The sequence below is a fragment of the Pseudomonas sp. NMI542_15 genome (assembly GCF_021283425.1).
In the GTDB taxonomy this organism is placed as follows: domain Bacteria; phylum Pseudomonadota; class Gammaproteobacteria; order Pseudomonadales; family Pseudomonadaceae; genus Aquipseudomonas; species Aquipseudomonas fortuita.
Genome location: NZ_JAJSRO010000017.1, coordinates 57,163 through 141,542 on the forward strand (window position 1 = coordinate 57,163; position 84,380 = coordinate 141,542).

Consider the following 84,380-nt stretch of genomic DNA (forward strand, 5'->3'; position numbering starts at 1 on the left):
TGGCCTTGAGCAGCTCGCTGGCGGCGGCCAAGTCTTCACGCTTGGCGCTGCGTGGCTCGCGCCCCAGGTAGTTGAGGACCACAGCCAACACTTCGTCGGGCGAGTCGATGACCGAGATACCGCAGTCGGCGAACTTGGCCGCCAGCTCCGGCTTGAACAGCAGGTCGAGGTTGTCCAGCGGCGCATCGGGCATGCGCTGGCGGACTTTCTCGGCATTCACCGTCAGGCCGATGGTGCCCCAGGTGTAGGGGACGGTCGCCTGGCTGGCCCTGGGGTACCGGGCATGCAGCTGGCGCAGGCCAGGCTCGATGTCGTCCAGTGCCTCAAGGCGGCTGTGGTCCAGTGGCTGCAGGCTGCCGGCGCGCATCAGCCGTTCGGCAACGGTGTCACCGGGGAACACCAGGTCGTAGCCACTGCGCCCGGACATCAGCTTGGCTTCGAGTACTTCACTGCCGTCCATGACGTCGTAGATGACCTGGATGCCGGTTTCGGCCGTGAACTGCTTCAGGGTGTCCTCGGCAAAATAGTCGGCCCAGTTGTACAGGCGCAAAACGGCCTGTTCGGCCTGGGCCTGGCTGGCGCAAATGGCCAGCGCCAATGCGGCTAGAACGTGGTGTTTCATGCTCAGGCCCTCAGGGTATGTGGATGCTTGCCGTCCAGAGTCAGCAGTGGGGCGTACATTTCCGGGCGACGGTCGCGGTAGATGCCCCAGCTCAGGCGGTCATCGCGCATGCGTGCCAGGTCCAGGTCGTGCAGCCAGATGCCGCCGTTGTCACGGTCGGCCTCGGCGAGCATGGCGCCCTTGTGGTCGCAGATGAACGACGAACCATAGAAGCGCATGCTCAACGAAGCGTCGCTGGCGGCGACTTCATCGCCTACGCGATTGGCCGCCACCACCGGCAACAGGTTGGCGGCGGCGTGGCCGCGCATGGCCACCTGCCAATGGTCGCGTGAGTCCAGTTCGGCGCAGCCGGGCTCGGAGCCGATGGCGGTGGGGAACAACAGCACTTCGGCGCCCATCAGTGCCAGGCAGCGAGCGGTTTCGGGGAACCACTGATCCCAGCAGATACCAATGCCCAGGCGGCCAAAGGCGGTATCCCAGACCTTGAAGCCGGTGTCGCCAGGGCTGAAGTACTCCTTCTCCTGGTAGCCGATAGCGTTGGGGATGTGGGTTTTGCGGTACACCCCGAGCAGGCGGCCGTCGGCATCGGCCACGGTCAGCGAGTTGAAGAAGGCATTGCCGGCGCGCTCGTACCAGCTCAGCGGCAGCACCACGCCCAGCTCGCCGGCCAGCGCAGCGAAGCGCTGCAGCATCGGGCTGCCGGGGTAGGGCTGGGCGAGGGCCTGGTGCTGGTGGTCCTGTTCGATGCAGAAGTACGGGGTAGCGAACAGCTCCTGCAGCAGGATCACCTGGGCGCCTTTGGCAGCGGCTTGGCGCACAAGCTGTTCGGCGCGGTCGAGGTTATCGGGCAGGTTCCAGCTGCACGGCATCTGAGTGGTGGCCACCCGTAGCAGGCTCATGGCTGTACCTCCGGCTGCTGCTGGGTAATGCAGTGGATGCCGCCACCGCCGTGGGCTATGTGGTCGATACGCACGGGTACGATCTGCCGGCCCGGGAAAGCGTGGGCCAGCTGTGCAGCGGCCTCCTTGTCGGCGGCGATGCCGTAGGCCGGCATGATGATTGCGCCGTTGGCGATGTAGAAGTTGGTGTAGGACGCACAGAACACTTCGGCGTTATGGTCGACCGCGGCGGTGGCTTCGTACAGGTCCAGCAGTTCGAAGTGTCGGCCCCGGGCGTCCGTGGCCAGTTCCAGGGCACGGCGGTTTTCCCGCACAACTTCGGCGTACAACGAGCCTTGATCATGCGTGGCGTCGACCAGCAATACGCCTGGCCGGGCGAAGGCACACACGCCGTCGATGTGGCCGTCGGTCATGTCGCCGGTGACGTATTGCGGGTCACCCGGCAGCCAGACGGTCTTGCTGATGCCCAGATGGCGGGCAAAGCAGGCTTCGAACTCGGCCTTGCTCACACCAGGGTTGCGGTTGGGGTTAAGCAGCACCGATTCTGTGGTGATCAGCGTGCCTTCACCATCGACATGCACCGCGCCACCTTCGTTGCATAGCGAGGTGCTGAAACCGTCGAGGCCTAGCTGGTCGAGGATGCGCCGGCCCAGGCTGCGGTCCAGACCATGCTGCGACTTGTCGCCCCAGGCATTGAAGCGCCAGCTCAGGCCGGCCAGGCCATGCTGCGGGTGGCAGACGAAACTCGGGCCGCTGTCACGGCACCAGCTGTCGTCCACTGCCAGTTCGATCAGCTCGATGTTGGCACCGCAGAGCGCGCGGGCGCTGGCCACGGCAGACGGGTCGACCACCATCTTCACCGGCTCGAAACGAGCGATGGCCGCTGCGACCCGAGCGTAGTCCTGCTGTACATCGGCCAGGCGCACGTTCCAGGCGCTTTCCCACAAGTCCTGATTGTGTGGCCAGATCATCCAGGTTGCCGCGTGACGTGCCCATTCGGCGGGCATGCGCCAGCCACTGTCGAGGAACAGGTGCATAGTGAACTCCGATCTATGAAGGATTTTTATCAACGAAGCCCGCCGTCGCGGGTGTTGGTATTCATGCTATGGCTAGGCCTGGCGGGCGACAAACGATAGATTTAGCGCACATCTGATTAGCAGGGCTTATCAATCATGCTTAAACACTGGCCACCTCTTAATGCCCTGCGCGGTTTCGAGGCTGCGGCGCGGCTGGGCAGTTTCCATAAGGCTGCCGAGGCGCTGAACCTCACGCAGTCGGCCATCAGCCAGCAGATCCGCAGCCTGGAAACCTACCTGGAGCAGCCGCTGTTCCACCGCAGCGGGCGTAGCGTGAGCCTGACCGATGCCGGGCATGACCTGCTCAGCACCACCCAATCGCTGTTGCAGCACCTGGCCGTGGGCATTCGTCGGCTTGACCAGTACCGCAAGCCTGACCAGTTGGTGGTCAACACCAGCCCGGCATTTGCCAGGCATTGGCTGTTGCCGCGGCTGGCTGACTTTCACCGGCGTTGCCCGCAGGTCGACTTGTGGTTGTTCACCAGCTTCGAGGTGCCGGACATGGCCACCGAGACCATCGACCTGGCCATCCGCGATGACCTCAGTGCCCAGGCCGAGTGCAGCTTCAGCGTGCTGCATCAGGATCAACTGTACCCGGCCTGCCATCCTTCAATGGCCGCTTCGGTTGTGCGCACTACCTTGCATGGCGAGCGGGAGATGGACTGGAGCCATTGGCAGCTGGAGGGTGGCGAGGATGTGGGGCAGCAGGGCAAGGGGCTGAATTTTTCCGATCCCGGGCTGTTGCTGGATGCGGCGAGCGAGGGGCTGGGGGTGGCCCTGGTCAGCCAGTTGCTGGCACAGCGGGCGATGGAGGAGGGGCGTCTGCAGGCGTTGTCGGCGCAGCGGGTACGGGGGCCGGCGTGGGCTTGCCTGGTGCATCGGGACAGTCAGGAAGATCCGCTGGCCCGGCAGTTTCTGGAGTGGTTGAAAGGTGCTTTGGCCTCAGAGTGATGTTGGCATTACTGGCCCTATCGCCGCCAAGCCAGCCCCCACAGGTACCCCACAGGGCGGAAGGTTTGCGCAGTCCTTGTGGGAGCTGGCTTGCCGACGATAGGGCCGGTACAGGTAAACCCAGGTTTTGCATCCTTTTGCTCACCCCGTAATATGTGTCGGATAACCTGCGGGGGTAGTCTCACCCTCTGATCAATCGGAATCGCCCCACGCGGCGCTTCCCCGGCATAAACCTGACGAGGTACAGACATTGGCCATCATTCATCCTAAGGTTCGCGGTTTTATCTGCACCACGACTCACCCGAAGGGCTGCGAGCTCAACGTCCGTGACCAGATCGAAGCCACCCGCAAGCTGGGCGTGCGCGAGGATGGCCCGAAAAAGGTCCTGGTCATCGGTGCTTCCAGTGGCTACGGCCTGGCCGCACGTATCACCGCAGCGTTCGGTTTCAAGGCCGACACCTTGGGCGTGTTCTTCGAAAAACCAGGCACCGAAACCAAGGCCGGCACTGCTGGCTGGTACAACTCCGCTGCCTTCGACAAGTTTGCCAAGGCCGAGGGCCTGTACAGCAAGTCGATCAACGGTGACGCCTTCTCCGACGAGGCCCGTGCCAAAGTCATCGAGCTGATCAAGAACGAGATGGGTGGCAAGGTCGACCTGGTCATCTACTCGCTGGCCTCGCCTGTGCGCAAACTGCCGCAGACCGGTGAAGTCATTCGCTCGGCACTCAAGCCGATCGGCCAGCCCTACAAGTCGACTGCCATCGACACCAACAAGGACACCATCATCGAGGCCAGCATCGAGCCGGCCACCGAGCAGGAAATTGCCGACACCGTCACCGTCATGGGCGGCCAGGACTGGCAGCTGTGGATCGATGCCCTTGCCGGCGCCAACGTGCTGGCCGAAGGTGCTCGCACCGTGGCCTTCAGCTACATCGGCAGCGACATTACCTGGCCAATCTACTGGCACGGTGCGCTGGGCCAGGCCAAGCAGGACCTGGACGATACCGCTCTGCGCCTGAACAAGAAATTGGCCGACGAAGTGAAAGGCGGCGCCAATGTGGCCGTTTTGAAATCGGTGGTCACCCAGGCCAGCTCTGCCATTCCGGTGATGCCGCTGTACCTGTCGATGGTCTTCAAGATCATGCAGGAGAAAGGCGTTCACGAAGGCACCCAGGACCAACTGGACCGTATGTACCGCGACCGTCTGTATCGCGCCGATGGTGCGCCGGCCGAAGTCGACGAGAAGGGCCGTCTGCGCCTGGACGACTGGGAGCTGCGCGACGACGTACAGGACGAGTGCAAGGCCCTGTGGCCAAAGGTCACCACCGAGAACCTGTTCGACCTGACCGACTATGCCGGTTACAAGAAGCAGTTCCTCAACCTGTTCGGCTTCGAGCGTGCTGACGTCAACTATGACGACGACGTGGCCACCGATGTGAAGTTCGACTGCATCGAGCTGTAAGCCGAACCGGGCTGGCCCTATCGCCGGCAAGCCAGCTCCCGCAGCTAGACCACAAGCCTCATGGCCTGTGGAATTCTGTGGGAGCCGGCTTGCCGGCGATAAGGCCAGCACAGGTTCAAGATTTTTTGCTAGTTTTGGCGCACAACAACAGGGAATGCGCCATGAGTAGCCTCACCCAACCCGCCACCCCTTTTCGCCAGGCCACAGCCGATGGCTACAGCCTCGGCGGCTTCTGCTGGCGTCACGCCCAGCCTGACCCCCAGCGCCCGCTGGTGATCATCAACGCGGCCACTTCGGTACGCTGCCGCTATTACTCCCGCTTTGCCGACTACCTGTTTGCCCAGGGCTGCGATGTGCTGACCTACGACTACCGTGGCATCGGTGAATCTCGTCCGGCTTCGTTGCGTGGCTTCCAGGCATCGTGGAGCGACTGGGGCCGTCTGGACTTCGAAGCGATGTTGGCGCATGCGACCGAGCGTTTCCCCGGCCAGCCAATAGACGTGGTGGGGCACAGTTTTGGCGGTTGTGCAGTCGGCCTGGCACCGTCGGCCGGCCAGATACGCAGGGTAGTGATGGTAGGCGCACAGTTTGCCTACTGGCGCGATTACGCGGCTGATCAACGCTGGCGGCTGTTCGGCAAATGGCATGTGGTGATGCCTTTGCTAACCCGCGCTTTGGGCTACTTCCCTGGCAAGCGCCTGGGCTGGATGGAAGACACCCCGGCGGGGGTGGTGGATGACTGGACCACCCGTACGCCACGCTATGAGCACCGGCCAAGTGGGCGCCGGCTTGAGAGGGTACCGTTTGCCCACGTCCAGGCAGCGACGCTGGCCATCAGCTTGACCGATGACCCGTTTGGCACTGTGGCGGCGACCGAGCGCTTGCTGAGTTATCTACAGGGGGCCCGGCACCTGCGTATCGCGCCTGTGGATATTTCGGTCGAGGAAATTGGCCATTTCGCGTTTTTCCATGACCGGTTTCGCGAGAGCCTGTGGCCGGTGGCCTTGCAGTGGTTGATGCAGGGAGCGCTGGATGAAGGTGGGCCTGGCACCCTCATGGATTGAGGGTGCATTCTGTAGCAGCGGGCTTGTCCCGCGAATGGAGCCACGCGGTGCCTGGCACCGGCTTTGCCGGGGTTCGCGGGACAAGCCCGCTCCCACAGAGCCCCGCTTGTCTCACGGCTTGCGCGACAGCGGCTGCCCGGCAAATTTCACACCGGCCAAACCATGCTCGATCAGCGCACGGATATTGCCATGGTCGCTGCCCTCAGGCGTGGCCAGCACATCACGGTAGTGCTCGCCAAAGGCCAGCAGCGCTTCCTGATCGCTCAGCCCTTCCAGCAACGCCAGGCCCAGTGTCTTGCACGAGCCTTCGTTTTGCCCGGCTGCGTTCTCCACGCCGCCGTTGTTGAAGGCCTGCGGCTGATAGCTGTAATTGTCGGCAATGAACGCCAAGGTATCGGCAAATACATGGTGGCCGCTGGCCAGGCTGGCGCGCAGGGTGTTCAGATCAGTCACGAGGTTTTCCTTTTTCGAACGCCGCTTGTTGTTCGGCGCTGGCTTCTTTCTGGTATTGGGCTTTCCACTCGGCGTAGGGCATGCCGTACACCGCTTCACGGGCGTCATCCAGGCTCAGGTCGAGCTGGCGCTCGTCAGCTGCGGCCTTGTACCACTTGGACAGGCAGTTGCGGCAGAAACCGGACAGGTTCATCAGGTCGATGTTCTGTACATCGGTGCGCTTTTGCAGGTGTTCGACCAGGCGCCGGAACGCGGCGGCTTCGAGTTCGAGCTGTTGCTGTGGGGTCATGGGCTTCTCTCAGATCATGCGGTTCTTCAAGTGGCGGCCACCGTTGATGACCACCTGGCTGCCAGTGCTGTACTGGCTGGCGAGCAGGTACTTGACTGTCTCGATCAGTGGGCCGGCGCCGGGTTCGAACTCCAGCAGGGCCTTTTTCAGGGTTTGCTGGCGGTAGGCTTCGTCGCCCCCTTCCTTGAGGATCAGCAGCCCGGGCAGGATACCGTTCACATGCACCTTGGGCGCATATTTTTCAGCGAACGACAGCACCATGTTCTGCAGCGCAGCCTTGGTGGCAGCGTAGCCGATGTGGCTTTTGCTGCCGCGCGAAGAGGTTTCGTCGCAGATATGGATGATGTCGGCTTTGTCCACCTTGGCCAGCAGGTCGCCCAGGGCCAGATTGAGGTGGTAGGGCGCTTCGACGTGCAGGCGGAACATGGTCTCGAGGTTGTCGAGCCCGTCATCGAGCCACAGCGAGGCGTTGTGGATGATGGCGCGCAGGCCGTCGTAATGGGTATGCAGGTGATCGATCAGGGCCTGGCGATCGGCTGCCAGGCACAGGTCGGCCTGAAAGTGCACGATGTTCGGGTGGGCCGTCTGTGGATGGACGCTGCGGCTGGCACTGACCACCGTATGGCCGGCCTGTGCCAGTTCAAGGGCCAGGGCCAGCCCGACGCGCTGGCTGGCTCCGGTAACGAGAATGGGGCTGTTCATGTTCGGGGCGGTCAACTTGTCTGTCCTTTGGTTGCCGCCCAGCATACCCGAACTGTTTCCTTGTTGTATGGCCTGGGTTCAGCGGCTGCGCAAGGCGCCAGTGGTGGCCGGGGAGGCATGCAGCCAACTGGCCAGCAGGCGGGTGGACAGGGGGATGAACAGGTACACCATCAGCGGCGTCAGGGCCAAGGTACTGAGCATTACCCGGGGCAGCATGCCCAGCGTCGCCAGCCAGGGGCCGAACAGCAGATTGAACGCCAGCGAGACCGGGAAAAATGCCAACCAGATGGCCACGGCCTGCTTCCAGCGCGGTGGTTTTTGCACCGTATTGGTGCCAAACCAGTCGTCGATACCACTGACGCGCGCCTCTTTGGGGCGCTCGAACAGCCCGTTGCCGCGCTGCAACCAGGCCCGGCGCGAGGCGGAATGCTCCCAGGCATGCAGGGTGGGTTCGTCGCTGAAGCGGAAAATGATCTGGAATTCGTCGCCATCGGCGGGCGGGGCGAGGATGCCGGAACCGAGGTAGCCGGGGAAGTCGGTGGCCAGCTGCTCGCCTTCATGCAGCCAGGCCAGCAGGTCCTGGTAGCGGCCATGGGCGGCGCGGCGCGACACCATCAAGGTGACGGGTGGGGTAGACATCGTGTATCTCCTGGCAACGGGGCTGGCGGGTAGCTGGCCCCTTTGGCTACGTGGCCCGGGGTGGTGGGCAACGCAGGTGTGCATGCAAGAATCGGGCGCGGATTATCGCGCCTGTGTGATCTTCGGCAAATGTCAGCCGGCAAACGGTTGCACCCTGCGATCGGTGTCGGCGTAGTAGAATGAGCGCCCAAATTCCGCACTCAGGGTACGCCGTGCAGATGAACGAACATGGACGTGATCCGCTGATCGAAGTGGCTCTTGAGCAGCAGGAGCTGTTTCCGATCCGCGAAGTTTCCCGACTGACGGGTGTCAACGCCGTGACCCTGCGTGCCTGGGAGCGCCGCTACGGGCTGATTCAGCCAACCCGCACCGACAGTGGCCACCGTCTTTATTCCCAAGCGGACATCGATGATATCCGCCGTATCCTCGGCTGGCTTGAGCGCGGCGTAGCGGTGAGCAAAGTGGGCAGCATCCTCGCTCGCGGCCATGCCCTTGCCGAGCAGGTCAGCGGGGCGACGGACGCCTGGTTGCGCTGGCAGCACCAGGCGCGTCAGGCCGTGCAGCGGTTTGACATGGCCGGCCTGGACCGGCTGTTCGACGAGGTGTTTGCTGCCAACACCCTGGACCAAGTGTTCGCCGAGGTGTTCATGCCGGTTTGGCACGACCTGGCGGCCGGGCAGGGCGTCTATGGGCAGGCCAGCGAGTGGCTGTTCCTTGACCAGTTCTTGCGTGGCCGGGTATTTGCCCGTTTGCAGCTCGCCCATGTGCCGCGTGGCCGCACAGTGCTGCTGGCAGCGTTGCCAGGGCAATGCCACGAACTGGAATTACTGGTGACCGGCCTGAGCCTGGGCAGCGACGAGATTGGCGTGACGCCCTTGGCAAGCGGGCAGCCGCTGCAGGAGCTGGCGCTGGTCTGCGAACGCCTGGAACCCGATGCTCTGGTGCTGTTTTCCCACCACCCACCCACGGCTGAACTCACCCGCCGACTGGTGCGCATGGCTGCGGTACTGGAATGCCCGTTGTTGCTGGCCGGCGAAGCTGCAGAAGTGGCACAGGACCACCTGGCAGGCAGCCAGATCGCCTGTCTGGGGGCGCAAGGTAGTGTGATGCGCCAGCGCTTGCGGCAGTTTCTGGCCGGTCAGCTCGATACTTGAGTGTGCAGTTCGGGGTGCGCCCGGCGATGGGCCTGGAGGATGTAGTCGCGCAGGCGGTCGATCTCTTCTGCCGGGCTCTGGCCCAGGTCGTAGGCTGCCAGGTCCGGGCCGATGCGCCGGCCCAGCACACCATGCAGTTCGATCGGGCTGATGTCGCCCGGTGCGAAGTTCAACTCGAAACGGGTGGGCGCTGTTGGCAAGCCGCGGATCTCAACCAGCACACCTTTGAACGAAATGTCGCGGACCCACAGGCCGCTTTGCTGCTCATGGCTGTCGAGCAACGGGCTGGGCGTATCCATCGGCAGCCGCCACGCGCGCAGCATGGGGCCGTCTTCGTAGATTTCCGGTGAACCCACTTGCAGATGCAAGGCGTGGAACTCGTCTTCCACCAACTGCAGCGGGAAGCTGATCTGCTGGTTGTTGAACTGGGCCTGCAAAGTCACTTGTTCGTTGGCCACCAGGCGGGTCAGCAAGCTCTGGATGCGACGGTCGCCATTGACCAGCAGGCTCGACATCGAGTCGGCCAGGTTCAACTGTGGCGAATGCTGCATGCTCTGGATGAAATCCAGCTCGTCCTGGGTCAGGAGCGCGTCTGCTTGCATGATCGAACTCGGTGGTGGCGATTTCTTCAACGGTATTGACCGTGCGTGGCGTACTTGGTTCAGGTGCGTTCGTCGGGTAGCAGGCTAGCGCGCAGCTCGGCCAGTTCGCGCTCCAGTGCGACCTGGCGGCTGACATCCTTTTGAATCCCGATGAAATAGGATCGCCGTTCACTTTCGAGCCTTACCGGTGTAATGGACAGCTCGTTCCAGAACGCGCTGCCATCCTTGCGGTAGTTGCGCAGCACTTCGCGACAGGGGCGGCCTTCGGCCAAGGCCCTGCGGATGCGGGCACGGCCAAGCTGGTCACGGTCGTCGGCCTGCAGGAAGCGGCAATCCTGGTAGAGGATTTCGTCGCGGCTATAGCCGGTCAGGCGTTCGAAGGCGGCGTTCACGTAGATCAGGATGGTGTCGTCGCCTTCCTGTTCGGCAACCACGATCCCGTCATTGGACGCATCGACCATCGATTGCAGCAATTGCGCGTTGATCATGTCTGGGCCATTGAGCAAAGAAAGGCTGAAGGCGGCGACTTTGGTAGAGGCGGCCTTTTGCCAGCGCTGAATGCTAGTATCCTACGTTTTCACTCAGTTTCGGAATCCTCTACCCGATGAAAGTCGCCATTATTTCCGGATCGGTCTATGGCACCGCCGAAGAAGTCGCCCGTCACGCCGAATCGCTGCTGAAGGCAGCAGGCCTGGAGGCCTGGCATGCGGCGCGTGCCACCTTGCAGGACCTTGAAGGTTTTGCCCCAGACGCCTTGCTGGCCGTGACCTCGACCACCGGCATGGGCGAGCTGCCGGACAACCTCATGCCGTTGTACAGCGCCATTCGTGACACCCTGCCTGCGGCCTGGCGTGGCCTGCCGGGTGCAGTGATTGCGCTGGGCGACGCCAGCTATGGCGATACCTACTGTGGTGGTGGCGAACAAATGCGCGAGCTGTTTGCCGAGCTGGGCGTGCGCGAAGTGCAGCCGATGCTGCGCCTGGATGCCAGCGAGACGGTGACCCCGGAAGCCGATGCCGAACCGTGGTTGGCGGAGCTGCTTCAAGCGTTGAAAGCCTGACGGGGCATGCTCGCGTGTCCTGGCCTCTTCGCGGGTAAACCCCACATGTAGGGCGCAGTTTTCCCAAACTGTGGTGTCCCTGTGGGAGCGGGTTCACCCGCGAAAGGGCCGGCACTGGCTCAATCATTAGCTACTGCCCGGCACCGGCCACTCGCGCAGCAACGCCAACCACGCCTGCGCCGCCCGTGACAGGTACGCCCCGCGCCGCCAGATAAAGGCAATATCCCACCGCAAATCCTGCGGCGAACGCAGCGGCAAACGCACCACCCCAGGGCGCTCAAGCGCTTTTGCCACCACCCGGGGCAGCAACACCACGCCTTGGCCCGCTGCCACCAGCGCTGCCAAAAAATCCGCCTGGCCACTGCGGCCGCCTTCCTTCGGGATAAACCCTTGCTGCTGGCACGCCTTCAGCAGCCGGTCATTGAGCACGAAGCTGCGCTGAAACAGCAGGAACGGCGTATCGGCCAGTTGCCCCAGGTCGACCCCGTCCAGGCCCGCCAAGGCATGGCCAGCCGGCAGCAGGGCATCCAGCGGTTCATTGCAAAACGGCTGGTAGTCGAACGTTTCGTCGCTAGGCGTCAGGCTGCCGCCCAGTTCCAGTTCGCCACTCTTCACCGCCTGCTCCACGTTACGGCTGCCACCTTCGAGCAACTGGATCGCGATGTTAGGGTGGCGCCGCCGATACTCGGCGAACAAACTGGCGAACAAGGCGTCACTGCCCAGCATCGGCAACCCCAGGCGCAGCTCGCCACGCTCCATCTGGCTTAGGTCGTCGAGTTCATTTAGCAGTGCCTGGCGTTGGCGTAGCAGGGCCTCGCCACGCTCCAGCACAATGCGCCCGGCAGCCGTCAGGTGCAGCTGCGAGGCCTGGCGCTCCAGGAGCGGCTGGCCCACATCTTGCTCCAGCTGTGCTACCTGCTTGCTCACCGCCGACTGGCTGATGTGCAGGGTTTGCGCCGCCTGGGTAAAACCGCCGCGTTGGACCACTTCGATAAAGCTGCGCAGTTGTTTGAATTCCATGCTCGGATTCCATTATGGAATGGCGACCAGTCTAACAATTCGCTTCTGGCCTAGGCAGCCGAATCTTAAAATGAGGGCTTGTCGAGGAATCCGCACCATGAAACCCGCGTTAATGAAAAAAGCCCTGCGCCTGCTTGTCGAGCTGGCGATCCTTTGTTCTTTGTTCCTGCTCGGCGGCCAGCTCGCCAGTTGGCTGGGCTGGCCGATCCCCGGTGGCGTGATGGGCCTGGCACTGTTGCTGATACTGTTCGCTTCGGGTGTGCTCAAGCCGGCCATGCTGCAATTGGGCGCTGGCTGGCTGATGGCCGAGATGCTGCTGTTTTTCATCCCGGCGCTGATGAGCCTGCTTGATTACGGTTCGCTCATCCGTGAAGAGGGCTGGCGCATTTTGCTGGTGATCGCCGTGAGCACGCTGATGGTGATGGTGGTGACTGCTTTGACCGTGGAGCTGGTGTGCCGCTGGAGTTTGCGCCATGAGCCTTGAACCCATGCCGCTGTTCTGGTTGGCCCTGACCCTGCTGGCGTATCTGGGCAGCCGCTGGCTGTACCGGCGCAGCAAGCGCTACCTGCTGTCGCCGTTGATCCTGGTGCCAGTGTTACTGCTGGCGGTGGCAGTGCCGCTGCATACAGCCTATGCCGAATATGCCCGCAACACCCACTGGTTGATGAGCGTGCTCGGCCCGGTGACCGTGGCCTTCGCGGTGCCGATCTGGCAGCAGCGGGCCATGCTGGCGCGCCATTGGCCGGCGCTGATGGTGGGCATGGTGGCGGGCAGCAGTGCCTCGATCGCCAGCTCATGGGGCCTTGCGCACCTGCTGGCGCTGGACAACGCAACCAGCCTGTCGCTGGTGCCGCGTTCGATCACCACGCCGTTTGCCATGCCCTTGGCCCATGACCTGGGTGGGGTGCCAGAGCTGACGGCGGTGTTCGTGATGTTCACCGGCGTGCTCGGCGCCATGTTCGGTGGCGTGCTGCTGCGCTGGTTGCCGCTGCGCACGCCGTTGGCACGGGGTGCGCTGTTCGGCGTTGGCGCGCATGGTGCCGGGGTCAGCCGGGCCCAGGAGGTAGGCCGCGAGGAAGGCTCGGTGGCCGGGCTGGTCATGGTCCTGACGGGGCTGTTGAACCTGTTCGCGGCACCGCTGCTGGCCATGCTGCTCTGACCGTTCGTGCCACTGACTCGCTCAGTCATCAAGCTGGCTGGCAACGCAAGTTTCAGCCCATGGCCTGCTGGCTAGACTCTGCCTCGACATAGAGAGCACATGTATGTGCCGAGGTGACATGCAATGACCGCAGCCTTGCCCTATTCCGCCAACACCAAATCACCGGGACCGTTCTGATGCCTATGGCCGAAATTCCATTGTGCGTCTGGCGTACCCGGGGACAGAGTTTCACTTTCCGGGGCCAGAGCATCCGCTACTGGACCGCAGGGCAAGGAGAGCCCCTGCTTCTGTTACACGGTTTCCCCACCGCCAGCTGGGATTGGCACTATTTGTGGGGGCCTTTGAGCCAACGCTTCAGGGTGATCGCTTGCGACATGCTGGGCTTTGGCGATTCGGCCAAGCCGGTCGATCACGCCTACAGCCTGATGGAGCAGGCGGACTTGCAGGAGGCTTTGCTTGGCCACCTGCAGGTCGACCAGCCGGTGCACCTGCTGGCCCACGACTACGGCGGCAGCGTCGCCCAGGAATTGCTGGCACGGCACCATGAACAGCGTGCCGAGGTTGCCAGCTGCGTTTTCCTCAACAGCGGGCTGTTCCCCGAAAGCTGCCGCATGCTGCTTATCCAGAAACTGCTACTCAGCCGGTTCGGCTGGCTGGTCGGGCGTTCGTTCGGGCGTGATGACCTGGTGCGCAACGTGACGCAGGTCTACGGCCCTTGCACCCACCCCAGCGAAAGTGCTCTGGATGATTTCTGGAGCCTGATTGCCGCCAACCGGGGGACGCGCATCCTGCACAAGCTGGTGGGCTATATGCCCGAGCGCAGATTGCACCGCGAGCGCTGGGTCGGGGCGATGCAGCGCTCAGGCGTGCCACTGCGCCTGATCAATGGCGTGGTCGACCCGCTTTCCGGCACGCACATGCTTGAGCGCTACCGGCAACTGGTGCCGGAACCGGACACCGTGCAGCTACCGGGCATTGGCCATTACCCGCACACTGAAGCGCCAGCCCAGGTGCTGCGCCACTACCTGGCCTTTCGTGAGCAGCCTGTGAGCTTCTATCCGCAGAAAGTGGCGTGGTCCTGACCGGGCCGCATCGCCCTGCGTTATTGCCAGGCATTCAGCCTGCGTGAGCTTTGTTGTCCGCCCGTTGCTTGCGGCGGACACTCGGCTTACCTGAACCTGCCTGGAGCCATGAGCATGAGCGAGCCTGTCCGTCTGCAAGATCGCGTGGTGATTGTCACCGGAGCCGGCGGTGGCCTCGGCCGTGCCCATGCGCTGCTGTTCGCCGCACGTGGCGCCAAGGTGGTGGTGAACGACCTCGGCGGCTCTACCCACGGTGAAGGTGCCAGCGCCTCGGCCGCCGACCGGGTGGTGGAAGAGATCCGCGCCGCCGGTGGCATCGCCATCGCCAACCACGATTCGGTCAGCCAGGGTGCACGTATCGTCGAGCAGGCCCTGGACAGCTTCGGCCGGGTCGACGTGCTGGTAAACAATGCAGGTATCCTGCGTGACAAGACCTTCCACAAGATGGACGACAGCGACTGGGAGCAGGTCTACCAGGTGCACGTTGAAGGGGCCTACAAAGTCACCCGCGCGGCCTGGCCCCACCTGCGTGAGCAGAACTGGGGGCGAGTGATCTTCACCGCTTCTACCTCTGGCATTTACGGCAATTTCGGCCAAGCCAACTACGGCATGGCCAAGCTGGGCTTGTACGGGCTGACCCGCACCCTGGCGATCGAAGGGCGCAAGCACGGTATCCTGGTCAACGCCATCGCCCCCACCGGTGGCACGCGCATGACCGAAGGTCTGATCCCGCCCCAGGTATTCGAGCGGCTCAAGCCCGAGTTGGTCAGCCCGCTGGTGGTGTACCTGGGCAGCGAGCAGTGCCAGGGCACCGGTGAGCTGTTCGAAGTAGGCGGCGGCTGGGTGGGCAAGGTGCGTTGGGAGCGCAGCCTGGGGGTGGGCTTCGATCCGCGCGAAGGCTTTACCCCGGAGCAGGTGGCCGAGAACTGGGCACGGATCGGTGACTTTGAGCGGGCAGTGCATCCGCAGGACAGTTTGCAGGCGCTGCAGCAGATGATGGCGAACCTGCAGAAGTACCCGCTGTAGAGAGCTTGCAGGGTACTTTGTGGGAGCGGCCTTGCGTCGCGATTGGGCCGCAGAGCGGCCCCAGGATATCAGCCGCACTGCATAAATTGCCGGGGCTGCTTTGCAGCCCGATCGCGACACAAGGCCGCTCCCACAGGGGCCGCGTCAGCCAGTCGAGAGCGCATGTTGTTCAGGGCAAAAAAAAGGCCGCTGCAAGCCGCAGCGGCCAATCGAGACGTCAGATCAAGGAGCTTCAAAATCTACGTCGGTGAACCTCGCCGGCATGAAAGGCGGGGGGAGAGCCCTTCATGCCGGCCAGTGAGTAAAGAATAAGCGCTTGATCCGGTAGGAAAAATAGCGGCTTATGACATTCACCTTTACGTATCGGGCAATAGTGCCGCCGGCGTTCAGGCAGCAGGCGAATAGCCCATCCGCCAGCTGGTTTCCCGCGCTGCCGCCAGCAGCCGTTGCGCCGCCGGACCGTGCTCGTCGGCATGGAAGATCGATGTCGGCCCGACCACGGTCATTACGGCAGCAATCTGCCCCAAGGCGTTGAACACCGGCGCCGACAGCGCATCCACGCCCGGCATCAGCAGCCCGTGCACATGGTGCAGGCCGCGTTCGCGGATGCCCGCCAGTACTGCCTGGTAATCGTCTGCACGCTGCTGCAGGGCAGCCAGTTCCCGATCACGCAACTCCAGGGTCTCGCGCTCAGGCAGGTAGGCAGCGAACACCAGGCCTGTGGACGAAGTGAGCAGCGGCAGCACCGAGCCCATCTGCGTGACCACAGTCACTGCCCGCACCGCGGGTTCAATGCTGACCACGGTGGCGCCCTGGTTGCCCCACACCGCGATGAAGCAGCTCTCGTTCAGTTCGTCGCGCAGTTGCGACAGCGGCAGTGCGGCAATTTTCAATACATCAATGCTGCCCAGCGCCGCCAGCCCCACCCGCAGTGCCTCGCGGCCCAGGCCGTAATGGTTGGTGGCTGCATCCTGCTCGGCAAAGCCGCTGGCAATCAGTGCCTGCAGGTAGCGGTGCACCTTGCTCGCCGGCATCTGCACATGTTCTGACAGGCGTGACAGCGAGGTGGAAGGGGAGAGCTCGGCAAGGGCTTTGAGGATGTCTGTACCAACCTCCGCCGAGCGAACTTTCTGCTTGCCGTTGTCGGCGGAGGAGCTGGCTTTGGTCATGGACATCTGCTTCCGGATTCGTCGAGTCGCGCCTTTATAGCTTGACGCCATGCGCGTAGCAAATTACGTTATTCGTAATCTGATTACGATAAAAACAATGCAGACGCGCTGTCACCCGCATCGGGCCAGCAGCCAGCTGCCCGCAATGGCTCGACCAGAGCCCGGAGGCATCGATGAATCGCGACACATCACCCGACCTTCACTACCTCAGCGGCTTCGGCAATGAGTTTGCCAGCGAAGCGCTGCCAGGTGCCCTGCCGGTCGGGCAGAACTCGCCGCAGAAGGCACCCTACGGGCTGTATGCCGAGCTGCTCTCGGGCACCGCGTTTACCATGGCCCGCAGCGAGCTGCGCCGTACCTGGTTGTATCGTATTCGCCCGTCTGCATTGCACCCGCGTTTCGAGCGCCTGGCACGCCAGCCGCTGAGCGGGCCGCTGGGGGCCATCAACCCCAACCGCCTGCGCTGGAGCCCCCAGCCGATGCCTGCCGAGCCGACCGACTTCATCGAAGGCTGGCTGCCCATGGTGGCCAACGCCAGCGCGGAGAAACCGGCCGGCGTGAGCATCTACATCTACCGCGCCAACCGTTCCATGGAGCGGGTGTTCTTCAACGCCGATGGTGAACTGCTGCTGGTGCCCGAACAGGGCCGCCTGCGCATTGCCACCGAACTGGGTGTGCTGGAGGTCGAGCCGCTGGAAATTGCAGTGATCCCTCGTGGCATGAAGTTCCGCGTCGAACTGCTCGACGGCCAGGCCCGTGGCTATATCGCCGAAAACCACGGTGCACCGCTGCGTCTTCCGGAGCTGGGCCCGATCGGCAGCAACGGCCTGGCCAACCCGCGCGACTTCCTTGCCCCGGTGGCGCACTACGAAGAGGCCGAAGGGCCGGTGCAACTGGTGCAGAAGTTTCTCGGCGAACACTGGGGCTGCGAACTGCAGCACTCGCCGCTGGATGTGGTTGCCTGGCACGGCAGCAACGTGCCGTACAAATACGACCTGCGCCGCTTCAACACCATTGGTACGGTCAGCTTCGACCACCCGGACCCGTCGATCTTCACCGTGCTGACTTCGCCGACCAGCGTGCACGGCCTGGCCAACATGGACTTCGTGATCTTCCCGCCACGCTGGATGGTGGCCGAGAACACCTTCCGTCCACCATGGTTCCACCGCAACCTGATGAACGAGTTCATGGGCTTGATCAGCGGTGCCTACGATGCCAAGGCCGAGGGCTTCCTGCCCGGTGGCGCGTCGTTGCACGGCGTGATGAGCGCCCATGGCCCCGACGCCGAAACCTGCGAAAAAGCCATTGCCGCCGACCTGGCGCCGCACAAGATCGACAACACCATGGCCTTCATGTTCGAGACCAGCCAAGTGCTGCGCCCGAGCCAGCAAGCCCTTGAATGCCCGCAATTGCAGGCCGACTACGACAGTTGCTGGGCCACCTTGCCGAGCACCTTCAACCCGAACCGGAGATAACCCATGAACCACACTGCCAATGCCCGTAGCTGGGTCGAGCATGCCAACGGGCACAGCGATTTCCCGCTGCAGAACCTGCCATTGGGTATCTTCAGCCGGCCGGGTGAAGCCAGGCGCTGTGGCGTGGCCATCGGCGACGCGATCCTTGACCTGGAGGCGGTGCTGGCCGCCGGCCTGTTCGACGGCGCCGCCAAGGCCGCCGTCGAAGCCACCCGTGGTGGGGCGTTGAACGCATTCTTTGCGCTGGGCCGCAGCGCCCGTGTCGCCCTGCGTGAGCGCTTGCAGGTGCTGCTTGGCGAACACAGCGAACACCAGGCTGCGCTGCAGGCCGCGCTGTACCCGGCCAGCGCCTGCCAGTTGCATGTACCCGCGCAGATCGGTGACTACACCGACTTCTACGTGGGCATCGAGCACGCCAAGAACGTGGGCAAGCTGTTCCGCCCCGACAACCCGTTGCTGCCCAACTACAAGTACGTACCGATCGGTTATCACGGTCGCGCCTCGACCATCCGCCCGTCCGGCACCGACGTGCGCCGGCCCAAGGGCCAGACCTTGCCGGCCGGGCACACCGAGCCGAGCTTTGGCCCTTGCGCGCGGCTGGACTACGAACTGGAGCTGGGCATCTGGATTGGCCAGGGCAATGACATGGGCCAGGCGATCCCGGTCGGCGACGCCGCCGAGCACGTGGCCGGCCTGTGCCTGCTCAACGACTGGTCGGCGCGTGATATCCAGGCCTGGGAATATCAGCCATTGGGGCCGTTCCTGTCCAAAAGCTTCATTACCACGATCTCGCCCTGGGTGGTCACTGCCGAAGCGCTGGAGCCCTTCCGCTGCGCCCAGCCTGCACGCCCGGAAAGCGACCCGCAGCCGCTGTCATACCTTTTGGACAAGCGCGACCAGGCCGCCGGTGCATACGATATCGAACTTGAAGTGCTGCTGCTGACCGAGCGCATGCGCGAGCAGGGCGTTGCCCCGCACCGCCTGACCCTGAGCAACACCCGCAGCATGTACTGGACCGTTGCCCAGCTGGTGGCGCACCACAGCGTCAATGGCTGCCAGTTGCAGTCGGGCGACCTGTTCGGTTCGGGCACCTTGTCGGGCGCTACGCCGGGTTCGTACGGCAGCCTGCTGGAAATCACCGAAGGCGGCAAGCTGCCGATTGAACTGGCCAGCGGCGAGGTACGCAAGTTCCTCGAAGACGGCGACGAAATCATCCTGCGTGCCCGCTGCACGCGTGACGGCGTGGCCAGCATCGGGTTTGGCGAATGCCGTGGCACGGTTATCGCAGCCAACTGAGGAGGCAGGGGCATGGAGCTGTACACCTATTACCGTTCCACCTCGTCCTACCGGGTGCGCATTGCCCTGGCCCTGAAGGGGCTGGCTTACCAGTCCCTGCCGGTCAACCTGCTGCAGGGCGAGCAGCGCGGTGCGGGCTATGTCGCCGTCAACCCGCAGGGCCGCGTGCCGGCCTTGCGCACCGATGGCGGCGATTTGCTGGTGCAGTCGCCAGCGATCATCGAGTACCTGGAAGAGGTTTATCCACAGCCTGCGCTGCTGCCAGCCACGGCCGAAGCGCGTGCCAAGGTACGTGGCGTGGCGGCAATCATCGGCTGCGACATTCATCCGCTGCATAACGTCAGCGTACTCAACCGGCTGCGCCAGGCGGGCCAGGACGAGGGCCAGGTCAACCAGTGGATCAGCCACTGGATCAGCCAGGGGTTGGCGGCAGTAGAGCAACTGGTTGGTGACCACGGTTACTGTTTCGGTGACCAACCCGGGCTGGCGGATGTTTACCTGATCCCCCAGCTGTATGCCGCCGAACGCTTCAACGTCGACCTCGACAGCTTCCCGCGCATCCTTCGGGTTGCCGCACTGGCAGCTGGGCACCCGGCGTTCGCCAAAGCCCACCCTGCCCAGCAGCCCGACAGCCCGGCTCAGTGAAGCGAACGGTTCGCCGTCGGAAGCTTGCCGATACGTTCGGACAGCTTCAGGCGCTGGACCGGGTCTTCCGTCAGCAGTAACGCATGCTCCAGGTCGAAGCGCTCGGCCTGTGGGCAGTCCAGGTGCTGGTACAGCGAGGCGCGGGTCACGTAGTCGCTGACTTGCACCGGGCCCAGTTGCATGATCCGCTCGGCATCGATCAAGGCCGCCAGGTGGTTATCGTTGCTGATGTGCAACTGGCGCAGGTTGCGTGACAGGCGTTGCAGCATCTGCAGCGGGCTGGCACTGCGCAGGTGTTCTGCCGTCAGCGCAACCTGCGGGCCGAACTGGCGGGCCAGCAGCTCACGGCAATCATTGGGGTACAGGCGTCGGCCACCACAGGGGTCTAGCAGGTGGTCGGCACCCGGCACACGCAGCAGGAAATGGCCAGGGAAGCCCACGCCCTCCAGCGGGATGGACAAGCGCCGGGCCAGCTCCAGGGTAAGGATGGCCAGGGTCAGCGGCTGGCCACGGCGGCGTTGCAGCACCTTGTCCATCAGTGCAGCCTGCGGGCGCAGCGGGTGGTACTCATCCTGCTGAAAGCCAAGGGCATTGAGTTGGCGCAGCAGTGGTTGGGCCAGTTCGCACAGTGGCAGCATCGGCAGGTTGGCGCTGATCTCACGCTGCAGGTCATGCAGAATGGCAAGGCTGTCTGTGGGCTCGACGCTGCGGTCGTGCTCGGCGGCAATCCACAAGGCGGCTTCCAGCAGGGCGACAGGCTCGCGTTCCAGGCAGGCCAGGCAGGCTTGACGTGGCTTCATTGGGTATCTCCACACACGCTTGAGTATTAGCCGTGGCGGGCGGTTTCGTCCAGTGGTCCGGCGACCACCCCGGCTTCGGGCCGGTGCCTATACTGGAAGGAGCACCTCGTGGGGAGCCTGTCGATGTTCGCACTGATGCAAAGCACCCGTACCCAGTCACTGCACCTGTTCAATGACCCACCTACGGGCCTGAAAGCGGTTGTAGCGATCCACAGCGAGCAGTTGGGCCCAGCCATGGGCGGTTGCCGCTACCTGCCCTACGCCGATGATGAAAGCGCCATGACGGATGCCATTCGCCTGGCCCAGGGCATGAGCTACAAGGCGGCGTTGGCGGGCCTGCCGCTGGGTGGCGGCAAGGCGGTGATCATGCGCAACCCGCATGTGGAGAACCGCGCCGCGCTGTTCGAGGCGTTTGGCCGTTTCATCGATACCTTGCATGGGCGTTTCATCATCGCCGTAGACAGCGGCACCTCGACCCTGGATATGGACTGCATCGCCCAGAGTACCCCCCACGTAACCAGCACCACGGCCTCGGGTGACCCCTCGCCGCATGCGGCAATGGGGGTATTCGCTGGCATTCGCGCCACCACCTCGTTCCGGCTGGGCAGCGATGACCTCAGAGGCTTGCGGGTGGCGGTGCAGGGGTTGGGTAATGTCGGTTATGCGCTGGCGGAACAACTGCATGCGGTGGGGGCGGAGCTGCTGGTCAGCGACCTGGACCCAGGTCGGGTGCGGCTGGCGATGGAGCAGTTCGATGCCAAACCGGTGACCAACGATGCATTGATCAGCACCCCTTGCGATATCTTCGCACCCTGCGGTGTGGGGCCGGTATTGAACGGGCAGAGCGTGATGCAGCTGCGCTGTGCGGCAGTGGCGGGGGCGGCGAACAACCAGCTGACTACCTTGCAGGTGGCAGACCAGCTGGAATCACGCGGGATACTGTATGCGCCAGACTACGTGATCAATGCCGGTGGGCTGATCTATGTGGCGCTGACCCACCGTGGCGAGGACCTGGGCACCATTACCGCGCACCTGGCGCGCATTCCTTCACGGCTCACCGAAGTGTTTGGCCATGCGCAGGCGGAAAAGCGTTCGCCGGCGCGGGTGGCGCAGATGTTGGCGGAGCGGCTGTTGTATGGCTGAAGGTTGATACTGGCTTTGCTGGCCTCTTCGCGGGCTTGCCCGCTCCCACAGGTATTGCACAAGCCTCGAAGGCAGTGGGGCCCTGTGGGAGCATGCGCCGCCGATGTCACTCGGCTGCGCCACCTTCCAGCAACTCGGCCAACGCATCCGGCTGGCTCTTGAACGCCCGGGCGAACACATCGCGGTTCTTGGCCATGTAGATACCGGCTTCTTCAACCTGCTGCTCGGTCAGCGACGGCACCGCCTTGTGCAGCACTTCGGCCAGGCGCTCGGCCAGTTCGAGCATCTTGTCGTGACGGTCTGCTTCGGCCTTATCCATAAACAAGCGCTCCGGGTCGCGGCTGCTGCGGTACACCACTTCGACGGCCATTCATCACCTCTATGCCTTTTTGCTGGTTGCGTTGCGATTTACTGTATTTATATACAGTAATGGCAATGTTGGTTGGTTCGCAAGCAGAAATTGTAGCGTTCCCATGGGGCAGCACAGGTTGCAAGGCAGATGCAGAACCTGTGGGAGCGGGTTCACCCGCGAAAGGGCCGGCCCAGGCGACCCGTCTTCTTGCCACGCCCCGACGTGCCTTGCGGCAATCGGTCGCCTTCCAAGACAGGGGCCTGGCCCTTTAACTGCATGGCACAAGCGTCACACCGGTGACGCATCATCCTTACAAGACGTATCGGGGAATGGAACATCGTGAACATCAAATGGGCAGAAAAACTGCGCAAGGGCCTGCACGGCTCGGCCGACTCGCTGGGCAACCTGTGTGTCGAGGCGTTCCATTACCTGGCGCTGTTCGGCATCGGCGCAATCACCGCCTATGCGGCGGTGGTCACCTTCCTGGACATGCTCGGCAAGGGCGGGATCAGTGTCGATGACATCCTGCTGCTGTTCATCTACCTGGAGCTGGGGGCGATGGTCGGCATCTACTTCAAGACCAACCACATGCCGATCCGCTTCCTGCTGTACGTGGCCATCACCGCACTCACCCGCCTGCTGATCGGCGATGTTTCGCACCACAAGGCACCGGACGAAGGCCTGCTGTACCTGTGTGGGGGCATCCTGCTGCTGGCGTTTTCGATCCTGGTGGTGCGCTACGCTTCGTACCGCTACCCCTCGACCAAGGTGCTGGACGCCAACGGCAAGACCGTGGAGGAGGGCAAGTAGCCCTCAGTTGGCAACGAAATGGCGCGGCTCGTGGCGGGCGTCACGGGTCAGCGCGGCCAGCACTTGCATGGGGTTCTGGCTGAGTTCGATGGCGAGGCCCAGGCGGATGCTGTCGATCACCCGTTGCAGGCGCACCGGGTCGTTGCGCTGGGCCTGGGTGATGAGGCGCTTGGCGACTACGCCGGCGTCGTCGGACAGGGTGAGCATGATGCTGCCGTCGAGGTTGGCAATGCTCAGGTTGACCCGGTATTCGGGGGCGAAGGCAGCACTGATTCGGTCGAAAGGGTTATTCATGCCTGAGGGCCTGCAAAGATTGTCTGCTGAAGTTGACCGGCCCCTGTCAGGTTGGTTCCTGGTGGGCAATTAGCCATTATCGTAACTACACTCCTTGAATCGCAGCCGCGACGCATGGCCAATGGCCGGCAAAGGAGTGCCCGTGGTTCCCTCATCTGCTGCCCGTCAGCGTGGTGCAATCGGCCTAATGGCGGTGGTTACCCTGGGCCTTGCCCTGCTGTTCATGCTGGTGGTGATTGACAGCGGCCGCCTGTTTCTTGAACAGCGCAAGCTGCAGCGCATTGCCGACATGTCGGCGCTGGAGGCGGCAGGCCAGTTTGCCGTGTGCACCGGCAGCGGGCCACAGGCGACCGCGATTGCCCGGGCCGCCGCCACACGCAACGGCCATGCGGCCAGCAACCCGCTGACGGCCAGTTGCGGGTACTTGCAGACTGGCGCCAACAGCTTGCGAACCTTCACCAGTGACAACACTCGCAATGAAGCCATACGGGTGGATGTAAGCAATACAGTGCCCACCAGTTTTGCTGCGGGGGTGTACACCTTGGCGCAGGGCAATGGCGTGCCGTTGACCACGACCTTGCACGCGCATGCCGTGGCATCGTCGCCTCTGCCGCCGCAGGCGATGTTGAGTATTCGTACCACGCTGGCGACCGTCGACTCGCGGCAGTCGGTTTTGCTCAACGCTCTTCTCGGCGCCCTGGGTGGTAAGGTTCAGCTTGATGTGGCCGGCTGGCAAGGCATCGCCAGTACCCAGCTCAATCTGCTTAGCTACCTTGACCAACTCGCCATCGATCTCAAGCTCAAGGCGGGCGACTACCAGCAACTGCTCACTGCCGATGCCACCGCTACCCAGTTGCTGCAAGCGGCGGTAAAAGTACTGCAGCAGAGTGGTGCGGCGGCAGATGTGGTGACCAACCTGGGCAAGGTGGCACTGGGCGCCAGCAACAGCACGTTATTGCAACTGGGGGACTTGCTCGATATTCAGAACGGCACAGCGCAGGCCGGGCTGGATGCCAGCATTCAATTGCTGCAACTGGTGCAGGGGGTAATCCCGCTGGCGGTCAGCGAAAGTGCGGCAACGGTGGATTTGCCAATCAGCGTGCTGGGGCTGGTCAATGGTCGGGTACGGTTGAAAGTGATCGAGCCGCAGCAGATTTCTGCGGTGGGAAACCCGCGTACCGATGAGCTGCGGGTGCATACCGCACAGGTGCGGGCGATGATTTCGCTGGATTTGCCTTTGCTCAACTCGGTGCTTGGGTTGCTCAATGCCGTGTTGGATCTCGTCGGGCCGATCACCAATGTGCTTAACAATCTGCTCAGCCTGAACCTCGCCAGTACATTGCAATCGGTGCTATGCCTGGTCGGCGTGCCGTGTACGGTCACCGATATAATCCTGGTCCCGGACAAGCTGTCGCTGGACATCGGCCTTGAAGTGGCAGAAGCGACGACGCGGCTCAACCCGTTATCGCCTGAAACGTTCAGTTGCTCACCCAAACGTTTGACGACTCAGACTCAGAGTTCAGCCGCCAAGATTGCGGTGGGGCGTTTTGAGTCCGTGGACGCGTTCTTTACCAGTGGTACCACCGTTGTCAAAGCGTTGCCTTTGGTCGACATCGGGACCAAACGCTGCACCCGGCTGCTCATACTGCCTGCGATCTGTGATGCACGTAGCCCCTTCGCTGGTGGCGGCCTGGGCCTGCGCGTCAACAGCAAGGTGCTGGGCAGCGGAGCGGTCGAACGCCCGCTGGTGTTCCAGGCCCCCAACAGCACACCGCCGAACATCGGCCTTCCCTCGGTGTACCAGAGCATGCAAACCGCCAACAACAACGTAGTCGGCAGCCTCACCGATACCTTGCAAGGCATACAGCTGGAAGCCTACAAACCCACTGCAAACAGCGGCCTCGGTGAAGTACTGGTAATCGTCGGCAACGTCCTTGGCGGCGTCAAAGGCATCGTCGAACCCTTGATCAAGAATCTGCTCAGCCCGTTGCTGGACCCCTTGGTCAACGTGTTGCTCAAGGTCCTCGGCATCGACCTGGTCAACGCCGAAGTCGGGGCCAACCTCAGTTGCTCCGGCGGCCGTGCTCAGCTGGCGCTGTAGACGGGCAACCAAACCTGGAAGCACGCACCTTCGTTGCGGTTGTGCGCTTCGAGCCGGCCGCCCATGGCTTCGACGATACTGTGGCTGACCGACAAGCCCAAGCCGGTGCCCGCTCCGGCGGCCTTGGTGGTGAAGAACGGTTCGAAGATGCGTTCGAGCAGGCGTGGGTCGATACCGCCGCCGTTGTCTTCCACCAACAGGCACAGCTGCCCGTCCTCGACGCGCTGGCTCACGCTGATCCGCGGCTTGGCAACCCTCCGTTCGAGCAACGCATCCCGGGCGTTGACCAGCAAGTTGATCAGCACCTGCTCGAGCTGGTCCTCATGGCCCAGTACTTCCGGGCACAGGTCTGGCTCTTCAACAAGCAAGGCCACGCCTTTGCCGCTCAACCCCTCAGCCAGCAACCCCAGCGCACCTTGCACCGCCACCCAGGCGGCGAACACCTGCTGTTCTACCTCGGACCGGCGCCCATAGGTGCGCAGATGCTCGACCAGGCGCGCAATGCGTTCGACCTGGGCATCGATCCGCTGCAGCTTGCCCGCCACATACTCGGCATCGACCACGCCACTTTCCAGGCGTTTGAGGGTATTGACCAGCGCAAGGCGCATGGTCGCCAGCGGCTGGTTGATTTCATGCACGAAGCCCGTTGCCAATTCGCCCAGCGTGGCCATCTTGGCCCCTTGCAGCAGTTGCTGCTGGCTGTGGCGTACCGCTGTGTTATCGCGCCCCACCGCCTGCACTTCCTGCAACTGACCGTGCTCATCGAACAGGCCACGCTCGGCCCACACCCACCAGGCTGTTCTGCGTCCGGGCAATTGCAGGCAGATTTCGGCACTGGCCAACGGCTGCGCCGGCGTCAACATAGACAGGCGCTGGAGAAAGGCCGCCCGTTGGCTGTCGGACAGCCACTGACCAAGGTTCATGCCCGTCAATTGTTGCGGCGCGCATTCCAGCTGTTCGGCAAGCGGGTGGTTGCCAAACAGCAGCTCGAGGTCTGGGCGATAGCGGCAGATCATGGCTGGCGAGTCCTCTACCAGCACCCGGTAACGCTCCTCGCTCTGGCGCACACGTTCGGCCGCCTCGGTCAATTCGCTGACGTCGAGCCACAGCCCGACAGCCTCCACAGGCTGGCCCAGGTCGTCACGCAGCAGGCGGGCTTCGTCCAGTATCCAGTGGTAACCGCCAAGGTGATCGCGCAGGCGATAGCGGCAGCGTACCTGGCCATCGCGCAGCAGCGTACGGGTGCGTTCGAGCCACGTCGGGTGGTCGTCGGGATGCACGGCCTGAGCAGGGTGGCGCGCCAGTTCACTGTCTTTGGGCCAGCCCAGCAGCGGCATCAGGCTGGCGCTGAAAAATTCACTGTGCAGTGCACCTTCGGCATAGCGCTGGACGTAAATCACTGCGGGCGAGCTGGCGATCAGGTTTTCGAGCCGGGCGCGCGCGGCCCCGGCCTGTAGTTCCTGGGCTTTCAGCGCGCTGATATCGAGCACAAACCCCTGAACCTGACGGCCTTGCAGCTGGCCTGCCCACTGTAGCCAGCGCGGGCTTGCCAGGCGGTTGGCTGGCAGCAGGCGCAGGTTCAGGTTCAACGCAATGCCTGCGCGCAGTTGTTCCAATGCCATGCGTGCGGCTTCGCGATCGGCCGGGTGTATCCGGCCTAGCCATTGCTCTGCGGTGGCTTCGGCCGGTAAACCCAGGCGCAAGGCCAGGGCCGGGTCGAATTGCAGCGGCCCCTGCAGGGGCCATGACCACCAGCCGGCCCCCAATTGCTGTTGCAGTTCATCCAGGTGGCGTGAACGTTGCCGCAACTGGTGCTGGCGCAGGCGACTGAGCAGGGGTTCGATCAGCGCTTGCAGCAGGGCCGCAACCGTTTCGCTAGCAGGCGGCCGCTGTGCCCCTGCGCACAGCAACCAGGCCTGCACGGTATGGCCGTGCAAATAGGGCACGGCCAGTAATGGCAAGCCGGCACACGATGACTGCAACAGCGGGTTTCCGGCAGCCACTTCTCGGCCGCGTGGCGGTAGCGTTTGTAGCCAGGGGCGCAACCGCTCGTCATCGGCCCAGGGCCAGTCGTTGTCGCTGCTGGTGTAGGTGTACCAGCCGCCATCGCCCAGTAGCATCAGACGCAGAGAGCCCGCCTGCCAGTGCTCAGCCAGGTGCTTCAGTTGATCGGTGGCTGTCACCATCAGGCGGTCTTCGTCGCAGTCACGCAGGGCGCGGCCAAGCGCGGCTGCCAGTGCCTGTTGCGTCAGGCGATGGCCTTGTTGCTCGTGCTCGCCCAGCAGGTCGCCGATATCGAACAACTGCAGCAGCCAGCCATCTGCCTGGCGCTGGAGCCAGCCGCGGGTGTGCAGGGCAGGGCCGTGCACGGTCGCGAAGTCGAGGTCCAGCGGTTGCCCCTGCCAGTCGGCAGGGGGGCCTTCAAGCACCAGCCAGCTGTGCCGTTGCAGGTAGTCATGCACACGGGGGGCGCTGTGCGAACTCGCAGGGAGCACCGTGCGCAGTGGGCCAGCAAGGCGCAGCACGTGTCCTTGGTCATCCAGCCAAAGCTGCAGCCCCACCGCTTGCGGGGCCGTCGCTGCCTGCTCGGTGGTCTGGCCGCCCAGCCAGCGCTCGAACAACCCGCTCACAGCTGCAAGCTCGCTTCGGCCCGCAGGCGGTCGGGCAGGCGCGGTACTTCACCGATCAGTGGCAGTACCAGCATCGGCAGCACGTTGGTCAGTTTCGTTTTGGGGTAATTGATGGTCACGGTCAGCAATTTGTTGGCGCCCAGGGTTACCTGCGCGTCACTGGCGGGCTGGAAGTTGAACGCGGAGGGCATCCACTGTAATTGTTGGCTGATGACCTGATGGGCCAGGGTTTGCACATCGGTGCTGTAGCTGGCGCTGTTCGGGTCCAGGGCCACGCAACGGCGCACGGCTTCGGCGCTGGCCTGGTTGAATGACTGCAGCATCAGCATCGGCAAGGTGTAACTGACCAGGCCGTAGAACACCGCGAAAAAGATCATGAATACGGCCGCGAACTCAATGGCCGCTGCGCCGTTTTGCCGTTTTGCCGGGCCTGCTTTCATGATTGCGTCTACCCTGACCATGAATCCTGAGTAACAGCATAGAACCGATCGACGAACAGGGATGGCCATTTGCCTATGCATAGCCTTGCAGTGCTTGTCTGGCTTGTGTTGTGCGCGGGGCAGGATGCCTGGGAACGGCAGATTTCCAATGTCCTGACGCTGGGTGCTGCCGCCTGTGCGCTGGCCTGGTTGCTGGCCACCGGGCACAGTTGGCTCGGTGCCCCGGGCAGCGATGCCGCGCTGGCTTTCGTCATCGTGCTGCTGCTGACGCTGCCCGGCTATATGCTGGGCCAATTCGGGGCTGGCGACGTCAAGCTGCTCGGCGCACTGGCCCTGGCCAGCAGCCTGGCCCACGTACTCGGCACTTTTATGGGTGCCGGTGTGGCACTGGTTGTGTGGCAAATGGTACGGCGCAGGGCACGCCAGCCGGGGGAGAAAAGGCCGTTTGCGCCCTGCTTGCTGGCCGGTTTTGCCGTTTCGCTTGCCTGGCTTGAGTATCGCGTCGCCTGTTAGATCGAGCGCCGCCCGCGCGGCGCATCGCGACGCAAGGCCGCTCCCACATTCGTTTCGGGCCAATCCCGCTTGTGCCATTGGCGCGCGACCCCTTGTGTGTTCCATTCGCTATCGAAGGTTGCGTCGCCGCTTCTCTGCCATCTCCAGCCGTGCACCCAGGGAGCGCGCGCCGATGGCGCAGGAATAACTGGCCCGAAACAGATGTGGGAGCGGCCTTGCGTCGCGATGCGCCGCGCGGGCGGCGCTCGATCTAACAGGCGACGCAAAAATACCCGCGAACTAATTATTGCGCTCTGCCATCTTGGTCCAGCGGTAGAAGTCGGGGATTTCATACTTGTAGGTATCCAGCCAGCGCTGCATGGACTGGTCACGCTCCCGCGCGGTTTGCACCTGCAGGCGCCTGGATGCCTGCTCGCCGCTGGACTGCACGCGCAACAGCCGTTCGGTGGCCGTTTCGTCCGCAGCGGCATGGGGCGGGTATTGCTCGGCCATCAAAGTCGCGCTGCCTACGCAGCAGGCCAGTAGCATCACGTACCTGATCATGATCACCTCCGTGTATCAATTGACCATCATGTCCGGGGCCCTGGCCGATGCGATCGGGCCTCGGCCGCCGGCCTTGATCTTGCTGGCGCGTGCCTGGGCTTCGGCAAATTGCCCCGCTTTGAGCTGCAGCCGGCCTACCAGGTCAGTGGCCTGCTGCCAGTTGTCCTGCACCAGCGCCAAGGTCACCAGGTTGACCGCAGGCAGCGGGTTGTCGTCTTTCAGTTCGATGGCCGTCAGCAACTCGAAGCGCGCCTGCTCATAGCGCCCCAGGTTCATCAGCACCACGCCAAGGTCGTTGCGCACTCGCTCATCGGTAGGCGCGAGCCTTACTGCCCGCTGGAGGTTCTGCAGGGCCTGGACGTCGTCGCCCCGGGCCGAGGCCAATTGGCCAAGGCCATGTTCGCCTTCGGCGGCCAGGCAACCGCCCAGCAGGCTGCGGTACAAAGGTTCGGCCTCGCTGAGGCCAAGCAGCCGTGACACCTTGGCCTTGCGCAGGCGAACCTGTTCGAAGGTGTCCGGCAGTTGCTGCAGGTGGGCCAGGCTGGCGTGTGGGCGCCCGTCGTTGAGCATTTCGTCTGCCAGGTTCAATGACAGTTGCTGGTCGGCGTCAGGCTTGCTGCAACTGGCGGTGGCGAACAACTGGCGCAGCCCTTCCGGCTGTTGCCCGGCGCATCCGGTCAGCAACACCAGGCTTGCGCACAACAGGATTGTCTTCATCATTCAGTCCTCATGGGCTCAACGCCCGCGCCAATGCAGAAAAGCCTGGCCCGGCAAGGACAATGAGCAAGGCCGGAAACAGGAACACCATCATCACTGCCGACATCTTTGCCGACATCATCGATACCCGTTCTTGCAGGCGGGTCAGGCGACGGTCGTCGAGCAGCGCCTTCAGTGCCTGCAGCGACTTCATCGCGCCGCTGCCTTGTGCCAGCAATTGGCGCAGGATCACGCAGGTATCGGTGAACTCATCCACAGCCAGCAGCTGGGCGACTTTTTCCAGCTCCGGGCCCAGCGCCATGCCTGAATCCACCCGTTGCAGCACCTGGCGCAACTCTGCGCTGATGTGCGGGATCAGCGTTCGGCCTTCCTGGCTCAGCACACGCAGTGCCTGCTCGACGGCCAGGCCGGTCTCGAAAAGAATCCGCAGCAAGGGGATCATCAGGCTGACTTCTTCGGCGATGCGCTGCTGGCGACGTGCCGCAGCCACGGCCAGCAGGCGCTTGGGCAGCAGGTAACCGACGCCCAGCGCGCACAATGGCCAGACCACCCAGCCGGCTGCCGCGCTGCCCTTGAACCCCTGTTGCAACAGCAGTGTCAGCATCACGGCCAACAGCGGCAGGCCTAGCTGAACAGCGGCAAACAGGGCGCGCTGGCGGCTGCGGCGCCAGCCGATACGTTCGAGCAGGGCCTGGCTTTCGCCGTCGAATCTTTGCAAGCGCTGCCCCCACGCGCTGCTGCCCAGCCAGTGCAGCCAGTCGCCCAGGCGTTCGTCGCGGGTTAGTCGCCCCTGCAGGCGTCGGGTCACCAGTACCCGCGCTCGCCATTGGCGAATGACCTGCAGGCCAAACAGGCTGGCGGCAATGAACAGGCACAGGGCGCAGATCAGCAAGGCCATGGTCACAGGCTCCTCATCATTCGCCACAGCACCAGGCAACCGAGCACCTGCAGGGCAAAGGCCAGCAACAGCATCATCTGGCCGCTGCTGTCCCGCCACATGGCCAGCAGGTAATGCGGGTTGGCCATCAGGAAGTAGCCGACCATCGCCAGCGGCAAGGAGCCGAGAATGATCGCGGTGATGCGGGTCTCGCCGGTCATCGCCTTGAGCTGACGCGCCCCTTGTTCACGCTCGCGGATCAGTTTGATCAGGTTTTCCATCAGCTCGCTGGCATTGCCGCCGTAACGCTGGTTGATGCGCAAGCCAAGGGCGAACAGCCGCAGTTCGTCCTGCTTGTGCAGTTCGGCCAGCTCGCTCACAGCATCCTCCAGCGCCACGCCCAACTGTACGTTGCGCCGCACCCGCGCCATGGCTGAGCGCAGGGGATCGCGGCTACTGTCGATACCGCCCAGCACCGCGTCATTGAGGGTGCGGCCAGCCTTGAGGCTGCGCACGCTGTAGTCCAGCAGGCCAGGCAACTGGTCGACGATTTGCCGCATCTGCCGGCGGCTTTGCCAGCTCAGGATCAGGTACGCAAGGGTTGGCAGGCCGACCAGCAGCATCAATGCGGCCACCCAGCCGGCGGCGATCAGCCCCAGCAGCACCACGCCCAGCCACGCCAGCAACCAGCGCTGTGGCTCGATGTCGACAGCCCCCAAGCCGGCGCGCTGCAGCAGGGCGTCGAGCCATTCGCGCCGGGCGGTGCCATTGCGCACAATGCTGAACGCCCGCCCCAGGCGTTGCAGGATGCGCTCTTCGTGCCGCTTGTACAGGCTACGGCGCAACAGCAGCAGGGCGACGCCCAGCAGCAGCGGGGACAGCGCCAGCAGCAAGGGGCCGGTCACAGCACGCCCTCTGCGCGCAGCTTGCTGCCCGCCGGGTTGGGTGCTTCGCGCAGAAAGGTATCGCCGCCACGACGATCGAGGCGGAACAGGGTGTTGGTCACGTACACCTCATCGCGCACGCCGACCACTTCCAGCACCTCGCTGACGCAGCGTCGGCCGTCCGGCAGGCGGGTCAGCTGGATCACCACATCCAGCGCCGCGCAGACCATCTGCCGCAAGGTCTTCTCGGCAATCTGCCGGCCGCTCAGGCCGACCAGGGTTTCCAGGCGCAGCAGCGCATCCTGTGCGGTGTTGGCGTGCACCGTGCTCATCGAGCCATCGTGGCCGGTGTTCATCGCAGTGAGCACGTCGAGCACTTCGCTGCCGCGGATCTCGCCCAGAATGATGCGGTCTGGGCGCATGCGCAGGGCGTTGCGGATCAGTTCGCTGGCCTTGATTTCGCCATGCCCTTCGGCATTCGGCGGGCGGGTTTCCAGGCGCACCACGTGGGGATGGTGCAGCTGCAGCTCGGCGACGTCTTCGATGGTTACCAGGCGTTCGCGGGGCGCGATCATCTGGCTGAGGATGTTCAGCAGGGTGGTCTTGCCGGTGCCGGTACCGCCACTGACCAGGATGTTGCAACGTTTGCCCACGGCGCGTTCGAAGAAGTCGAAGATGGACTGGTCGATGGCGCGTGTGGCCAGCAGGTCGGCGCTCTTGAGCATGTCCTGGCGGAACTTGCGGATCGACAGGCACGGGCCGTCCAGCGCCACAGGCGGAATGATCGCATTCACCCGGCTGCCGTCGGGCATGCGCGCGTCGACCATTGGCGAGGATTCATCCAGGCGCCGGCCAAGCGGCGCGAGGATGCGCTGCATCACCCGCTCCACATGGTGAGCGTCGATAAAACGCAGGTCGGTCTGTTGCAACAGGCCCGCCCGTTCCACGAACACCCGATGGGGGCCGTTGACCAGGATTTCCGTAACGGTGGGGTCTCGCAGCAACACTTCCAGCGGGCCGAAACCGGTCAGCTCATCTACCAGCTCTTCGGCCAGGCGCTCCATTTCGTAGCGCGACATGGCCAGGCGCAGGCGCGCGACGTAATCGCCCACCTGCTCCAGCACGAACTGGGTCAGTGCTGGCCGGGCGCCTTCGAGCAGGTTGCGGCCGCTGTCCTCGATGGCGTCGATGGCAAAGCGGTGCAGTGCACGCTTTAGCGCGTAGGGGTCGCCGGAGGCGTGTTGCTGTCCACCAAAGGGTTGGTCATTGCTCATTTGCTCCCCCAAAGCCGACGCAGCCAGGTGAAGGCGGGTGGTGCGAGGTTTTCCGAGCGCCGTGCCAGGCGTTCGCCGAGGCTGCGCAGGGCTTGAGTGAGGTTTTCACGCGGGGCCAGTTCGAACAGGCTCAGGCCCTGGTTCTTCACATTTAGGCGCACTTCGGGGCTGTAGGGGATGGCCTTGAGCAAGGGCAGCCCGTAGCGTTTGGCCAGGGTATCGGCATCGGGTGCAACGTTGCTCAGGTAGCGGTCCACCAGCAGGCTGGCGTGCTCCAGCTTCATGCCGTGGTCACGCCACAGGTCGAGCACTTCAAGGTTGCGCCGGCAGTCGAGGATATTCTGGTCGGTGTAGACGATCAGTTTGTCGCAATGGCTCACCAACGTGCGCAGGGCTTCGCTGTCGGCATGCCCAGTCAGGTTCACGACAATGTGCTGGAAGTGCTGGCGCAGGGCGCTGAGCAGCATGTACAGCTCGGCGGCGCTGGTTTGTTGCAGCGGGTCGTCGGCCTCGGCGTAAGTGAGCAGGCGCAAGCCTTTCTTGTCGCGCGTGAATGCGCTGTCGATCAGTGTGGTGTCGAGGCGGCGCAGGTGGCGCAGGGCGTCGCCGAAAAAGAACGAAGCCTCCAGGCCGAGCAGCGCCAGGCTGTCGCCACGCGGCAGGCCCAGGTCCAGCAGCAGGGTTTGCTGGCCGCTCTCCTGCACCACCCGGGCCAGGTGGGTGGTGAGCAATGCGCCGTCTGCATTGGCTTGCACACCGAACAGCACGGTCAGCCCGCCAAGGCTGGGGTTGCTGGTCACCGCCGGCATGCGCTTGCCCAGGCGCCTCACCAGCCCGGCCACTTCGCTGGGGCGTGAGCCATAGGCGACGAAATCGCGGGCGCCTGCGCGCATGGCATGCAGCACCAGTTGGTTGTCCATGCCATCGCCAAGGGCGACAATCGCCAACATCGGCCTGGCCTCCAGCACCCCCTCGATCAAGGCGCACTGGCTGACCAGCTGTTCGCGGTCCAGGCCGATGAACATCAGGTTGCTGAAGGTGGCGTTGACCAGCGCCAGCAGCTCGTCGAGGCTGCCGGCAGTGGCACCGATCACCTGGCCTTGCGGCGCCAGTGCGCCCTGTAGCCAGTGCAGGTCCTCTTCATTGCGGGTGATGGCGAGGAAGGTGGGGTTCAGGCTCTCGTTCATTGGGATAACCCACCCTTGCCATCAAAGTTGCCGTTTTCCAGGAAGAACAGGCGCCCCCAGCTGGGGTCGTAGTTGCGCAAGTTCTCACCCGGCAGTTCCGGCAGCCGCGCGTTGGCGGCCAGCGGCTGGACCAGGTGTGGAGTTACGATCATCAGCAGTTCGGTTTCTTCGCGTTTGAGCGTCGATTGCCGGAAGAATGCGCCCAGGATTGGGAGGTTACCGAGGCCAGGCAGTTTGTCGACATCGGACCTGGTGTTGCTGCTGACCAAGCCGCTGATGATGAAGCTTTCGCCATCGGCAAGGGCAATGCTGGTGTCGGTGCGTCTTACGGTCAACCCCGGCACTTGCGTGCCGGCGATGGTTACTACGTTGCTGTAGTCCAGCTCGCTGACCTCCGGCGCCACCTTGAGGGTGATCCTGCCGGGGCTGATGATGGTTGGTGTCAGCGCCAGACGTACGCCGAACTCCTTGTATTCGATGGACACGTTGTCGCTGCCCGAGCTGGGGACTGGAATCGGAATTTCGCCACCCGCCAGGAAGCTTGCGGTCTGGCCGCTGAGTACGGTCAGGCTCGGGCGGGCCAACGTGTAGGCGAAGCCGCTGCTTTCCAGTGCGTTGATCATGGCAAGGAAGCGGCTACTGCCGCCGCCCCAGACGATGTTGAAGACGTTCTCTGTGAGCGGGATCTCCGGGTTCGCAATGGGTACCGAACCTGGGGATACAGAGGTGTTAGGCACTGTTCCAGGCGCACCGATCAGGCTGTTGTTCGAACCCTTGAAGAACAGCCGTGCGCCAGCTTCTCTGTACTTGTTTCGGCGTACTTCCACGAAACGGATATCGGCCTGCACCTGGCTGATCAGTTGTGCATCCTGCGACGGCAAAAAACTGTCTTCGGCCATGTCGGCACTGGCCCGGCCTTTGACGAATACCATGGCCCGGTGCGGTGACGGGGCGCATGCTGTCCACAGCATCAACGTGGTATTGCCTTGGCCCACTGCGGTAATCACCACACCGCGGTCACCGCTGGCCTGCACATCGGCCACCTTGGGCTCGCCTACGGCAACCCGGCTGATCGCCAGTGGCAGGCGCAGTTCCTGCTGCAGGCCCTGGTCTATCTCGATGACCGAAGGGAGCTGACTGATCGCCTCGCAGCCTTTGCCCACTGCCTGGGCCTGGGGCAACAGCGCGGCCAGCAGCCCGGTACAACATGCTTGTCTCAAAAAGGAACTACGCATCGCTGCATCCTTGCCGGGTCAGGGGGTTTTATTCGTATCGTCAGCCTGTGCGCCACGGATGATGTGCATGGCGGGTGTGGGTTTGCTGGTCGCCAGGCTGGCAGCGTTGGCCACCGGCGACTGGGAGAGCTGGCTGAAGCGGTAGAGTTCGCGGTTGGCGGCCTCCACCTGCGGTTGGGCACCGGGCTCGTTCCAGTACCGCGCCAGGCGCTGCTCATCGGCACTGCGCACGGCCAGGCGCAAGGTGCCAGCCTGGGCAGCCAGCATCAAACGGCTGGCCAAGGCCTCCGGCACTGCCAGCGCCACGGTGCGGGTACCTGTGCCGTTGTTCATACTGGCTTGTTCGCGCCGGGCCTTTTGCTCTTCGGCGGTCTGCGCCGGGCGGCCGTCGTTGGCCAGGCCCGTCTGGTCGCCGACACTGAGCACGCGCAAGGCCGGCAGCACCACTTGGGCGGAGGATTGCGGGTTGTTGGGCTCTTCACGCAGGAACAGCAACACGTCCACGTAGTCGCCCGGGCGCAGTTGGCCGGCGGCGCCGACCACTTCGTCCACACCGACTGCCACCGCCCGCTCGTTGGCACGGATCATCCGCGCCAGCGGCCCGCCAGCCTGGAAGCTGGACTCATCCAGCCAGGTGCCCGCTGCAAGTGGCCTGGCGCTGGTGCGCCCGATCACCTGGGCGGTTTGCTGGTAGGCCCCAGTGGGGGCAACCTGCAGGCGCTCGATCAGCACATCGTCTTCACTGACCGGCGTATTGGCGGGTAAAGCCTTGCGCAGGACGACCACGGCCGTACGCGGTGGCTCCGGTGGAGTGATGGGGGGTGGGGCAACGGCTGCAATCGGTTGTTCGGCCGCAGGGGTAACCGGTGCGGGCGTGGCCGCCGGGCGGCTCAGCACAACACCCCAGTAGCCGGCCAACAGCGCTGCCAGCAGGAAGAAAGCAGCCAAGGCTAGGGTCAAGCGACTGCTCATCTCGGCCTCCCTGCACGTTGCAACTGATGGCAAAAAGTCACTATTTCGCTATAGGACGGTAGCGCAGCCATTGCCATTTGCCATGAGCGTGAGGGCTTTTTTTTGGAATTGTGATTAAGTCGAGGCAATACAGAGGGTTAGCAGTATTGCGGGTGTTAATTCTCTTGAGCTAATCCTTTGTGATTAATCCTTTGATACATTTGCAGTCCGCCTCAGCTTGGCGATTCTTTGATGGCAAATAGGTGTCACTTTGATACCGCAATCGCCGGCATGTGCCGCAAGGAGCTGAGACATGAAACTGTTCATTCTGCATTGCATGACCTTCCTGCATCGCAAGGACGGTGCGTCCGGTATCGAATACGCGGTCATCGCGACGATGGTCGCAGTGGTGCTGGCCGCCTTCGTTGGCGACATCTCCACGGCCGTCAACACCACCTTCACCACGATCAAAAATGCCCTTTGACCGGTGAGCAGGAGCCAACGCCATGCAGAACGCTTTCTCGCGCCAGCAGATCCTTTTGGTGGATGACGAGCAGGACGCTCTGCTGGAGCTGGCCGAACTTCTCGAAAATGAAGGCTTCGCCTGCCTGACCGCGACATCGGTACAGGTTGCCTTGCAACAGCTTACCCGTCATCCGGACGTTGCCCTGGTGATCACCGACCTGCGTATGCCGGAGGAAAGCGGCATTGGTCTGATCAGGCGCATGCGCAATCACACGGCCCGCCAGCACCTGCCGGTGATTGTCATGTCCGGGCAGGCCGACGTGGATGACGTCAGTGAAATGCTGCACCTGCAGGTGGTGGATTTTTTCCGCAAGCCGCTTTATCACGCGCGTTTGCTGAAGACCCTGGAGAACCTGTTCCCCGTACCAAAGCTGAGGGTAGTGAGTTGAGGAAGGCCTTCAATGGCCTTTAATAAAAACGCCCGGCACTTGGCCGGGCGTTTTTCATTGTGCGGTCAGGCGTCCGGGTCGCTCAGTTCAAGGGCGCCGCGCTTGCTGCGCAGCTTGCCGTAGAAGTGTTCCAGCGCGTGGTTGAGCTTGGTGGCGGCACCGTCGACTGCCTGGTCCACCGAAGTGGCAGTGTGGGTCACGGAAATCGGTTGGTGGCCTTTGGGGCGAGCCTCCATCTGGCAGCGTTTGTCATGCGGTCCGGGCTTGGCGCCGTTCTCGTCGCGCAGGTGAACCTCGATGCGGGTGAGGTCTTCTTCGTAACGTTCCAGGGAGCTTTGCAGTGTACTGCGGACCCACTGGTCGAGACGGGCGTTGCTTTCGAAATGGTTGCTGCTGTTGACCTGGATTTGCATGATTCAATCCTTATTCAGCTTGCTCGCATGGAGACGCGCTCAGGTCCTTGAGACCCTTGGAATTTCTGCGCCTCTTGACTCTAAGGTCAGGCAACCGCGGACCGAATTCAAGCCCTTTTTGAAAATAAATTTCTTGTTGCAAATGGGGCTGGCAGGCGTGGCCACGCCGAGCGATGTGGTGAGCAGCAGGGCGTGGACGAGGGGGCTGGGGCGCAACGGCATGGGTCGGGTCCTGAGAGAGGGGGCTGCCATGTCTGTCACGCAAGGTTGGGAAAATGGCTCAGTTGATTTGATCTTTTTTTTTGCGGGTGTTTTCGCCATGAATTTTTTGTCGCCTGTGAGATCGAGCGCCGCCCGCGCGGCGCTTCGCGGGGCAAGCCCGCTCCCACATTTGTTTCGGGCCAATCAGTCCTGTGACAAAGGAGCGCGATCGCCTTGGCGCATGGCTCGATATCGAGTCGTACAAACAAGGCGGTCGCGCGCCTCTCTTGCAGGCATAACTGGCCCGAAACAAATGTGGGAGCGGGCTTGCCCCGCGAAGCGCCGCGCGGGCGGCGCTCGATCTACGCCCCCTGCAAAACCCGCGGCGGTCACCTGGTAGCCCTCACCCCACATCCACCATCACCCACGACCGGGTGAAGCGCCGCACCCGAACCGGCAGTGCTACCTCCAGCATTTGCAGGATGCGCTCACTGTCATCCAGCGGATACGACCCGGAAATCCGCCAGGCGCATCTGCGAGGCCACCAGCATGCCGTCGACCCAGGCGCCCACATTGTGGTCGAGCGCCGAGACCGACTGCCAGCCCCCGTTGAAGCGGCCGCCGTGCCGGTGTAGCGCCCCTTCGCCGGTACGCACCAGCAATGGTCGGGGATCGTTGGCCACTTGCAGCGCCAGTTCACCTTCGAACAGCCGCACCCGGGTAAGCCAGTTGTGATGGGCGCGGTACAGGCCTTCGACCGTGGATGTGAGCGCGCTGGGCACCGTGATACTCCGGCGCTGTGTAGCGCACATAGTAGTAAGAATTGTTCGCACTGTATTGCAGGGCAAAGTGCTCGCCAATCTCCACCGGCCCTATCGCCGGCAAGCCAGCTCCCACAGAAGCCCGCTGTCTTCAAGCCCTGTGCAGTACCGGTGGGAGCTGGCTTGCCGGCGATAGGGCCAGAACAGGCAGCACATCGCTAACTCTTTGCCTATGAGAATTGAAATCATTATTATTGCACCCCCAGAAAACATCCGGACCTTGCCATGACGCGCAAAACTGCCGGCCTTCCGCACAGCTATCGGCTGGCCGTTGCCTCACGCAGCCTGGCCGCGCTATTGGGCGGCTACCTGTTGGCGTCCATGGCCAGCGTCTGCATTGCCCTGGTAGTACCGCTGCCAACGGTCGATGCCACGCTGACCGGCCTGTTGTTGTCGTTCGTCTTTTACCTGCTGGCATTCATCTGGTGCTTTGCCTGTCGCAGCGCCTGGCGTGCCTGGCTGGGCGTGTTGGCGCCCAGCCTGCTGTTGGCCATGATCAGCGGCGTTGCCTACTGGATGAAAAACCCATGAAAGAAGGCTTCCGCCAGGCGATGGCCTGGCTGCACACCTGGACCGGCCTGATCTTCGGCTGGCTGTTGTTTGCCATCTTCCTGACCGGCACGTTGTCGTATTTCAAGGAAGAAATTACCCACTGGATGCAGCCCGAAGTGCGCAGTCATGCCTTGGACCCGGCCCTCAGCCTGGATAAGGCCCAGCAGTATCTGCAAGACAACGCCGGGCATTCCGCGTCCTGGTTCATCCGCATGCCCAACGAGCGCGAGGCGGGCTTGAGCGTTGGCTATCGCGATCCCAATGGCGGGCCGCGTGGCTTTGTCAACAAAACCCTGGATACGCAGACCGGCCAACCGGTTGAGGCGCGCGACAGCCGTGGTGGCGATTTCTTCTACCGTTTCCACTTCCAGCTGCAGATGCCATACCCGTTTGGCCGCTGGCTGTCGACCTTCTGCGCCTTCATCATGCTGCTGGGGCTGGTCACCGGCATCATCACCCACAAGAAGATCTTCAAGGAGTTCTTCACCTTCCGCCCCGGCAAGGGCCAGCGGTCCTGGCTGGACGGGCACAACGCCATAGGCGTGCTGGTGCTGCCATTCCACCTGATGATCAGCTACAGCAGCCTGGTGCTGTTCATGTACATGGTGATGCCGGCGGGCATCATGGCCAGCTATGGCAATGACACCGGCAAGTACTTCAACGACCTGTTCGGGCGCGACGATGCGCCCAAGGCAGCCCAACTGGCGACGCCGCTGGTCGCCCTGCCAAGCCTGTATGCCAAGGTGCAGGCGCTGCAGCCCGGGGCGCGCATTGGCAACATCCAGGTGCAGAACCCGGGTGACAGCAATGCCCGCGTCACCTTTACCCAATCGGCTGCCGACCACGTGGCTTATCGGCGCAGTGCCAACTGGACGTTTGACGGCGCCAGTGGCGCGCTGCTGAGCCAGGGCAAGCCAGAGAGCGGGGTAATGATGACCGCCTTCAGCTTTGCCGGGTTGCACATGGGCAACTTTGCCGGGCCCTGGCTGCGCTGGTTGTACTTCTTTTTTGGCATTGCTGGCACTGCGGTGATCGGCACCGGGCTGGTGATGTGGCTGGGCAAGCGCCAACTCAAACATGCCAAGCGCCCGCACATGCCGGGTGAGTTGCGCCTGGTCGAGGTGCTCAATATCGCCAGCATGAGCGGGCTGTTGCTGGCGGTGGCGGGCTTCTTCTGGGCCAACCGCCTGATTCCGGTGGGCATCGAGGGCCGCGCCAATTGGGAGGTCAATGCCTTCTTCATCGCCTGGGGCTTGTCATTGGTGCATGCCGTGCTGCGCAGCGGGCGCCGGGCTTGGGGCGAGCAACTGGCCCTGGGTGCGCTGGCCTTTGCCCTGTTGCCGCTGCTCAACGGCCTTGGCACCGACCGGGGACTGAACCATTCGTTGCAGGCGGGTGACTGGGCCATGGCGGGCTTCGACCTGACGGCACTGGGTACCGGCCTGTTCCTGGCCTGGCTGGCCGGCAAGATGCTGCGCAGCCCCAAACCGGTAGCCAGGCGAGCACGCGCGGCACAAAAACCGGGCACTGAAACGGCGCAGGTGAACTGATGCTGGGTAACGCACTGATTGCATTCGCAGGCTTTGTCGCCCTGTGCCTGGCCATGGAAAAGCACTTCAGCGAACTGCTAGGGCGCAAGCCGCGCCCCGGGCAGTTACGGGTGTTGCGGGTTGCCGGTTGGCTGCTGCTGATGCTGTCGCTGGTCCTCAGCGTGCACCTGCGTGGTTGGGCCCATGGCTTGGTGGAGTGGACGGCGGTGATGATGGCCGGGGTGACCGTGTGGGTGTTTGGCTTGCCCTACCAGCCGCGCCTGCTGCTGGGCGCAGCTGCCGCCAGTGTGGTGCTCGGGCCTTTGCTGGCCGTGTTCGCTGTGTGAACTCGTGAGCGAGCAGAGGGATATCATCGAGCCCGAGGCCGACAGCGCGGGCGGGCGTGCACGTTTCGTCCAGGTGTTCCTGGCCCAGCGTGCGCGGATGGAGGCACTGGTCAGCCGGCGTGTAGGCTGTCGCGCCACGGCTTCAGACCTGGTCCAGGAGCTGTTCCTGCGTTTCTGGCGCCGCCCCGAGGTCAAGGTCGAGGCGCTGGACACGTACCTGTTGCGTTGTGCCGGCAACCTGGCGATCGACCACCTGCGCAGTGAAGGCAGCCGTGAACGCGTGGCAGAAGCCGCGCTGCCAATGGACGACACGGGCATGGCTCAGGCGCCCGAGCAGGCGCTGGAGGTCGACCACGACCTGCAGCGCATCGAAGCCGCCTTGCGCGCCTTGCCCGAGCGCACCCGGCAGATCTTTCTGCTCAACCGCATCCACGGCTGCAAGTACGGTGAAATCGCCAAGGCTATGCAGCTGTCCCAGAGTGCCGTGGAAAAGCATATGATGCGCGCCCTTGAAGCGTGCAAGGCGAGTGTTGCCGAGCCCGCGCCCACCCCACGCCGGCCTGGGAGTGCCCGTCGATGAGCCGTTTGCCCCCGATCACCGAGGCGCAGTCCCAGGCCGCTTTGCAATGGCTCAGCCGCATCAATGAGCAGCCCGCGCAAGCGGAAGGGGCTGCGTTCAAGCGCTGGTTGCTGGCCGACCCCGGGCACCGTGAGGCCTACCAACAGGCCCAGGCGCTGTGGCAGAAAAGCGCCGCTCCGGCCGCGCAACTGGCCGACGAAGAACAGGACGCCCTGCAGCACTACCTCAATGCAATGGCCCGGCCACCGACCCGTGGCCCGTGGCGGCGGATGGCGGCAATGGCGATGGCGGCCTGCCTGATGCTGGCCGTGGGCGTTGCCGGGGGCTGGCACCCGGGATACTGGTTGCAGGAGCTGCAGGCTGACTACAGCAGTGCCGGGCAGATTCGCCAGGTGACCTTGGCCGACCAGTCGCAGGTGACGCTTGATGCAGGTAGCGCCATTGCAGTCGATTTTGCCCAGGGTGAGCGCCGTGTGCGGTTGCTGCATGGCGCGGCATACTTTGAGGTCACTCATAACGGTGAGCCATTCGTGGTCGAAGCGGGCGGTGGCGAAGTGCGAGTGCTCGGTACCCAGTTTGAGGTGCGTGAGCAAGGCGAGGGCGCCCAGGTGACAGTGCGCAGTGGGCGGGTCAGGGTCAGCCCCGCGCAAGGCACTTTGGCGGGTGAACTGACTGCCAACCAGCAGGTGGCCTACAGCGCAGGCAGGGTAGGCGACACCTTGGTGGTGGACAGTGACAACCGCCTGGCCTGGCGGCAGGGGTGGCTGAACTATTACCAGGTGCCGCTGGCGCAGGTGGTCGAAGACCTTAGGCGCTATTACCCGGGGCGCATCCTGTTGCTGGATGGCGAACTGGGGCAGCGCAAGGTCAGCGGCAGCTTTCCGGTGACCGAGCCGCTGCTGGCGCTGGATTCGCTGGGCAAGGTCATGGGCTTTTCGCGGCAGACCGTGTTCGGGCGTTTGACCTTGATCCGGTAGTTGCCTGTGCCGGCCTCTTCGCGGGCATGCCCGCTCCCACAGGTACTGCACCGGATTTTGAACTTGTGCCATCCCTGTGGGAGCGGGCGTGCCCGCGAAGAGGCCGGTACAGGGAAAATATTTTCAGTTAGCGGGTGAGGTAACAGGACGTGGCATCCGTGTAATGAGTGAAAGTGCGATTCATTCGCAATCATCACCCTCTCACAGGTCAGCGTCCATGAAGTTCTCCCCGCGTTGCGTCCCTCTCTGGCTCGGCCTTGCTGCGCTGCCGGCATTCGCCGTCGCCCCCCTGGCAAGCGCCGCCGAGCAGCTGCAGGCCTTTGCCTTCGCCCAGCCGGCCCAACCGTTGGCCCAGGCGCTCAACGCCTTCAGCCGCACCACCGGCCAGAGCGTGGTCTACACCCTCGAACTGCCAGGTGTACAGGCCCCGGCATTGAATGGCCGGTTCAGCGCCGAGCAGGCGCTGCAACAGCTGCTGGGCAACGCCGGGCTGGCCTGGCGGCGCGTCGACGCACGCACCCTGACCCTCGAACCCGCCGACACTTCAGGCGCCCTCAACCTGCAGGCCACCAACGTAACCTCGCAGCTGGACGACTACAGCTACCAGCCCCCGGCCAGCGCTTCGATCATGCGCGGGCAGGGGCCGAATCAGGACATCCCGCAGGCCATCAACGTGGTACCGGCCCAGGTCATCCGCGACCAAGCCCCGCGCAACCTCGATGATGCCCTGTCCAACGTCAGCGGCATTACCCAGGGCAACAACTTTGGCGGCACATCCGACACGGTGATGAAGCGCGGCTTTGGCGACAACCGCGACGGCTCGATCATGCGCGATGGCATGCCCATCGTGCAGGGCCGCAGCCTCAACGCCAGCACCGAGCGGGTCGAAGTGCTCAAGGGGCCGGCCTCGCTGCTGTACGGCATCCAGGACCCGGGCGGGGTGATCAACGTGGTCAGCAAGCGCCCACAACTGCAGCAGTACAACGCCCTGACCGTGCGTGGCTCGACCTACGGCAGCGGCAAGAACGGCAGTGGCGGCGGGCTGGACAGCACCGGTGCGCTGGGCGACAGCAACTTCGCCTACCGCCTGATCGTCGATCACGAAGACGAAGACTACTGGCGCAACTACGGCGTGCACCGCGAATCGCTGGTGGCGCCGTCGCTGGCCTGGCTGGGCGAAGACACGCAGGTGGTGCTGGCCTACGAGCACCGCGAGTTTCTCTACCCCTTCGACCGTGGCACCGCGTTCGGCAGCAACGGCCACCCGCTGAACATCCCCGCCACGCGCCGCCTGGACGAGCCGTTCAACGACATGGAGGGGCGCTCCGACCTGTACCGCCTGGAAGTCGACCATCAGCTGGCCGACGACTGGAAGCTGCACTTTGGCTACAGCTTCAACCGCGAGACCTATGATGCAAGCCAGGTGCGGGTGACCGGCGTCAACGAAGCCAAAGGCACGCTGACGCGCAGCATCGACGGCACCCACAACGCCATGAGCCGCGACCAGTTCGCTACTCTGAGCCTGGCCGGTAATGTGGAATTGGCCGGCATGCAGAATGATCTGTTGTTCGGCGTCGACCATGAAGACCGCAAAGTGTATCGCGGCGACCTCATTCGCCAGACTGCCCGCTCCACCTTCAGTTACCTGAACCCCGTTTATGGTCAGGAGGTGGAAGGCACCAGCGTACGAGCCAGTGACAGCGACCAGACCGACAAGCTGCGCACCGATGCACTGTTCATGCAAGACGCACTGCACCTGGACGAGCACTGGATACTGGTGGCCGGCGCACGCTACCAGCAATACGACCAGTATGCCGGCCGTGGCCGGCCGTTCACGGCCAATACCGATACCAGCGGCCAGGCATGGGTGCCGCACGCAGGCATCGTCTACAAGGTTGATGACCAGCTCTCGTTCTATGGCAGCTACAGCGAGTCGTTCAAGCCCAACTCCAGCATTGCACCGCTGACCGGCGGTGTGGTGCTGGACGCTTCGGTCGCACCCGAAGAGGGCAAGTCCTGGGAGCTGGGGGCCAAGCTCGACATGCCCGGTAGCCTGACCGGTACCCTTGCGCTGTTCGACATTACCAAGCGCAACGTGCTGGTCGCCAATTTCGACAGCGGAACCGGCGAGACCGTCTACAGCAATGCAGGGGAAGTCAGTTCACGGGGTGTGGAGCTTGACCTGACCGGGCAGCTCAGCGAGCGCTGGAGCCTGATCGGCAGCTATGCGTTTACCGATGCCAAGGTGACCAAGGACCCTGATCTTGAAGGCAAACGCCTGCAGAATGTGGCCAGGCACAGCGGTTCGTTGTCGGCGGTGTACGACTTCGGCAGCCTGTTCGGTGGCGACAATCTGCGCTTGGGGGCTGGCGCGCGTTACGTGGGTGAGCGGGCGGGCAACGCGACCAACACTTTCGACTTGCCGTCGTACACCGTGGCCGACGCGTTCGCCAGTTACGAGACCAAGCTTGATGAGCACAACGTGCGTTTGCAATTGAACGTGAAGAACCTGTTCGACAAGGTTTATTACAGTTCGGCGGTGAACCAGTACTTTGTGGCGATTGGGGATGCCCGGCAGGTGAGTTTGTCCAGCACCTTCGAATTCTAGGTATTTGCGGCTGCTTTGCAGCCCTGTCGCGGCACAAGGCCGCTCCTGCAAGGAAACGATGATCCCTGTGGGAGTGGCCTTGTGCCGCGAAAGGGCCGCAAAGCGGCCCCATTTCACGCCTTGAATGCCGAGCGATATTCCCCAGGCGTTGCACCAAGCGCCTGCCGGAACCGGTTACTGAAATGGCTGGCACTGGCAAACCCGCACAAAAGGGCAATCTCCCCCAGCGGCATCACCCCCAGTTGCAGCAGCTGGCAGGCCCGGTGCAGTCGCCGGGCCAGCAGGTATTGGTGCGGCGGTAGCCCGAAACTGGTGCGGAACATGCGCGCAAAGTGGTATTCGGACAAGTTGCAGCGCAAGGCCAGTTCACCCAGGGTAACCGGCTGGTCCAGGTGCGCCTCGATGTAGTCGACCAACTGCCGGCGCAGGTTCGGCGCCAGCCCGCCTTTCAGGCGCAGGCCCTGGCGCAGCCCCACCTGGCTGAGCAGCGCATGGTCGACGATCTCGTGTGCCAGGCTGCTGGCCAGCAGGCGCTCGCCGGGTTCGTCCCAGTCCAGCTGAATCAGGTGGCGAAAGCGTGCGGCCTGTTGCGGGTCGTCCAGAAAAGTCGCTTCCTGCAATTGCAGCTCTCGCGGTTCCCGATCGAGCAGGCGCACGCAGCCCAGGGCGAACTGTGCCTCGCTGACATACAGGTGGGCCAGGCGGATTGCACCATTGACCACCCAGTTCGATTCCTGCCCGGCCGGCATCACGCACAGCTTGCCGGGCGCACCTTTGTCGGCCGGGCGCTGGCGGCGGAATGTGCCGGTGCCGTCGGCGATGTAGCACGACAGGGTGTGATGGGTCGGCGCCTGGTAGTCGCGGGCATCGTCGCGGTTGCTCCACAACGCCCCCGCCAGCCCATCGCCCAGGTGTGCGCTGAGTTCCAGCCGGGCGTGGGGCGAGGCGTGCATGGCGTTGAACACTTGCAGCTGGGTGAGTGGCGTCATGGGTGGTTCCTCTGACGGCCATCGTACTGCGCTTGCGCCGCAGTGACAGCTAGCTGAGAGGGAAAAGCGCAAGTTTGTGCAAGCGGTTAATGCCAGGAGGACGAACACTGAGGGCCTCGGCGAGGGCTGCGCCCTCGATTCGCGGGACAAGCCCGCTCCCACAGCATGCGAAGGCTGCACGGTATTTGTGGGAGCGGGCTTGCCCCGCGAAGCGCCGGGCACCGATTTTGAAAGGCCCAAGGAACCGCCGCCATGAACCTGTCACTCTACCTGCTCACCGTCCTGATCTGGGGCACCACCTGGATCGCCCTGAAGCTCCAGCTGGGCGTGGTCGCCATCCCGGTCTCGATCGTCTATCGCTTCGCCCTTGCGGGCCTCATCCTGTTCGCCATCCTGCTGCTCACCCGTCGCCTGCAACCCATGAACCGGCGCGGCCACCAGATCTGCCTGGCCCAGGGCCTGTGCCTGTTCTGCGTCAATTTCATGTGCTTCCTCACCGCCAGCCAGTGGATTGCCAGTGGCCTGATCGCCGTGGTGTTTTCCACGGCGACCTTGTGGAACGCCCTGAACGCGCGGGTGTTCTTCGGCCAGAAGATCGCCGCCAATGTGCTGGGCGGCGGTGCCCTGGGCCTGCTCGGCCTGGGGCTGCTGTTCTGGCCGGAGCTGTCGCACCATGCGGCCAGCCGTGAAACCCTGTACGGCCTGGGCCTGGCCTTGCTCGGCACGCTGTGCTTCTCGGCGGGGAACATGCTGTCGAGCATGCAGCAGAAGGCCGGGCTCAAGCCCATGACCACCAATGCCTGGGGCATGGTCTACGGCGCCGCCATGTTGATGGTTTATTGCCTGTTCAGCGGCATTCCTTTCACCATGGAGTGGAACACCCGCTACATCGGTTCGCTGATGTACCTGGTGATTCCGGGTTCGGTAATCGGCTTCACTGCCTACCTGACCCTGGTCGGGCGCATGGGGCCGGAGCGGGCAGCCTACTGCACCGTGCTGTTCCCGTTGGTGGCGTTGAATGTGTCGGCGGTGGCCGAGGGGTATCAGTGGACGGCGCCGGCCTTGTGCGGGCTGGTGGCGGTAATGGCGGGGAATGTGCTGGTGTTTCGCAAGCCCAAGGCTAAGGTGGCTGAGGGTATTTTGGTGGCTAAATAGATAATCTGTTGCCTGTACCGGCCTCTTCGCGGGCAAGCCCGCGAAGAGGCCGGTACAGGCAAAGTAAGGCTGTCAGCCCTTCCACACCTGCGGGTTCACCAGGTCGCGCGGCCGCTCACCCAGCAGCGCCGCGCGCAGGTTGTCCATCGCGCGGTTGGCCATGGCCTCACGGGTTTCGGCAGTGGCCGAACCAATGTGCGGCAACGTCAGCGCATTGGGCAGTTTGAAAAGCGGCGAATCGCTCAGTGGCTCCTTCTCGTACACATCCAGGCCAGCCCCACGAATGGTGCCGTTCTGCAACGCTTCGATCAGCGCTGCTTCATCCACCACCGGCCCGCGGGCGATGTTGATCAGGAAGGCACTTGGCTTCATCAGCTTCAGTTCCCGGGCGCTGATCAGCTTGCGGGTGGCGTCGGACAATGGCACCACGATAACGACGAAGTCCGCTTCGGCCAGCAACTGCTCCAGGCTGCGGAACTGTGCGCCCAGCTCTTGCTCAAGCGCGGTTTTGCGGCTGTTGCCCGCGTAGATGACCGGCATGTTGAAGCCGAACCGGCCACGACGGGCAATGGCGGCACCGATGTTGCCCATGCCGACGATACCCAGTGTCTTGCCATGCACATCACTGCCGAAGAGCGCCGGCCCCACGGTGGCCTGCCAGTTGCCGGCCTTGGTCCAGGCATCCAGTTCGGCCGTGCGGCGGGCGCAGCCCATGACCAGGGAGAAGCCCAGGTCGGCGGTGCTTTCGGTGAGTACGTCGGGGGTGTTGGTCAGGGCGATGCCGCGTTCGTTGAAGTAGTCCAGGTCATAGTTGTCGTAGCCGACCGACACGCTGGACACCACCTCCAGCCTGGCCGCGCCTTCAAGCTGCGCACGGCCCAGCTTGCGGCCAACGCCGATCAGGCCGTGGGCCTCAGGCAGGGCTTCGTTGAACTGGGCGTTGATGTCGCCGAGCTTGGGGTTGGGCAAAATCACGTTGAAGTCTTGCTGCAGGCGCTCGGCCATGGCCGGGGTGATACGGCTGAAGGCCAGGACGGTCTTTTTCATCGGGCAACTTCTCTGCAAGGCGGTGGGACGAGGGTGGATTCTTCGCGGGTAAATCGGATCGCCGCACCGCCGCTCCCACAGGTTTTGCACAGGCCTCGTGGGCAGCGCTGTACCTGTGGGAGCGGGCGTGCCCGCGAATGGGCCGACAATGGTTAGCAACCTACCATTGTCCACCCCCGCCATGCAGCAGCTTTTTAATTGGCGATCAGCACCTGATGGGTTTTCAGGTCCGCCTCATGGGCGGCGAGAATCTCCGGCAGCGAGTTGCGCAGGTACTCGACCCACGTCTTGATCTTGGCATCCAGGTACTGCCGCGACGGGTAGATGGCGTACAGGTTCAGTTCCTGCAGGCGGTATTCGGGCAGCACCCGCACCAGACTGCCATCCCGCAGGCCATCGATGGCCGAATAGATCGGCAGCACGCCTACGCCCATGCCGCTGCGGATGGCAGTTTTCATGGCGTCGGCGGTATTGACCATGAACGGCGAGCTGGTGATGTTGACCATCTCCTGGCCTTCCGGGCCGTCGAACAGCCATTTTTCCAGCGGGATCACCGGGCTGACCATGCGCAGGCAGGCATGCTTGAGCAGGTCGGCGGGCTTGTGCGCCACGCCGTGGCGGGCGATGTAGTCGGGCGAGGCGCAGACGATGCTGTAGGTGATGCCCAGGCGCTGCGACACGAACCCCGAGTCGGGCAGTTCGGTGGCCAGCACGATGGACACGTCATAGCCCTCGTCAAGCAGGTCGGGCACGCGGTTGGCCATGGTCAGGTCGAAGGTGACGTCCGGGTGCGATTCACGGTAGCGGGCGATTGCATCGACCACGAAATGCTGGCCGACCCCGGTCATCGAGTGCACCTTCAGCTGCCCGGCCGGGCGGGCATGGGCATCGCTGGCTTCGGCTTCGGCTTCTTCCACATAGGTAAGAATCTGTTCGCAACGCATCAGGTAGCGCTTGCCGGCCTCGGTCAGCGCAATGCGGCGGGTGGTACGGTTGAGCAGCCTTGTTTGCAGATGGGCTTCCAGGTTGGAGACCGCCCGCGACACGTTCGCGGTGGTCGTGTCCAGTTGCGCGGCAGCAGCGGTAAAGCTGCCAAGCTGGGCTACGCAACTGAAAGCACGCATGTTTTGCAGGGTGTCCATGGGTCACTCTCGATGTAGAGGACAAAATTGTGTCACGAAGTAACGCAGAAAAGATGAAAAGTTGCCTTCGACCAAAGGCGGATTATCGCTGTTTTGGTAACAAAGATTCGCAGGAATCTGCGCTTATCGCCAGTGCTGCCGCCCCCTAGAATTGCCCGGCCCCCTTCACCTCTTCCTCGGGAAATCGCAGCTGTGCCGCGTCGCATCATCAGAACGCTCAATGCGTTCAGTGCCTGTGCCCTTGCCCTCACCTTGAGTGGCTGTATCGGAACCTGGGGCATCGCCCCGCAAAGCAAGACGCTGCAAGCCAATACCTTGACCACCGACGCGGCCATACGCGAAGCCGCGACCGACGCCCATTGGCCCGACCAGCAGTGGTGGCACGCCTATGGCGACCCGCAGCTGGATCGCTGGATTACCCTGGCGGTAGCCGGTAGCCCTAGCCTGGCCATGGCCGCGGCGCGTGTGCGCGAGGCCAAGGCCATGGCCGGCGTGGTCGAGTCGGCCGAAAAGCTCCAGGCCAACGGCCAGGCCACCCTCAAGCGCCACAACTGGCCGGAGGACCAGTTCTACGGCCCGGGCGCGCTGTCGGGCGCCAACACCTGGGACAACAACGCCGCCATCGGCTTCAGCTATGCCCTCGACCTCTGGGGCCGTGATCGCAATGCCAGTGAGCAGGCTGTGGACCAGGCGCACATGAGCGTGGCCGAAGCCCGCCAGGCGCAGCTGGAGCTGCAGAACAACGTGGTGCGTGCCTATATCCAGCTGAGCCTGCATTTTGCCCAGCGCGATATCGTCAAGGCCGAACTGGAGCAGCAGGAGCAGATCCTGGCCCTGGCCAAGCGCCGCCTGGATGCCGGCATCGGTACCCATTTCGAAGTCAGCCAGGCCGAAGCGCCGCTGCCGGAAACCCACCGTCAGCTCGACAGCCTGAACGAAGACATTGCCCTGACCCGCAACCAGCTGGCCGCACTGGCCGGCAAGGGCCCGGGGGAGGGCGCGCAATTGCAGCGCCCGGCCCTGGCCTTGGCCGCGCCGTTGCAACTGCCATCGAACCTGCCTGCCGAACTGGTCGGCCAGCGTCCCGATGTGGTTGCCAGCCGCTGGCAGGTGGCTGCCCAGGCGCGAGGTATCGACGTCGCCCACGCCGGCTTTTTCCCCAACGTCGACCTGGTCGGCAGCCTGGGCTTCATGGCTACCGGCGGTGGCCCGCTGGAATTCCTGACCGGGCGCAAGTTCAACTACAACGTCGGGCCGGCCATCAGCTTGCCAATCTTCGACGGCGGCCGCCTGCGCTCGGAACTGGGTGTGGCGTCGGCGGGGTATGACGTGGCTGTGGCCCGTTACAACCAGACCGTGGTGGGGGCACTGAAGAACATCTCCGACCAGTTGATCCGCCGCGAGTCGATGAAAGAACAGTCGCATTTCGCTGCCGAGTCCGTCGCCGCCGCGCAGAAAACCTACGACATCGCCATGGTTGCCTTCCAGCGCGGCCTCACCGACTACCTGAACGTACTCAACGCGCAGACCTTGCTGTTCCGCCAGCAGCAGGTGCAGCAGCAGGTGCAGGCCGCCCGCCTGATTGCCCATGCCGAGCTGGTGACCGCCCTGGGTGGTGGCCTGCAGGCCGGTCAGGATGCGCCGAAAGAGGAACGCCAGGCCGCGCCGAAAACCCCGGCCACCCTGGCCATTTTCGACAAGAAGCCGGATAACGCCGAATGAGCACTTCCAGTTTGCCCGTGCGCTGGCTGCAAAGCCTGGAGTGGCGCCGGGGCTTCTTTGCCTGGGCCCGCACCGACGGCGTGACCTGGGTGTACATCTTCAAGGTGCTGGCCGCCGCGTTCATCACCCTGTGGCTGGCCATGCGCCTGGAGCTGCCGCAACCGCGCACAGCCATGATCACCGTGTTCATCGTCATGCAGCCGCAAAGCGGGCATGTGTTCGCCAAGAGCTTCTACCGGGTGCTCGGCACCCTGGCCGGCTCGGCGATGATGGTGGCGCTGATTGCCATTTTCCCGCAGAACACCGAGCTGTTCCTGCCCAGCCTGGCCTTGTGGGTGGGGCTGTGTTCGGCAGGCGCCATGCGCTATCGCACCTTCCGTGCCTATGGCTTTGTGCTGGCCGGCTACACGGCCGCGATGATCGGCCTGCCGGTGCTTCAGCACCCCGACCAGGCCTTCATGGCGGCGGTATGGCGGGTGCTGGAGATTGCCCTGGGCATTCTGGTGTCGACCTTCGTCAGCGCCGCCATCCTGCCGCAGTCGGCCAGTGCCGCCATGCGCAACGCCTTGTACCAGCGCTTTGGCGTTTTTGCCGGGGTAGTGGTCGAGGCGCTGCGTGGCGATAGCCAGAAGGACCGTTTCGAGAGCAGCAACGTGCGCTTCGTTGCCGAGGCCGTGGGCCTTGAGAGCCTGCGCAACGTCACCGCCTTCGAAGACCCGCACATGCGCCGTCGCAGTGGCCGGCTGGTACGGATGAACAGCGAGTTCATGGCCATTACCACGCGCTTCAACGCCCTGCACCGTTTGCTGGAGCGCCTGCGCGCCCGTGGCCCGCTGCAGATCGTCAGCGCCATCGAGCCAGGCCTGAACACCTTGGTGGAGCTGCTGCAGCCTTACGTGGGCCGGGCGTTGACCGACGCCGATGCACTGCGCCTGACCCTGGAACTGGCTGCCTACAAAGAGGGGCTGCAAGCCCAGGTGCGGGGCCTGCGCGCCGAGTACCTGGCGACCGACCCCAGCGAATCCGACCTCCTCGATTTCCACACCGCCTTCGAACTGCTGTACCGCTTCGTCGACGAGATGTTCAGCTACGCCCAAACCCACGCCTCGCTGGCCGCGCACAAACACGAGCGCGAACAGTGGGACGAGCCCTACGTGGCGCAGACCAGCTGGCTGGTGTCGCTGGCCGCCGGTGTACGCGCCTCGGCGGTGCTGTTGCTGCTGGGCAGCTACTGGCTGCTCAGCGACTGGCCCAGCGGCGCCATGATGACCCTCATCGCCACGGTTACCGTGGGCCTTTCGGCGGCGTCACCCAACCCCAAGCGCATGTCGTTCCAGATGGCCTGCGGCACAGCCATCGGCGCCTTTGTCGGCTTCTTCGAAACCTTCTTCGTGTTCCCCTGGATCGACGGTTTCCCGCTGCTGTGCATGGTGCTGGCGCCGGTGTTCGTGCTGGGCGCGTTCCTTTCGTCGCGCCCTGCCTATGCCGGTTACGGCATCGGCCTGCTGGTGTTCTTCGCGATTGGCTCGGTGCCGAACAACCTGACGGTGTATGACCCGTACACCTTCATCAACGACTACATCGGCATGGTCATCGGCATGTTCGTTTGTGCCGCCGCCGGGGCGATCATCCTGCCGCCCAACAGCCGCTGGTTGTGGAACCGCCTGGAGCAGGAGCTGCGCGAGCAGGTGCTGTTCGCCATCAGTGGCCGCCTGCGCGGTATCGGTACGGCCTTCGAAAGCCGTACCCGCGACCTGCTGCACCAGGCCTATGGCCTGGCGGCTGGCAAGCCGCAGGTGCAGAGCCAACTGATGGGCTGGATGTTCACCGTGCTGGAAATCGGCCACGCCGTGATCGAGCTGCGCAAGGAACAAGCTCGCGCACCGGTGCACCCGGCCTACGCCGAGTCGCAGCCGTGGCGCCAGGCCATCCGCGTCATGGGCCGTGCCCTGACACGTTTGTTCTTGCAGCCAAATGCCAGCAACCACGAACGCGCCCTGGTCGCCGTGGACCATGCCATTGCCAGGGTGCAGGCCACCGACGAACCGTTCGCCCGTCATTTCGACACCTCGGTACTGCGCCGCGCGCAGAGCTACCTGCACTTCATCCGTTCCTCCTTGCTCGACCCACAGTCGCCACTGGCACCGGCGAAAGGATTGCACCATGCCCCGTGAGATCGCCTTTCATGGCGTTTACATGCCCACCATGACCTTGATGTTCCTGTTCGCCCTGGGCCTGGCCTGGGGCCTGGACCGGTTCATTGCCAGCCATGATGGCTACCGCTTCTTCTGGCACCCGGCGCTGTTGCGCCTGAGCCTGTTCGTCTGCCTGTTCGGCGCCATGGCGCTTACTGTCTACTGGTGAGAATCCTTCGATGAAAAAGTTCTTCAGCCTGATCGCCACCCTGCTGGTGCTGGTCGCTGCCGTGGCCATCGGTCGCCAGTTGTGGCTGCACTACATGACCACGCCGTGGACCCGCGACGGCCGCGTACGCGCCGACATCATCAACGTCGCTGCCGATGTGCCAGGCTACGTGGTGGACGTACCGGTCAAGGACAACCAGCGGGTGAAGAAGGGCGACCTGCTGATCCAGATCGACCCCGAGCACTACCAGTTGGCGGTCGACCAGGCCAAGGCCATGGTGGCGTCACGCAAGGCCACCTGGGAAATGCGCAAGGTCAACGCCAAGCGCCGTGCCGACATGGACAACCTGGTGATCTCCAAGGAAAACCGTGACGACGCCAGCAACATCGCCAACTCCGCCCAGGCAGACTACCAGCAAGCCCTTGCCGAACTGGCGGCAGCCGAGCTGAACCTCAAGCGCACGCATATCGTCGCCACAGTGGATGGCTACGTGACCAACCTGAATATCCACAAGGGCGACTACGCGCGCACCGGTGAGGCGGTGATGGCGGTGGTCGACGAAAATTCGTTCTGGGTGTACGGGTTCTTCGAGGAGACCAAGCTGCCGCACGTGAAGGTGGGTGACCAGGCCGAGTTGCAGATGATGAGCGGCGAGCGCATCAAGGGGCATGTGGAGAGCATTGCCCGCGGCATCTATGACCGCGACAACCCACAAAGCCGCGAGCTGATCGCCGATGTGAACCCCACCTTCAACTGGGTGCGCCTGGCACAGCGGGTGCCGGTGCGTATTCACATCGATGACGTGCCGGAAGGGTTTTTGCTGGCGGCGGGGACGACGTGTACGGTGGTGGTGAAGCCGAGTTCGCCTTGAGAGATGTGTTGCCCGTAAGGTGGCACATGTCCCGATTCATACACTCGTCGCCCCCACCAACACAGGTACCTGGACCTGATCGATCACCTTCGAGCTGATCGACGGGTCGAGCAACCGCCCCAACCGTGTCAGGTGACGGTGGCCCATGATGATCAGCTCGCAGTTCAATTCCTGCGCCTTGGCCACAATCACATCAACGGGCTGGCCGGCCACCATGCACCCCTGGCAGGTGAAGCCGGCTTGCTGCAGCTCGCGCACGGCCGCGGCTACGGCGTGGTCGGCATGCTGCTGTTCCTCGCAGGCGGCGGGGTATTCTTCCAGTTCCTCGGCGGTGTAGGGCGCAGGTTGCTCATGCACGGCGAAGGTGGAATCGATGGCCAGCAGCACGTGCAGTTCGTGTTCACCGGGGCGGCAGTAGCGGCGGGCGAGGGTGAGCAGGGCGCTGGAAGCAGGGGAGGCGTCGATGGCGATCAGGACGGGGCTGGGCATGGGGATCCTTGGCTGAGGCTGAGTAATGTGCTTGCAGGTCGGGCCCTTTCGAGGGGCAAGCCCGCTCCCACAGGACTCCCAAAATGCCCAAACGCTGTGGAGTAACTGTGGGAGCGGGCTTGCCCCGCGAAAGGGCCCGACCTGCCCATCACCCATTTATGGCCAAACGTGCCCAGTGAATAAATGCCCCACCACGCAAGAGCGCATTGCGTCTGATGCAATCCACCAACCTGCTACCATCGCGTTTCCCACAGCTGTAATGGAAAACGGCCATGCAACTCCCGGACATGAACCTGCTCGTCGCCCTCGATGCCCTGCTCGACGAAGGCAGCGTCGTGGGCGCAGCGCAGCGCATGAACCTGAGCCCGGCCGCCATGAGCCGCACCTTGGGGCGCATTCGCGATGCCCTGGGTGACCCCATCCTGGTGCGCGCCGGCCGTGGCCTGGTGCCGACGCCGCGGGCGCTGGCCTTGCGCGAGCAGGTGCATGGGCTGGTAGAGCAGGCCGGGCAGGTGTTTCGCAGCCGTGACGATGTCGACCTGGTTAACCTGGACCGTGCCTTCAACATCCGCACCAATGATCTGTTCATTGCCCTGTACGGCGCTCAGCTGCTGCGCATGATGCTGGCCCAGGCGCCGCGTACGGTGTTGCGGTTCGTCCCGGAGGGCAGTGGTGACGATGATGCGGTGCTGCGCAACGGGCATATCGACCTGATCATCAGCTCGGCCATTGAGCTGGGGCCGGAAATCAAGGTGCAGAGCCTGTTCAACACCTACTTCGTGGGCCTGGCGCGGGAGGGGCACCCGATCTTCGACGCCCCGATCACCCCTGAGCGATTTGCCGCCTACCCGCAGATCAGCGTGTCCCGACGCGGCCGGGCCAATGGACCCATTGATGTGGCGTTGGCCAATCACAAGGTGGAACGTCGAGTGGCCCTGATCACCACCAGTTTCCATTCGGCGATGTTCTCGCTGCCGGATTCGGACCTGATCCTGCCGATACCCGCCAATATCCTCAACAGCGTGCAGCGGTTGAAGTTGCCATTGCGCTCGTTCGAGATCCCGGTGCCGTTGGAGAAGGTCAATGTGATGCAGGCGTGGCACCCGCGCTTTGACAACGACCCCGCGCACCGTTGGTTGCGCCAGACGTTGAAAGCGTGTGGCCGCATAGACCCGTGATTTCGGCATCGATTGCGTCTGACGCAATATACAACTATCAACAAGTCAGTTTTCGTCAGCATTCGACCTTCTTAAACTTGCCCCAGCCCTGAAATTGTTGCTGGAGATGTATTCCCATGAGTTCCCTGACCGCGCCCTCTGCGGCGCTGGCCGCCGCCCCCGCGCCGGCCGCACCTGCGCAGACGGCGTTTGGCCTGCAGGTGGTGGTCGGGCTGTTCGGTGTGTTGCTGGCCGTGCTGTGTGCAGGCCTGAACGAGTCGGTCACCAAGATTTCCCTCGCCGATATCCGCGGTGCCATGGGCATCGGTGCCGACGAAGGCGCCTGGTTGCTGGCGGTGTACAGCGCCGCCTCGGTCTCGGCCATGGCCTTTGCGCCCTGGCTGGCCACCACCTTCTCGCTGCGGCGCTTCACCATGAGCGCAATCGCCCTGTTCGCCGTGCTCGGCCTGTTGCAACCGTTCGCCCCCAACCTGCACAGCCTGATGCTGCTGCGTGTGCTGCAGGGCTTTGCCTCGGGAGCCCTGCCGCCGATGCTGATGAGCGTGGCCCTGCGCTTTTTGCCACCAGGTATCAAGGTCTATGGCCTGGCCTGCTACGCCCTGACTGCCACCTTCGGCCCCAACCTCGGCACACCACTGGCGGGGCTGTGGACCGAATATGTCGGTTGGCAATGGGCGTTCTGGCAGATCATCCTGCCCTCGCTGCTGGCCATCGTTTGCGTCGGCTGGGGCCTGCCACAGGACCCGCTGCGCCTGGAGCGTTTCAAGCAGTTCGACTGGCGTGGCGTGCTGCTTGGCCTGCCGGCCATCAGCTGCATCGTGCTGGGCCTGTCGCTGGGCGACCGCTGGGGCTGGTTCGATTCGCCGCTGATCTGCTGGCTGCTGGGCGGTGGCCTGCTGTTGCTGGTGCTGTTCATGTACAACGAGTGGTCCGAGCCGTTGCCGTTCTTCCAGTTGCGCATGCTGCAGCGGCGCAACCTGAGTTTTGCATTGGTGACCTTGGCCGGTGTGCTGATCGTGCTGTCGGGTGTGGGCAGCATCCCCTCTGCCTACCTGGCGCAGATCCAAGGCTACCGCCCGGCGCAGACCAGCCCGTTGATGATGCTGGTGGCCATGCCGCAGTTGATCGCCCTGCCGCTGACGGCGGCGCTGTGCAACATCCGCGCGGTGGACTGCCGCTGGGTGCTGGGTATTGGCCTGGCGATGCTGGCGGTGTCCTGTGTCGGCAGCAGCCTGCTGACCAGCGAGTGGATCCGTGGCGACTTCTACCCGTTCTACCTGTTGCAGGTGTTCGGCCAGCCGATGGCGGTGCTGCCGCTGCTGATGCTGTCCACCAACGGCATGACGCCGCAGGAAGGCCCGTTCGCCTCCAGCTGGTTCAACACCGTGAAAGGCCTGGCCGCCGTGATCGCCGGTGGCCTGCTGGATGCCGTTGGCACCCTGCGCCGGCACTTTCATTCCAACCACCTGGTGGACAGCCTGGGCAACGCCCCGCTGGTCGACGACAGCGCTGCGGGCTTGGCCAGGCGCATCCACGACCAGGCGCTGGTACTGACCTCGGCTGACCTGTACCTGGTCCTGGCCTGCATTGCCGTGGCGCTGATCTGCCTGATTCCTTTCGTGCCTACCCGGGTTTATCCGCCGCGTGCGGTGGCCTGACCCCTGGATGAATTCGAGAACCGCTGAAATGACCAACAACCGCAAAACCCTGTTCATCGGCTCGGTGCTGGCCGTGGCTGTCCTGGCTGGCATCGTCGGCCCCTGGATATTTGGCAGCGACCACCGGCAGAGCACCAACGACGCCTACGTGATTGCCGACTACACCGTGGTCGCGCCAAAGGTGGCCGGCTTTATCAAAGAAGTGCTGGTGGAGGACAACCAGCAGGTCAAGGCCGGCCAGTTGCTGGCGACCATCGACGCCCGTGATTACCAGGCCGCCCTGGATGCCGCGCAGGCGCAGTTGCTGGTGGCCCAGGCGCAAAGCGCCGATGCCCGCGCCACCCTTGAGCGCCAGGCATCGTTGATTGCCCAGGCCGAGGCTGCTGTCAAAGCCGCCCAGGCCGAAGCGGCGTTCGCCGACCATGAGGTCAACCGCTACAGCCGCCTGGCCGAGCAGGGCGCCGGTACCGTGCAGAACGCCCAGCAGGCGCGCAGCGGCGTCGACCAGGCCCGTGCGCGCCTGGCCAATGCTCAGGCGGCGTTAGTGGCAGCGCGCAAGCAGGTGGATATTCTGACCGCCCAGGTGGCCAGCGCCGATGGCCAGCTGAAACGGGCCGAAGCGGGCGTGGAAAAGGCCCAGCTCGACCTGTCCTACACACGCATTACTGCGCCGGTGGACGGCATGGTCGGCGAGCGCGCACTGCGCATAGGCGCCTACGTCAACCCGGGTGCCCGCCTGCTGTCGGTGGTGCCGTTGCAGCAGGCCTATGTGGTCGGCAACTTCCAGGAAACCCAGCTGACCCACGTGCAGCCTGGCCAGCCGGTGAGCATCAGCGTCGACACCTTCTCCGGCGAAAAGCTGCAAGGGCATGTGGAAAGCATCGCCCCGGCTACCGGCGTCACCTTCGCCGCCGTCAAACCGGACAACGCCACCGGCAACTTCACCAAGGTGGTGCAGCGCATTCCGGTGAAGATCGTATTCGATGATGGCCAGCCACTGCTCACCCGCCTGCGTGTGGGCATGTCGGTGGAAGCGACCATCGATACCCGTGGCGACAAGCTGGACGGCAAAGAGGTAAGCGCACGATGAAACCGGCATTACGCTTGAGCCCGGTACTGCTGGCCGTGTTGCTGGCGGGCTGCACCATGGGCCCGGACTTCCTGCGCCCTGACAGCCAGGCACCGCAGCAGTGGGCGCCGCTGCAAGGCGAGGCGGCGGCCAGCCAGCCGCAGGCCCAACCGCTGGAACTGCGTTGGTGGGAAACCTTCCATGACGCACAGCTCAGTGCCTTGATCCAGCGCGTTGCCGAGCGCAACCTCGACCTGCAGATGGCCAGCGCCCGCTTGCTGCAAAGCCGCGCCCTGCGCAGTAGCGTGGCTGCCGATGAAGTGCCGTCGGTGGATGCAAGCGCCGGCTACAGCCGCGCCCGCAACAGCGCCGAAGGCCTGAGCGATCCGTCTGGCAAGGCAGGCAAAGCGGCGTACAACCTTTGGCAAGGCGACCTGGTGGCCGGTTGGGAGCTGGACCTGTGGGGCCGCGTGCGGCGCCAGGTCGAGGCTGCCGATGCTACTGTCGAAGTGGCCGAGAACGACCGCCGCGGGGTGCTGCTGGCCTTGCTCTCGGAAACCGCCGGCAATTACATCCAGCTGCGCGCCGTGCAGCACACCCTCGATGTGACGCAGGACAACCTCAAGGTTGCCCGGCACAGCCTGAAGCTGTCCGAAAACCGCCAGGCCGAAGGCGTTGCCACGCGCCTGGATGTGGCCCAGGCCAGCGCCCAGGTTGCTTCGATCGAGTCGCGATTGCCAAGCCTGGAAGCCCGGCGTGATGACCTGATCAACGCGCTCAGCCTGCTTGCTGCCGAACCGCCGCGCAGCTTGCAGGCCGAATTGCTGCAGGGCGGCGAGCTGCCCGCGCCGCAGCAGCAGTTTGCCATCGGCTTGCCCTCCGAACTGGCCGAGCGCCGTCCGGACATCCGCCAGGCCGAAGCCCGCCTGCATGCCGCCACCGCCAGCATTGGCGTGGCCAAGGCGGATTTCTACCCGAGCATCCGGCTGTCGGGCAGTGTCGGCTTCCAGGCCATGCAACTGTCGGATTTCGGCGGCTGGGATTCGCGCCGCTTTGCCTTCGGGCCGCAGCTGTCGCTGCCGATTTTCGAGGGCGGCCGGCTCACTGGCACCCTGGAGCTGCGCGAGGCGCAGCAGCAGGAAGCGGCGCTGAACTACCGCAAGGTGGTGCTGGGGGCATGGCATGAGATTGACGATGTACTTCGCCTGTACAACGCCAGCCAATTGCGCCGTGACCACCTGGCCGAGGCCGTGCGACAGAACCGCATCGCCCTGGAAACTGCCCAGCGCCAGTATGTGGAAGGGGCGGTGGACTTTCTCAATGTGCTGACGGTGCAGGGTGCATTGCTGGCCAGCGAGGAGCAGTGGATCGACAGCTCGGCGGCGGTGTCCCAGGCGTTGGTGGGGCTGTACAAGGCCTTGGGGGGTGGCTGGCAGGCGTTTGATGAGCAGCCCGCGAAGAAAGCGTAAAGGCAGGGCCGGTACAGGTAGCCGAGATCTCAGAGCGGGCGCAGCAGGCCAAAGCGCTTGCGCAGCGCCCAATCCAGCAACCGCCGTGGCAGCAACCTCGCCATCAGCGGCAACGCCATACTGCCATTCCCCAACCGCACCACCCCCGGTACCGGCGACTTGCCGACTGCCGCCAACACACCCTGGGCAAACACCGCCGCCGAAGTCGGCTTGTCCTGCGAAGCCCGCGCCCGCGCCTGGACATGCTCACGCAACGGCCACCATGGTGAGTCCGCCGCCAGTACCTGCTCGGCCTGGCGCTGGGCATTGTTGGCGAACTGCGTGTCAATCGCCCCCGGCTGCACTTCCATCACCTGCACACCGAACGGCGCCAGTTCCAGGCGCAAGGCATCGCTCAGCGCATGCACGGCCGCTTTCGAGGCGCAGTAGGCACCGGCGAATGGCGTGACCAGCACACCGGAAACGCTGCCGATGTTCACCACCGTGGCGCGTGAGCGGCGCAGCAGCGGGAACAGCGCGCGGGTCACGCCGACCACGGCAAACACGTTGGTTTCGAACTGTTGGCGCAGGGCATCCACACCACCGTCCAGCAACGGGCCCATGGCGCCGTAGCCGGCGTTGTTGATCAGGATATCCAGGGTTTCGAGTTCTTCGGCCAGGCGGGCGAGGGCCTCACTGTCGTTCACATCCAGTTGCCGGGCGGTGAAGCCGGCGGCGTTCAGCACTTCAACATCCTCTGCCTTGCGAGCAGTGGCCCAGACGTGGTGGCCAGCATCGCGAAAGGCGTCGGCGAGGGCGCGGCCGATGCCGCTGGAACAACCGGTGATCAGGACGGTGGGCATGGGAGTAGCCTTCGATTAATTGGCGAATGTACCTTGCAGGTGCTCGGCGCGAAACTCCAGGGTCTGTGGCCGGTAACCGGCGCGCAGGGGGGGCAGCGGCAGGCAGTCCTTCCACTCGGCCCCCGGCTGCAAATCACCCGGCCCTCGGTAGCGCGGGGCGTTGTAGGTGCTTTCGGCCAGGTTCACCGTGTCGCCCGGTGCATACGCCGCCACTCGCCAGCGCAGTTCGGTCAGCGGGGCCTTGTTGCCGTTTTTCATGTGTACCTGCAACGCGCGGTCAGCCGGGCATTGTTCGGGGGCATAGGCAAGGCGCAGGTCCAGGCGGGCCAGTTGCGAGGCTTCGCGGGTTTCCTGCCAGGCAACGAACAAGGCTACCAGGCCCAGGCCACATATGGCGGCCAAGGAGATCGGTAGGGCCTTGGCCGGGTAGCGCAGCAGCAGCACCAGCCAGGTGAGGATGAGGAAGGCGCCGATGATCATGGGGCTTGCAGACCTAGGTTGCGCGGGGTCTGACCATCGTAGCCTGAAATGGGGGAGGGCTCAAAAACGCGAGCCCGCCCCCAGCCCTTGTGGGAGCGGGCTTGTCCCGCGAAAGGGCCGCAAAGCGGCCCCAAGGTTCACTTACTGCGCGATGGTCTTGACCGATATCCCACGCTCGACCAGCGTGGAAGTGCGCCCATACACATCCTCGAAACGCTCGATATCATCCTCGCCCAGATAGCTGCCGGACTGCACTTCGATGATTTCCAGCGGGATCTTGCCCGGATTGCGCAGGCGGTGGACCGAAGCGATCGGGATGTAGGTCGACTGGTTCTCGGTCAGCAGGAACACGTTCTCGTCACAGGTGACCTCGGCAGTACCAGACACCACAATCCAGTGCTCGGCACGGTGGTGGTGCATCTGCAGCGACAGGCTGGCACCCGGCTTGACGGTGATGTGCTTGACCTGGAAGCGGCCGCCCATGTCCACCGAGTCGTACGAGCCCCACGGGCGATACACTTCCAGATGGTTCTGGGTTTCAGTACGGCCCTGCTCGTCGAGGGTCTTGACCATCTGCTTGACGCCCTGGACCTTGTCCTTGTGGGCAATCATCATGGCGTCCTTGGTCTCGACCACCACGATGTTCTCCAGGCCGATCACCGACACCAGCTTGCCGTTGCCGTGGATCATGCAGTTGCGGCTGTCCTGCACCACCACGTCGCCCTTGGTGACGTTGCCGTTGTCGTCCTTCTCGTGCACGTCCCACAGCGACGACCAGCAGCCCACGTCGCTCCAGCCGGCCGACATCGGCACCACGCAGGCGCGCTGGGTCTTTTCCATCACCGCGTAGTCGATGGAGTTGTCCGGGCAGCAGGCGAAGGTCGCTTCATCGATGCTGAGTACATCGTCCTCTTCCTCGCTGCGCTCCAGGGCCAGCACGCAGGTGTCGTAGATGTCGGCGTCGTGCTTTTTCAGCTCTTCGAGGAAGCGGCTGGCGCGGAACAGGAACATGCCACTGTTCCAGAAGTAGCCACCGGCCTGGACGAACTCGGCGGCACGTTTTTCGTCGGGTTTTTCCACGAACTGGGCCACGCGCGCCACGCCCTCGGGCAGCAGCGCGTCCTGGCTGGAGCGGATGTAGCCGTAGCCGGTTTCCGGCTTGGTCGCCGGTACGCCGAACAGCACCATTTCGCCACGCTCGGCGGCAACGGTGGCCAAGGCCAGGGCGCGCTGCAGGGCCTTCTGGTCGTCGATCACGTGGTCGGCGGGCAGCACCAGCATCAGATCGTCGCGGCCTTCGTTGACCAGTTTCATGGCGGCCATGGTCACGGCCGGCGCGGTGTTGCGGCCAAACGGCTCCATCAGGATGCCCTGGGTTTCCAGCTTCAGCGCAGCGAGCTGCTCCTGGACGATGAATTTGTGGTCCTTGTTGCAGACCACGATCGGCGTGTCCATGCCTTCGAACGCCAGGCGCTCGAGGGTTTGCTGGAACAGGGTGTGTTCGCCGGTCAGGGCCAGGAACTGCTTGGGGAACTGCTTGCGCGACAGTGGCCACAGACGCGAACCGCTACCACCAGAAAGAATTACCGGGATCATCATGTTTCTCCAATAGTCGTTAAAGGCAGGGGATCAGTTGCTAGCCACGGGGCGAGTTACCCACACCGGCGACAAAGCGTTGCCGGAACCGGTTACGTACAGCACGGCGGCTTCGCCGCGCTCCAGGGCGACGGGTTTCACGTCACCCACTTTCTTGTCGCCCTGGTACAGCGCCAGGTTGACCTTGACCGGGTTGATTTCGCGTTCGCCACGGCCGTTGGCGGCCACCGGCTTGACCACTTCGGTCTTGCCGTCGGCGGTTTTCAGGGTCAGCTGCTGGTCGCTCAGGTTCTGCACGCGCACCAGGGCTTTCTGCTTGTTCTTGAACGGTGGTTCTTCGATCAGCTGCGGGTTGCCGGTGCCGCTGTTGACCAGGGTGTAGTACTTGTCCGAGGCCAGCTTCACCGGCACGCTCTTGCCGCCGACCTGGGCGGTGTAGTCGCCGCCTGGCAGGAAGCTGAAGTCGCTGCTGGCCTGGGCGCCAACCTGCTTGATCTGGGTGTTGCCGACCGACGCGGCAGCCGGTGCGCTGGCTGCGTTGTACAGGCGCACAAAGGTCGAGCCTTTCGGTGCGCTAGGGCCATACAGCGCAGCATCGGCACCGGCGAAGGCCTGCATCGAAGCAAGGGAAAGGCCGGCCGCGAGGGTGAGGGCTTTGGCAATGGAAGTCTTGGTAGTCATGTGCATTTCCTCTCTATCGTTCAGTGGTTCGTCCGGGTGGACGACAAGGCCAGGTTTTCTTCGGATTTACGGGCGTTTTTCAGCTGCGCGATCCACTGCGGATCGAAGCTGCTGAGGTCGTTTTTCATGGGTAGATAACGTTCGGGGAATTCCCACACCACCACTTGCGGTGCGGCGTTTTTAAAGGCATCGCTTTGCAGGTACTTGAGCATCGGCAGCAATGGGCCGTGGCCGTCTTCGGCGTAGTTGGCGACGTCGCTGCGCAGCGCCTGCTGCAGCGCGCCAAGGAAGTTCCAGTGCGGGTTGGCGCTGTAGCTGGTCCCCACCAGCGCGACGGGGATCTCGTTGTTGGCGAACAGCGCGTCATCGCCTTCAGCAGCGGCTTGCGCCGGGCGGGTGCTGCGTTGTTGCAGGTTGTCCGGGGCCGGCAGCAGGTTGCTGAACAGCGGGTCCAGTGGCAGGAAGTTGGTCAGGTCGCCTTTGTAGGGCGCCGTGCTGCCGGCTTCGGTGACGAAGGTTTGCGGGTCACCGTTGAGCAGGTTCTGCCGGCTTACAGCCTCGGCCAGCGCCTGGGCGACGACTTCGGCGCCCATCGGTGTCCAGTGGGTGTCGGTGCGCAGGAATACCTGACCACGCGCCTTGGCTTGTTCCATGGCCGCTTGCAGGTCCGGGGCGAACACGTTGGCCTGGCGCACCTGGGCATGGAACTGGTTGTACAGGTCATCGTGCAGGCTGGCCGGCTGCTCCTTGCCCAGGTATTCCGAATAGACGCGCGCCTTGGCCGGGATGATCGCCAGCACCAACTGGCTACCGTGCTGCTGCAAGGTGTCGCGCACGCCACGGATCAGCGCCAGGTTTTCCTGCATCAGTTGTTCGGCGCCAGCCGTGGGCTTGAACTCTTCGTCGCTGAACAGCCACTGGTCGCGGCCCAGCACCACACCGGGGCGGCCCTCGTTGAACAGCTTGAAGTCCATGGCCGCCCAAAGGTTGGTGCCCAGGCGTTTGATCGGGAACTCGGCGTCGTAGTGGGTCTCGGCGGCCTTGGCCAGCTTGCCGTTGAGCAGGGTCATCTGCTCGGTGCGCTGAAAGCTTTGCAGGCCACCGGTGGACCACACGCCCATGCCCACCAGCAAACCGAGGAACGACAGGGAGTAAGTAATGCGTAATGTGCGGTTCATGTCATCGGCCTCAGAACTGGAAGTACAGGAACGGCGAGTAGCTTTGCGCCGAAAGCTTGAGGATCGAGGCCACGAACAGCAGCAGCACCAGGGCGCGGGTCATCACCCGGGTCCAGTCCAGGCCGATGGAGCCGTCGTTGTTGACCTGCACCGGAGTGGCCTGGGGCGTCGGCTTGGCATTGCGGTAGAAATCACGCAGGCCGAAGAACGCCAGGGAGATGTAGGCGACGATCAGGGTGGCCACTTGCAGGCCGGTCAGCTGGGCGCTGTTGAGCTCCGACAGCTGCCAGTCGCCAAAGCTGAACATGGCACCGTACATGCGGGCGGCCACATGCAGGTTCTCGGCGCGGAAGATCACCCAGCCCACCACCACCAGCAGGAAGGTGAAGGCCCACTTCACCGGGTTGAAGCGCTGCGGGTTGGTGTCGATGCCCAGCGCGCGTTCGATGGCCAGCCACATGCCGTGCCAGGCGCCCCAGATGATGTAGGTGAAGTTGGCGCCGTGCCACAGGCCGCCCAGCAGCATGGTCAGGAACAGGTTGCGGTAGGTGTTGAAGGTGCCTTTGCGGTTACCGCCCAAGGTGATGTACAGGTAGTCGCGCAGCCAGGTCGACAGGCTGATGTGCCAGCGCCGCCAGAACTCGGTAATCGACTGGCTGATGTACGGCTGCTTGAAATTCTCCATGAAGCGGAAGCCCATCATCAGGCCCAGGCCGATGGCCATGTCGCTGTAGCCGCTGAAGTCAAAGTACAGCTGCGCGGTGTAGGCCAGCGCGCCCAGCCAGGCATCACCCGTGGTCGGGTTTTGCAGGGCAAAGCAGTGGTCGGCCACCACCGCCAAGGTGTCGGCGATGAACACTTTCTTGATGAAACCCTGCATGAAGCGGGTGCAGCCTTCGGAGAACTTGTCCAGGGTGTGGGTGCGGTTGTTGAACTGGTCGACCAGGTCTTTGAAGCGCAACACGGGGCCGGCAATCAGGTGCGGGAAAATGGCCACGAACGCCGCGAAGTCGATCAGGTTGCGGGTAGCCGGGGTGTCGCCGCGGTATACGTCGATGATGTAGCTGATCGACTCGAAGATATAGAACGAGATACCGATCGGCAGCAGCACGTGGGTGAGGATGAACGGCTCCAGGCCGAACGAGGTCATGATCGCGTTCAGGCTGTCGACGCCGAAGTTGGCGTACTTGAAGTAGCCGAGGATGGCCAGGTCGACGCCCACGCCCAGCAGCAGCCAGCGCTGCGCCGGTTTGGTTCGCACGCCGGCGGCACCCACTTTGAGGCCGATCCAGTAGTTCCACAGGGTGACCCCGGCGAACAGTGCCAGGAAGTCCACCCGCCACCAGGCATAGAAGATGTAGCTGGCAATCAGCAGCAGCAGGTTGCGATAGCGTTGCCCGCTCAAGTAGTACAGGCCGAGGAAGATCGGCAAGAACAGGAACAGGAACACGTTGGACGAGAAGACCATCCCGGTTCTCCTAATTTGTTCACAGCATCCAGGGCAAAGCGCCCCCCAAACCCCCCAGTGCAAGACTGGAAGGCAACTTAGATCCCTGTGGGAGCGGGCAAGCAGCCCGCGAACAAGGGCAAAGCCCTTGCCATGCACCGCGGTGGCTTCTTCGCGGGCATGCCCGCTCCCACAGGTGCCGCCCCCACAATGGGGCTCAATTCATTTTTTGCTCTCTGCGTTCGGGTCGTAGACCCGGGTCAGGTCGCCGCCCAGCCGGAAGCTGTTGAACGGCTGCATGTGCTGCTTGCGATCAAGCGTGTCGCCGACACAGTGATAAAGCGCACACCACGGCTCGAGCCAGGCGTACTTGCCGTCGACCTTGAGGTCGGTCATGTCCTGTTTTTCACCCGCGCGGGCCTTGAAGTGGCTGGGGTCGCGTGCACCGGCCAGTACCCCTTCGCCCAGGCGCTGCAGGGCGAAGTTGTTCTCGCTGCGCAGGTCGACGTTATTGGCCTGGGCGAAGCTGGCAATCATCGCCAGCGGCGGCAGGGCGTAGTTGTGGTAGGCCAGCGCACGCTGCTTGCGCTTGATTTCGTTGGGCAGGAAGCCCTGGTCATCCACCTGGTTGGCGCCTACCTTGTATTCCTTCACGGCCCAGTCGAACAGGTCGCGACGGTCGGTGGCGACAGCGGTCGCCATGACTGACCAGGCTGCCCAGTAGCTGTGGTTGTTGATCTTCTCCAGCGGCAGGTCGCTCCAGTCGCGCACGGTCTGCTCGGCCAGGCGGGCGAACCATTTTTCGATCAGCTCGGCCTCGGCGCGGTGCGCGGCCAATGGCTGCGAGTTGGAGAACTTCAGGCGCAGCCACGAACCGCTCATGCTGCCCAGCGCCCATTTGCGCATCGACTTGCCGGTGTGGTTGTAGTCGGTGGACATCAACGCATCGGCGCGCGCCCAGGTGCCCAGCCACGTCAGGGTGCAGTCGAGCTGCGCCGGGCGGCCGTCGCGCATGTACTGGCCAACCATCTTGCTCACGCCTTTCTCAAGGGTGGTGATGTCTTCGGTCGACTTGCGAAAGGCCTTTTCCGAGGCTGCGTTGAGCGTTGCCCGTGCCTTGTCCGAGCCTTCGTACTTGCTACGGAACTGCAGCGCACCGGTATAGGGCTTGGGCGCCGCTTCACAGCGGAAGTTACCATCGCTGGTCTTGAGTTTTTCGATCCCTTCGTAGTAACCCTGTGGGGGTACCAGCGCGGCGTGCGCGGCACCGCCAAACAGGGCCAAGGCGAGCAGGGCGGGGCTGGAAATTCGCTTGAGCATGGTCATGGGTCGCCTCACTGGCCGGCTTGCGCGGTTTGCGCAGGCACGGCGAAGTTGTTGCGTTTGCAGAGCTTGGCCTCGACCTTCTGGGTGCCGCTTTCCGGCCCCTGTACTTCGAACGCCAACAGGCTTTGGCTGGCCCAGTCTTCGTCTTCGCGCATCTGGAAGACAAAGCGGCCGTCGGTGTCGGAGGTTTCCGGTTTCTCCAGCTTGATGTCCTCGTGGCGGCCGTTGAGGTACCAGAGGGTGGCCTGCAGCACCTTCACCGACGGGTCTTCGAACTTGACGTCCATCTGCAGGTTGCGGTTGATCAGGTCTTTGATCACGCCGCCCTTGCCGTTGACCATCAGCTCGTTCTTGCCGGGCTTGAGGGTGGTGCTGGCGCTCATCAGGGCCGGGCGGTCGTCGCAGCCGTCATCGAGCAGGCCCAGGATTTGCCGCCAGATGGTTTCCTGGTCCAGGCGGTACAGCGGGGAGAATTCCCAGACCAGGATCTTCGGCGGGTTCTTCTGGAATTCCTCACTGCCCAGGTACTGGATCATCGAGCCTTCCAGGCCACCGCCAGGGAAGGCGACATTGAGCACGTCGGCGCCGATGTACTGCTCGAGGAAGCCCGAGAAGTTGTAGTTCTTGCCACTGTGGCTGGTGCCGACCAGGGTGATCTGCGCGTTGCCGCCGTCACCGAACAGGTCATCGCCGCCGCTCGAGCCTTTCGGTTCGGTGGCGAACTGGTCCATGTACTGCACGGCGTAGCTGGTGCCGCAGAGCTGGCCGGCAACGTTGTGCAGGGTGCCGGTCTTGCCCATGCGCCCGGACTTCTTGGTCTCGAATTCCTTGCGCGGGATGCCTTCGAAGGCCGGCATCTTGTGCACGGTGTCGGCCACGATTTTGGCTGCGCGCTCGGCGCCATATGGGGTCCAGTGCTGGTCGCCGCGGAAGTAGAAGTCCTTGCCCTGGTCGGCGGCGGCCAGTTGCTCGTTGGTCAGCGGCGACAGGTCGGGCACGTTGTAGCCCATGCTGGCGAAGCGCTTGAGCATCGCCTGGTAGTTGCCCAGGGCCTTCTGGTAGTCGAAGGCGGCTTTCTCGGCCGGGTTGAGCATGTTGCGGTTCACCAGGCCACGGGTCGGCTGGTACACCAGCACCAGCTCCACGCCGCGCTTCTTGAACGCGTCGTGCACCTGCTGCAGGCGCTTGTAGCCGGCCGGGGTGGTGTTGAACTCGGTGCGCAGGTCTTCGCGGGTACGGAACAGCCAGTCGCCCTTGGCCTGCACCAGCGTGGTGAAGTTCTGCTGGTAGCGAGTGGTGTAGCGGCTGGCGTCGTGCGCTTCGGGGCACAGCTGGCAGCAAGGTTCGGCGCTGAAGGTGGGGGCCTTCACTTCGTCGGCACGCACGCCTTGGCTGATCGCCAGGAGGGCGGCGGACAGGCCCAGCAGTTTGATCAGGTGTGGGGTCATGGTCTGGGCTTCCTTAATCGATCATTTCGGTCTGGCGTTCGACCGGGTCGATCAGCACAGCTTTTTGCTGGCGCACCAGCAGGTCGAGGATTTCGTCCTGGCGCTCGCCCAGCACACCATTGAGGCTGATGCCGCTGGCCTTGCGTGGGGCGAGCATGGACACCTTGTACAGCTCGACCGACAGCGGCGAGTCGATCGACAGCGGGCCGGAGCCGTTGGCCGCCAGCTCGCCACCCACCACGATCAGCGACACCTTGGTGTCGAATGGGTCGAGGGCGATGTCGCGGTCAGTGTCGGACAGGTCCTTGATGTGGCCGTATACGCCGACCAGGCCGTTGGCCATGGCGATGTTTTCGTACAGGCGGATGTTCACGCTGTTACGCACGCGGATCCCGTGGCGGCGGTTGTTGATCAGCTTGTTGCCCCAGATCAGGTTGTCGCCGCTTTCGTACAAGGTGATGCCGTCGGTGTGGTTACGGTAGATCTCGTTGTAGGCCACCAGGTTGTTGACGCTGTTACGGTCGATCACTACGCCCGAGAGCTTGTTGTCGTAGCTCTTGTTGTTGATGATCCAGCTGCCGTTGACCTCACGCGAAACGATGATGCCGTGCTTTTTCTTGGTGCCGTGCACCGTGTTGCCGGCAATGATCAGGCGGTGCGATCGGTCGTGCGGGTCGATGCCGTAGACGATGTTGTCGCGGTAGGTACTGTCCTTGACCACGAAGTCCTGGGTCTCGTAGCAGTAGAAGCCGTACCACATGTCGCTGAACGCCGAGCCGATGATCCAGCCGGTGGGTTCCGGGCGGCCCATGCGCTTGGCCATATTGGGCGTGTACTGCGAGATGCTCACGCCATACGACTTGGACTTGGCGTAGCCGAAGCTGGCCATCTTCGTGTTGACGATGTAAGTCTCGGTACCGCCCCACGACAGCAGGAACGGTCGGAATTCCTTGGGCGAGCGGAAGGTGGCCGGGCCGTTGTCTTTTTCGCGCCAGCCGGTCACCTGGGTGTCGGTGACGAACAGCTTGCCGTCGTTGACCAGGAACGAGCCGCCCTCCTGGGACAGGCGCAGCTGTTTGACCTTGCCGTCGATCTCGAGGATACCCTTCTGCCCGACCACGATCGGCAGGCGTGCCAGGTAAACCCCTGGCTCGACCTCGCTGAGGTACTGCCTGGGTACCTGCTTGCTCAACTCGACCAGGTCGACATGGCCATCATCGACGAAGATCGCCTGCGGGATGCCGTGCTGGCGCTGCACCCACTCGGCTGCCTTGTTGTCGCCGCCGACGAACTCCTTGAGGGTGTCCTCCTGGAACATACGGCGCAGGCTGACCTTGCCTTTGTGGCGGCGGTCGATCTTCTTCTGCACCGCTTCGGCGGTGAAACCGGTCAGGTCAGGCAGCTTTGGCGGGTCCATCTGCAGCGGCTCGATCGGTGCGCTGGCCACGGTGTAGGTCTTGGCCTGCTGCAAGCCCTTGGCGATTACCTGGGGCTCTGCGGCAGCGGCCAGGCCGCTTGCCAGCAGCAAAGCGCTGGCCAACAGGCTGTGACGTAAGTGCGGGTGAAGGTTCATAACGGTCAGTCCCCTAGCGGCCTCAGAAGCGCCAGATCACATCGACGAAGGCGCGGTGCATGTACGAGTCCGCTTCCTTGCCGTAGGCGTCGCCCGGCTTGAACACACCGGCACGCAAGCGCACCAGGGCGGACGGCTCGTCGATGGCCTGGCTCATCGAAGCCGGCAGCAGGCCTTGCTTGAAGTACTTGGTCACGACCACGTCCATTTCCTGGCCAAGGTCTTTTTCGCCGTCGACCAGTTGGCGGCTGATGCCGTTGTCGTTGACGGCTGCGTTGATGCCGCTGGAGCCGATGTTCTGGTTGCCGTCGACGCGCCAGAACTTGTGGTAGATCAGGCTGGCGTCGTAATCGTCGCGCAGTTGCCAGGAGGCGAAGAGGGTGGCGGCCTGCAGGTTGCCCAGCTCGCCGCGGAAGGCTTCGCCGAAGCGGTGCACGCCCGAGCGGGTGCCGGTGAAGTTGGAGCGGTTGCTCTCAAGGCCGGTCTGCTCGAAGTTGTTCGAGCCGTCGTCACCGCCGCCGCCGCTGCCGCGGGCGTAGGCCGCGCCGACCTGCCATTGCGGGTCCAGGCGCAAGCGGATGCCGAGGTCGGTGGCCCAGGCATTGACGTCGCCGCTCTGCGTGCCGGTGGCAACCTGGTCGTCGCCTACGGCCTGGCTGCTGAGCTTGTCGCGGTCACCGGTCAGCCAGGTGACGCTGCCCCAGTAATTGACGGTGTGGTCGTTGCGCCAGTTGTAGGCATCGCTGTTGGCTTCAAGGCCCAGCCAGGTCAGGTCGCCGGTGCGGGTCTTGTCCAGCGCATCGACGGTTTCGCCGGGGTTTTTCAGGCTGCCGCTGTCATGGGTGTGGTGGGCGCGTACGCCCACCCAGTGGCCAGGGGTCCACTGCGTGGCGACGTTGGCGTAGATGTGCGTGCGGTCCTTGTCTTCCGGGGCCAGCTCGGTGAGGTCGGTGCGGTACTCGCTGAAGCGCTGGGCCACGCCCAGGTCGGCCTTGAGCAGGGTGGTGTCGAAGGTCCAGTTGAGTGCTTCGATGTTGGTGTCGCGCCACATGCCATCGTCGCTGCGCAGGCGCTGGCGACCGAAGCGCAGTTGCTCGCCCGGGTAGGCGGTGAGGCCGCTGTAGCCCACCCAGAACTCACGCATGGCCAGGTAGCTTTTGTCTGGCTGGCGGCTGTCTTCGCCGGTGTCGGTGGTGCTGCCGTCGTCGTTCTGGCGCAAGGTGTCGGTTTCGATGGTATCGGTGGCTGCGACCGCCTGGCCCATGGCGTAGGCGCTCCAGTTGCCCCGCTCGCCGTACACCCATGGGCGCAGGTCCAGGCCCAGGCCGTTGACGTCGCCGCCAGGCCGGGTGCCCAGGTCACGGTCGTCTTCCGACTGCCCGGTAATCTTCACGTCCAGGCCGAAGTTTTTCTCGGCGGTCATCTCCGCCAGGGTCGGGCAGGACCACAGCAGGGCGAAGCTCAGGCCGATGCCGGCTTTCACGAAGGGATTGAGCGTCATAGCGAGTCCTCACCGTCTACTTCTTTTTCGTCGTCCTGCAGGGCTTCGAGGGCCAGGGTGCTATGTGCGCCCTGCGCCATGCTGCCGCGTGCACGCTTCTCCTGGTCCAGCAGTTGCTGGGCCTGGCTGCGCTGTTCAGGTGACAGTTGCTGATCGAGCTGCTGCAGCAGTTCAGCCGATTGCGGCGTCGGGTTGGCCTGCGACAGCTGGGCGAATACCCAGGCGTTGCCGGGTTGCGGGCGAATGCCATGGCCTTCGCTGAACAGCTGAGCCAGGGCATAGTCGGCGCTGTTCTGCCCGCCACGGGCGGCGGCCAGCAGGTTGTCGACGGCCTTCTGCGGCTCGACATTGCCCAGGTAGCCGCGGCGGTACAGCTGGCCCAGGTAGTAATGGGCGCTGATTTCACCGGCATCGGCCGCCGCTTGCAGGTGCTGCTCGGCTTTTTTGGCGTCGGCTGGCAGGGTTTTACCTTCGTAGTACAGGCGGCCCAGCAACAGTTCGGCGCGTGGTTGTTCGGCCTTGCGGCCCTTGTCGATGTAGGCCAGCAACTGGTCGGTGTCGCCCAGTTCGGGGAAGTCGTACAGCAGTTGCGCCAGGCTGACCCAGGATGCCGGATTGGCTGGGGCCACCTGCTCAAGCAGGTCCTTGGCGGTTTTCTCATCGGTCTGGCCGAGGCTGCGATCGGCCAGGACCCGGGCCACGCTGTCGACCCGGGTGGCCGGCACTGCGCCACGGGCGTAGGCAGCTTTCAGCTGGGCGAGCAGGGCGGCTTGCTGATCGGCCTGAGCGCGCTTCTGGTACACCGTGGCCAGTTCGACGTAGCAGATGTCGGTGGTGTTCAGTGCGGCCTTGCACATTTTCTCCACCTCGCCCAGGTGCTGGTCGTAGGTGCCCTGGGTACGGTACAGCAGCACCTGGGCCAGGCCCGCTTCCGGGTTGCCGGCGGCGCGCCACTGGTCGATCTGCTGCTGCGCGTTGACCGTTGGGAAGCTCTGCGGATAGCTGAGGTAAAGCATTGCCAGCGGGATCAGGGTATTGCTTTCGCCCTGTTTCGCCGCCTGCCTGAGCAGGGTTTCGGCTTCCTCGCGCTCGGCCTGGGTGCTGTCAGGCTTGGCCACCAGCAGGCGGCCCAGACGCGCCTGGGCACGGGGCGAGGTAGCGGCCGCGGCGCGGTAAGTGGCCTCGGCTTCCTTGATTTGCGACGGGTCGCGGGTGGCCACCTTGATGTCCGCCAGGCCCACTTGCGCATCGCTGTAGCCCAGGTCGGCCAGGGCCTTGTAGTTGCGCTCGGCCAGTGCCGTGTCGCCGCGTTTCAGGGCTTCGTTGGCCAGGCGCTGGTCAGGCAGGCCTGCACAGCCGGCCAGGGTGATGGCGGCTGCCAGGGCACACAGGCCCAGGCTTGCGCTCTTCTTGCAGGGCATCATGCGGTGATCCTCTTACAGGCCACGGGCCACGGCTTTGTCTACAAGCCAGTTCAGCGACGGGCCACGGTCGCTGTTGACCGCTGCCGGGCGGCCGGCGAGTTCGGCAGGCATGCCACTGTCAGGCTTGATCTGCACGCGGATGTCGGAGGACAAGTCTTCGCTGTTCAGGCTGGTGCTGCTGACGATCTGGCCAGTGCGCACTTCGTCTTCGCCGGCGACCTGGAAGTTGACCTGGGTACCTGGCTTGACCTCGTCGAACTGGCGGTAGCTGAAGCGGGCCTCGACCATCGGCGTGGTGGTGCGCGGAATCAGCTGGAAGATCGGCTGGCCCTTGGCTGCGTACTGCCCGTCGTCCACCAGTTGGCGGGCAACCACGCAATCGCAGGGGCTGGTGAGGGTGCCAGACAGCTGCTTGCCGAACAGTTCCTCGATCTTCGCCGGCTCCAGTTGCGCGTCGTCCAGGTTGCCCTTGAGCATGTCCAGCATGCTGGTGGTGAAGCTGGCCAGTGGTGCGCCCTTGGCAATCTGCCCACCGCTGTCGACCAGGCTGCTCACGGTGCCGTCGCGCGGCATGGTGACGGTGGTGGTCGGTACCGCGACCACACCGGCTTCGGCGTGGCTGACGAAGTACATGCCGTACAGCGACTTGGCGACAAAGCCGAAAGCCGCGACGCCGACCACGAATACGCCGAGGGTGACAGTGACTGCCTTGAGTCGGCCGAAGGCGCTCAGGCCCGACCCACCGTCTTTCTGCTTGCGTGCCTTGGTGAAATTGTCGCGCTGCAAGGTGCTCAGCACATCGCCGATGCTGATCAGCTCGCCCGACAGGTGGCTGGTGATGATGTGCCGCAAGGTAGCGATGTCGCGTGGTTCAAGGTTCTGGAACTGCGCACCGGTCCGGCCATTGTCCGGGTTGTACGAGCGCACCTGGAACTCGATGTCGATCGACAGGCCCAGGTTGTCGACCACGAACTGCAGGCGCCCGCGCAGTACTTCGCCCACCGACAGTTGCTGCTTGGTGTGGAAGCTCAGGCCACCGGCGGAAAGGTCGTCGACCTTCACTTCATGGGTTTGGCGCTGGGCGTCCAGGAAACGCAGCTTGGCGGGAATGCGCACCCGGGCGTGTTGGCGCTGGGCTTCGGACTCATGCACGACATTGACGTTCACGGCGGTATTCATGGGGGTTTGTTCCTGTTAGATCCGATCCGGGTTGGGCTCACACGACCATGAACAGCACAGCAACGAAGATGCTGGCAGCCGAGAAGGTCATGGTCCGCGAGGACCAGGTGTTGAACCATTGTTGAAAGCTGGCGAGGTCACGCTTGAGGGCAGTGGGCTGACGCGTCCACGACTGCTTGTCGAGGCGGAAGAACACGTAGATCTTCATCAGCGCGCCGATGATCTGGTTGTAATAGAGAATCAGCGGGTAGGCCGGGCCTACGTTGTGGCCGGAGCACAGCAGCATGATGGTGAGGATCAGGCGGGTGATGCCGATCCACAGCAGGTACACCAGCAGGAAGGCCAGGCCGAACTTGAGGCTGGCGATCACCGCCACCGTCAGCCCTAGCAGGCTGGTCCACATCGACACGCGCTGGTCGAACAGCACGATGCTGGTGAACAGCCCGAGGCGGCGCAGGCCCAGGCCCAATGCACGGGAGTTCTGCCGCAGGTTGTTGCCGTACCAGCGGTACATCAGCTTGCGGCTGGCCTTGAAGAAGCTCTTTTCTGGTGGGTGCTCGACCGTGTTGATGGCAGCGTCCGGCACGTAGAAGGTGTCGTAGCCCAGGCGCATCAGGCTGAACCAGCTGGATTTGTCGTCACCGGTAAGGAACTTGAAGCGGCCCAGGCGCCAGTGCATCAGCGAGTCGCTTTCAACGTCGGCGATGAACTCAGGGTTGGTCACCACGCTTGCGCGGAACATCGACATGCGCCCGGTCATGGTCAGCACGCGCTTGGACAGGGCCATGGAGCACATGTTGATGTGGCGCTGGGCGAAGCGCAGCTTGTGCCACTCGCTCATGATGTAGCCGCCGCGCACTTCGCAGAACTCGTTGGTGGTCAGGCCGCCGACGTTGGGGAACAGCTTGAACCACGGCACGGTCTTGCGTACCACACCATCGGCCAGCACGGTGTCGCCGTCGATCACGGCCACCACGGCGTTTTCGTCCGGCAGCATGCGCGAGATGGCGCGGAAGCCGTAGGCCAGGCCATCGCGTTTGCCGGTACCGGCAATGCGCACGATGTCCAGCTTCACATGGGCCGGCGGGTTGTACTTGGCCCACAGGCTTTTCACCAGCAGTTCATCGGACATCTCCACCAGCGAGCAGACCACGGTGGTAGGGAAGCCACAGTTGATCGCCTCGCGGATCACCGAGCTGTAAACCTGGGCCGTGGTCAGTGCTTCGATACGGAAGCTGGTCACCATCAGGTAGACATGCGACGGGTCGGTGGCAGCGCCCATTTTCTGCACCTTGCGGCGCAGGTACGGGTACACGCCGTAAAGAAAGATCATGCCGCGGATGAAATGGGTGGCGCCCATGGAATAGCGCCAGATGCCGACTGCGCCGACCAGGAAGATGAAGTGCTTCGATTGCGAGTCGAAGATATCGGCTGGCAGGGCCAGGGCGATCAGCATGAGCAGGCTCATGTAGAGCAGCCACCCGGCGCACTGCAACAGCACGGTCTGGAGCCTTTGCATGTTCAGCATCCGTCGAGAATTCGGGAAAGGGTGGGCGACGCAGGCTCGGCCGCGTCGCCCGGCCGAGGGCTTACCAGCAGATGCCTTCGGTACGGCTGGTGGTGCTGCTCGGTTTGCTCATGAAGCCGACCAGGTCGATCACCTGCTTGCCGGCTGGCGCTTGCTGGGCCAGCGTGCGGAACTGCTCGTCACGGTTGCCCAGGACGATGATGTCGGCGTTGTCGATCACCTGCTGGAGGTCGGCATTGAGCAGCGACGACACGTGCGGGATCTTCGACTCGATGTAGTCCTTGTTGGCGCCATGCATGCGGGCGTACTGAACGTTCTCGTCAAAGATGTCCAACTGGTAGCCCTTGCCGATCAGGCGCTCGGCCAGTTCTACCAGCGGGCTTTCGCGCAGGTCATCGGTACCGGCCTTGAAGCTCAGGCCAAGCAGGGCGACCTTGCGCTTGTCGTGGGCTTCGATCAGTTCGAAGGCGTTTTGCACCTGCGATTCGTTGCTGCGCATCAGCGAGTCGAGCAGCGGGGCGCGCACGTCCAGGCTGGCGGCACGGTAGGTGAGGGCGCGCACGTCCTTGGGCAGGCATGAGCCGCCGAAGGCAAAGCCTGGGCGCATGTAGTACTGGGACAGGTTCAGTACCGTGTCCTGGCAGACCACGTCCATCACTTCACGCCCATCAACGCCTACCGCTTTGGCGATGTTGCCGATTTCGTTGGCGAAGGTGACTTTGGTGGCGTGCCACACGTTGCAGGTGTACTTGATCATCTCGGCCACTTCGATCGGCTTGCGGATGACCGGGGCGTCGAGTTCTTCGTACAGGGCTTGCAGGATGTCGCCACTGGCGCTGTCCAGTTCGCCGATGACGGTCATCGGGGGCTGGTCGTAGTCCTTGATCGCGGTGCTTTCACGCAGGAATTCCGGGTTTACCGCGACGCCGAAGTCGACGCCGGCTTGTTTGCCCGAGCAGTCTTCGAGGATCGGGATGACCACGTTCTTGACGGTACCCGGCAGCACGGTGCTGCGCACCACGATGGTGTGACGGCGGGTGGTGTCACGCAGTACGTAGCCGATCTCACGGCATACCGACTCAATGTACTCCAGGCCCAGGTCGCCGTTCTTCTTGCTGGGCGTACCCACGCAGATCATCGAAACGTCGCTGGCGCGGATGGCTTCGGCGAAGTCGGTAGTGCCGCGCAGACGGCCATTGGCGATGCCCTGTTGCAGCAGTGCTTCCAGGCCAGGTTCGACGATGGGCGACTTGCCCTGGTTGATCAGGTCAATCTTGGTGCTGGACACGTCCACACCGATCACTTCATGGCCACGCGCCGTCAGGCAGCCTGCACAGACTGCACCCACATAACCCAAACCAAAGATGCTGATACGCATCGCTATCACCTCATGTGTTTATCACGCCGACACCTCCGCAGAGAGTCGGGCTGGGTTGATTAACAACAGTTTTTCAGGCGCACGGATTCATGGCGAATGCACACTTGGCCGAGCGCAGGCAAAATAAATCCGGAGCGCACAAACTTATGCACTTAAAGTTGGCAGTCAAAAGCCATTAATAAAAAACGTGCCCTGGCATGCAGCCGTCTTTATTGCAATGCGCTACTTGGCACACTGCTGTGCTTGTTTTTTCAAGTGGATAAATCCTTTGAAATCAACCACTAGGACGATTTGTAAGGGACGCTTCTCTCCTGCATCGGCAAGGTTTTCGGGGGACCCCGTGCAACCTGTTGAAGTTACCAAGGCAGTGAGTAGATATCTGCCTCTGTCACCTGTAAGTCATCTCTCACAGCCCGTAGGCAGGAAAATCGTTACGGCACTATGAGCGATCTGCCGCATAGGAAGTTCCTGAGTGGGTTTCGACCGGATGAAAGATTTCTAAATATTTATTCAGTTGTCGGCAGTTTCAATTTGATAGCACGCGGGTAGTTCACCCCCGTGTATAAAGGGTGAAACTGTAACGGGATATTTTTATGCCAGCATCCGAAAAAAATTTTCAGAATTCGTCAAAAAAGGTATGAACGGTCTTATGGCGTTTTGCGATAAAGGTAGGGGTGATGTTTTTCTGGCGCCGAAATCGTGACGTGATGGCGATTTGCATCGAGCCCCAAATCGGGGCGGAGGGGAGGTTTAATGGCAGCAGGCTCTTCGCGGCCAAGGCCTGCTGCCACCTGGGGCGCGCTGAGCTTCCGGCCCGCGCAATCCCTGTGGCAGCGGCTTTAGCTGCGAAGAGGGCGTCACAGGATCAATCCGAGGGATGATCCCGCAAAAACACCAGATGATCAGCCTTTGACTGCTCGGCACTGTAGTAGTACCCCTGCACATCGAACTGCTTGAGCTGTTCCGGGTCGCTGATGCGCTGCTGGATAACGAAGCGGCTCATCATGCCGCGGGCTTTCTTGGCGTAAAAGCTGATGATCTTGTACTGACCGTTCTTCAAGTCCTTGAAGTCGACATTGATCACTCGGGCCTTCAGTGCGCTGCGTTTCACTGCACTGAAGTACTCGTTGCTGGCCAGGTTCAGCAGCACGTCATCGCCTTGTTCGGCCAGGGCCTGGTTCAGCCATTCACTGATGCGTGTGCCCCAGAAGGCATACAAGTCCTTGCCGCGGGCGTTGGCCAGCTTGGTGCCCATTTCCAGGCGATAGGGTTGCATCAGGTCCAGCGGACGCAGCAGGCCGTACAGACCCGAAAGCATGCGCAGGTGGTCTTGCGCGTAGCTGAAGTCGTCCTCGCCCAGGCTCTCTGCGTCGAGGCCGGTGTACACATCACCCTTGAACGCCAGCAGTGCCTGCTTGGCATTGGCCGGGGTGAAGTCCGGGGTCCAGCTGCCGAAGCGGGCGGCGTTCAGGCCCGCGAGCTTGTCGGACAGGTGCATCAGTTCGCTGATCTGCGCAGGCGACAGCTCGCGCAGCTGCTGGATCAGTACCTGTGAGTCGTCCAGGTACTGGGGCAGGGTGAAACGTTCGGTCACAGGCTTGGTGTCGTAGTCGAGGGTCTTGGCGGGTGAAATCACCGTCAGCATCGGGTCGGCTCCTGGCATCGTTGACCCAAGATTCTACGGGCTGGGCGGTGCAAGTCCAAACTATGGCGACGATAGTCACAGACCATGGCCGGCGCAGGCGCTATAGTTCGCGTTTTGTCGATGCGGAGCCCTCCACCGTGCGCATTGCCTTTGCCTTGCTGGCCGCGCTGCTGAGCCTTGCCGTGCAAGCCGCCCCTTCACCCCAGGTAAGCCTGGATCGCAGCCTGTGGCCCGAGCAACTGAACAGCCCGGCGCTGTTCGATGTGGCTTCGCGGGCCGAGATCCTCTCGTTTGCGCAGGTACTGCATGAAAGCGAGTTGCTGGACGACGCGGCGCTGGCGGCGCGGCTAGGCTTGCGGCAGATCAACCTGCAAAAGGTGCGTCTTGTGCGCGCGCGCCTGTGGCAGCGCCTGTGGCAGGGGTATGAGCAGGCGCAGCGCAGCTGCGAGCAGGATGCCTCATTCTGCTACCCGGTAACTTCAATGGCAGATTTACGTACGCAGGCAGCAACGTTCGCGGCCGATGTCGGCACGTTCTATACAAACTGGATTGAGCCGAGCCACCAGTTCCACGTGCGTTACCTGGACGAGCAGCTGCGCAAGGCCGCCTTGCTGCCGCAGACCAGCAGCGAGGTGGAGCGGCTGTCTGCGCGGGAGCGCACTGGCGATGAACTGAACGACCGTATGTTCTTGCTGACCTTTGTCGGCGGACCAGGGCCAGAGGGTGGTAACACCGATCTGCTTGCCGACTACCTGCGCCGGCAAAAGCTTCAAGCTACATTCTTCGTGCTGGGCAACCGCTTGCAGCAACGTCGTGACGCCGGGGCGGCAAATGCCTTGCGCCAGCTCTACCGCGGGCAGTGTGTAGGCATCCAAGGCTGGGAATACCGTTCCCATGCCCAATGGACGGGCTGGCAGGACTCGCTGCGGCGTAGCCAGGCACGGGTGCAGGCTGACCTGCCGGCACAGTACGTGCCGTTGTTCCGGCCACCGTATGGGCAGCGCCGGGCCGATGGCGAGGCGTTCATGGCCCGCCAGCAACTGCGCGTGTCGTTGTGGGATATCGATGCCCTGGACGATGGCGCGCTGAGCGCAGAGGCCTCTGCGCAGCGGGTGCTGACCCTGATGCTGTTGTGGCGCAAGGGCGTGATCCAGCTCCATGACAGCCTGCCCAAGGCTCAGCCAGCGGTAGAGTGGTTGCTGCGAAATACTGCCCAGAGCGGCATCGGCTGGGCGGATTGCCGGGAATATGCTTATCGCGAACAGGGGTATGACTTCTGAGCGTAGCCCCCTCTGGCGCTGTCGCCAAGGCCTCTTCGTCAATCGGAAAAATAAAGTTCAAAAACACGTAAAAATGCTTTTTACGGTCATGGTTTTTGCGGTATGAAGAAACCAGACAGCCGATTCCTGCAGCACAGGTGGCGTCATCCAGGCCCACCTAGCCAGGTTCGCTTCCCGCCCGTAACAACGCGGATACGGGGAGAACGGTAGTCACTTTGCGGCGCAACAGACCGTGCCGTATGGCTTCGACATAAGGTGACCGAGTATGGATGACCAAGGACGCAACCCTTCCTCCAGCAAGCCAATCCTGTATGTGCTCGATACCAACGTCCTGATTCACGACCCCAACGCATTACTCAACTTCGAGGAGCACCACGTCGCCATTCCGATGACGGTGCTGGAGGAACTCGACAAGCTCAAGACCGGCAAACAGACCATCGCCGCCGAATGCCGCCAGGCCATCCGCCTGATCGACCAGACCCTCGGCGACGCCTCGCCCAACGATGTCGAGCAGGGCGTACCGATCCAGCGCAACAAGAGCGGGCCCAAGGGGTTCCTGTCCATCCTGATGACCCCGCGCAACGAGCCGAACAAGCTGCTGCCGGAAACCCTCAACGACAACATCATCATCAACCAGCTGCTCGAAGTACGGGCGCGGCGCACCGACCTGGACGTGGTGCTGGTCACCAAAGACATCAACATGCGCCTCAAGGCGCGCGCCTGTGGCATTGCGGCCGAGGATTACAGCACCGACCAGCTGGTCGACGACGTGTCCTTGTTGTCCAAGGGCTACCATTCGGTCACCGGTTCGTTCTGGGACCGCGTCAGCAAGGTCGATACCCGCCAGGAGCGCGGCCGCACCTGGCATCGGGTGCAGATGATCGACAACCTGCCTGCGGTGCACATCAACGAGTTCATTATCGATGAGCAGGGCTTTGTCGGCTGGATCAAGGGCATCCGCAACGATGAGCTGCTGTTGCTCGACCTGCACCAGGAGCCACTGCTGCACCAGGAAGCCTGGGGGCTGAAGCCTCGTGACATCCACCAGAGCCTGGCACTGTTTGCCCTGCTCGACCCGGATATCCACCTGGTCAACCTGACCGGCGCAGCCGGGTCCGGCAAAACCATTCTGGCCCTGGCCGCAGCCATCGAGCAGACCATGGTCAGCAAGCGCTACCGGCGCATCATCGCTACCCGCAGCGTGCAGGGGCTGGACCAGGAGATCGGCTTCCTGCCGGGTACCGAGGCCGAGAAGATGGAGCCGTGGCTGGGCGCCATCACCGATAACCTCGAAGCTTTGCACATGGATGACGAAAGCACCCATGGCAGCGTGGAGTACATCCTCGAGCGCGTGCCACTGCAGTTCAAGTCGCTGAACTACATCCGAGGCCGTAGCTTCCAGCAGAGCCTGATCCTGATCGACGAGTGCCAGAACCTGACGCCGCACCAGATGAAAACCATCATCACCCGTGCCGGCTCCGGGTCCAAGGTGGTCTGCCTGGGTAACCTGGCGCAGATCGACACCCCCTACCTGTCCGCGACCAGCTCGGGCCTGACCTACCTGACCGAGCGCTTCAAGGACTTCCCCCACGGCGTGCACATCACCCTGCAGGGCGTGCCCCGCTCGGTGCTGGCCGAGTACGCCGAGTCGCATCTGTAACCGTCACCGCCGGGCGGTTAGCCGCCCGGCCTTCCCTTGCAGGAGCAGCCTTGTCCTGCGAAGAGGCCATTACAGGCAGGGCTATTTTCCAGTCATGCTGGCCCTTTCGCAGCACAAGGCTGCTCCTACAGGTGATGTGCATGCCTCATACCTCTGCTCAAACCTGACCCACAGGTTTACACTGCCAGTTCCCTTCACAGGAGCAGAGCAGTGCTGACACATCTTGATTCCCAGGGGCGGGCCAACATGGTCGACGTCACTGAAAAGGCCGTGACCGAGCGCGAGGCCACTGCCGAGGCGCGGGTGCGCATGTTGCCGCAGACCTTGCAGATGATCGTCGACGGGGAGCATCCCAAGGGCGACGTGTTCGCCGTGGCGCGCATTGCCGGGATCCAGGCGGCGAAGAAGACCAGTGACCTGATCCCGCTGTGCCACCCGCTGATGCTGACCAGCGTCAAGGTCGAGCTCAGTGCCGAGGGCCAGGACGCCGTGCGGATTGTCGCCCGTTGCAAGCTGGCCGGGCAGACCGGCGTGGAGATGGAGGCGCTGACCGCTGCCAGCGTTGCCGCGCTGACGATCTATGACATGTGCAAGGCTGTGGACAAGGGCATGGTCATCGAACAGGTACGCCTGCTGGAAAAGCTCGGCGGCAAAAGTGGCCACTACAAGGTGCAGGCATGATGAAGGTCAAGGTGATGTACTTCGCCCGCTACCGCGAACTGCTGGGTGTGGATGGCGAGCGTGTAGAGGGCGCGTTCAAGGTGCTGGACGATGTGCGCCAGGCCCTGGTGGGCAAGGGTGGGCACTATGCGGTGCTGGCTGAGCAGAACCTGATGTGCGCGCGCAACGAAGAGCTGTGCAAGCTCGATGAGCCACTGCAAGAGGGTGATGAAGTGGCGTTCTTCCCGCCGGTGACCGGAGGCTGAACATGGCAGTGCGAGTGCAACACGGCGCGTTCGACCCAGGGGCCGAGGTGAATGCCATGCATGCGGCCAATGTTGGCGTGGGCGCGGTGGTCGGTTTTGTTGGCTATGTGCGGGATTTCAACGATGGCCGCGAAGTGGCGGGGATGCTCCTTGAGCACTACCCGGGCATGACCGAAAAGGCGCTGGCCAAGATCGTGGTCGAGGCCGAGCAGCGCTGGCCGTTGCTCAAGGTGGAGGTTTTGCACCGCATCGGTGCGCTGGAACCGGGCGAGCCGATCGTGTTTGTTGGCGTGGCCAGTGCCCATCGGCAGGCGGCGTTCGAGGCCTGCAACTTCATCATGGACTACCTGAAGACCCGGGCGCCGTTCTGGAAGAAGGAAAATACCCAGGAAGGGTCGCGGTGGGTTGAAGGCAAGCAGAGTGACCAGGATGCGGCGGGGCGCTGGTAGATTGCTGTCTGATGGCCGGGGCTTTGCCCCGGTTCGCGGGGCAAGCCCGCTCCCACAGGTGCTTTGCTGAACCCAAGGGCAGCGGAAAATCTGTGGGAGCGGGCTTGTCCCGCGAAGAGGCCGGCACAGGTCAGTGGTGTTTGCGCG

Annotated in this window: 82 protein-coding genes and 1 pseudogene (1 of these 83 running past the window's edge); 38 read left to right on the forward strand and 45 right to left on the reverse strand. The window is 63.5% G+C overall.

Annotated features, from left to right (window positions below; translation table 11 throughout):
* The 3 genes in view from LU684_RS21630 to LU684_RS21640 are tightly spaced (at most 2 nt apart) and all read right to left on the reverse strand, a layout consistent with a single transcriptional unit that may run on beyond the window.
* A protein-coding gene (locus LU684_RS21630) for an extracellular solute-binding protein (protein WP_031311934.1) crosses the window boundary here: on the reverse strand, nucleotides 1-622 show its 5' portion. Its footprint begins 464 nt before the window's first position; only the first 622 of its 1,086 coding nucleotides appear in the window; the start codon lies at nucleotides 620-622; its stop codon lies off the left edge, out of view.
* A gap of 2 nt (nucleotides 623-624) precedes the next feature.
* Nucleotides 625-1,521 (reverse strand): N-carbamoylputrescine amidase, encoded by an 897-nt coding sequence (gene aguB, locus LU684_RS21635; RefSeq protein ID WP_023047706.1) that lies wholly within the window; start codon nucleotides 1,519-1,521, stop codon nucleotides 625-627.
* Nucleotides 1,518-2,558 carry an agmatine deiminase family protein gene (locus LU684_RS21640; RefSeq protein WP_095116116.1) on the reverse strand — a complete coding sequence of 347 codons (1,041 nt, stop codon included), beginning with the start codon at nucleotides 2,556-2,558 and terminating at the stop codon, nucleotides 1,518-1,520. Before LU684_RS21640 ends, aguB begins: the two co-directional genes overlap by 4 nt.
* A gap of 135 nt (nucleotides 2,559-2,693) precedes the next feature.
* Here LU684_RS21640 and LU684_RS21645 point away from each other — a divergent pair, with 135 nt between their 5' ends.
* The 3 genes from LU684_RS21645 to LU684_RS21655 all read left to right on the forward strand — a co-directional run bounded on the left by LU684_RS21645 (nucleotide 2,694) and on the right by LU684_RS21655 (nucleotide 6,074).
* Nucleotides 2,694-3,548, forward strand: coding sequence for a LysR substrate-binding domain-containing protein (locus tag LU684_RS21645; RefSeq protein ID WP_016489085.1), 855 nt, complete (start codon nucleotides 2,694-2,696; stop codon nucleotides 3,546-3,548).
* Nucleotides 3,549-3,798: 250 nt separating this feature from the next.
* Complete coding sequence (gene fabV, locus LU684_RS21650; protein ID WP_232895006.1) at nucleotides 3,799-5,010, forward strand: enoyl-ACP reductase FabV; 1,212 nt, start codon at nucleotides 3,799-3,801, stop codon at nucleotides 5,008-5,010.
* Between the two features lie 161 nt (nucleotides 5,011-5,171).
* Entirely contained in the window at nucleotides 5,172-6,074 is a 903-nt protein-coding gene (locus LU684_RS21655) for an alpha/beta hydrolase family protein (protein WP_016489083.1), read from the forward strand.
* 111 nt (nucleotides 6,075-6,185) lie between these two features.
* Here the strand turns inward: LU684_RS21655 and LU684_RS21660 are convergent, their stop codons facing one another.
* The 4 genes from LU684_RS21660 to LU684_RS21675 are packed head-to-tail and all read right to left on the reverse strand — an operon-like array spanning nucleotide 6,186 to nucleotide 8,157.
* On the reverse strand, nucleotides 6,186-6,527 hold the full coding sequence (locus LU684_RS21660) for a HopJ type III effector protein (RefSeq protein WP_016489082.1): 342 nt from the start codon (nucleotides 6,525-6,527) through the stop codon (nucleotides 6,186-6,188).
* A complete protein-coding gene (locus tag LU684_RS21665; RefSeq protein ID WP_010955294.1) occupies nucleotides 6,520-6,816 on the reverse strand; it encodes a DUF1244 domain-containing protein in 297 nt (98 codons plus the stop codon). The genes LU684_RS21660 and LU684_RS21665 overlap by 8 nt, the downstream gene beginning before the upstream one ends.
* Nucleotides 6,817-6,825: 9 nt before the next feature.
* Nucleotides 6,826-7,563, reverse strand: coding sequence for a dihydromonapterin reductase (folM, locus tag LU684_RS21670; protein WP_016489081.1), 738 nt, complete (start codon nucleotides 7,561-7,563; stop codon nucleotides 6,826-6,828).
* A 33-nt stretch (nucleotides 7,564-7,596) separates the two neighbouring features.
* Nucleotides 7,597-8,157 (reverse strand): hypothetical protein, encoded by a 561-nt coding sequence (locus LU684_RS21675; RefSeq protein WP_060517413.1) that lies wholly within the window; start codon nucleotides 8,155-8,157, stop codon nucleotides 7,597-7,599.
* A gap of 218 nt (nucleotides 8,158-8,375) precedes the next feature.
* Between LU684_RS21675 and LU684_RS21680 the strand changes: the two genes are divergently transcribed.
* On the forward strand, nucleotides 8,376-9,311 hold the full coding sequence (locus LU684_RS21680) for a MerR family transcriptional regulator (protein WP_016489079.1): 936 nt from the start codon (nucleotides 8,376-8,378) through the stop codon (nucleotides 9,309-9,311).
* Here the strand turns inward: LU684_RS21680 and LU684_RS21685 are convergent.
* Both LU684_RS21685 and LU684_RS21690 read right to left on the reverse strand, forming a co-directional pair.
* The gene (locus tag LU684_RS21685) at nucleotides 9,296-9,913 is read right to left on the reverse strand and encodes a PilZ domain-containing protein (protein ID WP_023047711.1); all 618 of its coding nucleotides are present in this window, start codon (nucleotides 9,911-9,913) and stop codon (nucleotides 9,296-9,298) included. The two genes, LU684_RS21680 and LU684_RS21685, sit on opposite strands and share 16 nt — an antisense overlap.
* Nucleotides 9,914-9,972: 59 nt before the next feature.
* Nucleotides 9,973-10,401, reverse strand: a complete 429-nt coding sequence (locus tag LU684_RS21690) for a PAS domain S-box protein (protein WP_060517415.1) — start codon at nucleotides 10,399-10,401, stop codon at nucleotides 9,973-9,975.
* 116 nt (nucleotides 10,402-10,517) lie between these two features.
* Here LU684_RS21690 and LU684_RS21695 point away from each other — a divergent pair, with 116 nt between their 5' ends.
* On the forward strand, nucleotides 10,518-10,973 hold the full coding sequence (locus tag LU684_RS21695; RefSeq protein WP_016489076.1) for a flavodoxin: 456 nt from the start codon (nucleotides 10,518-10,520) through the stop codon (nucleotides 10,971-10,973).
* Between the two features lie 126 nt (nucleotides 10,974-11,099).
* Here LU684_RS21695 and LU684_RS21700 read toward each other — a convergent pair whose 3' ends face one another.
* Entirely contained in the window at nucleotides 11,100-11,993 is an 894-nt protein-coding gene (locus tag LU684_RS21700; RefSeq protein ID WP_016489075.1) for a LysR family transcriptional regulator, read from the reverse strand.
* A gap of 97 nt (nucleotides 11,994-12,090) precedes the next feature.
* Here LU684_RS21700 and LU684_RS21705 point away from each other — a divergent pair, with 97 nt between their 5' ends.
* The 4 genes from LU684_RS21705 (at nucleotide 12,091) to LU684_RS21720 (ending at nucleotide 15,261) form a co-directional block, all read left to right on the forward strand.
* Entirely contained in the window at nucleotides 12,091-12,477 is a 387-nt protein-coding gene (locus LU684_RS21705) for a CidA/LrgA family protein (RefSeq protein WP_016489074.1), read from the forward strand.
* Nucleotides 12,467-13,153 carry an LrgB family protein gene (locus tag LU684_RS21710; RefSeq protein WP_016489073.1) on the forward strand — a complete coding sequence of 229 codons (687 nt, stop codon included), beginning with the start codon at nucleotides 12,467-12,469 and terminating at the stop codon, nucleotides 13,151-13,153. The genes LU684_RS21705 and LU684_RS21710 overlap by 11 nt, the downstream gene beginning before the upstream one ends.
* Before the next feature lie 176 nt (nucleotides 13,154-13,329).
* Nucleotides 13,330-14,235, forward strand: coding sequence for an alpha/beta fold hydrolase (locus LU684_RS21715; RefSeq protein WP_016489072.1), 906 nt, complete (start codon nucleotides 13,330-13,332; stop codon nucleotides 14,233-14,235).
* Nucleotides 14,236-14,349: 114 nt separating this feature from the next.
* Entirely contained in the window at nucleotides 14,350-15,261 is a 912-nt protein-coding gene (locus LU684_RS21720) for an SDR family oxidoreductase (RefSeq protein ID WP_060517420.1), read from the forward strand.
* Nucleotides 15,262-15,647: 386 nt separating this feature from the next.
* On the opposite strand, the gene LU684_RS21725 is transcribed toward LU684_RS21720, so the two are convergent.
* Nucleotides 15,648-16,430 (reverse strand): IclR family transcriptional regulator, encoded by a 783-nt coding sequence (locus LU684_RS21725; RefSeq protein ID WP_016489070.1) that lies wholly within the window; start codon nucleotides 16,428-16,430, stop codon nucleotides 15,648-15,650.
* 173 nt (nucleotides 16,431-16,603) lie between these two features.
* Between LU684_RS21725 and hmgA the strand changes: the two genes are divergently transcribed.
* From hmgA to maiA, 3 genes are read left to right on the forward strand one after another with little or no spacing between them, the layout of a single operon-like run.
* Nucleotides 16,604-17,905: a homogentisate 1,2-dioxygenase gene (gene hmgA / locus LU684_RS21730; protein ID WP_016489069.1), complete on the forward strand. Its 1,302-nt coding sequence runs from the start codon at nucleotides 16,604-16,606 to the stop codon at nucleotides 17,903-17,905.
* A gap of 3 nt (nucleotides 17,906-17,908) precedes the next feature.
* Entirely contained in the window at nucleotides 17,909-19,201 is a 1,293-nt protein-coding gene (gene fahA, locus LU684_RS21735) for a fumarylacetoacetase (protein ID WP_232895007.1), read from the forward strand.
* A 12-nt stretch (nucleotides 19,202-19,213) separates the two neighbouring features.
* The gene (maiA, locus tag LU684_RS21740) at nucleotides 19,214-19,846 is read left to right on the forward strand and encodes a maleylacetoacetate isomerase (protein WP_016489067.1); all 633 of its coding nucleotides are present in this window, start codon (nucleotides 19,214-19,216) and stop codon (nucleotides 19,844-19,846) included.
* Here the strand turns inward: maiA and LU684_RS21745 are convergent.
* A complete protein-coding gene (locus LU684_RS21745) occupies nucleotides 19,840-20,646 on the reverse strand; it encodes a SirB1 family protein (protein WP_016489066.1) in 807 nt (268 codons plus the stop codon). The two genes, maiA and LU684_RS21745, sit on opposite strands and share 7 nt — an antisense overlap.
* Before the next feature lie 123 nt (nucleotides 20,647-20,769).
* On the opposite strand from LU684_RS21745, the gene LU684_RS21750 reads away from it, so the two are divergent.
* The gene (locus tag LU684_RS21750; protein WP_016489065.1) at nucleotides 20,770-21,789 is read left to right on the forward strand and encodes a Leu/Phe/Val dehydrogenase; all 1,020 of its coding nucleotides are present in this window, start codon (nucleotides 20,770-20,772) and stop codon (nucleotides 21,787-21,789) included.
* Nucleotides 21,790-21,895: 106 nt separating this feature from the next.
* On the opposite strand, the gene LU684_RS21755 is transcribed toward LU684_RS21750, so the two are convergent.
* Nucleotides 21,896-22,159 carry a YebG family protein gene (locus tag LU684_RS21755; RefSeq protein ID WP_016489064.1) on the reverse strand — a complete coding sequence of 88 codons (264 nt, stop codon included), beginning with the start codon at nucleotides 22,157-22,159 and terminating at the stop codon, nucleotides 21,896-21,898.
* A 321-nt stretch (nucleotides 22,160-22,480) separates the two neighbouring features.
* Here LU684_RS21755 and LU684_RS21760 point away from each other — a divergent pair, with 321 nt between their 5' ends.
* On the forward strand, nucleotides 22,481-22,951 hold the full coding sequence (locus LU684_RS21760) for a phosphate-starvation-inducible protein PsiE (protein ID WP_023048378.1): 471 nt from the start codon (nucleotides 22,481-22,483) through the stop codon (nucleotides 22,949-22,951).
* Between the two features lie 3 nt (nucleotides 22,952-22,954).
* Here the strand turns inward: LU684_RS21760 and LU684_RS21765 are convergent, their stop codons facing one another.
* A complete protein-coding gene (locus LU684_RS21765) occupies nucleotides 22,955-23,245 on the reverse strand; it encodes a DUF3509 domain-containing protein (RefSeq protein ID WP_016489056.1) in 291 nt (96 codons plus the stop codon).
* A gap of 142 nt (nucleotides 23,246-23,387) precedes the next feature.
* Here LU684_RS21765 and LU684_RS21770 point away from each other — a divergent pair, with 142 nt between their 5' ends.
* Nucleotides 23,388-25,346 (forward strand): TadG family pilus assembly protein, encoded by a 1,959-nt coding sequence (locus LU684_RS21770; protein WP_232895008.1) that lies wholly within the window; start codon nucleotides 23,388-23,390, stop codon nucleotides 25,344-25,346.
* Here the strand turns inward: LU684_RS21770 and LU684_RS21775 are convergent.
* Nucleotides 25,331-27,976: an ATP-binding protein gene (locus LU684_RS21775; RefSeq protein ID WP_016489054.1), complete on the reverse strand. Its 2,646-nt coding sequence runs from the start codon at nucleotides 27,974-27,976 to the stop codon at nucleotides 25,331-25,333. The two genes, LU684_RS21770 and LU684_RS21775, sit on opposite strands and share 16 nt — an antisense overlap.
* On the reverse strand, nucleotides 27,973-28,416 hold the full coding sequence (locus tag LU684_RS21780) for a TadE/TadG family type IV pilus assembly protein (RefSeq protein ID WP_016489053.1): 444 nt from the start codon (nucleotides 28,414-28,416) through the stop codon (nucleotides 27,973-27,975). The genes LU684_RS21775 and LU684_RS21780 overlap by 4 nt, the downstream gene beginning before the upstream one ends.
* Before the next feature lie 75 nt (nucleotides 28,417-28,491).
* On the opposite strand from LU684_RS21780, the gene LU684_RS21785 reads away from it, so the two are divergent.
* Entirely contained in the window at nucleotides 28,492-28,929 is a 438-nt protein-coding gene (locus tag LU684_RS21785; protein ID WP_016489052.1) for a prepilin peptidase, read from the forward strand.
* Nucleotides 28,930-29,208: 279 nt separating this feature from the next.
* On the opposite strand, the gene LU684_RS21790 is transcribed toward LU684_RS21785, so the two are convergent.
* The 8 genes from LU684_RS21790 to cpaB are packed head-to-tail and all read right to left on the reverse strand — an operon-like array spanning nucleotide 29,209 to nucleotide 36,618.
* The gene (locus LU684_RS21790; RefSeq protein ID WP_145913686.1) at nucleotides 29,209-29,472 is read right to left on the reverse strand and encodes a DUF3613 domain-containing protein; all 264 of its coding nucleotides are present in this window, start codon (nucleotides 29,470-29,472) and stop codon (nucleotides 29,209-29,211) included.
* A 15-nt stretch (nucleotides 29,473-29,487) separates the two neighbouring features.
* Nucleotides 29,488-30,189 carry a tetratricopeptide repeat protein gene (locus LU684_RS21795; RefSeq protein ID WP_024717469.1) on the reverse strand — a complete coding sequence of 234 codons (702 nt, stop codon included), beginning with the start codon at nucleotides 30,187-30,189 and terminating at the stop codon, nucleotides 29,488-29,490.
* A 10-nt stretch (nucleotides 30,190-30,199) separates the two neighbouring features.
* Nucleotides 30,200-31,087 (reverse strand): type II secretion system F family protein, encoded by an 888-nt coding sequence (locus LU684_RS21800; RefSeq protein WP_016489049.1) that lies wholly within the window; start codon nucleotides 31,085-31,087, stop codon nucleotides 30,200-30,202.
* A 2-nt stretch (nucleotides 31,088-31,089) separates the two neighbouring features.
* Nucleotides 31,090-31,971, reverse strand: a complete 882-nt coding sequence (locus LU684_RS21805) for a type II secretion system F family protein (protein ID WP_060517424.1) — start codon at nucleotides 31,969-31,971, stop codon at nucleotides 31,090-31,092.
* Nucleotides 31,968-33,224 (reverse strand): CpaF family protein, encoded by a 1,257-nt coding sequence (locus LU684_RS21810; protein WP_016489047.1) that lies wholly within the window; start codon nucleotides 33,222-33,224, stop codon nucleotides 31,968-31,970. The genes LU684_RS21805 and LU684_RS21810 overlap by 4 nt, the downstream gene beginning before the upstream one ends.
* Nucleotides 33,221-34,411, reverse strand: a complete 1,191-nt coding sequence (locus tag LU684_RS21815) for a protein TadZ (RefSeq protein WP_016489046.1) — start codon at nucleotides 34,409-34,411, stop codon at nucleotides 33,221-33,223. The genes LU684_RS21810 and LU684_RS21815 overlap by 4 nt, the downstream gene beginning before the upstream one ends.
* Nucleotides 34,408-35,646 (reverse strand): type II and III secretion system protein family protein, encoded by a 1,239-nt coding sequence (locus LU684_RS21820; RefSeq protein WP_016489045.1) that lies wholly within the window; start codon nucleotides 35,644-35,646, stop codon nucleotides 34,408-34,410. Before LU684_RS21820 ends, LU684_RS21815 begins: the two co-directional genes overlap by 4 nt.
* Nucleotides 35,647-35,664: 18 nt before the next feature.
* Nucleotides 35,665-36,618, reverse strand: a complete 954-nt coding sequence (gene cpaB, locus LU684_RS21825; protein ID WP_016489044.1) for a Flp pilus assembly protein CpaB — start codon at nucleotides 36,616-36,618, stop codon at nucleotides 35,665-35,667.
* 292 nt (nucleotides 36,619-36,910) lie between these two features.
* Here cpaB and LU684_RS21830 point away from each other — a divergent pair, with 292 nt between their 5' ends.
* A complete protein-coding gene (locus LU684_RS21830; RefSeq protein ID WP_016489043.1) occupies nucleotides 36,911-37,081 on the forward strand; it encodes a Flp family type IVb pilin in 171 nt (56 codons plus the stop codon).
* 22 nt (nucleotides 37,082-37,103) lie between these two features.
* A complete protein-coding gene (locus LU684_RS21835) occupies nucleotides 37,104-37,511 on the forward strand; it encodes a response regulator (protein ID WP_016489042.1) in 408 nt (135 codons plus the stop codon).
* A 65-nt stretch (nucleotides 37,512-37,576) separates the two neighbouring features.
* Here the strand turns inward: LU684_RS21835 and LU684_RS21840 are convergent, their stop codons facing one another.
* A complete protein-coding gene (locus LU684_RS21840) occupies nucleotides 37,577-37,924 on the reverse strand; it encodes an HPF/RaiA family ribosome-associated protein (RefSeq protein WP_016489041.1) in 348 nt (115 codons plus the stop codon).
* 604 nt (nucleotides 37,925-38,528) lie between these two features.
* Nucleotides 38,529-38,841: pseudogene (locus LU684_RS21845) on the reverse strand (hypothetical protein); the annotation flags it as partial.
* Between the two features lie 330 nt (nucleotides 38,842-39,171).
* On the opposite strand from LU684_RS21845, the gene LU684_RS21850 reads away from it, so the two are divergent.
* The 6 genes from LU684_RS21850 (at nucleotide 39,172) to LU684_RS21875 (ending at nucleotide 45,539) form a co-directional block, all read left to right on the forward strand.
* On the forward strand, nucleotides 39,172-39,477 hold the full coding sequence (locus LU684_RS21850; RefSeq protein WP_016489040.1) for a DUF3649 domain-containing protein: 306 nt from the start codon (nucleotides 39,172-39,174) through the stop codon (nucleotides 39,475-39,477).
* Nucleotides 39,474-41,048 carry a PepSY-associated TM helix domain-containing protein gene (locus LU684_RS21855; protein WP_016489039.1) on the forward strand — a complete coding sequence of 525 codons (1,575 nt, stop codon included), beginning with the start codon at nucleotides 39,474-39,476 and terminating at the stop codon, nucleotides 41,046-41,048. The genes LU684_RS21850 and LU684_RS21855 overlap by 4 nt, the downstream gene beginning before the upstream one ends.
* The gene (locus LU684_RS21860; protein ID WP_016489038.1) at nucleotides 41,048-41,374 is read left to right on the forward strand and encodes a DUF3325 domain-containing protein; all 327 of its coding nucleotides are present in this window, start codon (nucleotides 41,048-41,050) and stop codon (nucleotides 41,372-41,374) included. Before LU684_RS21855 ends, LU684_RS21860 begins: the two co-directional genes overlap by 1 nt.
* 4 nt (nucleotides 41,375-41,378) lie before the next feature.
* Entirely contained in the window at nucleotides 41,379-41,954 is a 576-nt protein-coding gene (locus LU684_RS21865) for an RNA polymerase sigma factor (RefSeq protein WP_016489037.1), read from the forward strand.
* On the forward strand, nucleotides 41,951-42,931 hold the full coding sequence (locus tag LU684_RS21870; RefSeq protein ID WP_232895010.1) for a FecR family protein: 981 nt from the start codon (nucleotides 41,951-41,953) through the stop codon (nucleotides 42,929-42,931). The genes LU684_RS21865 and LU684_RS21870 overlap by 4 nt, the downstream gene beginning before the upstream one ends.
* A gap of 217 nt (nucleotides 42,932-43,148) precedes the next feature.
* Nucleotides 43,149-45,539, forward strand: a complete 2,391-nt coding sequence (locus LU684_RS21875) for a TonB-dependent siderophore receptor (protein WP_232895012.1) — start codon at nucleotides 43,149-43,151, stop codon at nucleotides 45,537-45,539.
* Nucleotides 45,540-45,652: 113 nt separating this feature from the next.
* Here LU684_RS21875 and LU684_RS21880 read toward each other — a convergent pair whose 3' ends face one another.
* Nucleotides 45,653-46,528, reverse strand: a complete 876-nt coding sequence (locus tag LU684_RS21880; protein WP_016489034.1) for a helix-turn-helix domain-containing protein — start codon at nucleotides 46,526-46,528, stop codon at nucleotides 45,653-45,655.
* A 252-nt stretch (nucleotides 46,529-46,780) separates the two neighbouring features.
* Between LU684_RS21880 and LU684_RS21885 the strand changes: the two genes are divergently transcribed.
* The gene (locus LU684_RS21885) at nucleotides 46,781-47,683 is read left to right on the forward strand and encodes a DMT family transporter (RefSeq protein ID WP_016489033.1); all 903 of its coding nucleotides are present in this window, start codon (nucleotides 46,781-46,783) and stop codon (nucleotides 47,681-47,683) included.
* Between the two features lie 72 nt (nucleotides 47,684-47,755).
* On the opposite strand, the gene LU684_RS21890 is transcribed toward LU684_RS21885, so the two are convergent.
* Together LU684_RS21890 and LU684_RS21895 are read right to left on the reverse strand one after the other, a co-directional pair.
* On the reverse strand, nucleotides 47,756-48,730 hold the full coding sequence (locus tag LU684_RS21890; protein WP_016489032.1) for a 2-hydroxyacid dehydrogenase: 975 nt from the start codon (nucleotides 48,728-48,730) through the stop codon (nucleotides 47,756-47,758).
* Between the two features lie 194 nt (nucleotides 48,731-48,924).
* Nucleotides 48,925-49,872: a LysR family transcriptional regulator gene (locus tag LU684_RS21895; RefSeq protein ID WP_016489031.1), complete on the reverse strand. Its 948-nt coding sequence runs from the start codon at nucleotides 49,870-49,872 to the stop codon at nucleotides 48,925-48,927.
* A gap of 192 nt (nucleotides 49,873-50,064) precedes the next feature.
* On the opposite strand from LU684_RS21895, the gene LU684_RS21900 reads away from it, so the two are divergent.
* From LU684_RS21900 to LU684_RS21915, 4 genes are read left to right on the forward strand one after another with little or no spacing between them, the layout of a single operon-like run.
* On the forward strand, nucleotides 50,065-51,594 hold the full coding sequence (locus LU684_RS21900; protein WP_232895014.1) for an efflux transporter outer membrane subunit: 1,530 nt from the start codon (nucleotides 50,065-50,067) through the stop codon (nucleotides 51,592-51,594).
* Nucleotides 51,591-53,768: an FUSC family protein gene (locus tag LU684_RS21905; protein ID WP_060517435.1), complete on the forward strand. Its 2,178-nt coding sequence runs from the start codon at nucleotides 51,591-51,593 to the stop codon at nucleotides 53,766-53,768. Before LU684_RS21900 ends, LU684_RS21905 begins: the two co-directional genes overlap by 4 nt.
* Entirely contained in the window at nucleotides 53,758-53,958 is a 201-nt protein-coding gene (locus LU684_RS21910; protein ID WP_009685040.1) for a DUF1656 domain-containing protein, read from the forward strand. Before LU684_RS21905 ends, LU684_RS21910 begins: the two co-directional genes overlap by 11 nt.
* Nucleotides 53,959-53,968: 10 nt before the next feature.
* Nucleotides 53,969-54,829 (forward strand): efflux RND transporter periplasmic adaptor subunit, encoded by an 861-nt coding sequence (locus tag LU684_RS21915; RefSeq protein WP_102689052.1) that lies wholly within the window; start codon nucleotides 53,969-53,971, stop codon nucleotides 54,827-54,829.
* Nucleotides 54,830-54,865: 36 nt separating this feature from the next.
* Here the strand turns inward: LU684_RS21915 and LU684_RS21920 are convergent, their stop codons facing one another.
* Nucleotides 54,866-55,318: a universal stress protein gene (locus tag LU684_RS21920; RefSeq protein ID WP_016489027.1), complete on the reverse strand. Its 453-nt coding sequence runs from the start codon at nucleotides 55,316-55,318 to the stop codon at nucleotides 54,866-54,868.
* A 272-nt stretch (nucleotides 55,319-55,590) separates the two neighbouring features.
* On the opposite strand from LU684_RS21920, the gene LU684_RS21925 reads away from it, so the two are divergent.
* The 4 genes from LU684_RS21925 (at nucleotide 55,591) to LU684_RS21940 (ending at nucleotide 60,692) form a co-directional block, all read left to right on the forward strand.
* Entirely contained in the window at nucleotides 55,591-56,496 is a 906-nt protein-coding gene (locus tag LU684_RS21925) for a LysR family transcriptional regulator (protein WP_060517440.1), read from the forward strand.
* Between the two features lie 116 nt (nucleotides 56,497-56,612).
* Nucleotides 56,613-58,154, forward strand: coding sequence for an MFS transporter (locus LU684_RS21930; protein WP_023048189.1), 1,542 nt, complete (start codon nucleotides 56,613-56,615; stop codon nucleotides 58,152-58,154).
* A 28-nt stretch (nucleotides 58,155-58,182) separates the two neighbouring features.
* Nucleotides 58,183-59,244: an HlyD family secretion protein gene (locus tag LU684_RS21935; RefSeq protein ID WP_060517442.1), complete on the forward strand. Its 1,062-nt coding sequence runs from the start codon at nucleotides 58,183-58,185 to the stop codon at nucleotides 59,242-59,244.
* Complete coding sequence (locus LU684_RS21940; protein WP_232895016.1) at nucleotides 59,241-60,692, forward strand: efflux transporter outer membrane subunit; 1,452 nt, start codon at nucleotides 59,241-59,243, stop codon at nucleotides 60,690-60,692. The genes LU684_RS21935 and LU684_RS21940 overlap by 4 nt, the downstream gene beginning before the upstream one ends.
* A 29-nt stretch (nucleotides 60,693-60,721) precedes the next feature.
* Here the strand turns inward: LU684_RS21940 and LU684_RS21945 are convergent, their stop codons facing one another.
* From LU684_RS21945 to yaaA, 15 genes are all read right to left on the reverse strand, one after another.
* The gene (locus LU684_RS21945) at nucleotides 60,722-61,534 is read right to left on the reverse strand and encodes an SDR family oxidoreductase (protein WP_060517444.1); all 813 of its coding nucleotides are present in this window, start codon (nucleotides 61,532-61,534) and stop codon (nucleotides 60,722-60,724) included.
* 15 nt (nucleotides 61,535-61,549) lie between these two features.
* Nucleotides 61,550-62,014: a multidrug transporter gene (locus LU684_RS21950; RefSeq protein WP_232895018.1), complete on the reverse strand. Its 465-nt coding sequence runs from the start codon at nucleotides 62,012-62,014 to the stop codon at nucleotides 61,550-61,552.
* A gap of 141 nt (nucleotides 62,015-62,155) precedes the next feature.
* Entirely contained in the window at nucleotides 62,156-63,610 is a 1,455-nt protein-coding gene (locus LU684_RS21955) for a mannose-1-phosphate guanylyltransferase/mannose-6-phosphate isomerase (protein ID WP_232895023.1), read from the reverse strand.
* Between the two features lie 33 nt (nucleotides 63,611-63,643).
* Nucleotides 63,644-64,291 carry an alginate O-acetyltransferase AlgF gene (locus LU684_RS21960; protein WP_016489019.1) on the reverse strand — a complete coding sequence of 216 codons (648 nt, stop codon included), beginning with the start codon at nucleotides 64,289-64,291 and terminating at the stop codon, nucleotides 63,644-63,646.
* 20 nt (nucleotides 64,292-64,311) lie between these two features.
* On the reverse strand, nucleotides 64,312-65,469 hold the full coding sequence (locus LU684_RS21965) for an alginate O-acetyltransferase (RefSeq protein ID WP_016489018.1): 1,158 nt from the start codon (nucleotides 65,467-65,469) through the stop codon (nucleotides 64,312-64,314).
* A 10-nt stretch (nucleotides 65,470-65,479) separates the two neighbouring features.
* A complete protein-coding gene (locus LU684_RS21970; protein WP_016489017.1) occupies nucleotides 65,480-66,937 on the reverse strand; it encodes an MBOAT family O-acyltransferase in 1,458 nt (485 codons plus the stop codon).
* 201 nt (nucleotides 66,938-67,138) lie between these two features.
* Nucleotides 67,139-68,242 carry a mannuronate-specific alginate lyase gene (locus LU684_RS21975; protein ID WP_016489016.1) on the reverse strand — a complete coding sequence of 368 codons (1,104 nt, stop codon included), beginning with the start codon at nucleotides 68,240-68,242 and terminating at the stop codon, nucleotides 67,139-67,141.
* Between the two features lie 8 nt (nucleotides 68,243-68,250).
* Nucleotides 68,251-69,690: an alginate O-acetyltransferase gene (locus LU684_RS21980; protein WP_060517448.1), complete on the reverse strand. Its 1,440-nt coding sequence runs from the start codon at nucleotides 69,688-69,690 to the stop codon at nucleotides 68,251-68,253.
* A gap of 13 nt (nucleotides 69,691-69,703) precedes the next feature.
* Entirely contained in the window at nucleotides 69,704-71,263 is a 1,560-nt protein-coding gene (gene algG / locus LU684_RS21985) for a mannuronan 5-epimerase AlgG (protein ID WP_232895019.1), read from the reverse strand.
* Nucleotides 71,264-71,285: 22 nt separating this feature from the next.
* On the reverse strand, nucleotides 71,286-72,764 hold the full coding sequence (locus LU684_RS21990; RefSeq protein WP_232895020.1) for an alginate export family protein: 1,479 nt from the start codon (nucleotides 72,762-72,764) through the stop codon (nucleotides 71,286-71,288).
* Nucleotides 72,761-74,188: an alginate biosynthesis TPR repeat lipoprotein AlgK gene (gene algK, locus LU684_RS21995; protein WP_102689055.1), complete on the reverse strand. Its 1,428-nt coding sequence runs from the start codon at nucleotides 74,186-74,188 to the stop codon at nucleotides 72,761-72,763. Before algK ends, LU684_RS21990 begins: the two co-directional genes overlap by 4 nt.
* A gap of 12 nt (nucleotides 74,189-74,200) precedes the next feature.
* Nucleotides 74,201-75,367 (reverse strand): alginate biosynthesis protein Alg44, encoded by a 1,167-nt coding sequence (locus LU684_RS22000; protein ID WP_023047937.1) that lies wholly within the window; start codon nucleotides 75,365-75,367, stop codon nucleotides 74,201-74,203.
* A 37-nt stretch (nucleotides 75,368-75,404) separates the two neighbouring features.
* Complete coding sequence (locus LU684_RS22005; protein ID WP_095116062.1) at nucleotides 75,405-76,886, reverse strand: glycosyltransferase family 2 protein; 1,482 nt, start codon at nucleotides 76,884-76,886, stop codon at nucleotides 75,405-75,407.
* 70 nt (nucleotides 76,887-76,956) lie between these two features.
* Nucleotides 76,957-78,273 carry a nucleotide sugar dehydrogenase gene (locus LU684_RS22010; protein ID WP_023047936.1) on the reverse strand — a complete coding sequence of 439 codons (1,317 nt, stop codon included), beginning with the start codon at nucleotides 78,271-78,273 and terminating at the stop codon, nucleotides 76,957-76,959.
* 865 nt (nucleotides 78,274-79,138) lie between these two features.
* Nucleotides 79,139-79,918, reverse strand: a complete 780-nt coding sequence (gene yaaA / locus LU684_RS22015; RefSeq protein WP_016489007.1) for a peroxide stress protein YaaA — start codon at nucleotides 79,916-79,918, stop codon at nucleotides 79,139-79,141.
* A 137-nt stretch (nucleotides 79,919-80,055) separates the two neighbouring features.
* Between yaaA and LU684_RS22020 the strand changes: the two genes are divergently transcribed.
* The 5 genes from LU684_RS22020 to moaE all read left to right on the forward strand — a co-directional run bounded on the left by LU684_RS22020 (nucleotide 80,056) and on the right by moaE (nucleotide 84,233).
* Nucleotides 80,056-81,198 carry a polysaccharide deacetylase family protein gene (locus tag LU684_RS22020; RefSeq protein ID WP_016489006.1) on the forward strand — a complete coding sequence of 381 codons (1,143 nt, stop codon included), beginning with the start codon at nucleotides 80,056-80,058 and terminating at the stop codon, nucleotides 81,196-81,198.
* A gap of 265 nt (nucleotides 81,199-81,463) precedes the next feature.
* Nucleotides 81,464-82,858 (forward strand): PhoH family protein, encoded by a 1,395-nt coding sequence (locus tag LU684_RS22025; RefSeq protein WP_016489005.1) that lies wholly within the window; start codon nucleotides 81,464-81,466, stop codon nucleotides 82,856-82,858.
* 210 nt (nucleotides 82,859-83,068) lie between these two features.
* Nucleotides 83,069-83,539: a cyclic pyranopterin monophosphate synthase MoaC gene (gene moaC, locus LU684_RS22030; RefSeq protein ID WP_016489004.1), complete on the forward strand. Its 471-nt coding sequence runs from the start codon at nucleotides 83,069-83,071 to the stop codon at nucleotides 83,537-83,539.
* Entirely contained in the window at nucleotides 83,539-83,784 is a 246-nt protein-coding gene (locus LU684_RS22035) for a MoaD/ThiS family protein (RefSeq protein ID WP_016489003.1), read from the forward strand. The genes moaC and LU684_RS22035 overlap by 1 nt, the downstream gene beginning before the upstream one ends.
* Before the next feature lie 2 nt (nucleotides 83,785-83,786).
* Nucleotides 83,787-84,233, forward strand: coding sequence for a molybdopterin synthase catalytic subunit MoaE (gene moaE, locus LU684_RS22040; protein WP_232895021.1), 447 nt, complete (start codon nucleotides 83,787-83,789; stop codon nucleotides 84,231-84,233).
* Nucleotides 84,234-84,380 lie beyond the last annotated feature (147 nt).

Coding starts and splice junctions, on each gene's coding strand:
- aguB (WP_023047706.1), bottom strand. CDS start 1,521: ATGAGCCTGCTACGGGTGGCCACCACTCAGATGCCGTGCAGCTGGAAC.
- LU684_RS21640 (WP_095116116.1), bottom strand. CDS start 2,558: ATGCACCTGTTCCTCGACAGTGGCTGGCGCATGCCCGCCGAATGGGCA.
- LU684_RS21645 (WP_016489085.1), top strand. CDS start 2,694: ATGCTTAAACACTGGCCACCTCTTAATGCCCTGCGCGGTTTCGAGGCT.
- LU684_RS21655 (WP_016489083.1), top strand. CDS start 5,172: ATGAGTAGCCTCACCCAACCCGCCACCCCTTTTCGCCAGGCCACAGCC.
- LU684_RS21665 (WP_010955294.1), bottom strand. CDS start 6,816: ATGACCCCACAGCAACAGCTCGAACTCGAAGCCGCCGCGTTCCGGCGC.
- folM (WP_016489081.1), bottom strand. CDS start 7,563: ATGCTGGGCGGCAACCAAAGGACAGACAAGTTGACCGCCCCGAACATG.
- LU684_RS21675 (WP_060517413.1), bottom strand. CDS start 8,157: ATGTCTACCCCACCCGTCACCTTGATGGTGTCGCGCCGCGCCGCCCAT.
- LU684_RS21680 (WP_016489079.1), top strand. CDS start 8,376: ATGAACGAACATGGACGTGATCCGCTGATCGAAGTGGCTCTTGAGCAG.
- LU684_RS21685 (WP_023047711.1), bottom strand. CDS start 9,913: ATGCAAGCAGACGCGCTCCTGACCCAGGACGAGCTGGATTTCATCCAG.
- LU684_RS21690 (WP_060517415.1), bottom strand. CDS start 10,401: ATGATCAACGCGCAATTGCTGCAATCGATGGTCGATGCGTCCAATGAC.
- LU684_RS21695 (WP_016489076.1), top strand. CDS start 10,518: ATGAAAGTCGCCATTATTTCCGGATCGGTCTATGGCACCGCCGAAGAA.
- LU684_RS21700 (WP_016489075.1), bottom strand. CDS start 11,993: ATGGAATTCAAACAACTGCGCAGCTTTATCGAAGTGGTCCAACGCGGC.
- LU684_RS21705 (WP_016489074.1), top strand. CDS start 12,091: ATGAAACCCGCGTTAATGAAAAAAGCCCTGCGCCTGCTTGTCGAGCTG.
- LU684_RS21710 (WP_016489073.1), top strand. CDS start 12,467: ATGAGCCTTGAACCCATGCCGCTGTTCTGGTTGGCCCTGACCCTGCTG.
- LU684_RS21715 (WP_016489072.1), top strand. CDS start 13,330: ATGCCTATGGCCGAAATTCCATTGTGCGTCTGGCGTACCCGGGGACAG.
- LU684_RS21720 (WP_060517420.1), top strand. CDS start 14,350: ATGAGCGAGCCTGTCCGTCTGCAAGATCGCGTGGTGATTGTCACCGGA.
- LU684_RS21725 (WP_016489070.1), bottom strand. CDS start 16,430: ATGACCAAAGCCAGCTCCTCCGCCGACAACGGCAAGCAGAAAGTTCGC.
- hmgA (WP_016489069.1), top strand. CDS start 16,604: ATGAATCGCGACACATCACCCGACCTTCACTACCTCAGCGGCTTCGGC.
- fahA (WP_232895007.1), top strand. CDS start 17,909: ATGAACCACACTGCCAATGCCCGTAGCTGGGTCGAGCATGCCAACGGG.
- maiA (WP_016489067.1), top strand. CDS start 19,214: ATGGAGCTGTACACCTATTACCGTTCCACCTCGTCCTACCGGGTGCGC.
- LU684_RS21745 (WP_016489066.1), bottom strand. CDS start 20,646: ATGAAGCCACGTCAAGCCTGCCTGGCCTGCCTGGAACGCGAGCCTGTC.
- LU684_RS21750 (WP_016489065.1), top strand. CDS start 20,770: ATGTTCGCACTGATGCAAAGCACCCGTACCCAGTCACTGCACCTGTTC.
- LU684_RS21755 (WP_016489064.1), bottom strand. CDS start 22,159: ATGGCCGTCGAAGTGGTGTACCGCAGCAGCCGCGACCCGGAGCGCTTG.
- LU684_RS21765 (WP_016489056.1), bottom strand. CDS start 23,245: ATGAATAACCCTTTCGACCGAATCAGTGCTGCCTTCGCCCCCGAATAC.
- LU684_RS21780 (WP_016489053.1), bottom strand. CDS start 28,416: ATGAAAGCAGGCCCGGCAAAACGGCAAAACGGCGCAGCGGCCATTGAG.
- LU684_RS21785 (WP_016489052.1), top strand. CDS start 28,492: ATGCATAGCCTTGCAGTGCTTGTCTGGCTTGTGTTGTGCGCGGGGCAG.
- LU684_RS21790 (WP_145913686.1), bottom strand. CDS start 29,472: ATGATCAGGTACGTGATGCTACTGGCCTGCTGCGTAGGCAGCGCGACT.
- LU684_RS21795 (WP_024717469.1), bottom strand. CDS start 30,189: ATGAAGACAATCCTGTTGTGCGCAAGCCTGGTGTTGCTGACCGGATGC.
- LU684_RS21800 (WP_016489049.1), bottom strand. CDS start 31,087: ATGGCCTTGCTGATCTGCGCCCTGTGCCTGTTCATTGCCGCCAGCCTG.
- LU684_RS21810 (WP_016489047.1), bottom strand. CDS start 33,224: ATGAGCAATGACCAACCCTTTGGTGGACAGCAACACGCCTCCGGCGAC.
- LU684_RS21815 (WP_016489046.1), bottom strand. CDS start 34,411: ATGAACGAGAGCCTGAACCCCACCTTCCTCGCCATCACCCGCAATGAA.
- LU684_RS21820 (WP_016489045.1), bottom strand. CDS start 35,646: ATGCGTAGTTCCTTTTTGAGACAAGCATGTTGTACCGGGCTGCTGGCC.
- cpaB (WP_016489044.1), bottom strand. CDS start 36,618: ATGAGCAGTCGCTTGACCCTAGCCTTGGCTGCTTTCTTCCTGCTGGCA.
- LU684_RS21830 (WP_016489043.1), top strand. CDS start 36,911: ATGAAACTGTTCATTCTGCATTGCATGACCTTCCTGCATCGCAAGGAC.
- LU684_RS21835 (WP_016489042.1), top strand. CDS start 37,104: ATGCAGAACGCTTTCTCGCGCCAGCAGATCCTTTTGGTGGATGACGAG.
- LU684_RS21840 (WP_016489041.1), bottom strand. CDS start 37,924: ATGCAAATCCAGGTCAACAGCAGCAACCATTTCGAAAGCAACGCCCGT.
- LU684_RS21850 (WP_016489040.1), top strand. CDS start 39,172: ATGACGCGCAAAACTGCCGGCCTTCCGCACAGCTATCGGCTGGCCGTT.
- LU684_RS21855 (WP_016489039.1), top strand. CDS start 39,474: ATGAAAGAAGGCTTCCGCCAGGCGATGGCCTGGCTGCACACCTGGACC.
- LU684_RS21860 (WP_016489038.1), top strand. CDS start 41,048: ATGCTGGGTAACGCACTGATTGCATTCGCAGGCTTTGTCGCCCTGTGC.
- LU684_RS21870 (WP_232895010.1), top strand. CDS start 41,951: ATGAGCCGTTTGCCCCCGATCACCGAGGCGCAGTCCCAGGCCGCTTTG.
- LU684_RS21875 (WP_232895012.1), top strand. CDS start 43,149: ATGAAGTTCTCCCCGCGTTGCGTCCCTCTCTGGCTCGGCCTTGCTGCG.
- LU684_RS21880 (WP_016489034.1), bottom strand. CDS start 46,528: ATGACGCCACTCACCCAGCTGCAAGTGTTCAACGCCATGCACGCCTCG.
- LU684_RS21885 (WP_016489033.1), top strand. CDS start 46,781: ATGAACCTGTCACTCTACCTGCTCACCGTCCTGATCTGGGGCACCACC.
- LU684_RS21890 (WP_016489032.1), bottom strand. CDS start 48,730: ATGAAAAAGACCGTCCTGGCCTTCAGCCGTATCACCCCGGCCATGGCC.
- LU684_RS21895 (WP_016489031.1), bottom strand. CDS start 49,872: ATGGACACCCTGCAAAACATGCGTGCTTTCAGTTGCGTAGCCCAGCTT.
- LU684_RS21905 (WP_060517435.1), top strand. CDS start 51,591: ATGAGCACTTCCAGTTTGCCCGTGCGCTGGCTGCAAAGCCTGGAGTGG.
- LU684_RS21910 (WP_009685040.1), top strand. CDS start 53,758: ATGCCCCGTGAGATCGCCTTTCATGGCGTTTACATGCCCACCATGACC.
- LU684_RS21915 (WP_102689052.1), top strand. CDS start 53,969: ATGAAAAAGTTCTTCAGCCTGATCGCCACCCTGCTGGTGCTGGTCGCT.
- LU684_RS21920 (WP_016489027.1), bottom strand. CDS start 55,318: ATGCCCAGCCCCGTCCTGATCGCCATCGACGCCTCCCCTGCTTCCAGC.
- LU684_RS21925 (WP_060517440.1), top strand. CDS start 55,591: ATGCAACTCCCGGACATGAACCTGCTCGTCGCCCTCGATGCCCTGCTC.
- LU684_RS21930 (WP_023048189.1), top strand. CDS start 56,613: ATGAGTTCCCTGACCGCGCCCTCTGCGGCGCTGGCCGCCGCCCCCGCG.
- LU684_RS21935 (WP_060517442.1), top strand. CDS start 58,183: ATGACCAACAACCGCAAAACCCTGTTCATCGGCTCGGTGCTGGCCGTG.
- LU684_RS21940 (WP_232895016.1), top strand. CDS start 59,241: ATGAAACCGGCATTACGCTTGAGCCCGGTACTGCTGGCCGTGTTGCTG.
- LU684_RS21945 (WP_060517444.1), bottom strand. CDS start 61,534: ATGCCCACCGTCCTGATCACCGGTTGTTCCAGCGGCATCGGCCGCGCC.
- LU684_RS21950 (WP_232895018.1), bottom strand. CDS start 62,014: ATGATCATCGGCGCCTTCCTCATCCTCACCTGGCTGGTGCTGCTGCTG.
- LU684_RS21955 (WP_232895023.1), bottom strand. CDS start 63,610: ATGATCCCGGTAATTCTTTCTGGTGGTAGCGGTTCGCGTCTGTGGCCA.
- LU684_RS21960 (WP_016489019.1), bottom strand. CDS start 64,291: ATGACTACCAAGACTTCCATTGCCAAAGCCCTCACCCTCGCGGCCGGC.
- LU684_RS21965 (WP_016489018.1), bottom strand. CDS start 65,469: ATGAACCGCACATTACGCATTACTTACTCCCTGTCGTTCCTCGGTTTG.
- LU684_RS21970 (WP_016489017.1), bottom strand. CDS start 66,937: ATGGTCTTCTCGTCCAACGTGTTCCTGTTCCTGTTCTTGCCGATCTTC.
- LU684_RS21975 (WP_016489016.1), bottom strand. CDS start 68,242: ATGACCATGCTCAAGCGAATTTCCAGCCCCGCCCTGCTCGCCTTGGCC.
- LU684_RS21980 (WP_060517448.1), bottom strand. CDS start 69,690: ATGACCCCACACCTGATCAAACTGCTGGGCCTGTCCGCCGCCCTCCTG.
- algG (WP_232895019.1), bottom strand. CDS start 71,263: ATGAACCTTCACCCGCACTTACGTCACAGCCTGTTGGCCAGCGCTTTG.
- LU684_RS21990 (WP_232895020.1), bottom strand. CDS start 72,764: ATGACGCTCAATCCCTTCGTGAAAGCCGGCATCGGCCTGAGCTTCGCC.
- algK (WP_102689055.1), bottom strand. CDS start 74,188: ATGATGCCCTGCAAGAAGAGCGCAAGCCTGGGCCTGTGTGCCCTGGCA.
- LU684_RS22000 (WP_023047937.1), bottom strand. CDS start 75,367: ATGAATACCGCCGTGAACGTCAATGTCGTGCATGAGTCCGAAGCCCAG.
- LU684_RS22005 (WP_095116062.1), bottom strand. CDS start 76,886: ATGCAAAGGCTCCAGACCGTGCTGTTGCAGTGCGCCGGGTGGCTGCTC.
- LU684_RS22010 (WP_023047936.1), bottom strand. CDS start 78,273: ATGCGTATCAGCATCTTTGGTTTGGGTTATGTGGGTGCAGTCTGTGCA.
- yaaA (WP_016489007.1), bottom strand. CDS start 79,918: ATGCTGACGGTGATTTCACCCGCCAAGACCCTCGACTACGACACCAAG.
- LU684_RS22025 (WP_016489005.1), top strand. CDS start 81,464: ATGGATGACCAAGGACGCAACCCTTCCTCCAGCAAGCCAATCCTGTAT.
- LU684_RS22035 (WP_016489003.1), top strand. CDS start 83,539: ATGAAGGTCAAGGTGATGTACTTCGCCCGCTACCGCGAACTGCTGGGT.
- moaE (WP_232895021.1), top strand. CDS start 83,787: ATGGCAGTGCGAGTGCAACACGGCGCGTTCGACCCAGGGGCCGAGGTG.